This window comes from Alphaproteobacteria bacterium, from assembly GCA_037200005.1.
Taxonomy (GTDB): domain Bacteria; phylum Pseudomonadota; class Alphaproteobacteria; order UBA9219; family RFNS01; genus JBBCGY01.
On sequence record JBBCGY010000001.1, the window covers coordinates 55,750 to 171,092 of the forward strand.

The 115,343-nt window shown below is 60.1% G+C and carries 105 protein-coding genes and 1 tRNA gene (2 of these 106 only partly in view); 40 read left to right on the forward strand and 66 right to left on the reverse strand.

Annotated elements, in window-relative coordinates:
- On the reverse strand, window positions 1–222 hold the 5' end (the start) of the coding sequence (locus WDO70_00305; GenBank protein ID MEJ0061666.1) for a helix-turn-helix transcriptional regulator. 429 nt of this gene lie to the left of the window's left edge; the window shows 222 of its 651 coding nt (coding positions 1–222); the start codon lies at window positions 220–222; its stop codon lies off the left edge, out of view.
- Between the two features lie 261 nt (window positions 223–483).
- On the opposite strand from WDO70_00305, the gene WDO70_00310 reads away from it, so the two are divergent.
- The 12 genes from WDO70_00310 (at window position 484) to WDO70_00365 (ending at window position 13,853) form a co-directional block, all read left to right on the forward strand.
- A complete protein-coding gene (locus WDO70_00310) occupies window positions 484–657 on the forward strand; it encodes a hypothetical protein (protein ID MEJ0061667.1) in 174 nt (57 codons plus the stop codon).
- Complete coding sequence (locus WDO70_00315) at window positions 654–944, forward strand: hypothetical protein (protein MEJ0061668.1); 291 nt, start codon at window positions 654–656, stop codon at window positions 942–944. The genes WDO70_00310 and WDO70_00315 overlap by 4 nt, the downstream gene beginning before the upstream one ends.
- 26 nt (window positions 945–970) lie before the next feature.
- On the forward strand, window positions 971–1,159 hold the full coding sequence (locus WDO70_00320) for a hypothetical protein (protein MEJ0061669.1): 189 nt from the start codon (window positions 971–973) through the stop codon (window positions 1,157–1,159).
- Window positions 1,156–1,404 (forward strand): helix-turn-helix transcriptional regulator, encoded by a 249-nt coding sequence (locus tag WDO70_00325; GenBank protein ID MEJ0061670.1) that lies wholly within the window; start codon window positions 1,156–1,158, stop codon window positions 1,402–1,404. Before WDO70_00320 ends, WDO70_00325 begins: the two co-directional genes overlap by 4 nt.
- A 544-nt stretch (window positions 1,405–1,948) precedes the next feature.
- Window positions 1,949–6,868: an RHS repeat-associated core domain-containing protein gene (locus WDO70_00330; protein ID MEJ0061671.1), complete on the forward strand. Its 4,920-nt coding sequence runs from the start codon at window positions 1,949–1,951 to the stop codon at window positions 6,866–6,868.
- 4 nt (window positions 6,869–6,872) lie between these two features.
- A complete protein-coding gene (locus tag WDO70_00335; protein ID MEJ0061672.1) occupies window positions 6,873–8,144 on the forward strand; it encodes an SEL1-like repeat protein in 1,272 nt (423 codons plus the stop codon).
- Window positions 8,141–9,334 carry an RHS repeat-associated core domain-containing protein gene (locus WDO70_00340; GenBank protein ID MEJ0061673.1) on the forward strand — a complete coding sequence of 398 codons (1,194 nt, stop codon included), beginning with the start codon at window positions 8,141–8,143 and terminating at the stop codon, window positions 9,332–9,334. The genes WDO70_00335 and WDO70_00340 overlap by 4 nt, the downstream gene beginning before the upstream one ends.
- A gap of 32 nt (window positions 9,335–9,366) precedes the next feature.
- A complete protein-coding gene (locus WDO70_00345; GenBank protein MEJ0061674.1) occupies window positions 9,367–10,155 on the forward strand; it encodes a tetratricopeptide repeat protein in 789 nt (262 codons plus the stop codon).
- A 510-nt stretch (window positions 10,156–10,665) separates the two neighbouring features.
- A complete protein-coding gene (locus WDO70_00350) occupies window positions 10,666–11,964 on the forward strand; it encodes a hypothetical protein (protein MEJ0061675.1) in 1,299 nt (432 codons plus the stop codon).
- Between the two features lie 286 nt (window positions 11,965–12,250).
- Window positions 12,251–12,442, forward strand: a complete 192-nt coding sequence (locus tag WDO70_00355) for a DNA-binding protein (protein ID MEJ0061676.1) — start codon at window positions 12,251–12,253, stop codon at window positions 12,440–12,442.
- Window positions 12,411–13,697 carry a site-specific integrase gene (locus WDO70_00360; protein ID MEJ0061677.1) on the forward strand — a complete coding sequence of 429 codons (1,287 nt, stop codon included), beginning with the start codon at window positions 12,411–12,413 and terminating at the stop codon, window positions 13,695–13,697. Before WDO70_00355 ends, WDO70_00360 begins: the two co-directional genes overlap by 32 nt.
- 80 nt (window positions 13,698–13,777) lie before the next feature.
- A tRNA-Lys gene (locus WDO70_00365) sits at window positions 13,778–13,853 on the forward strand.
- Between the two features lie 173 nt (window positions 13,854–14,026).
- On the opposite strand, the gene WDO70_00370 is transcribed toward WDO70_00365, so the two are convergent.
- Together WDO70_00370 and WDO70_00375 are read right to left on the reverse strand one after the other, a co-directional pair.
- Window positions 14,027–15,223: an EAL domain-containing response regulator gene (locus WDO70_00370; GenBank protein ID MEJ0061678.1), complete on the reverse strand. Its 1,197-nt coding sequence runs from the start codon at window positions 15,221–15,223 to the stop codon at window positions 14,027–14,029.
- Entirely contained in the window at window positions 15,210–16,004 is a 795-nt protein-coding gene (locus WDO70_00375; GenBank protein ID MEJ0061679.1) for a response regulator, read from the reverse strand. The genes WDO70_00370 and WDO70_00375 overlap by 14 nt, the downstream gene beginning before the upstream one ends.
- A gap of 74 nt (window positions 16,005–16,078) precedes the next feature.
- Here WDO70_00375 and WDO70_00380 point away from each other — a divergent pair, with 74 nt between their 5' ends.
- The gene (locus tag WDO70_00380; GenBank protein MEJ0061680.1) at window positions 16,079–18,526 is read left to right on the forward strand and encodes an ATP-binding protein; all 2,448 of its coding nucleotides are present in this window, start codon (window positions 16,079–16,081) and stop codon (window positions 18,524–18,526) included.
- Between the two features lie 101 nt (window positions 18,527–18,627).
- Complete coding sequence (locus WDO70_00385; protein MEJ0061681.1) at window positions 18,628–19,071, forward strand: protease complex subunit PrcB family protein; 444 nt, start codon at window positions 18,628–18,630, stop codon at window positions 19,069–19,071.
- Here WDO70_00385 and WDO70_00390 read toward each other — a convergent pair.
- From WDO70_00390 to WDO70_00415, 6 genes are all read right to left on the reverse strand, one after another.
- Window positions 19,068–20,399: an RsmB/NOP family class I SAM-dependent RNA methyltransferase gene (locus WDO70_00390; GenBank protein MEJ0061682.1), complete on the reverse strand. Its 1,332-nt coding sequence runs from the start codon at window positions 20,397–20,399 to the stop codon at window positions 19,068–19,070. The genes WDO70_00385 and WDO70_00390 overlap by 4 nt on opposite strands.
- The gene (locus WDO70_00395; GenBank protein MEJ0061683.1) at window positions 20,396–21,625 is read right to left on the reverse strand and encodes a CCA tRNA nucleotidyltransferase; all 1,230 of its coding nucleotides are present in this window, start codon (window positions 21,623–21,625) and stop codon (window positions 20,396–20,398) included. The genes WDO70_00390 and WDO70_00395 overlap by 4 nt, the downstream gene beginning before the upstream one ends.
- A gap of 48 nt (window positions 21,626–21,673) precedes the next feature.
- Window positions 21,674–22,324: a uracil phosphoribosyltransferase gene (upp, locus tag WDO70_00400; GenBank protein ID MEJ0061684.1), complete on the reverse strand. Its 651-nt coding sequence runs from the start codon at window positions 22,322–22,324 to the stop codon at window positions 21,674–21,676.
- A gap of 5 nt (window positions 22,325–22,329) precedes the next feature.
- Complete coding sequence (locus WDO70_00405; GenBank protein MEJ0061685.1) at window positions 22,330–22,950, reverse strand: acyloxyacyl hydrolase; 621 nt, start codon at window positions 22,948–22,950, stop codon at window positions 22,330–22,332.
- 67 nt (window positions 22,951–23,017) lie between these two features.
- The gene (pepN, locus tag WDO70_00410) at window positions 23,018–25,720 is read right to left on the reverse strand and encodes an aminopeptidase N (GenBank protein MEJ0061686.1); all 2,703 of its coding nucleotides are present in this window, start codon (window positions 25,718–25,720) and stop codon (window positions 23,018–23,020) included.
- Window positions 25,721–25,799: 79 nt separating this feature from the next.
- Entirely contained in the window at window positions 25,800–26,471 is a 672-nt protein-coding gene (locus WDO70_00415) for a hypothetical protein (protein MEJ0061687.1), read from the reverse strand.
- Window positions 26,472–26,581: 110 nt separating this feature from the next.
- Here WDO70_00415 and WDO70_00420 point away from each other — a divergent pair, with 110 nt between their 5' ends.
- The gene (locus WDO70_00420) at window positions 26,582–27,775 is read left to right on the forward strand and encodes a glycosyltransferase family 4 protein (GenBank protein ID MEJ0061688.1); all 1,194 of its coding nucleotides are present in this window, start codon (window positions 26,582–26,584) and stop codon (window positions 27,773–27,775) included.
- Here WDO70_00420 and WDO70_00425 read toward each other — a convergent pair.
- The 40 genes from WDO70_00425 to WDO70_00620 form a co-directional block, all read right to left on the reverse strand.
- The gene (locus WDO70_00425) at window positions 27,717–28,469 is read right to left on the reverse strand and encodes an acyl-CoA thioesterase (protein MEJ0061689.1); all 753 of its coding nucleotides are present in this window, start codon (window positions 28,467–28,469) and stop codon (window positions 27,717–27,719) included. The two genes, WDO70_00420 and WDO70_00425, sit on opposite strands and share 59 nt — an antisense overlap.
- A 3-nt stretch (window positions 28,470–28,472) precedes the next feature.
- Window positions 28,473–29,339 (reverse strand): hypothetical protein, encoded by an 867-nt coding sequence (locus WDO70_00430; GenBank protein MEJ0061690.1) that lies wholly within the window; start codon window positions 29,337–29,339, stop codon window positions 28,473–28,475.
- Window positions 29,336–30,484, reverse strand: coding sequence for a glycosyltransferase family 4 protein (locus tag WDO70_00435; GenBank protein ID MEJ0061691.1), 1,149 nt, complete (start codon window positions 30,482–30,484; stop codon window positions 29,336–29,338). Before WDO70_00435 ends, WDO70_00430 begins: the two co-directional genes overlap by 4 nt.
- Window positions 30,481–31,515: a Gfo/Idh/MocA family oxidoreductase gene (locus tag WDO70_00440; GenBank protein MEJ0061692.1), complete on the reverse strand. Its 1,035-nt coding sequence runs from the start codon at window positions 31,513–31,515 to the stop codon at window positions 30,481–30,483. Before WDO70_00440 ends, WDO70_00435 begins: the two co-directional genes overlap by 4 nt.
- A complete protein-coding gene (gene nhaA, locus WDO70_00445; protein ID MEJ0061693.1) occupies window positions 31,505–32,641 on the reverse strand; it encodes a Na+/H+ antiporter NhaA in 1,137 nt (378 codons plus the stop codon). The genes WDO70_00440 and nhaA overlap by 11 nt, the downstream gene beginning before the upstream one ends.
- Window positions 32,642–32,690: 49 nt before the next feature.
- Window positions 32,691–33,305, reverse strand: a complete 615-nt coding sequence (locus WDO70_00450) for a type 4 pilus major pilin (GenBank protein MEJ0061694.1) — start codon at window positions 33,303–33,305, stop codon at window positions 32,691–32,693.
- Window positions 33,302–33,970, reverse strand: coding sequence for a type II secretion system protein (locus WDO70_00455; GenBank protein ID MEJ0061695.1), 669 nt, complete (start codon window positions 33,968–33,970; stop codon window positions 33,302–33,304). The genes WDO70_00450 and WDO70_00455 overlap by 4 nt, the downstream gene beginning before the upstream one ends.
- Window positions 33,971–33,991: 21 nt before the next feature.
- The gene (locus WDO70_00460) at window positions 33,992–34,609 is read right to left on the reverse strand and encodes a hypothetical protein (protein ID MEJ0061696.1); all 618 of its coding nucleotides are present in this window, start codon (window positions 34,607–34,609) and stop codon (window positions 33,992–33,994) included.
- Window positions 34,610–34,658: 49 nt separating this feature from the next.
- Window positions 34,659–35,750 carry a type II secretion system F family protein gene (locus tag WDO70_00465; GenBank protein MEJ0061697.1) on the reverse strand — a complete coding sequence of 364 codons (1,092 nt, stop codon included), beginning with the start codon at window positions 35,748–35,750 and terminating at the stop codon, window positions 34,659–34,661.
- The gene (locus WDO70_00470) at window positions 35,747–37,675 is read right to left on the reverse strand and encodes an ATPase, T2SS/T4P/T4SS family (GenBank protein MEJ0061698.1); all 1,929 of its coding nucleotides are present in this window, start codon (window positions 37,673–37,675) and stop codon (window positions 35,747–35,749) included. The genes WDO70_00465 and WDO70_00470 overlap by 4 nt, the downstream gene beginning before the upstream one ends.
- Window positions 37,676–37,681: 6 nt before the next feature.
- The gene (locus tag WDO70_00475) at window positions 37,682–38,458 is read right to left on the reverse strand and encodes a hypothetical protein (protein MEJ0061699.1); all 777 of its coding nucleotides are present in this window, start codon (window positions 38,456–38,458) and stop codon (window positions 37,682–37,684) included.
- A 337-nt stretch (window positions 38,459–38,795) separates the two neighbouring features.
- Window positions 38,796–40,052 (reverse strand): type 4b pilus protein PilO2, encoded by a 1,257-nt coding sequence (pilO2, locus tag WDO70_00480; protein ID MEJ0061700.1) that lies wholly within the window; start codon window positions 40,050–40,052, stop codon window positions 38,796–38,798.
- 264 nt (window positions 40,053–40,316) lie between these two features.
- Window positions 40,317–41,873, reverse strand: coding sequence for a hypothetical protein (locus WDO70_00485; protein MEJ0061701.1), 1,557 nt, complete (start codon window positions 41,871–41,873; stop codon window positions 40,317–40,319).
- Between the two features lie 63 nt (window positions 41,874–41,936).
- Window positions 41,937–43,361, reverse strand: a complete 1,425-nt coding sequence (locus tag WDO70_00490; GenBank protein ID MEJ0061702.1) for a TcpQ domain-containing protein — start codon at window positions 43,359–43,361, stop codon at window positions 41,937–41,939.
- A 420-nt stretch (window positions 43,362–43,781) separates the two neighbouring features.
- Entirely contained in the window at window positions 43,782–44,093 is a 312-nt protein-coding gene (icmT, locus tag WDO70_00495; protein MEJ0061703.1) for an IcmT/TraK family protein, read from the reverse strand.
- 86 nt (window positions 44,094–44,179) lie between these two features.
- Window positions 44,180–45,409 carry an ATPase, T2SS/T4P/T4SS family gene (locus WDO70_00500; GenBank protein MEJ0061704.1) on the reverse strand — a complete coding sequence of 410 codons (1,230 nt, stop codon included), beginning with the start codon at window positions 45,407–45,409 and terminating at the stop codon, window positions 44,180–44,182.
- Window positions 45,388–46,215, reverse strand: a complete 828-nt coding sequence (locus WDO70_00505; protein ID MEJ0061705.1) for a type IV secretory system conjugative DNA transfer family protein — start codon at window positions 46,213–46,215, stop codon at window positions 45,388–45,390. Before WDO70_00505 ends, WDO70_00500 begins: the two co-directional genes overlap by 22 nt.
- Before the next feature lies 1 nt (window position 46,216).
- Window positions 46,217–46,732 carry a DotD/TraH family lipoprotein gene (locus WDO70_00510; GenBank protein MEJ0061706.1) on the reverse strand — a complete coding sequence of 172 codons (516 nt, stop codon included), beginning with the start codon at window positions 46,730–46,732 and terminating at the stop codon, window positions 46,217–46,219.
- Window positions 46,733–46,883: 151 nt separating this feature from the next.
- On the reverse strand, window positions 46,884–47,183 hold the full coding sequence (locus WDO70_00515; protein MEJ0061707.1) for a hypothetical protein: 300 nt from the start codon (window positions 47,181–47,183) through the stop codon (window positions 46,884–46,886).
- 32 nt (window positions 47,184–47,215) lie between these two features.
- Window positions 47,216–48,196 (reverse strand): hypothetical protein, encoded by a 981-nt coding sequence (locus WDO70_00520; GenBank protein MEJ0061708.1) that lies wholly within the window; start codon window positions 48,194–48,196, stop codon window positions 47,216–47,218.
- Between the two features lie 2 nt (window positions 48,197–48,198).
- Window positions 48,199–48,687 (reverse strand): lytic transglycosylase domain-containing protein, encoded by a 489-nt coding sequence (locus tag WDO70_00525; protein MEJ0061709.1) that lies wholly within the window; start codon window positions 48,685–48,687, stop codon window positions 48,199–48,201.
- Between the two features lie 4 nt (window positions 48,688–48,691).
- Complete coding sequence (locus WDO70_00530; protein MEJ0061710.1) at window positions 48,692–49,543, reverse strand: hypothetical protein; 852 nt, start codon at window positions 49,541–49,543, stop codon at window positions 48,692–48,694.
- A 119-nt stretch (window positions 49,544–49,662) separates the two neighbouring features.
- On the reverse strand, window positions 49,663–51,201 hold the full coding sequence (locus WDO70_00535) for a hypothetical protein (protein ID MEJ0061711.1): 1,539 nt from the start codon (window positions 51,199–51,201) through the stop codon (window positions 49,663–49,665).
- An 11-nt stretch (window positions 51,202–51,212) separates the two neighbouring features.
- Window positions 51,213–52,871, reverse strand: a complete 1,659-nt coding sequence (locus WDO70_00540) for a hypothetical protein (protein ID MEJ0061712.1) — start codon at window positions 52,869–52,871, stop codon at window positions 51,213–51,215.
- An 11-nt stretch (window positions 52,872–52,882) separates the two neighbouring features.
- A complete protein-coding gene (locus tag WDO70_00545) occupies window positions 52,883–54,388 on the reverse strand; it encodes a hypothetical protein (GenBank protein ID MEJ0061713.1) in 1,506 nt (501 codons plus the stop codon).
- A gap of 60 nt (window positions 54,389–54,448) precedes the next feature.
- Window positions 54,449–56,059, reverse strand: coding sequence for a hypothetical protein (locus tag WDO70_00550; GenBank protein MEJ0061714.1), 1,611 nt, complete (start codon window positions 56,057–56,059; stop codon window positions 54,449–54,451).
- A gap of 29 nt (window positions 56,060–56,088) precedes the next feature.
- The gene (locus WDO70_00555) at window positions 56,089–57,609 is read right to left on the reverse strand and encodes a hypothetical protein (protein MEJ0061715.1); all 1,521 of its coding nucleotides are present in this window, start codon (window positions 57,607–57,609) and stop codon (window positions 56,089–56,091) included.
- A gap of 64 nt (window positions 57,610–57,673) precedes the next feature.
- Window positions 57,674–59,548 carry a hypothetical protein gene (locus WDO70_00560; protein MEJ0061716.1) on the reverse strand — a complete coding sequence of 625 codons (1,875 nt, stop codon included), beginning with the start codon at window positions 59,546–59,548 and terminating at the stop codon, window positions 57,674–57,676.
- Between the two features lie 168 nt (window positions 59,549–59,716).
- The gene (locus WDO70_00565; GenBank protein MEJ0061717.1) at window positions 59,717–60,904 is read right to left on the reverse strand and encodes an O-antigen ligase family protein; all 1,188 of its coding nucleotides are present in this window, start codon (window positions 60,902–60,904) and stop codon (window positions 59,717–59,719) included.
- Entirely contained in the window at window positions 60,901–61,923 is a 1,023-nt protein-coding gene (locus WDO70_00570; GenBank protein MEJ0061718.1) for a glycosyltransferase, read from the reverse strand. Before WDO70_00570 ends, WDO70_00565 begins: the two co-directional genes overlap by 4 nt.
- A gap of 104 nt (window positions 61,924–62,027) precedes the next feature.
- Complete coding sequence (locus tag WDO70_00575) at window positions 62,028–64,409, reverse strand: TraM recognition domain-containing protein (protein ID MEJ0061719.1); 2,382 nt, start codon at window positions 64,407–64,409, stop codon at window positions 62,028–62,030.
- Between the two features lie 75 nt (window positions 64,410–64,484).
- Window positions 64,485–65,000: a hypothetical protein gene (locus tag WDO70_00580; GenBank protein ID MEJ0061720.1), complete on the reverse strand. Its 516-nt coding sequence runs from the start codon at window positions 64,998–65,000 to the stop codon at window positions 64,485–64,487.
- A gap of 3 nt (window positions 65,001–65,003) precedes the next feature.
- A complete protein-coding gene (locus WDO70_00585) occupies window positions 65,004–66,170 on the reverse strand; it encodes a hypothetical protein (GenBank protein ID MEJ0061721.1) in 1,167 nt (388 codons plus the stop codon).
- Window positions 66,171–66,384: 214 nt separating this feature from the next.
- Window positions 66,385–69,369 carry a type IV secretion protein IcmB gene (locus WDO70_00590; GenBank protein ID MEJ0061722.1) on the reverse strand — a complete coding sequence of 995 codons (2,985 nt, stop codon included), beginning with the start codon at window positions 69,367–69,369 and terminating at the stop codon, window positions 66,385–66,387.
- A 172-nt stretch (window positions 69,370–69,541) separates the two neighbouring features.
- Window positions 69,542–70,216: a type IV secretion protein DotN gene (locus tag WDO70_00595; protein MEJ0061723.1), complete on the reverse strand. Its 675-nt coding sequence runs from the start codon at window positions 70,214–70,216 to the stop codon at window positions 69,542–69,544.
- Between the two features lie 9 nt (window positions 70,217–70,225).
- The gene (locus WDO70_00600) at window positions 70,226–70,642 is read right to left on the reverse strand and encodes a hypothetical protein (GenBank protein MEJ0061724.1); all 417 of its coding nucleotides are present in this window, start codon (window positions 70,640–70,642) and stop codon (window positions 70,226–70,228) included.
- A gap of 250 nt (window positions 70,643–70,892) precedes the next feature.
- Complete coding sequence (locus WDO70_00605) at window positions 70,893–71,306, reverse strand: hypothetical protein (GenBank protein ID MEJ0061725.1); 414 nt, start codon at window positions 71,304–71,306, stop codon at window positions 70,893–70,895.
- Between the two features lie 130 nt (window positions 71,307–71,436).
- Complete coding sequence (locus tag WDO70_00610) at window positions 71,437–71,853, reverse strand: hypothetical protein (GenBank protein ID MEJ0061726.1); 417 nt, start codon at window positions 71,851–71,853, stop codon at window positions 71,437–71,439.
- A gap of 153 nt (window positions 71,854–72,006) precedes the next feature.
- Entirely contained in the window at window positions 72,007–73,029 is a 1,023-nt protein-coding gene (locus WDO70_00615; GenBank protein ID MEJ0061727.1) for a hypothetical protein, read from the reverse strand.
- 111 nt (window positions 73,030–73,140) lie between these two features.
- The gene (locus WDO70_00620) at window positions 73,141–73,719 is read right to left on the reverse strand and encodes an SIS domain-containing protein (protein MEJ0061728.1); all 579 of its coding nucleotides are present in this window, start codon (window positions 73,717–73,719) and stop codon (window positions 73,141–73,143) included.
- A gap of 130 nt (window positions 73,720–73,849) precedes the next feature.
- On the opposite strand from WDO70_00620, the gene WDO70_00625 reads away from it, so the two are divergent.
- The 3 genes from WDO70_00625 (at window position 73,850) to WDO70_00635 (ending at window position 77,759) form a co-directional block, all read left to right on the forward strand.
- Entirely contained in the window at window positions 73,850–75,265 is a 1,416-nt protein-coding gene (locus tag WDO70_00625) for a mannose-1-phosphate guanylyltransferase/mannose-6-phosphate isomerase (GenBank protein ID MEJ0061729.1), read from the forward strand.
- Window positions 75,266–75,531: 266 nt separating this feature from the next.
- Complete coding sequence (locus WDO70_00630) at window positions 75,532–76,689, forward strand: glycosyltransferase family 4 protein (GenBank protein ID MEJ0061730.1); 1,158 nt, start codon at window positions 75,532–75,534, stop codon at window positions 76,687–76,689.
- A 53-nt stretch (window positions 76,690–76,742) separates the two neighbouring features.
- Window positions 76,743–77,759 carry a GGDEF domain-containing protein gene (locus WDO70_00635; GenBank protein ID MEJ0061731.1) on the forward strand — a complete coding sequence of 339 codons (1,017 nt, stop codon included), beginning with the start codon at window positions 76,743–76,745 and terminating at the stop codon, window positions 77,757–77,759.
- Here the strand turns inward: WDO70_00635 and aspS are convergent.
- On the reverse strand, window positions 77,721–79,535 hold the full coding sequence (gene aspS / locus WDO70_00640) for an aspartate--tRNA ligase (GenBank protein MEJ0061732.1): 1,815 nt from the start codon (window positions 79,533–79,535) through the stop codon (window positions 77,721–77,723). The two genes, WDO70_00635 and aspS, sit on opposite strands and share 39 nt — an antisense overlap.
- Before the next feature lie 67 nt (window positions 79,536–79,602).
- On the opposite strand from aspS, the gene rnd reads away from it, so the two are divergent.
- Complete coding sequence (rnd, locus tag WDO70_00645; GenBank protein ID MEJ0061733.1) at window positions 79,603–80,763, forward strand: ribonuclease D; 1,161 nt, start codon at window positions 79,603–79,605, stop codon at window positions 80,761–80,763.
- A gap of 10 nt (window positions 80,764–80,773) precedes the next feature.
- Here the strand turns inward: rnd and WDO70_00650 are convergent, their stop codons facing one another.
- Together WDO70_00650 and WDO70_00655 are read right to left on the reverse strand one after the other, a co-directional pair.
- On the reverse strand, window positions 80,774–81,460 hold the full coding sequence (locus WDO70_00650; protein ID MEJ0061734.1) for a hypothetical protein: 687 nt from the start codon (window positions 81,458–81,460) through the stop codon (window positions 80,774–80,776).
- 243 nt (window positions 81,461–81,703) lie between these two features.
- The gene (locus tag WDO70_00655) at window positions 81,704–82,936 is read right to left on the reverse strand and encodes a hypothetical protein (GenBank protein ID MEJ0061735.1); all 1,233 of its coding nucleotides are present in this window, start codon (window positions 82,934–82,936) and stop codon (window positions 81,704–81,706) included.
- Window positions 82,937–83,076: 140 nt separating this feature from the next.
- Between WDO70_00655 and msrA the strand changes: the two genes are divergently transcribed.
- The 11 genes from msrA to nth all read left to right on the forward strand — a co-directional run bounded on the left by msrA (window position 83,077) and on the right by nth (window position 93,202).
- Window positions 83,077–83,556: a peptide-methionine (S)-S-oxide reductase MsrA gene (gene msrA / locus WDO70_00660; protein ID MEJ0061736.1), complete on the forward strand. Its 480-nt coding sequence runs from the start codon at window positions 83,077–83,079 to the stop codon at window positions 83,554–83,556.
- Complete coding sequence (gene cobT, locus WDO70_00665) at window positions 83,538–85,376, forward strand: cobaltochelatase subunit CobT (GenBank protein ID MEJ0061737.1); 1,839 nt, start codon at window positions 83,538–83,540, stop codon at window positions 85,374–85,376. Before msrA ends, cobT begins: the two co-directional genes overlap by 19 nt.
- Window positions 85,373–86,047: a PAS domain-containing protein gene (locus tag WDO70_00670; GenBank protein MEJ0061738.1), complete on the forward strand. Its 675-nt coding sequence runs from the start codon at window positions 85,373–85,375 to the stop codon at window positions 86,045–86,047. The genes cobT and WDO70_00670 overlap by 4 nt, the downstream gene beginning before the upstream one ends.
- 25 nt (window positions 86,048–86,072) lie before the next feature.
- Complete coding sequence (locus tag WDO70_00675) at window positions 86,073–86,744, forward strand: sensor domain-containing diguanylate cyclase (GenBank protein MEJ0061739.1); 672 nt, start codon at window positions 86,073–86,075, stop codon at window positions 86,742–86,744.
- Window positions 86,745–86,905: 161 nt separating this feature from the next.
- A complete protein-coding gene (locus WDO70_00680; protein ID MEJ0061740.1) occupies window positions 86,906–87,097 on the forward strand; it encodes a hypothetical protein in 192 nt (63 codons plus the stop codon).
- Window positions 87,098–87,397: 300 nt separating this feature from the next.
- Entirely contained in the window at window positions 87,398–88,399 is a 1,002-nt protein-coding gene (gene hpnA, locus WDO70_00685; protein MEJ0061741.1) for a hopanoid-associated sugar epimerase, read from the forward strand.
- On the forward strand, window positions 88,399–89,556 hold the full coding sequence (locus tag WDO70_00690; protein MEJ0061742.1) for a glycosyltransferase: 1,158 nt from the start codon (window positions 88,399–88,401) through the stop codon (window positions 89,554–89,556). Before hpnA ends, WDO70_00690 begins: the two co-directional genes overlap by 1 nt.
- Complete coding sequence (hpnC, locus tag WDO70_00695) at window positions 89,553–90,404, forward strand: squalene synthase HpnC (protein ID MEJ0061743.1); 852 nt, start codon at window positions 89,553–89,555, stop codon at window positions 90,402–90,404. Before WDO70_00690 ends, hpnC begins: the two co-directional genes overlap by 4 nt.
- Window positions 90,395–91,270, forward strand: a complete 876-nt coding sequence (gene hpnD, locus WDO70_00700; GenBank protein ID MEJ0061744.1) for a presqualene diphosphate synthase HpnD — start codon at window positions 90,395–90,397, stop codon at window positions 91,268–91,270. Before hpnC ends, hpnD begins: the two co-directional genes overlap by 10 nt.
- Window positions 91,267–92,541, forward strand: a complete 1,275-nt coding sequence (gene hpnE, locus WDO70_00705) for a hydroxysqualene dehydroxylase HpnE (protein ID MEJ0061745.1) — start codon at window positions 91,267–91,269, stop codon at window positions 92,539–92,541. Before hpnD ends, hpnE begins: the two co-directional genes overlap by 4 nt.
- A gap of 16 nt (window positions 92,542–92,557) precedes the next feature.
- Entirely contained in the window at window positions 92,558–93,202 is a 645-nt protein-coding gene (nth, locus tag WDO70_00710) for an endonuclease III (GenBank protein ID MEJ0061746.1), read from the forward strand.
- Between the two features lie 36 nt (window positions 93,203–93,238).
- On the opposite strand, the gene WDO70_00715 is transcribed toward nth, so the two are convergent.
- From WDO70_00715 to mdh, 11 genes are all read right to left on the reverse strand, one after another.
- Entirely contained in the window at window positions 93,239–94,186 is a 948-nt protein-coding gene (locus WDO70_00715; protein MEJ0061747.1) for a hypothetical protein, read from the reverse strand.
- 12 nt (window positions 94,187–94,198) lie between these two features.
- Window positions 94,199–94,864 carry a polymer-forming cytoskeletal protein gene (locus tag WDO70_00720; protein MEJ0061748.1) on the reverse strand — a complete coding sequence of 222 codons (666 nt, stop codon included), beginning with the start codon at window positions 94,862–94,864 and terminating at the stop codon, window positions 94,199–94,201.
- Between the two features lie 152 nt (window positions 94,865–95,016).
- Window positions 95,017–96,459: a hypothetical protein gene (locus WDO70_00725; protein ID MEJ0061749.1), complete on the reverse strand. Its 1,443-nt coding sequence runs from the start codon at window positions 96,457–96,459 to the stop codon at window positions 95,017–95,019.
- Window positions 96,460–96,698: 239 nt separating this feature from the next.
- Entirely contained in the window at window positions 96,699–97,568 is an 870-nt protein-coding gene (locus WDO70_00730) for a succinylglutamate desuccinylase/aspartoacylase family protein (protein ID MEJ0061750.1), read from the reverse strand.
- Between the two features lie 2 nt (window positions 97,569–97,570).
- On the reverse strand, window positions 97,571–97,870 hold the full coding sequence (locus WDO70_00735; protein ID MEJ0061751.1) for a HigA family addiction module antitoxin: 300 nt from the start codon (window positions 97,868–97,870) through the stop codon (window positions 97,571–97,573).
- Between the two features lie 11 nt (window positions 97,871–97,881).
- Entirely contained in the window at window positions 97,882–98,160 is a 279-nt protein-coding gene (locus WDO70_00740) for a type II toxin-antitoxin system RelE/ParE family toxin (GenBank protein ID MEJ0061752.1), read from the reverse strand.
- Between the two features lie 110 nt (window positions 98,161–98,270).
- Complete coding sequence (locus WDO70_00745; GenBank protein MEJ0061753.1) at window positions 98,271–99,215, reverse strand: hypothetical protein; 945 nt, start codon at window positions 99,213–99,215, stop codon at window positions 98,271–98,273.
- Window positions 99,216–99,453: 238 nt separating this feature from the next.
- Window positions 99,454–100,329, reverse strand: coding sequence for a succinate--CoA ligase subunit alpha (gene sucD, locus WDO70_00750; protein ID MEJ0061754.1), 876 nt, complete (start codon window positions 100,327–100,329; stop codon window positions 99,454–99,456).
- Window positions 100,329–101,513, reverse strand: coding sequence for an ADP-forming succinate--CoA ligase subunit beta (gene sucC, locus WDO70_00755; protein MEJ0061755.1), 1,185 nt, complete (start codon window positions 101,511–101,513; stop codon window positions 100,329–100,331). The genes sucD and sucC overlap by 1 nt, the downstream gene beginning before the upstream one ends.
- A gap of 91 nt (window positions 101,514–101,604) precedes the next feature.
- A complete protein-coding gene (locus WDO70_00760; GenBank protein ID MEJ0061756.1) occupies window positions 101,605–102,096 on the reverse strand; it encodes an STY0301 family protein in 492 nt (163 codons plus the stop codon).
- Window positions 102,096–103,058 carry a malate dehydrogenase gene (gene mdh / locus WDO70_00765; GenBank protein MEJ0061757.1) on the reverse strand — a complete coding sequence of 321 codons (963 nt, stop codon included), beginning with the start codon at window positions 103,056–103,058 and terminating at the stop codon, window positions 102,096–102,098. The genes WDO70_00760 and mdh overlap by 1 nt, the downstream gene beginning before the upstream one ends.
- A gap of 122 nt (window positions 103,059–103,180) precedes the next feature.
- Between mdh and radC the strand changes: the two genes are divergently transcribed.
- The 4 genes from radC (at window position 103,181) to WDO70_00785 (ending at window position 106,819) form a co-directional block, all read left to right on the forward strand.
- Window positions 103,181–103,927, forward strand: coding sequence for a DNA repair protein RadC (radC, locus tag WDO70_00770; GenBank protein MEJ0061758.1), 747 nt, complete (start codon window positions 103,181–103,183; stop codon window positions 103,925–103,927).
- Window positions 103,928–104,023: 96 nt separating this feature from the next.
- Window positions 104,024–104,446: a hypothetical protein gene (locus WDO70_00775; protein MEJ0061759.1), complete on the forward strand. Its 423-nt coding sequence runs from the start codon at window positions 104,024–104,026 to the stop codon at window positions 104,444–104,446.
- A gap of 30 nt (window positions 104,447–104,476) precedes the next feature.
- A complete protein-coding gene (gene purB, locus WDO70_00780; protein MEJ0061760.1) occupies window positions 104,477–105,781 on the forward strand; it encodes an adenylosuccinate lyase in 1,305 nt (434 codons plus the stop codon).
- 66 nt (window positions 105,782–105,847) lie between these two features.
- A complete protein-coding gene (locus tag WDO70_00785; GenBank protein MEJ0061761.1) occupies window positions 105,848–106,819 on the forward strand; it encodes a tyrosine recombinase XerC in 972 nt (323 codons plus the stop codon).
- Between the two features lie 27 nt (window positions 106,820–106,846).
- Here WDO70_00785 and lpdA read toward each other — a convergent pair whose 3' ends face one another.
- The gene (gene lpdA / locus WDO70_00790; protein MEJ0061762.1) at window positions 106,847–108,253 is read right to left on the reverse strand and encodes a dihydrolipoyl dehydrogenase; all 1,407 of its coding nucleotides are present in this window, start codon (window positions 108,251–108,253) and stop codon (window positions 106,847–106,849) included.
- 167 nt (window positions 108,254–108,420) lie between these two features.
- On the opposite strand from lpdA, the gene WDO70_00795 reads away from it, so the two are divergent.
- Window positions 108,421–109,356: a hypothetical protein gene (locus WDO70_00795; GenBank protein ID MEJ0061763.1), complete on the forward strand. Its 936-nt coding sequence runs from the start codon at window positions 108,421–108,423 to the stop codon at window positions 109,354–109,356.
- A gap of 112 nt (window positions 109,357–109,468) precedes the next feature.
- On the forward strand, window positions 109,469–110,362 hold the full coding sequence (locus WDO70_00800) for a DUF3108 domain-containing protein (protein ID MEJ0061764.1): 894 nt from the start codon (window positions 109,469–109,471) through the stop codon (window positions 110,360–110,362).
- Here WDO70_00800 and gph read toward each other — a convergent pair.
- Window positions 110,333–111,004: a phosphoglycolate phosphatase gene (gene gph, locus WDO70_00805; protein ID MEJ0061765.1), complete on the reverse strand. Its 672-nt coding sequence runs from the start codon at window positions 111,002–111,004 to the stop codon at window positions 110,333–110,335. The genes WDO70_00800 and gph overlap by 30 nt on opposite strands.
- Before the next feature lie 62 nt (window positions 111,005–111,066).
- On the opposite strand from gph, the gene glmU reads away from it, so the two are divergent.
- The 3 genes from glmU to WDO70_00820 are packed head-to-tail and all read left to right on the forward strand — an operon-like array spanning window position 111,067 to window position 113,107.
- Window positions 111,067–112,404, forward strand: a complete 1,338-nt coding sequence (gene glmU / locus WDO70_00810) for a bifunctional UDP-N-acetylglucosamine diphosphorylase/glucosamine-1-phosphate N-acetyltransferase GlmU (protein ID MEJ0061766.1) — start codon at window positions 111,067–111,069, stop codon at window positions 112,402–112,404.
- 55 nt (window positions 112,405–112,459) lie between these two features.
- Window positions 112,460–112,780 (forward strand): type II toxin-antitoxin system RelE/ParE family toxin, encoded by a 321-nt coding sequence (locus WDO70_00815; protein ID MEJ0061767.1) that lies wholly within the window; start codon window positions 112,460–112,462, stop codon window positions 112,778–112,780.
- Window positions 112,781–112,792: 12 nt separating this feature from the next.
- Complete coding sequence (locus tag WDO70_00820; protein MEJ0061768.1) at window positions 112,793–113,107, forward strand: transcriptional regulator; 315 nt, start codon at window positions 112,793–112,795, stop codon at window positions 113,105–113,107.
- A gap of 4 nt (window positions 113,108–113,111) precedes the next feature.
- Here the strand turns inward: WDO70_00820 and WDO70_00825 are convergent, their stop codons facing one another.
- Entirely contained in the window at window positions 113,112–113,837 is a 726-nt protein-coding gene (locus tag WDO70_00825; GenBank protein MEJ0061769.1) for a hypothetical protein, read from the reverse strand.
- A gap of 210 nt (window positions 113,838–114,047) precedes the next feature.
- On the opposite strand from WDO70_00825, the gene glmS reads away from it, so the two are divergent.
- A protein-coding gene (gene glmS, locus WDO70_00830) for a glutamine--fructose-6-phosphate transaminase (isomerizing) (protein MEJ0061770.1) crosses the window boundary here: on the forward strand, window positions 114,048–115,343 show its 5' portion. Its footprint extends 525 nt past the window's final position; 1,296 of the gene's 1,821 nt are visible here — the first part of the coding sequence; the start codon lies at window positions 114,048–114,050; its stop codon lies beyond the right edge, outside the window.

Below are 115,343 nucleotides of genomic sequence, written 5' to 3' on the forward strand. Positions count from 1 at the left end.
GACTTGGTTTCTCCGCATCCGAACGCCCTCGTCATCCAGGAATTCGACGCCGTGCCGGTCGAAAGCATTGGTTATGCTGGCGATGGTCTTCTCATGCGGTTGTACCGTATCGGCCTCGATTTTGCTCACGGTCACGCGGGTAAGCCCGGCCTCCCTAGCCAAGTCTTCCGCTTTCCATTCCAGTAAGCTGCGCGCTGCGCGAATTTGACGCCCGGTAATCATAAAGTTAGCACTAGCATATGGTTTAGTTAAAAATAGATAACAATCGAGATAACTAAAATTGGCAATAACATATTAATATTTGTAAAAACATGCCCTGTCAATTCAGAAACATTAGTTTCATGTAAAATTTACTGATACCATAAGTATATTCTTCTTGATTCCCAGTCGGCTTTGCATTTATGTTCCCAAATATTGGTAATGCCTAATGGTTGAAATTAGCTCGATTAAGCCATTTAAAGCGATTTTCAAGGGGAATTTCAGATGACCAATTCATTTAACGCTTATGTCATGCGCCAGGGCGAACCGGCCATTACCGCCATCATCGAAAATTGGGAAAGGCTTGTCGGCTTGCGGGCCGAGGCCGAAACGCCGCTTGAGCAGCGCTGGGCGGCGATGATGCATGGTTATGAGCCACAGGCAATGGCAGTCGCATGAGCCGGAAAGCCGAAAAACCTTTCAGCCCGGTTGACGAGATGCAGCTTTCTCAGCCGATGGGCAATCGAACCGCCGAACATTTCCGCGATGCCCTGGATGATTTGGAGCATGAGGCGACCGCGCAGGACGCAAAAATAAAGCAATTGCGCCAAGCTATTCTGCAACGCGCACAAGAACTCGACACTACCGTTTGCCAATCCTGGCTGGATTCAGAAATCGAAAAAGCGGACCACCTCGCGTTGGAAGCGCGGCTGGAAAAACTCATCAAGTTCCTATCGGAAAAATGATGATGGCGAATTTTCATGAACGCCCCATGACATATAAAAAGCTCGTCGCTCGTTACGGCCATGACATGGCTTTCGATTTACTCGTCACTATCGAGAGCCTTGCGAAGATTAAGCACGACATCATCGAGATCAACGAAGAAATTCGTCTGCAACGCGCGCTGGAAGTTTTGGACGAGGCGGAATTCGGACAGGCAGATAAAGGCGGGGTCAAATGATTTCCGGTAATAACATACCCAATAAAAAGCTTGCGCCGCGTGAAATCGAAGTCATGACCTTAACGGCGCGTGGCAAGACGACCACCGAAATTGCAATGCTTCTCTCGATTGCCGAGGATACAGTTAAGACTCACATCAAACGATCCTGCCAGAAATTGAACGCGGCCAATAAAACACACGCCGTTGCTCTCGTTATGGCTCGCGGCATAATAGAATGTTCCTGTTGTCACCCGAAAGGGGGATAGAACTGCATTTTTATTTGCGCTACATAGTTGCGGCGCATTGGCGATGAAGTTAGAGTAAATTTTCGCGAAGGGGAGAACGGCGATGGTGGCACCTGCGAAGAAATTTCACGAAGCGAACGGCGAACTCACCAATGAGGCAGGGGCAACGCGACCGCCGCTCTCGAGGAACAGCCTCTGGCGGACACTGCGCCCCGGGATCTCGGTGGGAGTAAGCCTCGCGGCAGTCGTCGCTTGCGAAAGCGGCGAACCCAACGCTTCAAATGACAACATCGTTTCGATTTCCCAAGCGATAGGCTCTGCGACAATCTATAGCTTGCCTACCAATGTTTTGATGCCCAATGCCATCAATAATCAAAATCTCATTGTGGGCCAGGGTCTGCCTTCGATCTATGATGCCAACACGGGAACATTTAGTAGCCTTGAAGTAAACCAGCCTTCGGGGGCGGTCACTTCCTATGCAATTAGCAATGCCGGTCACGTTGTCGGCAATTCATTCAATGTTGGGCCGGTTTCCAATTCGGCGTTCATTTCACAGGGCGGACATTTGTCCGATCTATACGCCGGCAACAACAACGGGGTGACCAGCGTCGCTTACGGCGTCAACAATTATGGCCAAGTCGTCGGCACGATGCCGGTGACGGTCAACGATGCGAACAATAGTCCACATCCTTTCACGCATGCGTTCTCGTGGCAGGGCAGCGTTACAGACCTTACACCGAACTACTATGGAAATTCAGCCGCCTATGGCATCAACGATGCTGGGCAGATCGTGGGAACGATAGGAACTGCGGGGGTCAAGTGGCAGGGCGGATCGTCAAGCACGCTGCCGAGCGGCACCAGCACGCCCGCCATGATCAACAATGTCGGTCAGATCGTCGGGACATATAGTTCAGGCGGTTCGTCGCACGCTTTCCTTGTGCAGAGCGGCACCCTGACCGATCTCGGAGCCATACAGGGAAGCACACCTGTGAGGATCAACAACAAAGGACAAGTTACGGGCGGCTTCTACAACACGGGTGCCGGACAATATTACCCGAGCGTCTGGCAGAATGGCGTCGTGGTTACGATTCCCACTCTGTCGGGCATTCCCGCAGGCTGGTCTATCACGTCGATAAACGGCATCAATGACAGCGGAACCGTCGTAGGGCAAGGCACGCTTTCGGGTTCTTCACGGGGTTTTTACCTAACTTCGCCGCAGCTTCTGAACTACGCCATTGCCGGAAAGCCCTACGATCCGAAAGCGAATGGTGGTGAGGATTCGGCGTCAACCCCGACAGACGATCTATGTGGAACTCATGGCATGTGTGTGCCCAACGCGCAATTGCTGTCGGCCAGCTTGAATTTGAACGATACGCCGATTGGGTATCAGCCGCCCAAAGGGCCACCAGCCTATATCCGGCTTACATATAATCATCGTGACAGTGTCGCGCCCAGCAGCACTTCCTCGCATGTTGGGCCAAACTGGACTCTGAATGTCATTTCTTACATTCAGGATGATCCGGCCAGCCCGGGCCAGAGCGTCACGCGCAACGTGGCGGGCGGCGGTATCGTCGACTACACTTTTGAGGCAGGGCAGTTCAATACCACCACGGGTGCATTCGGGCCGGAGAAGCAAACCGGGGCGATCTTGAAACGGACTCCCGCGACAGGGTTCAGCGCCAGTGCTTCCTATGAGCTTTCCTTTCCCGATGGGGCCAAGCAAATATTCTCCTACCCGGATGGAAGCTTCAATTATCCGCGCCGCGCATTCCTGACGGATATCGTTGATGCCTCAGGCCAGGGCCTGCATTTTGGCTACAATTATCTTCAAGGAACTTTCGGCGCGATCAATTGCACGCCGGGATGTCCGCAACTGCAATCAGTTTCTGATGCTAATTTCCGTGCAACAAACTTCGTCTACGGTGACGCATCTAATGTCTTGCGCGTGACGCGGATTAATGACCCGTTCGGGCGTCACGCCGATTTAGCTTATGATGGCAGCGGACGGCTTTCGTCAATCACGGATGTGATCGGCATTCAATCGTCTTTCACCTATGACACCACCGACCCTACTTTCATCAAAAAGCTAACGACACCCTATGGCGATAGCAATTTCGTCTTTGGGCAAGATACGGCGACGGATCGTCGTTGGCTCACACTCTCCGATGCCGTGGGCAATACGGAAAAAGTGGAATACCGGGGCAGCAGCGCCAGCGGCATAGCGGCGTGCGACAAAAACACGAGCGATGCGTCGTGCAGTGTCTCGACCTCCGTGCCGACAGGCATGCCTAACGGCATCAATAACGCCGATCTCGACAAGCGCAACACCTTTGTCTGGAACAAATGGATGTATGCGAATGGCTATGGCAGCGATTACACGCAGGCGAATGTTACCCATTGGCTCAAGGACGGTGCGGGCAATCCCGTGGGGATTCCGGAAAGCGTCAAGCCGCTGTACGAATCCCGCATTTGGTATAATTATCCCGGCCAGAACGATCCTAGCACCCCAGGAACCCTGTCTGTGCCGAGGGCGACGGGCCGCGTGATCACCGATCCGCTTTACGGGCAAGCGCCGCAGAATCAGGTTTACCAAAGTCAATATAACAGCCTCGGCAAGCCCACCTTGACCGTCGATCCCTACAAGGTTTCAGGCAACAACAATGAAGGCCGAACTACACGCATGACCTATGATGCCTCCGGCGTCGATCTTTTGACGGTGGAACAGAAAACCGGCAGCGGAACGCCGGGGACATGGGCGACGATTGCTTCCTACGTCTATACCGATCCGACAGAACAGCCCACATCGATCCACAAACCGATCCGCTATACCGACGCGGCGGGGCAAACTTATAAATTCAAATACAATGGCGACGGCCAATTGATCTATGCCGCCAATCCCTACAACGATACGACGTATAATGAATATCATCCGTCCGGCAAGCTCCTGCGGACGACCATGCCTGTGCCGAGCGTAAACTGGAATACCATCGATTATGGAACCGATATTAACGGCGCGCCGACGGGGGCGAGCAACAGCAGCGCCCTAAGGGACACCGCCATTACCTACGACTCCGCCGATCGTCCGTATGACGTGACCGACCGGATGGGTCTGGTGAAGCGTTTCGGCTACGACAATCTCGACCGGGTAACGCGGGTGGATTACGCCCCCGGCACGGCGGGCACGACCTATGAGACGAACACCTATACCAACCTCGACCTGACATCGCACCGCGACCGGCTTGGCCGGGTTAGCACCGATGTTTACACGGCGAACCGGCAGCTGTGGCTGAGCTTCAATGCTTCGGGAACGCGGCGGGGCTTCACCTATTACCCGAACGGCGCGCTACAAGGCTACTACGACGAGAACGACCATCCTACAATCTACGGCATCGACGGCCAGGGACGCGCCAACGCCGTCGTCTATCCCAATGGCAACCAGACGAATTACTACTACGATGATGGCGGGCGGATGCGCACCATTGTCGATCTCGACGGCTCGAACCAGCGCTGGCGGAACATTAAATATAACGTCGATAATAGCGTCCATATCCGCGACTATACCAACCCGGCAAATCCGTCCGATCCCGTGGTTCTGGCGACGACAACCGCGACCTTCACCTACGATCCATGGTTCCCCGGACAAATGACTTCAATGGCCGATGCCAGCGGAACGACCAACTATACATACAAAACCGTAGGCACCGTCGGCGCCTTACAACTCGCGACCGAAAATCCGCCGACGGTAAGCGGCGACGCGGATAAAATCACCTACACCTATGACCAGAAGGGACGGCTCGCCTCGCGCCAGATCGGTATCGGCACGGCGAGCGTGCTGCCGCAGGAAAGCTGGGTGCGCGACACCTATGGCCGCATTAACAGGCACATCATTCCCGACGGCAACCTGTTCTATTACGACTTCAACGGCGCGAGCAATCAGGTGACAATGCGCGCGTTTCGCAATCAGGCGCTGACGGAGATCGACCCGCTGAATACGCGCACGATGATGAGCTACGACACGGCGGCGAACGACTCGCGGCTGCTGACGATCAACAACCCGCCCTACGACAACAGCGCGCCCGGCGCGCGGGACTTCACCCTCAATTGGGGATCGTCGCCCGCCAATCCGTACGTTCCGGCGACGATCACCGACTCCGCTGGAGGCCCCGGCGGGGCGTGGGGACAGCGGGTGTGGACGATGGGCTATGACGCGCGCGACCGGCTGACCTCGGCGGTCGCCGCCGACCGCAGCTATTCGTTTACCCTGGACGCGCCGGGCAACGCGACGAGCTTCACCAGCACGCACTATCCGAGCGGCGGGCTGTATAGCTTTAACTCGACCTACAACACGTCGAACCAGATGACGGTGGCGAACGGCAACGCGCTGATCTACGACCCCTACGGCAACCTCGTCACCCACACGAACTACCGCAGCTTCAAGTACGACGCCGAGAACCGCCTGATCGAGGTCGACTTCCCCGCCGCGCCCGCCGACAAGGTTGAGATGCAATATGACGGTCTTGGTCGCCGCACGCAGATCAAATCCACCATCGGCGGCGTCGTCACGACGCGGAACCTGCAATGGTGCGCCCAGACGACCTCGCCGCCGTTCCAGGGCGCGGCGGAAGAGATATGCGTCGAGCGCGACGCATCGGGCGGCATGCAGCGCATGGTCTATCCCGAGGGCGAATATCGCGCCAACGGCGGCCGGTACTTTTATGAACGCGACCAGACCGGCAACATCCGCGACGTGATGAAGATGGCGGCGGGATTGACGACCGCCGCGCGCGATAGCTCCTTCAACTACACGCCTTATGGCGGCGTCGACGGCAAAGACGGCACTGCCGAGCCGCTGCAGCAGTTCGCGGGACTGCTGTATGAGAAGAACAGCAACCTGTTCCTCTCCCGCACCCGCGCCTATGCCCCATGGATCGGCAGATGGCTCCAGCGCGATCCGATTGGGCAGAATGGGGGGAGTAATGTTTATGAGTATGCGGGGGCGAGTCCGATTAACAAGATTGATCCGAGCGGGTTGCAGGGGGTGCGACCTGGGTTAATAGAAACGATGCGACCTACAATAGGAGTGCCACCAGCAGCGGGGATCAACGAGGGGGCAGGAAATTACGCCGATTATCTTCAAGAAAATGGAGAAATGATGGGTGATCTAGCCACCCTTTATAGGGCCACTAGCGCGGCGGTTGCCGGTGCGAGCAACCAATCAATGCGAGAGGATATTGAAAAAGCAAAAGTATGCACATCGTTTGGAAACAGCATGTCGGCGGATCAGCCGTTATGGTGCGGGCCTGGCGGATGCGCGGATAGCGTCAGGCAGCAGTGGCTGGATGCGACCGGCGGCTTAGTGTATCCACAAATCATCGAGTCTTTCAAAAAGAGGTTTGAACCGGCTCCCTCGCGGCTTGTGTCGACGCCGATGCGTGGCAATGACTTCGGTAATTCGGTTTTATTCCCTAATGTGGGCCCAGGTTAGTCCTATGAAAAAGTTTACTCTATTGCTTGTCGCGCTTTGTAGTCTGACAATGTTACCGGCTCATGCCGCTGACCAAGACTCCAAACCACCCGTCATTGATATTCCTGCCACGCGAAAAGAGGCGGAGTCTGGAGATGCTCGGGCTCAATATAATCTGGGCATAGCTTATCTCAACGGTTACGGGGTGAAGAAAAATAAAGATGAAGCTATTGAATGGATTTACAAAGCAGGGAAGAACAATGATGCCCTCGCAATATATTTCTTGGGCAGCGCATATCATGATGGCGACCTTTTGCCACAAGACTACGCCAAGGCTATGAAGTGGTATCACAGGTCCGATGAATTATACGGCAGTCCCCTTGCGCAGAATATGCTTGGCGTGATGCACGAAAACGGTCAGGGGGCTCCACAGAATTATGAAGAAGCGGCTAGGTGGTATCGCAAAGCTGCCGAGAATATTTACGCACCGGCTCAATCCCATCTTGGATTCCTATACTACGCTGGACGCGGCGTTCCTAAGGACGATCAAAAGGCTCTATATTGGCTTAAGAAAGCAGCCATACAAAACGATGCGCCAGCAAAGCTTATGCTAGGCATTATGCACTATAAAGGCGAAGGAGTGGAAAAGAATTACGTTAAAGCTGTCAGCTATTTTCGCGAAGCCGCAGACGTCGGAATATCGATAGCTGAACGATATTTGGGAAATATGTATTACCACGGCGAAGGCGTTTCCAAGGATGAAGCCCAGGCTGTGTCTTGGTGGCGCAAAGCCGCCGAACAAGGGGATAGGGAGTCGGAAAAGATCATAGGTGGTATGTACTATTATGGCACAGGAGTGTCGAAGGATTTTTCCCAAGCCGTTTTATGGTGGCAAAAAGCTGCGGAAAAGGGTGATGTCGATGCTCAATGCAACTTGGCGAAAGCTTACTATCATGGAGAAGGTATAGGAAAAGATGAAACTCAAGCTGTGTTATGGTGGCGGAGGGCCGCGGCACAAGGACATGGAGAATCCCTCCTTTATTTAGGACAAGCGTATTTTAGTAGCATAGGCGTATCGCAAGATGATGTGCAGGCTTATATATGGCTAAGCTTGGCGGCTACAAGAAATCAGTCGTCAGCGGTTGCAACACTCACGGAACTCGAAAAGTCCATGACGCCGGAACAAATCGCTGAAGCCAGAAAACGCGTGGCAGAATGGAAACCCAAGCCTGAGCCAAAGCCTGCCCCAATAGGGCCAATACCCGAAATTCTAAAAGAAGTCCGTGAAGATTTATGATCTCGACTTCGAGGATGCATTTGGGCAATGCGACGAGCTTCACCAGCACGCACTATCCGAGCGGCGGGCTGTATAGCTTTAACTCGACCTACAACACGTCGAACCAGATGACGGTGGCGAACGGCAACGCGCTGATCTACGACCCCTACGGCAACCTCGTCACCCACACGAACTACCGCAGCTTCAAGTACGACGCCGAGAATCGCCTGATCGAGGTCGACTTCCCCGCCGCGCCCGCCGACAAGGTTGAGATGCAATATGACGGTCTTGGCCGCCGCACGCAGATCAAATCCACCATCGGGGGCGTCGTCACGACGCGGAATCTGCAATGGTGCGCCCAGACGACCTCGCCGCCGTTCCAGGGCGCGGCGGAAGAGATATGCGTCGAGCGCGACGCATCGGGCGGCATGCAGCGCATGGTCTATCCCGAGGGCGAATATCGCGCCAACGGCGACCGGTACTTTTATGAACGCGACCAGACCGGCAACATCCGCGACGTGATGAAGATGGCGGCGGGATTGACGACCGCCGCGCGCGACAGCTCCTTCAACTACACGCCTTATGGCGGCGTCGACGGCAGAGACGGCACCGCCGAGCCGCTGCAGCAGTTCGCGGGACTGCTGTATGAGAAGAACAGCAACCTGTTCCTCTCCCGCACCCGCGCCTACGCCCCATGGATCGGCAGATGGCTCCAGCGCGATCCGATTGGGCAGAATGGCGGCGCGAATGTTTATGAATATGCGGGGGCGAGTCCGATTAACAAGATTGATCCGAGCGGGCTTCAAAGCATCCAGAATGCGGATGACTGGATAAAACAGAGAAATGCCCCTGCTCAGCCGTCAAATAGTATTTGGAGTGAGATCCTAGATAAAATCAGAGAACCTGTGTCTAGAAATGAAGCCATTAGTGAGATTACAAATTTCCGTCAATCTGGAGAGGCCCAAACTGAAGCACAGATAGCTAGAATGCTCATGGGTTTACCCGTCGAACCTGATTTTTCTGTTGCTATAGGAGGGGCTGAAGGTGAGCAAGATCTTGGCAGAGCGATTATGTCGGTAGCGCGCGAGATTTTGCGCCGCCCTGCGGAGCAGTCGTGCCCAATAGTTCAGAGAAAAGTCTTCGGTCAATCCTTGCCACCAAGTGATTTTGGTGACAAGAATCTCCCACTGCCATCTATATTAACCCTTTAAAGAATATGAGTGGAATTGAGGGAGTTAATGCAATGAAGAAGATAATTATTATTACGGCATTTGCTTTGATGGTCGCATCAGTTCAAGCTTATGCTGCCGTCCAGGATGAAAAAGCCGACAGTTTGTTAGGGCATCGCCTGTCCGAACAATTACGGAAAACAGAAGCGCAGACAACTCTTGCTGCGGGAAAAGAGCTATTTAAAACAGGCGAAGGTCTTTCTAAGGATAATGTCGATGCAGTAAAGCTATTTCGCGTAGCTGCCAATCTTGGCTCGATGGAGGCACAAACAATTCTCGGCGCTGCATACCTTAGTGGCGATGGAGTGCAAAAAGATATTCCTGAAGCTTTAAAATGGATACAAAAATCTGCCGCCCAAGGAGACGCCAAGGCTCAACATTTATTGGGTGTATTGTATCATGAAGGATCAGACGTAAAAAAAGACAATGTGAAATCGTTAAAATGGATACGGAAAGCAGCGGAGCAAGGTTTGCCATCGGCACAATTTAGTCTTGGCACTATGCTTTCTAAAGGATATGGAACACACCGAGATGAAACTTCAGCGATGGAATGGTTTCATAAATCCGCAAACCAAGGCTATGCTAAGGCCCAAATTATGCTCGGAATTGCATATCACCTAGGTAAAGATATATCTAAAGACGATATTCTAGCTGATCAATGGCTGATATTGGCCGGGGAAAAAGAGGCACGTGATGATTTGGAAAAATCCATGACCCCCGAACAAATCGCCGAAGCTATAAACCGCGCGGCGGAATGGAAGCCGAAACCACCAACCAAGCCCGATCCTGAATCCAAACCGTAGCGTCTAATTTCAAGGCAAGAAGCGATGAAATTTATCCGATTTTATGTCGTTGCATCTCTTGTTCTTGGAGTTTTGCAGATTGCTGACGGCATCGTTCTTGTTTCGTATGGCACAATAGCAATTAGTAATATTTTCTCTTTGCTCGAAGCTATATGGGTTGTTGTCTCGATGATAGCGCTTTGGTTTTTCATAAAAAGCAAATTTCCAATATTCATTCCGACGACATATATTTTATACAATGTTGCTGGCTGGGGATACGGGGCCTATTTGTTTTCACAATTGCAAAATTCTGACCAAATAATCGACGTTCCTCTTTGGTTTAAAATTGCGGGTATTTGTTTTGGCATCTATTTTGCCTGCGTAAATTTCATATTGTATAAACGAAAACTGTGAATCATCTTCCAGCAAGCTGGGTAGCGCACTGACTTTGGCGATGAAACTAAATTGATTGATTGCCCCATGCTGGCATTAAATTGTATATTCTGAGGTACATTTTAGGGCGGCATATTTATGAATCAGGCATTTAACTCCGATCCCTATAAGCGCCTGCCCGGCGGCATCCGGGCGGCGGTTTTGCCGATGCAGGGGGCCGACCTTGTGCATCAAGCCACGCTCGGCGCGGCGCTTGAGCATATCATCGGTCATGAGGCTGCGGTTCATGAAGCGGCTTTCCAAAGCCAGCATTTTCACAAGATTTTGAAGGCAAGCGAGAAAGGCGAAATCAACGTCCTTTTTCTTATGGCCGCGATGCATACATGTTTGCCGAAATTGGCGGGCGCGGCGATTGAACTTCCGACCGTCATTACGAAATGGCAAGGCAACGAGTTTAAGCACTATCCCGCCATCTATGGCGAAGATACATGCGTTCTGCCGGAATTCTCCAAAACCTTCCGCGAAAAGACGGCGGGCGCGCTTTATCCTAATGGCCTGGGCCTTGGCACATGGTTCGCCAAAGAACGGATCGAAGGATCGGTATCGGGCCGCTCTGGGTTCGCGCCTCTCGGCATGGTGTCCCAAGGCCGTGTTTGTGAATATTCCGGGCATAACGGGCCGATGATTGGACTCTTGAACAAATTCGGTGCAACGACTGCGCCGGACGCGAGCGCAGTCCTCGAACTCGACGGCCTCACTCCCACGATGAAAAGCCGCTGGCAAGTGCCGGTCGATACTGAAGCCTTGGCCGATCAGAACGGCAAGCCCCTCGACAATATTTTCGTAACGAGATGGTCAGGCGAAAGCGGCAAGCAACAAATCGCCGCAAGCTTTACGAAAACCATCTCCACCTTTACCGGCGATCCTATTGTGCGCGTTCAGCTAACGAGCAACGGCAATCTTCCGAATGGCGATATGCTGCAAAATGTACTATCTTCACTGCTGGCTGCCGGTCACGACGAAATCCGCGAGCGGAAATGGGCCATAGCAGGCGAATTAAAAAGTGTTGCTAGCAACCGAAGCCCGATCATCCCGCTCCTTGCTTCCCGGCAGCAGCAAATGGCTGCGCTTCTGTCCGCAGGGCGAGATGAAATTCTATCCCGGCGTATCGGCATGGATGATTTAAGCCATATTTTCGGCGGCGCGGTTCCGACAATGCGGATTCATGCGCTCAGGAAGCCGGAAATAGTCGCGGCCTTGAAAGACTTAGGTGCACAACCCCGTATTCTCGGCCCCCACGTCATGCTGCCCGCGATTATGGACTTCGCCAATATGCCGCAGGAGGCGCTTAATTTCGATCTGCCCCCGGCGAGGCCGCTGAATACGGTCAATCATAGAGGCGCAACCAGCACGCCGCTTTTCTCTCTGGCGGCATAACCACCTCTTGATCTAAATTCCAACAATAGATCGACTTTCCGCGAGGGCGCGGAAAGCGGTTCCCGCCGCCGTTCTGCCGCGTAAAGAACGCGGCGCGGTGGCTCGCTACGCGCTGCGCCGACAAGAGCGGCTTACGCTTTCGCGCCCCCAAGCGGGCGCATTTGCTTACCGGCATGAGTGAGCGCGGCCAGCACCACTCTCTATTTCCAACCGCCTTTTTCTAACCCCCTCTTTCGCCGAAAGAGGGTTTTTTCATTTCAACCACAGCATAACAAGGGAGGAAGATATGAGCCAGGAAGCATATCGCGTGAAAGAATTCTGCAACCGCTACGCCATTTCAAAAGCCAGCTTCTACCGGGAAACAGCGGCGAAGCGGCTGCATATCCTAAAACGTGGCCGTACAACGCTCGTTGCCCGCACCGAAGCCGAACGCTGGTTTGAAAGCCTTGGCCAAGGCCAGCCGCAGCAATCAGCCTGATCGCATTCAATATCCCGAATATTTCCAAAGCCATTTTTCGTCAATCTTATTCTCATGGAGGCATGTCATGCGCCATACGGGACATATTCGCCAGCGTTCAGAAGGGAGTTTCGAGCTTCGCTATAGCATCGGCACCGATCCGGTCACGGGAAAATGGAAAGTCAAAACCGTCACCGTTAAGGGAACGCGCAAAGCTGCCGAGAAAGAATTGCGCCGCATACTCGATGCAATCGATGACAATGATTATGTCGAACCCAATAAAATCACTACCCGTGATTTTTTGACACAATGGCTTGAAACAATGCGTTCCCAGATAACCCCCAAATCCTATGAAAGCTACGCTGAAATAGTCGATAACTTCCTTATCCCAACTCTTGGCGGTCATATTCTGGCGAAACTTGCTCCGGCTGTTATCCAAAAAGCCTACAATGGATGGGAAGCTGGTGGCCGCAGGGATAAAAAGGCGGGCGGGCTGGCGGCGCGTTCCCGTCTCTATATCCACCGCATCCTTAAATCGGCACTCAAACATGCCGTGCAAATACAGCTAATCGCCCGCAATCCCGCCGACGCGGTTAAAGCGCCGCGCGTCAAGAAAGCCGCCATAACTACATTGACCGTGGATCAATCGGCGGCGCTGCTCGATGCCCTGTCCGGCAAGCCGCTTTATTGGCCTGTGTTGCTTGCCCTAACAACGGGCATGCGCCGGGGTGAAATTCTGGCGCTTCGCTGGAAGAATATCGACTTTGAAAAGAAAACTGTTCGCGTCGTCGAAAGTCTAGAGCAAACCAACACAGGCATTCGCTTCAAGGCTCCGAAAACGGAACGGAGTCGTGCCGTCATGTTGCCGGATTATGCCGTTGAAGAACTGCGGAGACTGAAAAAAGAACAGGAGAAAAAATTGTCGGAATCAGGAATCGGCCAAACCACTGAAACGCTGGTTTGCGGTCGCTATGACGGCGAACCGCTATGGCCTACCTCACTTACGCATGAATTCGTGAAGGCCATGAAGAAACTGCCGAAACTGCCGCGCGCCAGATTCCATGATTTGCGCCATTCCCATGCCACGCAACTCCTGACAGCAGGAATCCATCCCAAAATCGCGCAAGAACGGCTGGGACATACCACGATTACGACAACCCTAGACCTCTATTCCCATGCGACGGACACCATGCAAGACGAGGCTGCATCAAAGCTCGACAATGCCTTCCGTTCTGCTATAAAGGCCCGTTCCGACCAAGCGCCACGACTAGGATAAATTGGTTCTGTAGCAATTTCTGTAGCAAAATCGATTTTGCTTCCGGTAGGAATACTCTAAGTGTATGTTTTTGCTGATGTGACCTTGTAGCTCAGCCGGTAGAGCATCTGACTTTTAATCAGGGGGTCGCGGGTTCGAACCCCGCCGAGGTCACCAGCTATAAACGGACTTTTAAGTCCGTTTATAGCTGGTTATGAAGTTGGGTTCGAACCCGCGACAAAATAACAGTCGGGTTCACTTCCTGCCCAAGAGGCAGGAAGCCACGCGGCAAAAAATCCAATAAAACACTTCGCGTACAACCCCGCCACAGCGCCGCCATACACGAGGCTCTAACCCCGCCCATAACCCGCGCAGAATTCGACGAGCGATTCCAAATTCATCGGCCTGGCGATAAAATATCCCTGAGCGAGATCGCATCCCATGCCCTTCACGGTCTCCCAGTCTTTCTCAGTTTCGATTCCTTCCGCGACGCATTGGATCTCCAGCTGATGCGCCATCTCAATGCTGGATTTTACGATGATGCCCAATGCGTTGTTGTCGGCGCAGTCTCTGATGAAGGACTGGTCGATTTTCAGTTCTCTGAAATCGATGCGCATCATCTGCTGGATATTGGAAAATCCCGTGCCGTAATCGTCGATGGAAAGCGGAAAGCCGTGCATCCTCAGCCTGGCCAGATTTTCCAGGGAATGCGCGACATTCAGCATGGCCGCGGACTCGGTGATCTCGAACATGACGAGATTCGGATTGATGCCCGCATCGCGCACGACCCGCAGGATTTTATCCGCGAGATCGGGATTGTCCAGGAGACTGGGGGATAGATTGACGGAGACGGAAAGCGGATGGCCGTTGTCGTGCAGAAGCCGGCAAGCGGCGATGGATTTTTCCATAATGAGGTAGGTCAGCTTCTCGATATTATCGCTTTTCTCGAGCGGCTCGATGAAGGCGTAGGGGGAGATGACGCCATGTTCGGGGTGAATCCACCGGGCGAGCGCCTCCGCGCCATGCACGATGCCGGTCTTAAACCCGACCTTGGGCTGATAGAAAGGCTCGAACTGCTTCTGCTCTATGCCGTTCAGAATATCCTCGATGGTAAAATCAGGCGTCGCCGCCTGCCTGGACGTCCTGGACTGGAGGGCGCGATGCCGTGAAATAAAGGCTTCGATATGCAACGGCGAAAGAGGCTTCTGTATCGCTCCCAGCAGCCTGACATTATAGGCGGCGGCCATTTTCTTCACCGTCCCGATGAGGGCGCCGTCGTGCGAGCTTATGATGACGACGGAAACGTCCGGATGATTCTTCCCCAAATGGCGGAGAAATTCCATGCCGTCCATTCCGGGCATATTGAGATCGCAAAGAACGATATCGATCGAATTTCCGTCCTGGCGCCGGAGTATCTCCAGCGCCATTTTGCCGTCGGATGCTTCCAATACCGGCTTGGAGCTATGCGGGCGCAGCATATTCGCCGTCGTCAGCCGCAAGAAATCGTCATCGTCCAGCACCAGGAAATTCAACTCATCTTTGCTCATGGGCCGCCTTCCTATGCATCACGGTCGGACAGTTGGTATAGTAATATTCGAGCTTCTCGGGAGAAAAATTCTTGGCGACGAAGCCCTTGGCGCCGAGATTCTTAGCGGTCAGGACATTATCCTTCACGCTGTCGCTGCTGATAATAATAACATAAGCGCTGGGGTCGAAGCTAAGAATCTCGGATAACGCTTCCATGCCCGAGCCTCCAGGCAGATGAATATCGAGAAAAAGTATGTCGGGGAGCATACTTAAGTATGTTTCCACGAGGCCGTCGATGCCGCCCACTTCGACGACATGTATTTTGGGATGGAAAACCCTGGCGATCAGCGACCTGACGAACATATCGTCCTCGACCACCATGACGATGTCGCGCGCCCTTTCCATTCTCGCCGTGAGCAAAGGAGGCGTGTCCGATTTTTCCTTCATGGCGTCCTGAAGCCGAAGCTGGAGCCTGGGCAGCCCTCCCATGGCGGCGGGCATCGCCTCGACGGAACAGCTATATTGCGGCATTGTCTTTTCAATATCCGAGCACAGGCCGTCAGGATCCGTTTGCGGCCCCATATTGACGAGCGCCAGAATCTCCCGGCCGGCGCATACGAAAATAACCCCATCGATGCCGCGAAAGTACTCGCGCAACTTCCATGCTATATGGGGCGCGTTATGCGTGGTCTTCCCTGTCAGGGAGACGGCGACGAATTGCCACGCGTTTATATCTTTTTTGACTTTGGCGGCGAATTGTAAGAGCTTCGCATGATCATAGGAAGGCAGAAACTCCATCATCTTCTCCCATGCCGCATAAGGTGGCCTTATGCATAAGGAATGAAACCGTGGCCGAGCCGTATAATGAACAATTTTTGACTAAACTCCACCTGTTTGTCAAAGCCGCAAGCGTAGCCATTATTCTGGGCGGCTGCGCCTCTATTGCCGGGTGGCAATTCGATATTGCCGCGCTGCGGAGCCTCGGGCCGGGCTTCACGGCGATGAATCCCGGCTCGACGGCGATCGGCTTTTTGCTGACGGGCTGGGCGCTATGGGGCCGGCAGGCGGGAGTGCCTCACCGTCTAAAATATCAGGCTCATATATGCGCTTTCGGCATTCTGGCGATCGCTATCTGCTGGATCGTCGTCCGATGGCTCGGCTGCGATTGCGGCATGGACCAGATGCTGTATCGGGATAAGCTTCACATGGAAGCTCTGCTCACCGGCCGTCCCAACCGCATGGCGCCGAACACGGCGGCGACGTTTCTTCTTGCCGGGCTTGCGCTGCTGTTTCTCGACGTCAAATACCGCCGCATACGCATATGGCCGGCGCAGTTTCTCGCCGTAGGCGTCATATTAAGCTCCCTGCTGACACTTATCGGCTATTTATACAACTCGATCTCCTTGATCGGCTTCAAGAATTTTACGCCCATGGCGCCCAATACGGCCACCTTGTTCCTGCTGACGGGCGGCGCGATTCTATGCCTGCGTCCCAAACGCGGCCTGATGGCCATTATAAGCGGCGCAGGCGCGGGCGGCATGCAAGCGCGCCGCCTGCTGCCTTTGATCGTCGCGATCCCCGCCAGCGTCGGCTTGATAGAAGAACACGCCCAGTCGGCGGGCCTGCTGGATCAAGCCCTCCTGCTGCCGGTTTTCGCGCTGACCAATATCGTCGCCCTTGCGGCATTGATCTGGTGGGGCTCGGCTTCCGTAGGAAAATTGGATCGCCAGAGGCGGCACGCCGAGGAGGATCTGCAAAAAGAAAAAGCCGCTTCCGACAAAGCCAATCAGGCCAAATCCGAATTCCTGGCCAATATGTCGCATGAGCTGAGAACGCCGCTCAACAGCATCATCGGCCTGAACCGGATGCTTTACGAAGATAAAACCCTCGATGCCGAGCATAAGGAAATGGTCGGCATTTCCTTCCGGGCGGCCACCAATCTGCTGAACATCGTCAATGATATTCTCGATTTATCGAAGATCGAGGCCGGAGCCCTGGAACTCGAAAAGATCATCTTCTCGCCGGAAGAAGTGGCCAACAACATCATGGAGGTATTCCTTCCTCTATGCAGTCAGAAGGGCCTGGCGCTGACGTGCGATTTCGCCACCGGCACCGCGCCTTATCTCGTCGGCGATCCGCTCCGGCTGGGGCGCATCATGCTCAACCTGGTCAGCAATGCCGTCAAATACACCGAGAAGGGATCGATCAAGATCGATATCTCGTTTTCTCCCGCCGGTCCGGATTACCTGACGATGGATTGCGGCGTCACGGACACGGGTATCGGGATACCGGCGGACAGGCTGGACCGCATCTTCGACAAATTCATGCAGGCGGATTCTTCCATCACGCGCAAATATGGCGGCACCGGGCTTGGCCTGAATATCGCCCAGCATTTGACCGCGCAGATGGGAGGGCAGATGGGCGTGGAGAGCGCCGAAGGCGTAGGGTCGCGTTTTTGGTTCAGAATTCCGTTCCCGACTTCGGAAATCAGGCCCATGCTCGATAAAAGAATCTTCCAGGGCCAGCATCCGGACAGGCTGCCCGAAGAACGGCGGAAAAGAATGGAGGATATCAGCATTCTGGTCGGGGAGGACCATCTGCTGAATCAGGAATATGTGACAAGGCTTCTGGCCAGAATGGGCCTCGGCAACCATCATATCGTGGACAGCGGGAAAATGATCCTGGAGGCCCTGGACCGGAAATCATACGATCTCATCCTGATGGATTGCCACATGCCCCTCCTGAGCGGATATGAGGCGACGAAGGCGATCCGGCTCAAGGAAAAAGAAACCGAGAACCATGTTCCCATCATCGCCATGACGGCGGACGCCATGCCCGGAACGCGGGAACGGTGCCTGATCTCGGGCATGGATGATTATATCAGCAAGCCGATCAATCCCGACGAACTGCGTCATATCATGAGCCGGTGGGTGACGTTCGCGGACGATGATAGCGCGGACGGCCCCCATGAAGCCGCGGCGGCGCTCGGCGGCGCATTCGGTCTTCCCACCTTGATGGCTTTCGCGAAAAGCGACGACGATCTGCGGCGGCTGCAGGAAGTGTTCGTGCGGCAGTCGGAGCACACCCTCGAAGGCTTGCGCAATAATCGCAGCGACGGAGAGAATGCGGCATGGGTCGAAGCGGCGCATAAATTAATGGGAAGCGCGACGGCGGCAAAGGCGGAAAAACTAAGGGCCGCGTGCGAACGGGCGCAAGAAATGGCAAACGCCGCCGCCATTCAGCGCCAGGCGATCTTCGATGAGATTTGCGCGGCCTATGACGAAGTCAAGAAAATCCTTCTGGAAGAAAAATGGCATGGCTGATGACGGCCCGCGGAAAGTCGCGGCCGGGCGCATCGCCGTCTTGAATTCTTCACAATTCCATGCGTCAATGATGGCATCATTTTTTTCAGACGGGGTGCGTCATGATGCGTCATTTATTCTTGGGACTTGGCCTTATGCTGCTCTCGGACTGCGCGGCGGCCGATACGATGGCTGAGGGGATGGCCAATGGGATGGAAAGCCCATCCTGGCAGGGAGCGATAGCGGCGCATGCGGATGTGTCCGATTTCGCCGTCGCCATAGACGAAAATTCATGGCGGGAATTATGGCAGCGGATCGGACAGCCCGCCCCTTCTCCCTTGCCGGAAGGCCAAATGGCGGTCGCGGTTTTCCTGGGACAGAAGCGAAGCGGGGGCTATAAAGCCGAAATCGTCGGGGTGCAGGAGCATGAGAGCAACCTGACCGTTTCTTACCGCGAGCATCGCCCCCGCCTCGGCGCCATGGTGACGCAGGTGATCACGTCGCCCTATGCGGTGACGCTTCTGCCGCTCACGACACTGCCGGTCAAATTCGAAAAGGCCGATTAGCCGGCAGCGGCAGGGGCCTCAGGGGCTTCTTTCCGCGCCATGATCGCCGTGAAGAATCCGTCCGTGCCGTGCTGGGCCGGGGTCAGACGCATGACATCCCCTTCGCACGGCGGCGGCGCCGAGGCGACTTCGCGCCAGACCTCGCTATAGGGCATAAGCGTGAAATCCTCATGCGCGGCGAGAAATGTTTCCACCTGCTGCTGATTTTCTTCCGCGAGTAATGAGCATGTCGCATAAATCAGCCGCCCGCCCGGCTTGACCAGCCGCGCGGCGCTGGCGAGAATCCGCGCCTGAAGCGGCAGAAGCTCGGCAAGTCCTGGGCCTAGCTTTTTCCAGCGCGCGTCGGGATTGCGCCGCCAGGTGCCCGTGCCGGAACAGGGCGCGTCGGCCAGCACGCGGTCGAACGCGCCTTTCTGCCGCTTGACCCAAGGATCGGATTCCGCCGCCAGAGTCCGGGTTTCGATATTATGCAGCCCGGCGCGGCGGAACCGTTCTGTCGCCCGTTCCAGGCGCTTGCCGAGAACGTCGCAGGCCGAGACGCGCCCCTTATTCGCCATCGCCGCCGCCATGGCCAGGGTTTTGCCGCCCGCTCCGGCGCAGAAATCGGCGACGCGCATGCCCGGACGGGCGTCGGCCAGCAGCGCGGCGAGCTGCGAGCCTTCATCCTGAATCTCCACCCTGCCTTCCTTGAAGGCCGCGAGCGTCGGCAGCGCGGCGCGCGCGCCGAGCCGCAGCCCGTAAGGCGCATAGCGGCTTGGCTTGGCCGAAAGCCCGGCTTCCGCAAGCTCGCGGATAACGTCGTCGCGGTTTGCCTTGACCTGATTGACCCGCAGGTCGAACGGCGCGGGCGCGCATAGCGCCTCGAGCTCTTCTTCGCATCGCGCGCCGAACTGCGCCTCGAACAGCGGCCATAAATCTTCGGGACATTCCACGCGGACATGGACGGGCATGCGGGGATGCAGAAGGTCATGCCCCTTGAGCTTGCCGAGAAATTTTTCCTCCTCCATGCCGAGCATGTCGGGCGCGAATCGCGCGCCGGAAAAATAGGCGGCGGTCGGCGCTTCCTTCTCGTCCAGCACCAATCGCAGATACGCAATCGTCAGCAGGCGCGGCGACGGCGAAGCCCCGTAATGCCCGCACCACCAGGAAAGCCGCGCCCTGTGGCGCAGGATGCCGTAAGCGGTCTCCGCGACCGAGGTGCGGTCTTTCGCGCCGATATAGCGATGGCCGCGGAAATACGCGGATATCAGCGCGTCGGCGGGCCGCGCCTCCTGCTCGATCATGCCGAGAATATCGATGACGGCTTGCAGCCGCGCGGCGGGGCTCATGGCTCACCTATAAGACGCCGCGCCTCGGCCAGGCAAGCATCGCGCTCCGCCTTGAAACCGCCCGCGATCCACCAATCCTCGATCTCGCGCATCATGACGCCGAGGCGCGGCGACGACGCAAGACCAAGCTTCAAGAAATCCTCGCCGGTCAGAGGAAAGCGCGGCGCGTTCCACGCAGCGGCAGCCGCCAGCAATTCCGGCAATAGGGGCGGCAGGCCGTCCGCTGCCGCCTGCAGCAGCAGCCGCGCCTTGCCGTAAGGTGCGCCGTAACGGTACAGCGCCTTGTTAAACGCCTTGCGGTCGGGCGCGGCGGCGCGCGCCGGATCGAGCAGATCGAGAATATCGCGCATCTCGCGGTTCGGCAGGCGCAGCGCGGCATGCAGCACCGGCTCGAGCTGCCTGTCCTCGCGCAGCAGCGCCGCGAAACGCAGTGCGAAACCGGCATCGGGCGCAAGGGACAGCAAGCGCCCCAGCCGCTCAAGATCGAGATCGAGCGGCAGGACTTCCGCCAGCACGCCGTGTTTTTTCATCAAGGCGAGCGCGGACGCGGGATCGGGCGCGAGCAACAATTTCCGCCATTCCTGCGTGATCCGTTCGCGCGAAAGCTGGACCATGCCGCCCGCAGCTTCGGCGCAGGCGGCAAGCGCCGCCTCATCGGCTTTGGCGCGCCCGTACCAGGCATGAAAGCGGAAGAACCTTAAAATCCGCAGATAATCCTCGGCGATTCTTTCCTCGGCACGGCCGATGAACCGCACGCGCCCGGCGCGCAAATCCTCCAGCCCGCAATGATAGTCATAAACGCGGCCCTCGGAATCGGCATAAAGCGCGTTCATCGTAAAATCGCGCCGCGCCGCGTCTTCGGCCCATTCGTCGGTATAGGCGACTTCGGCATGGCGGCCGTCGGTTTCCACGTCGCGGCGCAGGCTGGTGATCTCGTAGCCCCTGCCCTTGACCACCGCCGTGACGGTGCCGTGCGCGAAGCCGGTGCGGACCACCTTGATCCCCGCCTGCAGCAAAAGCGCCTCGGCGATTTCGGGCGGACGGTTTACGGCGAGATCGACCTCCCCCACCAGCCTGCCCAGAAACATATCCCGCACCGCGCCGCCGACGGCCCGCGCCTCGGCTCCCGCCGCCGCGAAGATGGTGAAAATCGCGCGCAGGCTTTTATCGCGCAGCCATGGTTGCTGCGCGGCGTCGATGGCCGTCGCGGGTTGTCCTGTATTCATGTGACGAGGGTTATAGAACAGATTGCGCGGCGGGGGAACTTCCGAAAATTACATGGTTCCGAACATGCGGTCCCCGGCATCGCCGATGCCGGGAACGATATAGGCGTTCTCGTTGAGCCGGTCGTCGAGGGCGGCGCAATAGACCCTGATCGCGGGATGCTTGGCGAAAAAGGCGCGCAGGCCTTCCGGCGCGGCGATCAAGGCCATGACGCGGATTTTTTCCGGCGCGATGCCCTGCTTGAGGACGAGATCGCAGGCATGAATCAGCGAGTTGCCGGTCGCCAGCATCGGGTCGACGACGAAAAACATCTGCCCCCTGTCCTTGGGCAGACGCACCAGATATTCGACGGGCATTTTGGTGTCGTGGTCGCGATACACGCCGATATGCCCCACCTGAGCGGTCGGCATCAGGTCGAGCAGGCTTTCCGCCATGACGAGGCCGGCGCGCAGCACCGGCACGATGCAGGGTGGCGGCCCGGCCAGCGCCGGCGCCATCATCTCGGCGAGCGGCGTTTTGATGGGACGCTTGGTGGTCTCGAGGCCGCGCGTCACTTCATAGCCGACCAAAAGCGAGATTTCGCGCAATAAGGTGCGGAAGCCGTAAGCCTCGCGCGACACTTCGCGCATCTGCGTCAGTTTATGCTGGATAAGGGGATGATCGACGATGAAGAAATTGGGGTACTCGCTGACCTTTTGCATCGCTTCTATTCCCCAAAGACCCAATCGACCGGTATATAGACATTCGCGGATAGAATCTCGGTGCCTGGATTAAGATAGGTCAGCCCGGCATTCGATATATGCCCGAAGGAAGCGGCGATCCGCATATCGTTATCGAAGCGCCAGCCCACCTCCATGGTGGAGCGGAACTCGACGAAAGAGCCAAGCCTCTTGCCGTTGCCGCGGTAATAAACGCCGACGACCTCGTTGGGAGCTATGAAGAAATTCCTGCCGAAAGGAAAAATATCGAACATGAAGCCGCCATAGCCGTACAGCGCCCCCGAACTGGTGCCCTCGATTCCGGTCATGGGACGAATCTGAAAATATTTATCCCAGCTCTTGAAACTATCCGACACGATCGGCAGCAGCGACGTGCCCCAGCGATATTCGGCGCGGAAATCCACCGCCTGATGGCGGGGATTATTCTGGTCGACGTCATAATAGCCAACGCTGAAGCCCAGAAGATCGGGCTGCTTCCACCACAGCAAATTCCTGTCCTCGGCGGACGCGTCCTGCGACCGCACATAGGTCAAGGGCGGCTCGGCAGCGTGGGCCAGGCCGGCGATCAGGCATGAAAGAACGAGCGCGGCGCAGAACTTCATGGGCATGGGAGAACCTTCGGAAAGAGCGATCTTCGGAGACGGAGCCGGATTCTGCGCAGAGGCGGGAATTTTATCAAGGACGTTTTGCTTGCCGCCCCGGCGAGGCGAGGGATTTCGTGACGATTTCATAGCTATTGGTCGAAAGGCCCCTGACCGCCTGCAATTCCTTAAGCGCCGCCTGCATCAATTTCTGCCGCGCGGGATCGAAGCTCCGCCAGCGGTCGAACGCCCCGGCAAGCCGGGCGGCCATCTGCGGATTGAGCTTATCGACCTTGCTGATTTCCTCCACCAGCAAACGATAGCCCGCGCCCGACGCCGCGTGAAAGGCGAACAGATTGCCGGCAAAGCCGCCGATCAGCGAACGCAGCTTGTTGGGATTGGCGCGGTCGAAGTCCGGATGTTTCAATAGTTCCCTAACCCGCCGCACCGTATCGCCGCGCCCTGCCGACGCTTGCACCGCGAACCATTTATTAATGACGAGCTCGTCCTCGCGCCAGCGGGCATAGAAATCCATCAGCGCGCGGATTCTGAGCTTGTCGCCGCTTTGCACGAGCACGCCGAGCGCGGCGGCCTGATCGGTCATGTTGGGCGACTGCCGCACTTGCGCCGCCGCCGCGGCCAAAGCCTTCCCATCGCCGCTCAGTCCCAGATAGCCAAGGCACAGGTTTTTCAAGGCGCGCGCGCCCATCGCCTTGCCGTCCACCCCATAGGGATCGGGCGCGAGATCGCGCCAGCGCGCCCAGAACAAATCGCGATGCTCGCGGGCGATCGCGCGGCGCAAGGCATCGCGCGCCTTCTGCACGGCGGCCGGATCGACGGTCTTGCCCGCCGCCGCGAGCAACAGCGCGATTTCATGCTCGCCGGGTATTTGCAAAAGCAGCGCGGCGAAGGCCGGATCGAGCGTCTTGTCGGCCAGAACCGCGCCCAGCGCCGCGATGAATTTTTCCGGCATCGCCGGTTTGCGCCCGGCCTTGAAAGCGGCGACGAGGCGCAGCAATATGCGGTTGAACAATGTCTGTCCGGCATCGAAACGGCTGAAGGAATCTGTATCGTGCGCCAGCAGAAAAAGCAGTTCCGATTCCCGCCAGGCGTAATCAACCCGCACCGGCGCCGAGAAATTCCGCAACAGAGAGGGGATCGGCTCGGATTCGATATTCTTGAACGTGAAATTCTCGACCGGCTTGCGCAGCTGCAAAATCTCGGTGCCGATAAGATCGCGCCCGCTTTTATCCAGAAGGCCGATAGCGAAAGGAATATGCAGCGGGCGCTTCTTCGGCTGCCCCGGCGTCGGCGGGCAGGATTGCCTGACCTGCAGGGCATAAGTCTGTTTCTTCTTGTTATAGCGCGACGTCACCTTGAGCAGCGGCGTGCCCGCCTGGCTGTACCACAGCTTGAATTGATCGAGATCGACGCGGTTGGCATCGCTCATCGCGGCGACGAAATCGTCGCAGGTCGCGGCGCTGCCGTCATGCCGCTTGACATAGAGCTTCATCCCGCGCTGCCAGCCGGTTTCGCCGAGCATGAGATGGAGCATATGGCATAATTCCGCGCCCTTCTGGTAAATCGTCGACGTATAGAAATTGTCGATGGTGAGATAGCTTTCGGGACGGACGGGGTGCGCGTTCGGCCCGGAATCTTCGGCGAATTGCTGAATTCGCAGCCCGCGCACTTCACGTACCCGCTCGACGGCGGGCGAATTCATCGCCTCGACGAATTGCCGCTCGCGGAATACCGTCAGCCCTTCTTTCAAACTCAGCTGAAACCAGTCGCGGCAGGTGATGCGGTTGCCGGTCCAGTTATGGAAATATTCATGGCCGACGACGCGCTCGACGAAGGAAATATCGCCGTCGGTCGCGGTTTCCGGGCGCGCCAGCACGCAATCGGAATTAAAGATATTGAGTCCCTTATTCTCCATCGCGCCCATATTGAAGAAGCGCGTGGCGACGATCATGAACCGGTCGAGATCGTATTCGAGGCCGTAGGCCTCTTCGTCCCAGCGCATCGAATTCTTGAGCGCGCGCAGCGCGATGGCCGTCTGGCTTCCGTTGCCCGGCTCGACATAGATTTCGAGCAGCACCTTGCGCCCGGATTGGGTGACGAATTTGTCCGGCACGCGGTCAAGCTTGCCCGCGACCATGGCGAACAGATAACAGGGTTTCGGAAACGGGTCTTCCCACGACACCCAATGCCTTCCACGGAGCCGTCCGCCGGCAATCCTGCCCTTGCCGATGAGATTGCCGTTCGAGAGCAGCACCGGATATCGCGCCGCGTCCGCTTCGATCCGCACGCGAAACCGCGCCAGCACGTCGGGCCGGTCGGGATAATAGGTGATGCGGCGAAATCCTTCGGCCTCGCATTGGGTGCAAAGCATGTCGCCGGACTGATAAAAACCGGACAGCGCGGTATTTTTATGCGGCTCGTGCGTGCTGACGATCTCGAGCGTAAAGGGCTTGCCGCCATCCGGCACGAGCTTTTTCAGGACGATAAGATGCTCCGGCGTGACCTCATATTCCGCCGCCGCGAGCTTGCGGCCATCGAGGCGGACTTCCTTCAAATCCTGCGCTTCGCCGTTCAGGGTCAGCGCGCCGCCCGCGGACGCGGCGGGATTGCGCTTCATGCGCAGCGTCGCGTGGACCCGCGTATGATCGTCATGAATTTGCACATCGAGCGCCGTATCCGTAACCAGAAACGGCGGGGGCGAATAATCGGCCCGCAGCACGGGCATGGGCTTGGGCGGCGTGGGCGCGTCATAGGGGAATTTAGAAAATTTAGACACGGGCTGATCTCCGACGGAACCATATAGACATCAGAGAAGCTTGCGGCAAAAGTCAATCGGACTCAAGCGCCGTCCGGCATTAGGCCTCCAGCGCGGTCTTCTGGAACGTACGGCGCAGCATCGTCTGGTCTATATTATAGCGCTGTTCCGCATCATAGCCGAGCACGGGCATATTGCCCGGCGTCGCCCCTTCGCGCGGCTTCAGCGCGCCGAGATAAAGGAAACCGACCTGCCCAAGAATCATGTTCCGCATCACGAAAGGCAGATAGCCCGGACGGGGCCAGCCGTCGGCGATGCCGCGCGGCTTGTCGTAATCGGGATAGCCGAAAATCTCCGCGCCGCGCATGGTGCGAAAACCGCCCGCGCCGCCGCCCGTCTTGCCGCCGGTCTCTCCGCCGCTTTTTTCGCCGGAATTTTTCTTTTCACCGTCGTCATTGGCGGCAAAGCCGCCGCGCCAGTCGTCATGCAGCAAATCCTGCAGCGTTTTCGAAGTATCCGGCAATTCGCGCAGGAACCGCCTGTAGACCATCGCGTAATTATGCCGGTAAAGATCGCCATGCTCCCGGTCGCGCTGCGTTTTCAGCCAAAGCGCTTTCAGCTCTGACCGGTAGTACCGGAAAAAGTCGGCCTCTTTTTCCCTGTCATGCTCGGCGAGGGTATATTGGATGACGCCCATCTGGTCATAGACGATGTCGCTCCATTCCCACCAGAAACGCATGGGGATCTTTTTTTGCGGTACGAGTAGAGTCATGGCCGGATTATTGCTCCTTCCCGTTGCAAAAGTAAATTCCTGTTTTTAGGCAAGTCATGAGTATATATCTTGTATGAACCGGTCTTGCGTTAACTATAATAAACTCCGCCATGAATGATCCTGCCGCCGATTCTCGCCCCTTGCTCCTTTATCTCGTCACCGAGGATTGGGCCTTTATGTCCCATCGGCTTCCGGTGGCGCGGGGGGCCGAAGAAGCCGGGATGCGCGTCGGCGTCATGACGCGCGTCGGACGGCATGGCGGGGACATTCAGGCGCTCGGCTATGATTTATATCCCCTTCAATGGGTCAGGCGCAGCCTTAACCCGCTCAGGATTCTGCGCGATCTTACGCAGATTATCGCGCTATATCGCCGCCTTCGCCCGCGCATCGCGCAGCATGTGGCCCTCAAGGCCGTTCTCATAGGAGGCCTCGCGGCGCGGTTCGCCGATATCCCGGCGCAAATCGCCGCGATCAACGGCGTGGGTTTCGTCTTTACCGATCCGGGGCTGAAGGCGCGCCTCATGCGCCTCGCTTTCGTGCCCATGCTGCGTTTTGTCCTGCGCCGCGAGCATGTCATGGCATGGTTCCAGAATGCGGACGACCGCGATTTATTCATCAGGCTCGGCATCGTCGTGCCGGAACAAACCGTCATCCTGCGCGGCGCGGGCGTCGATACCGATATATTGCAGCCGGCGCCGGAAGCGGCCGGCCCCATCACATGCGCTTATGCCGGACGGATGCTGCGCTCGAAAGGCGTGGACGCGCTGGTCGAGGCCGTGCGGCGATGCAGGGCCGAAGGCATGGATCTTCGCCTTCTTCTGGCCGGATCGGCCGACGACAATCCGACCAGTTTCTCGCAGCAACAGCTCGAAGCCTGGAATCGCATGGAAGGGATCGAGCATCTTGGCCACATTTCGGACATCGGCGATCTGTGGAGACGGGCGCATATCGCCGTCCTGCCCTGCCGCGTGCGCGAGGGAATGCCGAAAACCCTGCTCGACGCGGCGGCATGCGGGCGGCCCATCGTGGCCAGCGACCTCGAAGGCGTGCGGGAAGTCGCGCGGCACGGGCATAACGCCATCCTCGTTCCGCCTGGCGATACGAATGCGCTCGCGGCGGCGCTCGCGGCGCTGACGAAAGACGCGGCGCGGCGGCAAAATATGGGGCGCGAAAGCCGCGCCATGGTCATGGGAGAAATGTCGGCAGCCGCCATTCAGGCAGGCGCGGCGGCGATTTACCGCCGGATCATAGCGTCTTCCCGATCAGCGCCGGATTCCCTTCGGCGTCGCGGGCCCGCATCGTGAACGTGCCGCGCGCGCAAAGCCGCCGCGCGCCGGTCAGAAAATTTTCGGCGGTCATGGCGACCGAAACCGTGACGTCGCTTCCGGAAACGGCCGTGGGATGAGCGACCAGATCGATCAATTCGCCCTGATAAGAGGGCAAATGGAAGTCGATCTCCCCTGACGCGATCATGATCATGGACTGACGGCAAAAGCGCGACGCCGCCACGAAGGCGGCCTTGCCCATCAACCCGAGCGCCGCGCCATGATCGAGTTCGCCATGATGATCGGTGGAGTCGGGAAAGATCATTTCCATCATATGCGCCGCGTGAGGCGGCAAGGGCCGGTCGTCGCCGGGCGCCGCGCGGATCGGCTCCTTGCCGTCCACCGCCACGAGAACGAAGCTGCCGCGCGCGCAAAGCTTGCGCGTTCCCGCGATCAGGTCTTCGGCATAGAGTTCGACTCCGGCGGCGAGCGATGTGTTGCCGACTCGCTCGATGCTGCCGGCAAGTTCGACAAGCTGACCCTGGCGCGCCGGAGCGAGGAAATCGATCTGAGCCGCGGAGGCCGTGACGAAATTGCGCCGCGCATAGCGGCTCCCGGTCAGGAAGGCCGTCTTATCCATCAGTGCCAGCGCCGTGCCGCCGTAAAGCGTGCCGTGATGATTGGCCTGCTTCGGCACGACGAGTTCGACGATCTTGGTGACGGCGAGAGGCATGCTTTATCCTGCGCGGGATTTCGGGAACATGAAAGCGAGCGGCAGCGCCAAAGTCTGCATGATGAGAATCAGCACCCGGAAGCTCAGAGCGTAAAGCGCCGCCACGCCCTTAGCGTCGCCCCACAGCATCAGCGAGAAAACCCAGCCCCATTCGGCGAGGCCGAGATTGCCCGGCGTCAGCGGGACCAGCACCGTCAAAGTGGCGAACGGCAGGGCGTAGGCGATATGGGCGGGCGCAAGCGCCAGATTGAACGCCATCGCTCCCAAGAGCAGACGCAGCGTCATGAACAGGATGCGCAGGAACGACCACATCAAGGCTTCGGGAAAGACCAGGCGCGGAAAAATTTTAACGCCTGCCGCGCCGCCCAGCACAGCGACCCCAAGCCCGCATATCAGCCAGGCCGGGAAGCTGATATCCATCCATAGCTGCAGCAGGCTGCCGGGCATGAACGCCATGACGATGAACAATTCCCCCAGCTGGTCGACCATCGCATTCTTGAAACCACGCTTCCAGTTGCGCTCTCCGCCGCCATGCGTCGCCAGCGCGCGTCCGGCGATCAACGCCACGGTCGAGGGCAGGATTTGCGCGAGCCAGCTTTGCCAGACGAAATGCCGCCAGTAATAACCGGTGGCGTGCGGCGCATGATGATCGAGGGCGCGGTCGAGAAACGCCCATTTGCGCGCGCCCGTCCACAGCATCAGGAATGTCAGCGCGACGACCCCGATCAAGGCCTGAATATTGATATTCTCGAGAAGCTGCCGCCGGTCGTCGCCGGTCAACGCCGTCTGCCGCACGAGATAAATGCAAAGCCCCAGGCCGAGCGCGAGGCCCGCCGCGGCCTGAAGAGCCAGAGGAATACGTTTTTTCATGGGATCAGCCCGCGAAAAATCGCCGCGTAATTCTCGACGGCGTCCGGCCACGACCAGTTGGACAATGCGAAGGCTGCCAGCTCGGCGCGCCGCGTCTCCAGTTTTTCCGGATCGGCCAGAACAGCCTTGATTCTTTCCGCCCAGCGCGCCGCCGTCGCCTCGGGATCGGCGGAATCGACGGTTTCCGTAAACAATATCTCCGGCAGGCGCGCGTCGGCTCCCGCGATCTCGGCGCCGCAAAGAATCGGAAGACCGCAGGCGGCGGCTTCCTGAACCACCAGCGGAAAGCCCTCGCCGCTGCTGGGCAAAACCAGAAGATCGGCGGCCTGATAAAGTTCGGCGACGCCCGCGCCATTGCGATCCCGCACCGCCATGCAATTGCGCAATCCCCACAGCGCGGGATCGAGCGGGCCGCGCCCGGCGAACATCCAGTCATATTCCGGCAGCGAAGCCGCGAGGCGCTTCAGCGCCGGCAATCCCTTTTTCTCGACGAAGCGCCCCACGAACAGCATGGCGGGCTGTTCGTCCAGGCCGAATTTCTGCCGCAGCACATGGCGCCGGTCGGACGTGACCGGCTTGAAAACGCTGGTCAGCACGCCGTTGGGAATTAATTGCGGCGCGTGCTTCCATTTGCCGATCAGGCCGGAGAAATAATCCTGCACCTGCGCGGCGATGAACACCGTCTGGTCGGCATGCTGGAGCATCTTCGCGGCGATCCAGCGATTCCCGTGACGCATAAGGTCGCGCAGCAGGCGGTTTTGATAAGGCACCGCGCCGATATGCTGGGTAATCACCACCGGCCTTTTAAAGACTTTCGCGAACAGATACGCGGCGATATTGCCGGAATAAAGCGTATCATGCAGCCACAGCGCGTCATGCTCGCGCACCGCTCTCGCCAGCTTCATCAGCGCCCGCGGCGACCAGACCGGCATCGGCACGCCGTATTTCCGCTCGATGATGTTGGTGCCTCCCATCGGCAGATAGGTCACGCCCGGCAGCTCGACCACCGGATCGCAGGCCGTTGCCGCCCAGGTGAAATCGATGCCCGGCGCGACCTGGCGCATCGTCAGCAGCAATTGCCGCGCGACCAGCTCAATCCCGCCGCCATGAGCGGGGTAATAATGCGTGACGACCAGAACCTTCATAACCACCGCACCTGCCCGGCAGCCTGCTGCTGCAGATCCAGCACCGCCATCGCATCCGCCGCGTCGATGCCTTGCGGCTTGGCGCCGGACGTCATGGCATCGGAGAAACGGCGGAACACTTCGTCATTGCCGTAATCTAGGCGTCCGCGAAGATAGGCGATGCCGTTCGGAACATATTGCGCCATATGCCAGGCGCAGGCGCGCAGACTCGTCCCCACGATCTGCGGCAGTTCATGCGCGCCGTCCTGCGGCAGGCGGATATAGAAATCGCGGAAGATATCGACGATGCCCAGCGCCTTCTCGCCGCCGACGGTGAGCGTCCATTCGCTCAGCGGGCTGACAAAGTTGCAGCCTATCGTCACCGGAATATCGCGCTCGCCCTGATAGACGAGGCGGATTTCGTCCGGAGTATTGTCCTTCCCCTTCCGCCACGCCACCGCGTCGCGCAGCCGCATGCCGCCCGCGAGCCGCCGCAGCAGATAGAAGAAATGCGGACTTTCGTCATAAAACAGTCCAAGCGGCAATTGCTGATACCATACCGGCAGGCGGCGGCGCGGATTGCCGAGTTGCTGCGCCGCGATCCATTTCACCGCGCCCAGCCGCCCAGCCGCGATATCGCGCTCCAGCCGGGCGAAAGCGCGGGAGAACTGAAAATTATGCACGACCGCCAGAATCTTTCCCGAATCCGCCGAGGCTTTAAGCATGGCCCTGCCTTCGTCCCCGCTCATGGCGAAAGGCTTTTCGGTCAGCACATGCTTGCCCATGCCGAGCGCCTCGCGCGCAAGCTCCGCATGCGCAAAGGGCGGCGCGGCGATCGTCATTGCTTCGATTTCATCGCGCCACGGCGCATCGGCCAGGCTCATGCCGGCCGCGTGATAGGGAATGCCGAACCGCTCGGCGACCATTTTAGCTTTGTCGGCATGCCGGTCGATGACTCCGGCAAGCTCGAGGCCGCCGCAGCGCATGATCGAGGGAATGTGCCGCGCCTGCGCGACCCAGCCCAGGCCGATGACGGCAACCTTACGCGCCATGGCGGGACGATCGCTTGGAAGTCAGGAACAGCACCATGTAACCCATCACGGCGGCAAGGAACGATCCGGTCATAATGGCAAGCCGCGTCCTATCGATCAAGGCTCCATCCTGAAAGCTGAGGCTGCCGATGAACAGGGCCATAGTGAAGCCGACGCCGCCCAGAATGCTCATGCCATAGACCTGCGCCCAGCCGGCATGCGGCGGCAGGCGCGAGATTCCCGATTTCACCGCCACCGCGATCGCGGAGAAAATGCCGATCTGCTTGCCGAGAAACATGCCCAGCACGATGCCCCAGAAGACCGGATGATCGAGGGATTCAATCGTCATGCCTTTCAGCGTCACCCCCGCATTGGCGAAGGCGAACACCGGAAGAATGGCGAAAGCCACCCATGCATGCAGCGCCGACAATACCTTCTTGCCGCTGGCGCGCGGCAGCGCGAAAGCCAGAATCACGCCCGCGATGGTGGCGTGGATGCCGCTGTGATGCACGCAGTACCATAGCGGCACGCTCAGCAGCAGATACGGCCAAGCCCTGTCGATTTTCAGGCGGCGCAGTCCCCACATGGCGCCGACGATGGCAAGCGCATTGCCGACATACAGCGCGTCGAGCTGCCCGGCGTAAAATAATCCGATGATGAGGATCGAGCCGAGATCGTCCACGATGGCGAGCGTCAGCATGAAGACGCGCAGGCTGGGGGGCAGGCGCTTGGCCAGCAGTGCCATGATTCCCACGGCGAAAGCGATATCGGTCGCCGCCGGGACCGCCCAGCCGCGATAAAACTCCGGATGGCCTGCTACACAGATGAAATAGACGATGGCGGGTGCCACCATGCCGCCGAGCGCAGCGATGATCGGCAGGCTGGCGCGCCGCCAATCGGAAAGCGAGCCGTGGGAACCCATTTCGCGTTTGATTTCCAGCCCGACGACCAGATAAAAAACCGGGATCAGCGCGTCGTTGATCCAGCCGGCATAATGGATGCCGAGAAACTCGACGCGCCAGAAAGCGTGATAGAAATCGGCCAGCGGCGTATTGGCCAAAATCAGCCCCGCCGATCCCGCCAGCAGCAGCACGATCCCGGACGCGGCTTCGTCGCGCAGAATTTTATGCAGCCATGATTTGGGCACGGAAACTCCTGGAAACAACGGATGGATTCGCGAGGATGGAATTATAGAATCAGTCAGCGCGCAAACGATAGCCGAAACGCACCTTCGCCGTCGCGTTTTCGGAACATTGCCCGGCGGCGGTGCCGATGATCGCGGTCGGGTTGGGCGGCAAAGCGGTGATTGGGGCGTCATTGATCGAAGCCGCGGCAAGTCCGCGGGAAATTTCGCCCGGTGCTGTCGCTTTCAAGACCAGCGCGGCGCAGGCGGCAGGCGGCAGATTCAGGTAATCGACGGTGTATTGGAACGCTTCGGGCGCATCGCATCCCGCCGCGCCGGTTCCCGCCACCGTTCCGCGCGTTACCGTCACCGCCGTGCCCCAGGGGCTGGAGATGTTATTCGCCTGCAGCATTTCGCGCGGGATGAGGGGCGGATTGATCGCCGTCAGCGTCGCCGTCAAATCGCCGGTCGCGGCGATGCAGGGCCGCTCCTGGTAATAAGTGCGGATATTCTTGTTGATAACGAGGAGTTGCTCGCCGGTCTGCTGAAGTTTTACCGAATCGCGCGTGCTGACGATCACCAGCCATACGCCGCCGAGAATTACGCCCGCGACCCCGAACACGATGGCAAGCTCGATGAGCGTCACCCCGGCGCAGAACTTTCTGGCTCTTAATCGATGCTGTTTCATGACGGATTCAGCCTGAAGGCAAAATAAAGACGGTTGGCATTGGCGCTGGTGCAACTGGCGGCGAGCCAGGTAGGCGTAGGCGGCATAGGAGTGGCAATCGCGCCGGGAATGGCGGCGTCTCCCGTATCGACGCCGATACCGACCAAACCGACCTGATCCATGACCCCCAACAATTTAGTGCCCAGATCGATGCATGCGGCTTGCGGCAGATTGCGCAGCATAATCGTAATGCCATAGCGGGGATTCACGTTGCCGAAGGCATTGGCGACGGGGGAAGCGGACACGCAAATCGTACCGTCGCCGCAAATCGATCCCGCGCCGTCGGAACTCCAGGGATGGGCGAAATAGCAGGGCGCTCCCAGACCGCAAGTCTTCGGATCGGCATCGGGCGTCAATTTGGTTTCGGCGGGAAATACATCTTTCCTCGCGACCCTTTGCGTGAAAAGAATATAGTCCTCATCCGGCAAGATCGCCGCATTCGTATAAGCGTCGCGGACATTTTCCACGATCTGCTGCAATTGATCGACGGCGCGGTTGATGTTGTGATGATGGGCCACGGCGCGCGCGCCGAGCCATATGGCGCCCGCCAGCATGCCCGCCACGCCCAGCACGATCGCAAGCTCGATAAGGTTGAACCCGCGCTGTCGATGCGGCATGCGGCGCATTGTCCGTTCTCCATTCCCTGATTACCGCAGCATAAACGCCCATTCCAGCGTCACCAGACCGCCCGCCGCCGCATTCTGGCATTCCGTGACCGCCTGCGTCGGATTAACCGGCAGGCTGGTCCCATTCGCCCACACCGTTCCCGCCGCCGTATAGGCCGTCCCGGCAGGGCCGCCGAATAGAACCGCCCGCAGCATCATTTTCTGATCCGGCGCGGAGATGCGCGACGCGAGCGCGATACAAACGTCAACCGGCAAATTGGCATAACGCACGCCAAAACTTGTTTCGCCCGGCGCGGCGGCGGCGGCCGTATTCAGATCCTTGTCCATCGGCTCGACGACAACCGCTCCCCAATCATTGGCGGGCGGAGTGCCGGGCACGCCGCCGATCATGTCGCTCGGAAAAGCGCCCTGGCAGCTCAATTTGGCCGTCAAATCCGCAGGATTGCAGCCGCCAATCGGGCTGTTGTCATGATAAATTCCCCGCTGGCTGGTATAAATGCCGCGCACATTGGCGACAATTTCGAACAGCTGTTCGCCCGCCTTGTTGATGGAAGTGGAGCGGCTCACCCGGCCCGCCGCGAACATAATCCCGGCGACGACCATTCCAGCGACGCCCAGCACGATGGCGGCCTCGACCAAAGAGAAGCCGGAGAATGAGCGGCCCCGCCTTCTGTTTTTTTCTCTCCGGCTAAAATCCACTGCCGCCGCCCTTGCTCGAGTCGCTGATGACCACGGTGATATGCAGGATCGAGCTCATGGCGAAGGCGATGACGGTGCCGACCACGGCGAGGCCGATATTCCGCACCACCACCGACTGCGCCTTAAGCTCGTCGATCTGCTCCCTGATCCATTCCTGGGTCACTTCCTCGATCACCGAGCCGATATCGCCGCGCTCGGAGAGAATTTCCATGTCGAGCGCGACCTGCGGATCGGGGAAACCGTAATTGCCCTGGCGCAGCGCCTCGCCGAGATTCTTGCCCTGCAGCACCGCTTCGACTGCCGACGCGATCCGCTCCTTGATCCAGGGATTGCCCTGCTGTTCCAGGATTTCCAGCGCGCGGCGCAGCGGCACCTGCGCGCCCATGAGCGCCGAAAGGCCGAGCATGAAGCCGCTGCCCTGCCAGATGCGGAACCACGACCAGGGCGGATATTTATCGAACTTCGCCCGCGTCTTGCCCCTCCAGAACGGCATCGTGACCGAAGTGATGACGGCGAGCGTGCCGATCGACAAAAGAATGGCGATGCCCCATTTCATGATGAAATCCGACACGTCGGCGAGCGGCCCGATCGATTCCAGCACCGCTTTCGGCGCGTTCTTGCGCATATTCTGGATCAGGTTGACGCCGAACATCCACAAGACGCCAGAAATCAGGATGATCATGAAGGCGGGATAGGTGATCGCCTGCATGACGGCGGTGCGCATTTCCTTGGCGCTCTCGCCCATCATCATGATGGAACGCAGCGACTTCGCCACGGTGCCCGATTCTTCCCCGGCGCGGAGCATGTATAATTCCGCCGACGGCACCCATCCGGCCATCGCCTGCGAAAGCGAATCTCCCGCCCGGTCGCGCTGCAGCCATTCGCGCAGCGCCATCGCCGCGGGGCGATTCGGGTATTTGCCCATCTCGCTGGAATTGTACCAAAGCCGCTCCAAGGCGCGCGACAGCGCCTCGTTCATCGCCAGCATGCCCTGAAGCTTGCGATAGACGCGAAAGCGCATCTTCGTGTTGCTGCGGAATTTCCACATGGCGTAGGAGCGTGAGAACTCTGCGCTATTCATCGCCATACACCGAGGCGCTGCTCGACTTCGGCGATCTCGCGTTCGCGGGCGAGCGGCCCGACCTCGACTTCGGCGTCGGCGGGAGAAACTTCGCCGCGGCGGATTTTTTCGAGAGCGTGCCAGGCCATCGTGATGCCATTCAGCCCATGGGGCGAAAGCCAGTATTCCTCGGCCTCGATGATCTTGCCCTCCTGGAGCAGATTCATCAGCTTGATATCGGTTTCCGCTACCTCGGCGCAAACTGTGCGCCCGCTGCGCCCCTTGAAGCATTTCGGGCAGCCGTCGGGATTGGCGACGTAAATCTGGCTCATGTCAGGCTCCTCGATCCGGTCGAGGGCGGGCTGTCCCGGATCGGCCTTCATGCGGCGCGCGATCATCAGCGCGAGGCCGGTCCGCACCCGGCGCGCGAGGTCTTCGTAATCCGGCCCGAACTGCTTGGGCGCTTCCTTGATCGGAACGCGGCAAGAGGGGCACAGGCCCTTGAGCAGCCTTTGGCAGAACATGCCGCACAGCAGATGCGGATCATAAATCAGATAAGGCTCGATGCCGAGATCGAGCAGGCGGCGCGGCACGGCGATCGCCGAATAGACGTGCAGCGTCGTGTAAATCTGCCGCCCGGAAAGCGCCAGGCGGAAGGCGAATTTGGCGGTCTGGATGTCGCGGATTTCGCCGAGCATGACGATGTCGGGATCGAGGCGCAGGGCGCTGCGCATCACTTCCGAAAAGCTTTTCTCGCGCTGCTCTTCCTTGACTGACGCGGACACGCCGATCTGGCTCGCGCCCATCACGCCGCCTTCCGGCGGGTCTTCGATCAGATAGCATTTGCGGTCGAAATTGGTTTCCACCATGCGCCGGTTGAGCATCACGCGCAGCGTCGTGGTCTTGCCTTGGTTCACCGGGCCGGAAAATATCCGCATGCCGCCGGGCAGGCTGCGCAGGAAGCGCACCGTCTTGAGCTGTTCCTGGGAAAAGCCGATCGAATCGACATCCGCCATGGCGAAATTCTCGCCGAACAGATGCGCCGAGTCATATTGCAGGCGCATATTGAGATAGCGCCCCCCGTCCGACAGCGGCACCCACTGGCAGCGCATCGACGGCACGCCGATCGGAAGCTGGACGGATTCCTGACCGCCGGTTCCGGCCAGCATCGCCGCCTGCGGCTCGAGCCAGTTGGCGGTCGCGCCCGACTGGCCGATCGAATGCGAATAGACGGCGGACAGAACCTGCTCGCCTTCGCGCTGAGTCCAGGTTTCCCACAGGCGCAGCGCGCCATCGACGCGGAACTCCACCTTGGCGCGGCCGCCCGCCGCCTCGATGTGAATGTCGTTGGCGCCCATGTCGGCGGCCTGCTGGATCATCTCGACGATCTTGCGCCTGACGGCATTGTCGTCGAGGCGAACCATCGCCGCCTGGCGCTCGGCATAGGCATAGGCCTGCTGCACGATATTCGGGGTGACGTAATGCGGCTCGTCGACTTTATAGCCTTGCCGCCGCGCCTGCAGCGCCACCGAAGTGACGAGCGGCGAATTGCGGTGCGCGGCGCTGACCAGCCACATGCCGTTATCGAACAGCGCGCAGAAATTGCGCGACTCGGCAGTGATTTTGAGCGTGCTGCCCTCGACGGTCAGCACCAGGCCGGTGAATTTCAGCGCCCCGGACAGCGCCATCGAGCGCTCGTCAACGATCTTGATCTGCTGCTGCGCCGCAATGGCGGTTTTGGCCGCGTTATCCGCGCCCGAGGACGCCGCCTTGCCCTGCGCGGACGGCGCTTGATCGGGGGATGGCGGGGCTTCCGGCGGAGGGGACGGCGGCGCAACGGCTCCCTTGGCCGGCGCGGTCAGCTCTCCGGACTTCGGCGCTGGTTTCGACGCCTCCGGTGCCTTATTGATAAGTTTGCGGGTGCGGTCGGCGAGATCGGACAGCATAATATCTCACGGCGCCCCGCGCCCATGGCTTAAAGCGCCGGCATTGTCGATGCGAAGGCTGTGCTCGTTTTTATCGCCCGGAGATTTAAGTTGAACCGTCGTGGCGTCGATGAGCTGGACTTCGGTGCCATCGGCGAGCTTGTCGCCGGCGCGCACATTGATCGTCTTGCCGTCCTGCGCAGAATCCAGATCGGCGCTGTATCTTCCGCCGGCGCCGACGATCTTGTGCACTTCATAATCCGCGGGCGAAACGGCCGATGGCGTCCGGCGCGGCGCGGAAGCCGAGGCAAGCTCGGTCACCGGCACGGCCAGAGAGGCCTTTTGCATTCCCCTGGGCATTTTCGTGACGCCGGAGGGCAGCATGGCGCCGACTTCGCTCGCCATGTCGTCCCCGCCCTCGCGCTTGGCGCGAGCTTTTTCGAGATCATGCATTTTCTGCTCGAGTTCCAGCAGAAGATCGAGGCGCGCCAGCGCTGCGCGCGCCTGATTCATGTCTTCGAGGCTGAGATCGATTTTTCCCGTCTCGAGCTTTTTCATCACGCTTTTAACCTGATCGGGAATTTCCTTGTCTTCGCCGGTCCCATCAGTCGCACTAGCCGAAGCGGCTTTGGTTTCCTCGGTCGTCCCTACTCCCGGGCCGCCGGGAGGATGGGCGAGATTGATTCCGCCGCCGGGCTGTCCCGCCTGCGCGGGGATCGATGGCGCGGCCGATGATGCGGCGCCCGTCATGGCAGCGGTATGGGCGACGGCGAGATCGGTTACGGTCGTTTGGGCAAAAGCCATGGAAGACGCGGCGCCGAGGGCCAGCACAAAGGCCGGAAACCAAGATCTAAAGGCAATTCTCATCCTACACTCCTTCGACCAGCCAGGGATCGTCCGATCGGTCAAACTTCTGATAAAGCCCCCAGGATCGGAGGCCCCATACCTAATCTGGGAAGTCGGTTCATCATCGGCGAATAGGGTTAAGTTCCCGTAAACATAGGCTTTATGAACCTCGTGCCATTAACGAATGGTTATCGCCCTGCGGCAAGGCGTCAGTTTTGAAATCGGGCATGGAGGGGGATTGGCCTTCATGTCGGCCTAGACGCGGCGCGGCGCGGCGGCAGGGCGACAAAAAGCGTTATTTTCTGTTTTCGTAGATCACGCCGCTGATCTGCCAGCTTCCGCTCTGCGAGACGATGCTGTTGATGATAACGCCGGGAACGCCGCCGAAATATTGCGGCAATTCGCCTGGTAAATCGGTAACCTTCAGCGTGAATCCGCGCTTGATCCAGGGCGTAGGCGGCGGATTCCAGTCTTCCGGCCGCACATTTTCCGGTTTCGGCGGCGGCGGATCGTCAGGCAGGCGCGAAATCGTGCCGTTCCAGTTCTGCGCCAGATAGCGTTTGGTGATTTCCGCCGGATCGATCAAATCCTGGGGGCCGCGATTTTTCAGGCCCTCGATCGGCACGCCGCGCGAAGCGTTCGACCCCGATGGATCGATGGAGGCATCGGCAAGGGGCTGAGTGTAGCCGACGATGCGGGTCCATGACAGCGACAGGCCGCCCTTCGCGCAACTTAATGTGCTAAGATTCCATCCCAGCCTCGCCTGCGGCACCTTGTCCAGCGCGACGCGGCACGCCTCTATCAATTCCAGAGGATGAGGCTCATCCTCCCAGAACCGCTTCGGCGGCGGATACGCGATCTGAATCGGACCGCCGAGACCCGCCGCTTTCATTTCGATCGCACGCTTCTGGGCCTCGATCCTGATCAATTCCCTTTGCGCTTCCTGCGCTTTTTCTTCCTGGTATTGGTAATACCAGAATCCCGCGATACCCAATACGACGACGAGCGCCGTGACGGCCACGCCGATAAGGATCGCGCGCGGTATCTTGACCGGCTGCAAGGGGCAGTCGCCGCGATTTTGCAGCACGAAGGGAAGCGCGACCGTTTCCGAAGCGGGAATCGACCATGCTTCAGGAGCATAGATGCGCTGCAGGCCGCCAAGCGTGACTTCCTGGATAAGACGGTCGCGGGCGCTGGCGTCATCGAGATATATCTGGTCACCGTCCGGCGCGATCAAATCGTCGCGCACCACGATGACCACGATGCCTTCGCTTAACTTGAAGGCGCCCGCCCATGAACCCGGCAGCCGGTTGGCAAGCGACGCGGCCAAGGTCGCCATGCCGAGCTTGTGGCCGGATTGCTGAAGCCCCAGACCGAACTGGGCGACGCGGCCGCCCTTGACGCCGGGACGCACCGCAAAAAAGTCGGCGTGCTGGCCCGGCTGGCGCGCCGCCTCTTTAGCCGCTTGCGCGACACGGCCGCTCGGCGAAGGCTGCCAATAGAGGCCGACCGCGTATTTGCGCCGTCCGACTGTCGCGACGCCAGATCCCATTAGGGTCCAACCTTAATTAGAATGGGGTTTCGCGCAGGCGAAAAAGCCGCCCGGCTACGAAAAGACAGAAGCAGGTATCGGCGACTACCTGCGAGGTCTTTGAGAACGCCGGTCGGCTTTTTCGCCGCGCCCCTTGGGTATGCAAAAGAAGGCCGATCTGCGTTGTCGGCTTCGCTCGCCGTAGATTGACTACGGCTTCGCTCGCCTCCTAGCATCTCAGCCTTCTTTTGCATACGAAACTCCCATTCTAATTAAGGTTGGACCCTAGGGCTGCTCCGCCGAGGGAACGTCCAGCTCCTGCGGCGTAATGGCGATAAGGAGAAGCTGTTTCGTCTTGGAATTGCCGATGCCGCCGCCGAGGAGATAATTATAGGGATTGATGGTTCCCGAGGCCGCTTGGCTGGTTTGATCCTGGCCGTAACCGGCAAGCACGAGCGTGGAACCGCTGCGCAGCAGGGATTGCTGCACGAAAACCCGGCTCGTGGTTTCCGGCAGCTGCACGCTGCTGGTCCCGGAGGTGAAGGCGGTGATTCGGACCAGATCGATCAGGTTCAGCGAATATTGCATGAGCACGCGTCCGTCGGCCAGCAGGCGCGGCGTCAGCTGGATCGAAAAACCTTCGCGCAGCGTGCCGGGCGTCAGCGTCGTGGTCGTCGTGCCGCTGGTTCCGGTCGTCGTCGTGGAGGACGAAGCCAGATAGGCGATATCGCGTCCGACCCGGCGCGTAATGGTGCGCCCGTTCAGCGTCGTCATCGGGAATTGCGCGACCCGCACATTATGCGAGATCTTCGATATCGCCCGCAGAACCGAGTCCGCCGACACATTGGCGTTGTCGATGATGCCGATGGTCAGATTGCTGAAATCCGCCACGTTGGTCGCGAAAGCGGGCGCGGCGACGCCGGCGAAGGTGAAGGGCTTGATGGTCTTCAGCGCCGCCGTGAGCTGGTTGTTGAAATCGTCCTCGTTATCGATCTCGGCGGTGTAAATTTCGACATTGATGGCAAGCTGGCGGACAAGCCGCTTGTTTTCCTCGGCGACATAATGCGCTATGCTCTTCATGATTTCAGGCGTCGTCGTCACGGTGATGGTGCCGACCGCGGGCGAAATCACCGCCGTGCCGGTGCCGCCGAGAATGGAATTCACGGTATTGCCGATCTCGGCCCACATATCGATATCGGCCTTCATTTCGATTTCTTGCTTCAGGCTGTTCGAGCCGGCTTCCGTGGGGATGGAATCCTCAAATTTGCCCTTGCCGGCCATGACCTCGACCAGAAATACGCGCGTCTCGTAACGGCTGAAAAGAATCGCGCTGCCGTCATAGCGCCAGTCGACGCCGAACCGCGAACTGGCGTGATCCAGAAGCCCGGAAAGCGGCCCCTCATAAGCGACGCTCATCGTATCGCCGGCATCGGCCACGGGAGCGCCCGCGCCGCGGGCGACGACGGGCACTGCCGCGGAAGCGGAAGGGCCGGCCGGAACGCCGGGTCCCAGACGGACCGGAATGCCGGTTTGGCTGGAAAGCGTCGAGGCGATATCGCCCAGCGACTGCGGCGTGCGCGCGACGAACGTCACGCCCTTCGCCGTCTCATATTTTTCGGGAAGCGGCAGCCCTCTATGCAAGCGCACCGCCTGGCTTCCCACCCAAAGCCGGTCGGTCACGACGAGCGGATTGCTTTTGAAGGGAGGCAGGGGCTGCTGGGCGCGGACGAGATTTTGTTCGACTTGCTGCGCCTTCTGTTCGATTTCCTCGCGTACCGCGCCCGTATCACAAGCGGCGACGGCACAAACAACCGCTACTAAGAACAGGTTCCGCAGTTTCATCATTCTTTCCATCCAAGGCTAATTGAGGCGCGAACCTTATGACTTAATTGTTAACATTGGCTTTCATTCTCCGCCGCTGTTGCCGCGCGTTTCGATCACCAGAATTCTCTGCCCCGCGGTCGGATTATCATGCAAGCGCCCGAAAGGCTGCGGCTTGGCGTCGACAAAACCGCTAAGCAGATTGCGCACGGCGTCTTCGAACGAGCCGGAGAAATTCACGCTGGCCTGAATCGGATAGTCATATTCGGTCGCCCATACCAGTTCGACATTGGCGCGCTCGCTCCACTTTTTGATGACGGCGCGCAGCTGATCACCCGGTTCGGCTTTCCACGCTTCCGCCGGAGCGGCTTGCGTCGCAGGCGTGAGGGGACTCGGTGTCACGACGGAGCCCGTTACCGGCGGCGCATCGGACGGCGGCGCGGCGGTAATAGGCTGAACCGCATCCACCGCATCTTTCGCGGGAGGCACGGAAGCCGGCGCGGGCTCAACCGGCGGCAAGGGTGGCGGGGCATCGGCGGCAAGCGCGGGCGCGGCGGCCGCGGCAATCATCGAATCATCCACGACCGGCGGCAGCGCGGCAGCCGTAGCCGGCGTTTCCAGCGGCGGCAGAGGCACCATCATGGCCTCGGGGGGAGCACCCGCCACAGGCGCGGGCATATCGGAGCCGGCCGGCGTTGCGGCAGCGGCCGCCGAAGGAACAGGCGGCGCCTCGGTGGGCAACTCGGCTACCGGCAAAGGCGCGGGAACTTCCAGCGGAGCGGCGGACGCTGCATGCACCCCTGTTTTACCGCCCAGACCCGCGCGGGCAATTTTGACGATTTTACCCTCTTCCTGGGCCGACAGCCCCGCGCCCGTCAGAGCATCATTCAGCACCGTCCGCCAAGGCTTGCCGCCCTGCCAGTCGACCGACGTGGAATTGTCTATTCCCTGCTCCAGCGCAAAACCGTAATCCGGCGGCAAAATCTGTTTGAGCGCGACCGTAAGCGGAATCTTCTTGCCAAATCCCACAATGGCCGGCCCTTGGTCAACCGGAAGAGGAGGCGGGACATCGGCGGCAAGCGTGGGCGCCAATTCCGGCGGCGGGACGGATAGCGGCGCAGACGGCTCTATCGGCGACGGCTCTATCGGCGGCAAGGGCACCGGAGAAGCAACGGCAGCCATAGGCTCAAGCGGCAATGGCTCCATCGGCGCCAAGGCTTGCGGCGACGATGCCACAGGAGAGGCGGCCGCCGGGGGGCTTACTTCCGGCAATTGCATGGGAGCGGGCAAAGCGGCCTGATCGGCAGGCGCTGGCGCAAGCGGAACTGCCGGCACATCCTCGACAGGAGCGGGAACGGGCGCGGGTGCAAGCGGAACCGCGGCAGGAGCCTCTTCAAGCGGCGTGACCCACTGAAACCCGGCCTGGGCGGTGCCGCACATAAGCGTAACGCCGATGATGCCTAATGCGAGACTGAGCAAGAGACGATGTTGTCGGGCAAACCAGGCCATGAGCGAACACTTCCGCATAGGAGGGATAAAACCGATTCGTGATTCATACTACGTTATAGTCAGTCCGCTTGAAAACCCGAAAAAACTCCGTCGCGCCTACCCCGTCATTAAGGAGGAAACCCATCGCGAGCGCGACATAGATTTTTCGGATTTTTAGGCGGACGTCATCCACATCACTTGAAAACCCAAAAAATATTCTGTCGCATCCGCATGGCTTTACTGCTTGGGGGAGAACGATGGCGACGGAATATTTTTTGGGTTTTCAAGCCAAGTAACTATAGGAAATAGCCGGAAAAGCGCCATGAGAAAACAACAATTTTCGACTTTTCCCCAGAAGCAGGCGTGACATGGGTGCAACGGACGGTGAACAACAAAGATTAACGGATAGATAAGCGGGAAACAAACCGCTCGATAGCGGCTTTATGAAGCGGTTTCGTCGCTCTCTTCCTGCGCCCGGGCATCTGCGGCGCCATAATCGGTCATGCGCCGCCGCAAAAGACGGATTGTTGCCGGACGCTCTTGGCCAAGAACCCAGCAGCGCAGGGCGCGCAGCGCCGACTCGAAGCTCAAGCCGCGCTGCTCGACGGCCCAGAAGATCAAAATCGTGATGACGGTCAGCGTCAAGGTCCAAAGCTGGATATACATCAAGCAGGCCAGAACCACGAAAAAAAGCCGCGCGTCAAAGATAAAGAAGCGGGCGATTTTCTGACTATTGCGCCAATGATCATCCATAATTCAGACTCCAGATGTCGGTGATCGGAAAGGGCAACGCGCGCCCTATCCGCCGGTTTCGGATAACTGGCAACCGGTATTCGACTTTATACGTCCGTCGTTACGGTATCGTTAACGGCTTGCGTCGCCAAAGGCTCGAAATTCTGGTCTTCCCGTTCGTCGCCGGAGAAGCCCTTGGTAAGCAGCAGATACCAGCGGCGATCGATCAGCCCCGCCTTGAACGCCGATGTCGCCGATTGTTCCATGGTCTTGCCGTAGCGCACGAGCAAACGCTGGGCCTCGCTGGTCCAGCGCTCGATCGGCATATCAAGCAGAATTTCGCGGACATTCTCGTCAAAGATCATGAATTCGCGCAATCCCATGCGGCCGCCGCCGACTTTAGGCACGAGCGCCTGCGTGACGATCATGCGCAGCGTTTCCATCAGGGCGAAAGCGCGCTCGGAACGCTCGGAGGGCTCAAACACGCTGACCATGCGTCGAATGGTGGCCGCCACCCCGGTCGTATGGGCCGTGGAATAGACCGCGTGGCCGGTTTGCCCTGCCTCAATGGAGGCCGAGACCGTTTCGCGATCGCGCGATTCGCCGACCAGGATAATGTTGGGCTTGCGGCGCAGCGCGTTGCGCACCCCGGCCGCGAAATTAGGCAAATGCTTTGGGATTTCCGATTGCGAAACCAGCGACCGCTCGCCGACGATCGAATCGTACACATATTCGATCGGGGCTTCATAGGTCAGCATCTTGCCGCAGCCCTGAGCCCGCTCGATCAGCATCCGGTTGCCCGCGGCAAGCAATGTCGATTTGCCGCTGCCGGTCGGTCCCGTCACCAGGATCAGCCCCTGGCGCGGCGCCCAATTATCGATGATTTTTTCCTCGATCCCCAGTTCGTGCATCGTCGGGGGAAGATTGGGCAGCGACCGCATGGTGATCTGCACCCCGTCCCGCCCTCTGCTCAGCATGGCCGTGATGTTGACGCGAAAACGGTAACGCGTGTTGCGATCGGGCCTAACCTCGTAGGACAAATCGAGATCGACGCCCGACGCAAGCTTGGCGATAGCGTCCTGGCCGTAAATTTTGGCCAGGACATTGGCCATATCCGCCGAATCGATCGATCGCCTGGTTATCGGAAACAGGACGCCGTCGACTTCGATATAAACCGGGCGGTCGGTTTGAATGCTGACGTCGGTGGTGCGCCGCTCGACGCACCACATCAGCAGGCCGTCGACATGCTCTTCGCGAATGCGCAAAGGCTCATCGGTCCAGGTTCCAAGCTCTTCGCTTTTGCGCCTGGCATCCGCTAGCGTAGCGTCGACTGCCACTGTTCGCTCCGCGGAATAAGCGTGGATTGGCCGGTGATGGTAACGCCCCGGTCGCCGATGCGCATTTCGGCGCCTCCGCCCGTGATGCCGCGATCCTCGTGAATCGCGAAGGGCGGAGAAATCATCCCCTGCGCCAGCAATTCACGGTAATGCACCATGCCGACGAAATCGCTCGTCATGCGATCGAGATCGGCCTCGAAAGTATCGTCCGCCTGAATCACGCCGGCGTCCCACCCTTCCTTGACCCATTTGCGCCAATCGGCGCGCTCTTCCTTGGTCTTGGGCACCAGGAGGCCCGGCGGCGGCTCCACTTTGCCCCAATCGCGCTCCAGATACAGGCGCCAGTCGCGCGAGGCCGTGACGATGCGGGCGATGCGATTGATGCGGATAATCCGGTCGGCAACGGCAGCCTTTTGACCGCCGCCGGTCACGATCACGGCGCGCTGGGCGTCCGAGACGATCGGCGGCTCGATCAAAAGCCCCGAAGGAGCGTTAATGAGCAGCCTTTTGAAATCGAAAGTTTTGCTGAGGGTCGCTTCCTGTTCGGCAAGACGGCGCTGGATTTCAAAAGTGCGGTGGGCAAGGCCGCCGCGAGCGCCGTATGAAAGGGCCGCTTCGCGCAGCGCGTCATGACGGATTTGAAGCCCCATATTCTCGCTGGGCTTGGCGTTGACGCCTTCCGTCTGTTCCTGCAGCTGCCACAGATCGGGAGGCGGTTCGAGCGGCCCGACTGGCGTGCTGTCGGCCCACGCCGGCATTGCCGCCAACAACAGCAGTCCGATCACGATAGCGGAAAGCCTGCGCATTTCAGATTTTACCGTCGGTTGGAGCATAACGCAATTGCACCGCGCCGGCCTTGGCATCGACCGCGACATCGGCCCGGTTGCCCAGCTGCAGCCCGATATCGCGCAAGATATCGATCAGCGGCCGCTCGTAAACATCGACCGCGACCGTAAGGGGGACGGGCGTAGGCATACCCGCCGTCCGATAGGCGTAACCGGCCTTGGCCGCCAGAGTCTGCACCAACTGCTCCGCCGGTCCGTTCCAGGTTATGGTCACGGGCTGCGAGAGGGCGTGCGGCGCGCCCATGAAATCTTCCATCGGCGGCAGCGGATTGCGATATTGCTCGATCCCAGCGACGGTATTGAGCGCTTTAGCCGCCTTTTCCGAAGCCTGGGCAATACGAAAAGCAACCGGATCGTTTTCAGCGACGAGAGGAGACACCGTTGGATTCGGCTCCTGACATGCCGCGAGCGGCATCAGCAGGATGAGAAATAAAGCGCCCGTGAAAGCGCCGGCGCAAGTAAGTGTAAATTTGGGCATGAACATCGATCCCTGTCGATATCGGAAGTCAAGGGGCGATTCTGTTTTAAGCACAAGCACAGCCAAAAACCAAGCCCTAAACCGACATAGAGCGCGATCATTCCTCAGTGAAGTGTGTCTGCGCGTCCATGGGGATGATCGCGCTCTAGCTCTAAGTCCTGAAGCGCATGAAGAACATCGCGTAGCCGAACAGCGCTCCGGCAAGAAGCAGAAGCAGAAGGCCGTTGAGCCACACGCCGTTAATAAGAAAATAAAGCCCGAGCGCCGCGATCACGGCGGACGCTATGCCGTAAATCACCGTCGCATTCGGCATGGCGCCCTGCTTGGGCGGCGGGCTGGCCGGCCCCGACGGCACATAGGGAGAAACCGTCTGCCCGTTTCCCGGGGCCTGCAACGATTTGCCGCCGCCTATGGCGGGAACGGCGGGCGGCTTCTCTGAATCACGGGCCATGGATCACCTCTTCCCCGCATTGCCGATGATCGTCATGGCGACAGATCCGACAGGATGGTGGCGACCTTGTCAGGCTTCCCGAGCACGACTTTGATCTTGCCGTCCTTGCCGCGATAAACAATGTAGGGCGTCGCGGAAATTTTCCATTCCTTGGTCATCTCCATGGTCGCCCGCACCGCCGTAATATCGGCGGTGGGCGGCACGCCGGCAAGAGCGTTGGCATCGCCATCCACGAACTGGCTCCAAGCCTTGAAAGGCTCGGCCACGCGCAGGAATATTGCAGACTGGCGCTCGTCTTCGCTGTCAGGCGCGCCGATGGGCAGTAATTTGACGCGCAGCTCTCCCTTGTCGACATGATCCTTGAGTTCTTTCCATGTCGCCTTGCAGAAGGGGCAATGGGGCTCGACCAGCATTACCACGAGCGGCTTGTCGCCTTGGCCCATGGTCACGCCCACCGCTCCCTGGAAATCCTGATAGAGTCGCTCGCCGGGCGACAGGGACACGAGTTCCGGCGGTCCACTTTTCGACGCAGGCTGCGGGTCACTGCCGCCACCGCCGCCCACCTTTTGAATTTCTTCCTGTTTTTCTGCCGCCGAAGTCAGCAGCGCCTTGATCTGGGGTATCTGCATGCCGACCGTATTCATTTGCTCGGCGGTAATATTGGTGCCCTCGGCCGAGAACATCGCGCCGAAAAGCAATGACTGGCGATCGGGAGCGATATAGAAAAACTGAAGCTGCCCGTCTTTCTGCAGCATGAAGCCGGGCATGCCGGAACGCTCGCCCATATAATAAAGCTCGGCGCCTTGCTGCAGCATCGTACGCAACACCGGTATCCTCTTGATATCCACATCGGTCGCAGGCATCTGCTGCGCCTTGGCGATCTCCGCCGGATCGGCCTTGAGCAGGGCGCCCACCGGTATTTGCGAGGATTTCTGGGCCGCCGCTGGAAACGCAAAAAGCGCAACCGCCAGAGTCAAAGGAAAAAGCCGCTTTGTCAGGGATTTCATCGTCATGGTCATTCGTCCACCTTGGCTATTTTAACGTTCCGATTCTCGGCTCCCGCCGCTGATTTCGGCGGCGGATTTGCGGCGTATAACTCGTGCGCCACCAGCCCCTTATGCTCCATCACATCGATGACTTTGCCAGCATATCGCCCGCCGCGCCAGGGGGTAGCGGAATGATAACGCGCGATACCGCCGCGCAAATAACCCGCTTCATCGATTTTCTGCCGCAGAATCCAGGCGGAAACATAAACATTGACGCAGCCGTTATCGCGCACCCATTGCCGCGCGGTGCCGCCATCCACGCCCCACAGCCGCGCCAATTGCGGCATCCATACCGTGTTGACTTGCATCGGGCCTAAATCGTAGCTGCCATTGGTATTATGGACTTCCTGGCCCACGCGGCCGCCCTCGACATGCATCATGGCAATCATCACCGCCGGCGGTACATGATAGGTTTGAGCGGCGAGCAGCAGGCATGCTGCGATCATTTGCGAAGTCATGGCGTTAGCTCCATCCTTCTTCTTCCAGCTTGGCGGCAGACGGCACCTCTAGATAAGTGCCCAGCGTCGCAAGCAGCGCCATGCGCTGGTTGAATTCTTGCCATACTTGGGCCATCGGCACAACATTGCCGTGCTTGGCGAAATAGGCCGCGCGATCATCAGGATTCATGTAAAGCAGCCGGTCCGCCTCGGCATAATGGCTATCGGCATAAATCTGCCCCGCGGATTTCAGAACCGCCCAGCACAGCAGCCGCCATTGCTCCGGGCTGGCCCCGGCCGGCGCCAGCGAACGCGTAATCTGATCGGCGGTTTTGACGAGCCGCTCCGCCACCTCGGCAAGCAAACCGTGCTCGCCGCGCCCGAAAGAATATTGCGAGATGGCGCCAACCACGGGCACCAGCGTCTCCAGCATTTTGGCGCGAAAAGTCGCCACTTGATTGGGGACAGGCTCGATGCCGCCGGTCACAAGGTTCTTGAATTTTTCCGGCAGCGCGCCAATGACCGCGAGAATCGGCTCGGCCGCGCCCGCATCAAGCATATGTCCCGTTGCCCGGTAATTGGCCGCGACCAATTGACAGGCGGCGCCGATAGCGCCCCAGCGCAGAGCGGCGGGGGCGGCCGCGCCCTCCATTTTATCCGCCATCTGGCGCGCTAAATTGGCGGCATTTTCGATCAGAAGCGGAAATGCCTCAAAATTCGCTTTACGGGTTGCGCCGGCGCCGGCCGCGTTGCGGTCTTGCTGGCCGGCTTCCAGCAACGCCGTCAATAAGGGCGTTCCGACAAGACGCAGCGCCGCCGCCAGCGTTTGCATGCGCTGACCGGCGTCAATTTCGCTCTGTGCTCCCGCACTATCCATGAATAAAATCCAACCGGCATCGCCAGCCATCCTGGGATGAACACGCCATAGCTTTCACGAAAACGGTTAACACTTGCCTTATGCCATGACAAGAAGTCATTAAGAAAACTAAAAGCGCCTTACATGCCCTTGGATTTCGACGCGGGGCCGGGGACGGTATATTTCACCCGCCGCGGGCCGGACTCGTTTTCGACCTTGATCGGACTGGCGACGCCCTCCGTAAAGTCCTTGCTGATACTGTCAACGCCGATGACAAACTGATTGAAAGTCGCCCGATAGGTTTCGTCCCGCTGTTCGGCTATGCTTTTAAGCTGGTTGCATTGCGCCAAAACGGCGGTTTTGACTGAGTCGGGACCGGTATCGGCCTCGAAGCTGTGATTGTTTTTGCAAAAAACAATATCGCGGTAATGCTGCAAGAGGGCTTGGCTCACATATGTTCTCGGATCGGGAGTGCCATCGCCGTCGATATCTTCACCCACCACCGCGTTACCGTTGCTGTCATAAGCCTGGAATATCTTCTGGTCATAGCCCGACTTGACCATATTATAGCCGATACGGATGCCATTCTCGCCGATGGAATTGGCTTTCATCAGCGGGTCGCCGACGGCGAGCTTCGTGCCGTCGGCAAGCTTGCCGTCGGGATCGGGAGCGGTGCGCCGCGCAATTTCATCGTAACAGGTGCGAATAAGCGTGCTGACCTTATCGAGCGTGCTGAAATTCTTCATGATCACATGCACATTTTTCGGATCCATCGCCCTATCGCCGGTGATCGTATTCGGCTGGATCGCTTGAAGCTCGATATTTTGGCAAAAACGCACGGCCGACACATACAGTTTCTGCTTGTCCGTCATGGAGTCCCACGCGCCCTTGGCCGAACCGGTCCACTTCGTGCAGGGAGAGTTGGGAATGGTGCTATCATAAGCATCGGGACTATCGAGGCAGGTCATCTGCTCCGCGCTCGGCTGAACCATAACCAAATTGGCGAGAATGGTCGAAGGCTTGACGAAAGCGTGGGCAAAAGCAGGGTCCTCGAAGCAGGGATTGGCGGCGCTTCCCATGGCATTCCACCACTTCATGCCGAAATCGCCCTTCAAAAACTGTCCGTTCTTGCATAGCCTCTGCATGGCGACGATCGGACCGCGGCCTGCGGCCATGCCCAGATCGAAATAAGCGTCGATGACCTTGCCATCGAGCGTGGTCAGCAAGTTTCTGTTGTAATTCGCCACGGCGGGCATAAGTTTATGAGCCGTGTGGATCCGGCAGTTTTTGCTCTGCATATTGACGGCCTTCTCGGCCTTGATCTGCCGCGCGGAATTTACGCCGCTAGCGGTAAGCACGGCTTCTCTGGTCTTTTGCGCGCTTTTAATAACCGCCTGGTTGACTTGCGTTTCTATGGCTCCCACGACGCCGACCTGAAGAGCGGGGATAAAGCCCGGTCCGGCAGGCGTGACGGCTGCCACCATCGCTTGAAACACGTCCAGATATCCCGATACGGCAAGAAAGGAGGTATCGACGGCCCCATAGCTGCAACCGAAGGGCGGCACGCAAATCTGGGCCCAGCTTTTTCCGCTCAGGCCCGACAACAGCAGAACCAGCAGCAGCCGCGCCATGCCCTGCCGCCGGCGTCTTTTCTTGCCGCCATCGGCTTCAATCCGCATGCTCTTCCCCGTCACTGCCGCTCTCCTCTTGCCGCGCCGGGCGGCGCAGAAACATCCGCCGCGATCTTGCCGCCTATGGTCAGGGCGACAGGCTTAAACAGCGCCGCCTCTTCCTCGCCGCGCGCCGCTTTGCGCTGCGGCGCGGCGCTTGGCACCGGGCCTTCATAATTGGCCCGGATCGGACTGGCGACCCCGTCCGTAAAATCCCCGCTGATGCTGTCAACACTGGCGGCGAACTGGTTGAAAGCCGACCGATAGATTTCCTCCCGCTGCTCGGCTATGTTTTTAAGCTGATTGCATTGCGCAAGAATGGCGGTTTTGACCGCGTCGGTGCCGCTATCGCCTTCGAAGCTGTGATTGTTTTTGCAAAAAACAATATCGCGGTAATACTGCAAGAGGGCTTCGCTCACATATGTTCTCGGATCGGGAGTGCCGTCCGGCGGCCCCACGCCATTGGCGCCATAGACATCTTCTCCCAGCACCGGCGTGCCATCGCTCTTGTAGGCCTGATAAACTTTCGGAAGTATGCCCGACTTGCGCAGGTTGTTGCCGATACGGATGCCATTCTCGCCGATGGAATTGGCTTTCATCAGCGGGTCGCCAACGGCGAGTTTCGTGCCGTCGGCAAGCTTGCCGTCGGGATCGGGAGCGGTCCGCCGCGCAACTTCGTCGTAACAGGTGCGAATAAGCGTGCTAAGCTTGCCGAGCGTGCTGAAATTCTGCGTGATCGCAGACATATTATTTGGATCCATCGCCCTGTCGCCGGTGATCGTATTCGGCCGTATCGCTTGCATCTCGATATTTTGGCAAAAACGCACGGCCGACACATACAGTTTCTGCTTGTCCGTCATGGAGTCCCATGCATCCTTGATCTTGCCGCTCCACTTCGTGCAGGGAGAGTTGGGCACGGTGCTGCTGTAGGCATCGGGATTATCGAGGCAGGTCATTTGCTCCACGCTCGGCTGGACCATGACCATATTCTCGAGAATGGTCGAAGACTTGAGGAAAGCGTGGGCGAAAGCAGGATCCTCGAAGCAGGGATTGGCGGGGTCGCTCATCGCCTTCCACCATTCTATGCCGAAATCGTCCTTCAAAAACTGGCCGTTCCGGCAAAGCCGCTGCATGGCGATAATCGCGCCGCGGCCGCCACTCATAACCGTATCGAAATATGCCTCGATAAGCTCGCCATCGAGCTTGGTCAGGACGGATCTTTTATAATTCGCGAGAGCGGGCGTAAGTTTATGAGCCGTGTGGATCCGGCAGTTTTTGCTCTGCATATTGACGGTACGCTGAGCCCTTACCTTCCGTAGAGCGTTTATATTGCCACCGGTCAGCGCGGCTTCCTGGGCTTTTTTCGCGCTTAGAACAAGCGGGGCGTTGATTTGCGTGTCGATGGCCCCCACGACGCCGGCCTGAAGAGTGGGGATAAAGCCCGGTCCGGCAGGCCCGCCGACGGCTATCTGCGTTTCCATCGTATCGATAAGTCCCGATAGGGCCATATAGGCAGCATCGATGCCCCCCAGAATAGGCAGGCTGCAGCCATTGTGCGGCGCGCAAGCCTGGGCCCAGCTTTTTCCGCTCAGGCCCGACAACAGCAGAACCAGCAGCAGCAGCCGCGCCATGCCCTGCCGCCGGCGTCTTTTCTTGCCGCCATCGGCTTCAATCCGCATGCTCTTCCCCGTCACTGCCGCTCTCCTCTTGCCGCGCCGGGCGGCGCCGAAACATCCGCCGCGATCTTGCCGCCCATGGTCAGGGCGACAGGCTTAAACAGCGCCGCCTCTTCCTCGCCGCGCGCCGCTTTGCGCTGCGGCGCGGCGCTTGGCCCCGGGCCTTCATAATTGGCCCGGATCGGCGCAGTAGGCGCCGGGACGGAATTTCCCTCGGTCTGCTGCAATGCTATAATCGCCTCGGCAAAATATTTCCCGCTGCGCGCTTCGAGCGATTCCCACATGGCGATGATTGTGGCGCATTTCAGCGTATTCAAGGTCCTGCCGGCGTCGCCGCCGGTATCGGCATAGATGCTGGCGGCCGTTTCGCGCGCCAGACACCAATCACGGGCGTAGCGCTGCAGCACATAGGGGCTGATATAAAGCCTGTAACCCGTGGGCGAGGTCGTGTCGTTCTCATACCCGCCGGTCGTGCCGCAATCGGTTATCTCGTAACTGCCGATCCCAGGAACGTTCACCGGCGCAGGGGGCATGCCACTGGTGCATTTTCTCGCTCCATAAAGCGTCATATCGTACCCTTCGTGCTCGATGAGCCGAAAGGTGCGGGCCTTGTTCTTCACCATCTCGTCCATAATTATCTTCTCATCCGCCGATATCGAGGCATTGGCGGCGTAAGCGTCGAAGTCGGGGGCGGTACGCCGGTTGATCTCGTCGCGGCAAGTCTTAAGCGTCAGCGCGGTTTTGGAATAGGAGCTGAATTTCGCCATCGTCGCGGCCATGCCTTCCGGCGTCGCGGCCGCGTCGCCCGTCAAGCCGCTCAAGTTCGGCATGCGGCCGTTCTCCAGATTCTCGCAATAGCGCAAGGCGCTGACATAAAGCCGCTGCTTGTCGTTCAGCTGACGCCACGCCAGCGCTGCCGAATAGCCGATGCCGGAGGGGAGCAACACCATCAAGGGGCAACCGCTGGTGTCACTGCTCGGGCTGTCGAGGCATTTCATTTGCTCAGGCGACGGCTTCAGCAAGACCGGATGGTCCAATATCGTCGAAGCCTTTAGAAAAGCATGCGTCGAGGACGGATCGTAAAAACAGCCGTTCGCGACGAACCAGTGGAGGCCGAAATCGTCCGGCGACAACTGGCCGTTCTTGCATAGTCTTTGCAAAGCTATCGTCGCCAGCCGCGGTGAAGAATTATTGTCGAAAAACGTATCGATCGACGTCCCGTCAAGCGTCGTGGTCAATATGCGCGAATGAACGTCCATCGTATGTTTCATTTTACTGCCGGTGTGTATCCGGCAATTCTTGCTCTGCATATTGACCGTATGCTGCCCTCGAACCGCTTTCGTCGCCGCCGAACCGGCGGCCATAAGATCGGCCTCCAGATCCTTTTCCGCTTTTTTTCTGACCGCCGGTATAGATCCGCCGGCGAGCGCCCCCGAAATCCCGACTTGCGCAGCGGTGTTTGCCGTCTCGACTGCCAGCCCCGGAACGACGGCATGGGCGGGCGACGGCCGCACAAACATGGCCGAAACAAGCAAAAGAATGAAAACAGCGCTCAATCGCATCGTCAATCCATCAATCCGTCATTGCACCGGAATGCCCGGTAAAGCATTCGTCGTCACCGTGCTGCCCACCCTCAGAGCGACGGGCTTCAGCAAACGATGTTCATTGTCTTGATCCCAAGCCACTTCACGCCGCAGATCGCCGTCTCCCCCAGGAGCCTCGTAGCGGGATGCCTTGATCGGAGCGGCGGGAGTCGCCCCGATATTGCGTCCGATCCCCTGCAAGGCACGGACCACGGCAACGAAATTATGCTTGCTTTCTATTTCGTGCTGATCCCACAAGCTTGCCACGATATTGCAGTCCAATATATTGCCGGTCTTCTCCGTATCGGTCCCGGTATCGACATAATTGCTGGCCGCCGCCTCGCGCGACATGCAGAAATCGCGGGCATAGCGATCCAATACATACTGGCTTAGATAGACCTTATGCGGCAGCTTGGCGGTCGGCGAAGCGCTGGGGGAAAAATCCGTGGCGCTGGGACAATCGACCACCTGAAAAGAGGTGCCGGCAGAGGCGGGGCCGACATAGGTCGTCCCGTATGGAACCGTTTCGCATTTCCGCGCCTTGTATGGCGCCATGTCATCCCCTTCCGTGCTCAAAAGCTCCATGATCCGGGGCGCATTATTCTGCATATCCCTCATCGCCGGATCGGTGGCAACGGTAGCCAGGATCGCCTCGACATCGGCCGCCGTCCGCCGCGCAAGCTCCGCGCGGCAAACGTCGGTCGCCGTCGTGACCTTGGCGAAGCTGGCGAATTTCGCCATCGCCGCGGCCATCCCCAGCGGCGACAGGGCCACGTCGCCCGTTATGCCGTCCATCGTCGCCGAATGCCCTCCCTCCAGAGTCTCGCAATAGCGCACCGCGCCGACATAGCGCCGCTGCTTGTCGTTCAGGCTGCGCCATACCGCCTGAGGACTGCCGACGCAGGCAACAGGATCGTTGGGATTTTCCAGACAGTTCATCTGGTTCGCCGACGGCATCAGCAGCACCGGATTATCCAGGATCGTCGAAGCCTTCAGGAAATCATGCACCGAAGACGGGTCGGAAAAACACCCATTGTCGACAAACCAGCGCAGCCCTAAATCGTTCGGCGCCAGCTGGCCGTTCCTGCATAGCCGCTGCAGCGCCGTCACCGAAAGCCGCATCTCAGGATTGCCGCCAAAAAACTGGGTGATTTCCTTGCCCTCGAGCGTCATCGCCACCGTGCGGGAATAGGCGCTCACCGTATGGCTGATCTTATTGCCGGTATGGATCCGGCAATTTTTGCTTTCCATATTGACCGTCTTCGCCCCTTTGATCTGACGCACCGCGCTTATGCCGCCGGCAGTAAGTTTAGCCTCCAGATTTTTTTCCGCCGCCTTTTCGACCGCCATGCCCATAACCTGAAGCGTGCCGGCAAGCGCCGACTGTTCCGCCGCCATGGACAGGCCCATGGAGGTGGCGATCGACGTGATCTGGGCAATGACCGCCGTCGCATCGGTCGCCGCCGCCCTTATTTGCCCCGCGTCCGGCTGCCCCATATTACAAACGGGCGGCACCCCAACCCCGACTGCAGCGCTCATAGGCATGAGCGCATAAGCCGGCGCAGGCCGCAAAAGCAGCGCCGGAATAAGCAGAAGAATGAGAATCACGCCCAATCGCATTGTCAGTCCACAGTCCTTCATTGTACCGGAATACCGGCCGGCGGCCTGTCGCCTACCTTCAAGGCGACAGTCTTGAGAAGATCGTCCCCTCCCTTGGGAGACTCATAGCTGGCGGCCCTGACGGGCGCGGCGGGCGCGACGGAATCCTCGCCGGTTCCCTGCAAGGCAAGGATCGAAGCGGCGAAATTCTTTTTGTTCTCCGCTTCATGCTGGTCCCACAACGCTACGACCGTGGCGCAGGACACTACGTTGAGGCTTTTTTGCACGTCAGAGCCGGTATCGACATAGTTGCTGGCATTCGTATCCTGCGACATGCATAATTGGCTGGGATAGCGTTCCAGCATATACGAGCTGACATAGGTTTTTTCCGGCGAAGCATACAGAGCCGGCGTGCAATCGACCTTCTGATAGACGCCGGCGCTGGTATTTTGCGGCGCAAGCGGGACGCCGGCGCAATTCTTCGCCTTATACAGAGCCATGTCGTGCCCATCCTTCATCAGGGTAGCCACGATCCTGGACGCGTTGTCCCTAACTCCTCCCGCCCCCGTCGTGGCGGCATCCGCTGCCAAGGCGGGGTCGTCGGTATTGGCCCCCGTCCGCCGCGCAAGTTCCGCGCGGCAAACCCCGGCCGCCGTCTCGGTCTTGGCGAGGCTGGCCATTCTTCCCATCGCCGCGGCTATTCCCGCCGGCGTCAAGGCCGCGCCGCCCGTGATGCCCTCCATCGTCGTCGAATGCCCCGCCTCCAGGGTCTCGCAATAGCGCACCGCGCCGACATAGCGCCGCTGCTTGTCGTTCAGGTTGTGCCATACCTCCACCGGCCCTCCGGCGGGGCATAAGGCGGCATCGGAGGGGTTTTCGAGACAGTTCATTTGCGCCGTCGTCGGCGGCACCAGCACCGGGCTTGTCAATATCGTCGAAGACTTCAGGAAATCGTGCGCCGAGGACGGATCGTCGAAACAGCCATTGGCGACGAACCAGCGGCGGCCGAAATCGTCCGGGGACAGCTGGCCGTTCATGCACAGCCGCTGCAGCGCCGCCATCGAAAGCCGCATCGGCGCATTGTTGTCGAAAAACTGGGCAATTTCCACCCCCTCGAGCGTCGTTGTCACCTTGCGGGAATAGGCGCTCACCGTATGGCTGATCTTATTGCCGGTATGGATCCGGCAATTTTTGCTCTGCATATTGACCGCCGTCTGCGCCTGAGTCTGACGCACCGCGCTGGAAGTGCTGGCGGTAAGCTCGCCCTCCAGATTCCTTTTCGCCGCCCCCACGATCGTCATGCCCGATACTTGCAGCGCGCCCGAGATCGCGGATTGCGCCCCCGCCAAAGCTAATCCTATGCTCGACGTTACGGATGCAACCTGGAGTCCCATCTGGCCCATATTGTACCCCAACGACAGCCCCGTTCCGCTGTCCGGTCCATAGGGGCATACAGGCGGCAGTTCAGCGCCGCTCGGAATGATGACCGCATGGGCGGGCGCGGGCCGCAGAAGCAGCGCCGGGAAGAGAAGAAGAATCAGTAGAACGCCAGTCCGCATCTTCTTGTCCATTCCTCTATTCAGACGACGCAGACCACGACCCGCCTCTCCTCGACATCAAGACTCACTTGATGACCCTGATCCTGCCGGTCCTGGCCGCTCCCGGCGTCAGGTACGAATCGGTCACGGGCTGCGGCTTCTTGGTGAAGTTCGTCACTGTGCCGATCGGCATGCCGTTCACCATACTGCCCATTCCTGGGATCCAACTATAGAGGGCGTTGGTGACCGCGCATTTCGGAAGAGCCAGCCCCGGTATCGCAAGGGTCGGAATCTTGATATTCGGCATATCGATCTTGGGCAGGCATATCGTGCCCAACGCCGTGCTTAGGGTGCTCACCACGGCGGTGCAAATGGCGTTCAAGACGGCATTGACGAAATCAACGACCGCCTTCCTTATGATCGCCCAGATGAGGCCCGCGATCCCGGTAAACGACTGAATCAGATCGACGAGGTTGCCGAGAGCGTCGATGTTGAAGTCGCACCACTGGCCGATCATGACATGCGCCTGCGCCTTGGCGAGGAGATGCACGGTGTCGTCCAGAGCGGGATCCAGCACCTCGTTGATCGCATTGACGCGCGCCGTTACGGCGGCATTGAACTGCCCGATCACCGTATCGGGATCGCATTCTTCGGTCAGATCCATCGCAAGCTTCTCGATGCCGACATCGATCGCCGCGACAGTCGCGCCGGGCACGCGCGGGGTCAGCGGCGGTATCGTGCCGAGCTTGATTCCCGGAAACGGCACCCCACCAGTTCCACCGACAGGCGTCCAGGAAATCAGCGGGGGATTAGGATCATCGCCGTCTTGCGCGCCCTGGGGCTTGCACCCTCCCGCTGTATTTCCCTGCGGCGGCTCGTACGTCATTCCAGCCGGACATGTCGTGCAAGGGCCCATCGTCATTATCGGCGGGCAGTTCGCCAACCCCGCGCAGGACGGGTCCGGTTTAGCCACCGGTGATGCCCCGCATGCAGAATTCGGCTGCGCAGCCGGTTCCGGCGGCGGCGGCAGGACGCATGGCGTGCCGTCAGGCTCCGATCCCGGCGCGCCGGGAGGAAGGACGACCTGGCTGTCCGGCGTGCCCGGCGGGCAGGGATCCGTCGTGCCGGCCGAAACGAGCATACAGGTGCCGTTGATCATGGCCGGCGTGCACACCGTAAGCGATGGGTCTATCGGGGCATTGGGATCCGCCATCGCGGCGCAGAAAAGGCCGGTCGCGCCGCTCTGTACGATATACCCGGGCGGGCAGGGCTCCAGAGGCTTACATACGACCGGCGTCGTGTTGCTTTTCACGTAGCCGTCCGGACATGTCGATGGATCACCGCTCCCAAAGCATGTGCTGCCGCTGCACACTTCGCAGGTGCCATCCGGTTTGGGCGTCTGGCCGGCCGGACACGAAATCCCGACGGTGCCGCCGGCCGTTGTCGAGTTGAGTTTATAACAAAAGCCGTCATTCGGATTAAGGGTATAGCCTGCCGGGCAATTTATCTGCTGAGAGAGGAAGTTTGGCTCGGGGCAGGTAGGCAAGCAGTCATTATTGCCGTTACATCTACCAGTGGAATTGCTCCAAGGCTTACAAAATACATAGGCAGTAGTGACGGGAGAGGTTCCCACGCAGCCTGGGTCAGGACGCTGATCGCCGCAATCAATCCCTGGCCCAACGGGCACGATCGCCGGATTACAGCCCGATATGGCGTTGCTGGTATTGCCGCCGCAAAAATAGCACTGGCCCTCGAAAGCGAGCTGGCCCGCGGCGCAACCCACGACACCGGCAATGGCATTACAACTAAACGCGGGGTTGAAACCGTAGTCGGGCATGTCCGGACATGGCCCGGCCACCTGCGCCGCCGCGATCCCAGGCATTCCACCAGCCAATAGCATGACCAGAAGGAGCAGCGTTTTGAGATGAACAAAACCGCCGGTCTTTCCCGATTCCGTCATAAGGCGCTCTCCCGCACTTAATAAAAGGGGCTTGGCTCGTCATGCTTTTTACACGCTTCAGAATATTGCATCAAGCGTTATCGAAGCGTTAATGCGTGTCCCAATAGACACGGTTTCTTATTCGGCAACGGCGCGGCGCCGCCGCTCACCGGCAGGGCTAACGCCGCGTCAACCAAAAACATCGGCGTCATCGCCGACACCAAAATGCCGGCACCAAAATATGGTAAGCGCCATAAGCGCCAAAAGGGAATCCGTCCATAGGCTGAAGGACCCGCAGGCAAGCGTAAGACAGGCGCCGAACGCCGCCATGCCCGCGGCGCGCTCGAGAGCCGGCCAAGGACTCATGCGCGCCAAGCATACAACAGCCAGCCCCGCGCCCAGCAGCCAGCCGAGCGGCCCAAGCTCCAGCCATAACTGCAGCGCCACATGATGCGGATGCGCCGCCGGGAACAATGCGTAAACATACAGCGATTGATGCCCGCCCCCGACCGGCAGCGCGCCCGCCGCGTCTGGCCCCAGGCCTATCCACGGATTTTCGGCCAGCCTTGCCAGCAGGTAATCCCAGATTTCGACGCGATGCCTCCAGGACGGCGGGAAATGGGCAAGCCAGTCCTGGTGTTTTTCCACCAGCCACGGCGCCGCGGCCAGCGAACCGGCCGCCACCACGCCGAGCAGCGCAAGGCCAAGCGCGAAACCAAGGCGGCGGCTGGCCCATGCCGCCGATCCCAATGCCGCGCCGGCGGCAAGCGCGAGCGGCGCGCCGCGCGACGGGCTGATCCAGCTTGCGATCAACAGGCCGGCCAGCAGCGCCGCCGCGAGCCTCGCGCGCTTCTCGCGAATCAGCATGGCGCATAACGGCCACAGCAGAACGGCGGCATAGCTGAGGCCGCGATTGTAGTAAGTCAGGCTGTCGTCCTTGGCATGAAGGAACGGCATCAGGATTTTGCCGCCGCTGCCAAGTTCGGCGATCATGAAAATCTCGACGCCGAGAATCGCCCAAGGCAGATAGAAAAACCATCGCGGCCAGACGATAGGCTCGCGCGGAATGAACAGCAGCGTCAGCGGCGCGATGATGGTGGCAAGCCGCAGCGTCATCGCCCACGATCTTGCCGGAGCGAAGGCCGTAAGATCGGCGAGCAGCGCAAGCGCCAGCAATCCGCCGCCGAAAAACAGCGCGAGCGGGTGAGGCAACAGCAGTTTTCTGCGCACCGCCACCGCCATAAAATAAAGAACGGCCGCGCCGCCGATGCCCGCGAGCGCATAGGTCCCGCCGGAAACCATGCCGACGGTCAGCGCCAGCGCCATCATCCCGCCGAGAACGCGCCCGCGCATGATTGCCTGTCCGCCCCTTGTCATCCGATTTCCCTATAGACGTCCATCATCCTTCGCGTCACCGCCGCGCGGGTGAATTGCGCCTCGTAGGTTTCGCGGCCGCCCCTGCAAATCCGTTCGCGCAGGGCCGGCAGGTCGAGAACCTTCCTCAGCGCCGCCGCCAGCGCGGGCGCGTCGCCCTTCGGCACCAGCATGCCGTTTTCCCCGTCGCGCACGAAGGCGGCGGGCCCGGCGGCGTCCGCCGCGACCAAGGGCGCGCCAGCCGCCCAGGCTTCGGACATCACGGTGCCGAACGGCTCATAGATGGAGGGCAGCACGCTTATATCCGCCGCGCGCAGCAGCGCGCCGCGATCTTCGCGCCATCCGAGAAACTTCACCCGCCCGGCAATGCCGAGCTTGGCCGCCAGCGCTTCCAGCTCCTGCCGCAGCGGCCCGTCCCCGGCCAGCCAGAGATGGCAATCCGGCAATTGCGCCAAGGCCGCCAGCAGAACCTCCAGGCCTTTCTTGGGATGCAGGCGCGAGAGGGTCAGAAGAATTCTGGCATCGGCAGGCGTGGCGAATATTTTGCGGTCGATCGCAAGCGACGAATCGACCGTGGGAAAAGTGGGAACGAAAAACCGCCGCGATTCGGGAATGCCGCGCGCGCCCATATGCGCCACGATGTCCGGCGTCACGCCGATGAAATGCGTGCAGCGCGCGAAATGCCTGGGCTCGTAATAGCCTCCGAACCAGCCGACGACCGGAATGGACAAACCCGCAGGCACAAGGCTCGCGGCGCGGCGCATCCAGCAATGAACGAGATCGGGCTTAACATCCGCGCACAGTTTCGTCACCGCGCGGCGCTGCATGAAACGCAAAGGCAGGCGCAACGGCGCGGTCTCGACCCGCACGCCCGCGTCCAGCAAGTCCGGCGCGCGGCGTTGCGCGGGATGCAGCACCGCAATCTGTTTCATCCCCGCTTCATGAAGAGCGAGAATCATATCGGCGGCATAGGTCTCCGCCCCGCCATTGCCGCGTCCGGCCATGATATGAAGGATGGTCATCGGGGGACAGTAATCAGGAATCGGCGGCCAGTCATCAGAAGAAACCGGCCGTCATAAGATTGGGCTTGATATCCCGCCCCTTCTGATCACCGGCTGCCGATCGTTTACTCCGCCGCCGCGCTTTCGTCGCCAAATAAGCCTTCCCGAAGCCTGTTCGCCGCGTCATGCGCCAGGAAAGCAAGCGCATCGGGCAGAATGAGATTGATGTCCTCCCACTCATCGGCCGGCGGCGGCGCGAGGGCGGTGATGTCCGAGGCGGACAAAGCGGGATAAGCCTGTTCCTGCACGGCATCGGTGTCGCCGTAATAGACAAAATCCTGCTCAAGCGCCACGGTCTCGTCGCCGGCGCGCAGCCCTATGGGCTGGCTCGAAGGCTGGCCGACGCTCACCGTCGTCAGGCCGCTTCTGACGCCGGCCTGAGCCGGCATGGGCGCATCGATCGGCTGCAAGGTCTCCGACGCGCCGCCATCCGCCCGCGCGGGGGACTCGGCGGGCGCCGCGAGCGCGAATCTGGTCAAGGCCTCGATTCCCGCCTTCACATGGTCGTCATCGCCGCGCTTGCGGGCCGCGGCCGAGGCTTCGGTCAAGGACGCGAGATCGCCGGCCGCCGGGGCGGACGGGGAAGCGCCCGCCGCCCATCCGGCATCGCGCAGCTTCGCCGTCACGTCGCCGAGCGCCTTGTCGCGCGCAAGCGTCGAGGTCGTCGTCGGCGGCACCGGCAAGAGCCGGTGAACGCGCAGCGCCTTGACCCTGCCGGGCATGGAATGGAACATCCGCGCTTTGACCAGATGCTGGCCGAAAAACATATAGGCTTCGCCTTCTTTTTGCGTGCGCAAATTATCGTAGGAAACGCGCTGGCGGGTGGTCATGGCGGCATCGCGCTTGTCATAATAGGGCGCGTTGAAGAACATGCCGGAAACCGTGTCGGTCGGCGCGCTGAGGCTCGTCGCTTCATAGACGAATTCCGATCCCGCGTGCTTGTCGAGGAAATCCTTGGTGTCGGTCGGGTCTTCGAGCTTGCCGAAAATCTTGAGATTGCAGTTGCCGAGAATGGAGCGCGCTTCCTGCTTGACGCGCTTTTCCATCGACGGAAGATCCTGCGCCGCGAACACCATCGAGAAACCGAGCGAGCGCGCCTGCGCCGCCATCACCGCCATGCCCGGCGCAGTATAATAGCCGACCTCGTCGAAGACGGTCATGAAGGAGGAATTCGAGCGCGTCTGCTTGCTTTCGATCGCGGTCTCCCACGAGCCTTCCACGGAATTGCCGAGGGTCGACCCCATCATGCCCTTGATGCTGGCGGCGACGATCTTGCCGAGATTGGCGGCTTCGTCGCCGGATTTTTCCAGCGCCGGAATCAGCACGACCATGATGCGGCGGTTCAGCACCACGTCCATCATGTCGATGTCCGCGAGCTGCGCCTTGAAGATATAGCCGTATTCATCGGCCAGCGATTGCAGCGAGCGGGTGAATTGCATCGACAGATAGCCATGCTGCTGCCGCGCGACCTGCAAATCGTACATCGGCTGGTCGGGCGAAGGCGGCTTTTCGTTGCCGTCGTCGTCGAAGGCGGCATCGACATAACCCGGCAGCGTCTGCAAATAGCCTTGCAGGCCGCGAATGATCCGCTCCGGCAAATCGCGGTCCCGCGACAGGCGGATGATCGGCGCCAGTTCCAGATTTTCGCGCACCACGCCGACATCGAGCAAAAGACCCTGCCGGTCGCGCTTCCAGGTCAGCGCCGGCATGAAGGCGCTCATCAGCGCGATCGCGCGCTCTTTCCACATGGCGTTATCGCCGCCGGCGTCCGGCATCAGGCTCACGATCATATTGGTGAGATAGGAAGCCGAGCCGTTGGAAAACGGGTTCATGGTGTTGGATACCGCGCCGTCGTCGGAATTCGCCGTCATGTAATTGAGAATCAGCAGGTCGTCGTCGCGCCCGAAGCGCCGCGCCAAAGCGTAAAGGGACGCCCATAGATCGGTGTCCGCCTTGCCGTCGGTATAGGAAAATCCCGATCCCCAGCACAGCGAGTTGGCGACCATGGATTTCAATCCCTCGGTCTTGCCCGCGCCGGTGGTGCCGAGATAGAGAATATGGGTGCGCGCATCATTGTTGCTCAGCCACAATTCGTCGCCGTTTTCCTCATCCTTGCCGAGATAAAGAATTCCCTCGGCTTTGCCCGGAGCGCTTTGACCCGGAATCGGGTTGTTGGGGTCCTTAAGCCCTTTGGCATAGGCCGGAATCTTGAACGATAATTTAGTGCCTTTTTTCTTGAATGCCGCCCAGTGAATCCAGAAGAAAAACAGGATCAGGTCGGCGAAAGACGGGCCGAAAGGCGTGGCGATCAGGCATGCGGCATACATGATAAAGATGGTCCCCATGAGTTCGGGACCGAGCAATCCATCGAAAAAACGCTGAGAGACCGGCCTGACATCGCGAATCAGGTCCTTGTGGGCAACCATATTTTTGGTAACGACAGTCATCGTAGCGATTCCTCTACATCATGATCGAAACTCAAGAATTGGCCTTCATCTCCCCTTATTTTTATACTGCCTGCTTTACTGCCTGCCCAGAACGGTGTCCGCGTCCGCCGGCGTTCCGGGCTTGAGAGCCACGGCGGGAGCGGCTCTGCCCGCGCCCGATACCGCGGCTTGCTGCTGCATCGCCATGGCGTTCTGCTGCGCCATGTAGCTCAGATTCACCACCGTCCACCAGGCGGCAAGAAGAATGGCGAGCACCGTCGCCGTCATGGCGCCGATCCGCAAGGTCTTGGCGCCCGTGCTGTTCGGATTGCCGAACATGGCGGTTTCGACGGCGGCGAGCGCCTCGTCCACCGCCAGCCGGTCGTCGAAGCGCGCCACGGTGGTAAACTCGCCCTTGGGCGCCATGATGCCCAGCTCCCAATCGGCGGCGTGTTTCTGGATCGCGACGGCGAAGCTGTGATTTTTATCGAGGTCCATGCGCCATATCGTCGGCGGATTGCTGACCCGGAACGTCGCGACCAGCGTATGGCCGACGATCTTCGCCTTGACCTTGGCGTTGGAGCCGGGAAAAATATTTTGCCATTGATTCATGTCTTACGCCTTCTGCATGCGGCCTTTTGCGGCCTTGGGGGGGATCTCGACCTGATTGTTCGCCAGATACTGGTTGATGGTGATGAGCGCCGTATCGATTCTCGGAATCGGCAACGGCTTCTTGGCGGCCTGCTCGGCCATGAAATGCGCCATGGCGCCCGCCGCCTCGCTATGAAAGGAGCGCCGTCCGAGATTGTTCAGCGGATACCATAAATTCCGGTCCATGCCGCGCAGCCATAAGAATGTCGCCGGCGCCAGCACGCCGCCCATGGTCCGCCCCCAGCGCAGAACGCCGAGAAGCGCCGTCGTCGTATAGGCATGCTTGGAAGCGATCTGGAGAGCCTTGCCGCCGACTTCCGGATCGCCGATAATTTCGTCGATTTTCTTGGCGAGCTTGAGCGGCATGTGAAAACCGGTCTTGGCCGACCAGCACACGGCGATTTCGCTTAAAAGATCGTCGCTTTCCGTCCGTTTCTGGATACCCTTGAGCGCGAACGCGGCATAAAGCGCCCGCAGATGCGGCGGCAGGGCTTGGGGACCCGCCCATCGCGCGCCAAGCTGTCCGATGAGCGCGCGGCGCACGGCCTCCCGCTCCGGCAAGCCATCGGCCAGCTTGATATCATGATAAGCAAGCCATTCCTCGGGCGACAAGGCTTCGGCAAACAGCGGCAATTGGGCGGGAATTTCCGCGCCGGTCGAACGCGCGCTGAACTGTCCCGGATCGAATTTGACGATCGGATTGAGGATCGGCCAGATTTTCGCCTGCGTGCCGATCAAGCCCTCCAGATCGTATTTGCGTTTGAATCGGTTGTGATTCGAAAAGAACAGCATGGAAAAACCCGCGGCCGACACCAGCGCGGCCACCGGCCAGCGAAAATACGCGCCGACGATATCGGTCGTGAGCAGAAACTTCTCGGTGGTGAATTCGGCGAGCTTGGGGTCTTCCGGCCCTCCAAGCCATGTGGGCAGAAGCGCTTTGATAAGGCTGGTATAATCGCCGAGAGCGACGATGTTGATGAGCGTCAGCTCGAAAAGCCGGACGAAACGCAGCACCGCCAGGAATTCCTCGCTATACGAATACCATAAACCCCAGCCCACAAGACACACTGAGACGATCAGCAGCGTGAGGATGATTAACGGCTCGTCGGTAACGCGGGACTGTTGGCTCATGGCATCCGGCTCAATGAGAGTTAGGGCTGTGAGAGTTAGGATTCTCCGCAATAGGCTTCGTCAATTTGAAAACCCAAAAAAACTCGGTCGCATTTGGGTGCTTCCATTGCCTTTTCACAACAATGGCGCCCTGATTTCTTCAGCTTTTCAAGCGCTCTGACTATATCCGCCCAAGGGCCGCTTGGCAATGGATCGGATGGGGATCGGATGATCGCTATTCGACCGCGCTCCGCTGTTCGTGCAATGCATAATTATGAATTTCCTCCGCGATCTCGGTAATGACCATGGACGTGGCGCCGGCTTCCACTTCGCCGCGCTCGGTGCGGGCGATGACGCGGCGGCGGATTTCCGGCCGCGCGGTGCCGCCCTGGAAGAACATGCCCAAAAGCCGGCGCGCGCGAGCCGCGCCGATCTTATTGTAAAGGCTGTTGCGAAGCGTCACGTCTTCGGAGGACGTGGACAGCGCCCAAAGCTCGATCGGCCCCAGCGTATTGATAAGATGCTGCTCGTAACGCCCTTCGTTGGTGCCAAGGATAAGCAGCACGGGCGCGCCCGACGGGCGGGGGCCGGTCAGGCGGTAGCGCATCACCCAGCGCGCGGTATCAGAAAGGCCGAACCGGTCCGCCGTGTCGGCGATCGCCCGGTCGGAAACAGCCGCGCCGCAAATCCATACGCCGGTGGCGAGATCCACCATGTCCTTGGAGAAATCGTCCAGCAATTGCGACGCCAGGATCACCTGAACGCCCCATTTGCGGCCTTCGCGCACATCGCGGATCACCTGGTTGCGCACTGCCGGGGTTTTGCTGGTGCGATGGAATTCGTCGAACGATATGCGCTTGGGCGTCTCGCGAATTTCGCGCATCCGGCCTTCATGATAGGGGCGATACATTTCCGGAATGTTCTTGAGCGAGTCCGGCCCGATCCACCATTGGCGGATCATAGCATGGCGGGCAAGCATATACATGATGGCCGTCTGGCGGTCGGCGATTTCGTCACCCTGCGGCGCCACATCCTGCAAGTCGACGGCGCAGACCCGCGTCGCGCCGATATCGAATCGCGTCACCGAGGCGAGGATCGGGAATTCGCGCACGGCGGAGGCGACCATGCGCTCGAAAGCGTGGATCACGCTTTCGGCCGAACTGCCGATCTGGGTTTCCTCGAGCAAGGAGCGGATTTGCGGACGGCGCGAGGCCGTCACAGCGTCGACCAGCGTCGGCACGGCATGGCGTTGCGCCAGCATCGCCTCGTGATGCAGGCCTTGCGCATGCAGGGCGTCCACGACTTCCCACCAATAAGGATCCGGCGGCAAATGCATATTATGGCGTGAGATCGCTTCGTCCACCTCGGATTCAATGCGCAAAAGATAGGGGCGGCCCTCGGTATTGGCGCCTTTTTCATCGCGCCACCGGTACATTTCGTCGATGCAAAGACCGACCAGCTGCGTCATGCCGTCATAAGGCTGGCTTTGTCCCGCCGGCGTGCAAAGCAGGGTCAGCAATTCGGCAAGGTAGGCGCGCTCGTCCGGCAGGGGATAACGGCATCCAAGCTGGGTGTCGAAAGGATTGATCGCGTAATCCGGCGTCATGCGCAGCTTGAAGTGAGTCGCCTCATAACGGCGGTCCAGCGGCAAAGCGTCGCGCAGCAGCGAGATCAGACCCGACGACGAGGGGCCGATGTCGAGAATGGCGATGAAAGGAAGTTTCGCGGTTCCCGCCGCAAGGCAGGTGCCGAGATTGAGCGCGTTCAGCAGCACCGATTTGCCGGCGCCCGGTTGCGCGAAGATCAGATCGAACCAGGTCGTGGTGAGCGACGACCCCGGCTGATAAGGCCACATCCTGCCGTCCGTCGTGCGGAACAGCACCGAGCCTTCCTCGAACGGGGAAGAGGCGCGCTGCCATGGCAGCATCTTGGCCACTTCGCGCAAAGGCGCGACGACCGCGGGCGCTGTCGAGGCGCATGCCACCCCCAGCGCCGAGGACATCGTGCATTCGAGCGGATCGCCGCCCGCGCTCGACGCCTGGCAATAGCCCCAGGATTCGAGCGCCTGGATCAGCGACGACTGGCGGGTTTCAAGAAGCCTGGTTTCGCCTTCGGGCGCGAAAGTAGCGAGCGATACCCGCAATTTGACGACGGCCTCATTCTGCGACAGGGCCTGCAGCGTCTCGAGCGAATTTTTGATGGACTTGTTGATTTCGGCGGAAAAAGCCAGAACCCCCGCCAGGAACATCTTCAGCCCGATTTGCGCCGCGCCGCCGCTTTCGATCAGAAAAGACAGGCGGAACGGGGTTTCGGTATCGATAAGCCGCGCCAGCAGCTGCGGGAAAGGCGAAGGCTCGGCCGGGGCCAGCGTCATATCCACCGGAGACCAGACATAACTGCCGATCTTCACGGAGGTCGTCGTCAGAACCTTGCCGTCGCCGACGCATATCTGCTGCCTGAGCGGCGGCCATAGAACGTCGGAATAATCCTTGGCCTTGCGGCGCGAGCGCACGGTGAGGGGATCTCCCGGCAAGTTCGGATGCCAGGTGTCATGGCGCAAGTTGGGATAAATCGAGGTCCGAACCGCCGTGAGCGCCTCGTGCACGTCGCATATCCTGCATTTGATGCCGAGTTCGTCCATCGACGACGTTACGGAACCGACGAAACTGCGGTGCCGCGTGCGCAACGCCTCAAGCCCGGCGAAGGGAAATTGCGCGCGAGGCGCCTTGAGCCATTTTCTTTTGCGGCGTTCTTCGGTGGATTTTTTCAATTCGTTCGCGGTAAGCGCGTAAGGACGGCTCCACAGCACCAGATAAATATCTTCAAGGACCAGGTAACGCGCCAAATTCCGTTTGCGCTCGTTCAGCAAATCGTCGAGATCCAGCCCGACCGCCTTGGCGGCCGCGCGGTTGGGGCGCATCGCCCGGTCGATTTCCAGCCCGACCGCAGCGGGATCGCGCATGAAATAAAATTGCAGCGCATGCCCCGCGCGATCGAAGCGCGAACCGAGCTTGGTGCTGAACTGATCGATGAGCCATTGATATTCGGAGTCGCCGATAATTTGCCGCGCTCCCAGAACCTTCACATAAGACACCAGCGAGCCGTCGCGCGCGGCAAGGGTTTGCCCGTCGTCGGAAGTTTCGAGTTCGATATAGGCTTCGACTGGTTGCCGGGCAGCCAACTGGATAGCCGCCAGCATTTCGTCAAAAAAATTGATCATCCTGTCCGTGTTTCGGTAATGAATAACGAGATAGGTTTCGCAAGCATAGCAAGAGGTATAGGATTATGAATTAAATATGGCAAATTGGTTAATACGGCGCATGAAAATAAAATGTTTTCTTAATATGCCCTTTCCAGCCGCCCGGTGATGGGCACAACCTGAGGGTTGCGCTTCATGAAGCGGCAGGGAACTGTCTGATCCAGCCATCAACCGGGGCGCCCGCAAAAGGTCCCCTGGGCGACATCCAATAGTCGAGAATTGCCGGAAACTGATCGGTGGCGCCTCCTTCCCCCCGGGTGGCCCCCAGGCGGCGGTTAAGGGGCAAAAGCCGGATGCCGGCCAGTTTTTTCTCCCGGGCCTGATATTCTTCGGCCGAAAGATTCTCGAGCAGCGCCGTGCCAAGCAGCAGCGGCTCGTCGCTGCCAAGCCGTTTTTTAGCTTCGGCGCGGCGGGAAAGCAGGGAATCGAGCGCGGCTTGCGCGCGGCTTGCGAGCAATTCCTGCCTGCCCTGGGCGCGGGCGACGTAGATGGCGCGGCATAAATGATGCAATTCCGCCTGAGACATTTCAGGCAGCCAAACCAGGTAACCGGAGCCGACAATGCCGACATTTTCGAGCGTGAAGCATTGTTCGCAAAAAATGCAGGCCGTCAGCGCGGCGCGCTCATGCCCCGCCCAAGCGCCCTGAACGGTGCGCTGGAATTTTTCTGCCCTGAAACCGCAGAACTGGCAGACGAAATCATCCTGCCGCCATACGGCATCGGGCGGCGGCGGCTTCGCAGGCCTGGAAAGAAACTCGGCGCCAGACTTGCGCCTGACGCCGAGGGTAATGGGCAATAGATTTCTCAAGCTTCCCGCTTAGAACTGGCCGTCGACAAACTGGGTCTTGCCGGTCAGGTTATTGGTCTTGAGCACCGCTCCGGCAAGGCCGGGGAACGCCAGGAACGCCGCGCCGGTGAGCAGCACGCCGAGCGCCGGGCCGAGCTTGTTCTGCGCCGCGTTGTCGGAGTGAGCCTTCAGCTTCATGATGCCGTAGGCGCAGAAGCCGGTGCCAACGATATAGCAGAACCAGGAAATGACGTTCGGCATGCCCGAGCTTTGGCTTTGCAGCTGCTGCATCGTCGTGGCGAGGTCGGTGGAGGCCACGGCGTTGGCAGAACCGCCGATAGTGCCCGTTGACGCTGCCGCATGAGCCAGCTCCGGCGACATCGCCGCGAGAACTGCCGTGGCGGCCAAGGCGTATTTCGTCATATTTTTGATGTTAAAACGCTTCATTTTGCTCTCCGTTGGTTGGTTGATGTTCGATCCGTTACCGGATTCATAACGACATTATCTTGCACTAACTCTAATCCACTTTCCACCACAACCATTAAGAATGCGTGAAATTATGAATCTAGCAATGGATTTCAGCATTTTTTCCTGGCAGGTTGCGCCATCTAAAATGGGGGAGCCTGGAAAGAAACTCGGCGCCAGACTTGCGCCTGACGCCGAGGGTAATGGGCAATAGATTTCTCAAGCTTCCCGCTTAGAACTGGCCGTCGACAAACTGGGTCTTGCCGGTCAGGTTATTGGTCTTGAGCACCGCTCCGGCAAGGCCGGGGAACGCCAGGAACGCCGCGCCGGTGAGCAGCACGCCGAGCGCCGGGCCGAGCTTGTTCTGCGCCGCGTTGTCGGAGTGAGCCTTCAGCTTCATGATGCCGTAGGCGCAGAAGCCGGTGCCAACGATATAGCAGAACCAGGAAATGACGTTCGGCATGCCCGAAGTTTGGGCTTGTAATTGCTGCATCGTCGTGGCGAGGTCGGTGGAGTTCGTCGCGCCGACAGAACCGCCGATAGTGCCCGTCACTGCCGCATGGGCCAGCTCCGGCGACATCGCCGCGAGAACCGCCGTGGCGGCCAAGGCGTATTTCGTCATATTTTTGATGTTAAAACGCTTCATTTTGCTCTCCTCTGGTTGACATATGTTCGATCCGTTACCGGATTCATAACGACATTATCTTACATTAATTTCGTGCGACTTTCCAACACAATCATTAAAAATGGGTGAAATTTGCGCTACCCAATCAAGCTTAGAACTGGCCATCGTTAAACGTATTCGAGTTAGCGCCGAGACTGACGGTCTTGACGATCGCTCCGGCGAAGCCGGGGAACGCCAGGAACGCCGCGCCGGCAAGCAATGTGCCGAGCGCCGGGCCGAGCTTGTTTTGCACCGCATTGTCGCTGTGGGCCTTCAGCCGCATGATGCCGTAGGCGCAAAACATGGTGCCGACGATATAGCAAAACCAGGAGATGACGTTCGGCATCGACGCCGACTCGCTTTGCAGCCTGCCCGACAGCGAAGCCAGGTCAGTGGAGTCGCCTGCCGCCGCGGTGCCAATTTGCGCGGTAGCGCCCGCAGCGTGGGCCAATTCCGGCGCCATCGCCGTTATCATGGCAAAAGCGACAAGCCCGTATCTTACCGCGTTGCCGGTATGAAATTTCCGCATCTTGCTCTCCTCAAACTTTGCCAACCGATTTTTCCCCGGCTTCCAGGATTTCGGCCATGCTTGCGTTTTATTATATATGCAATGCTTTCATCTTTACCCTAAACATTTTATATTAAAATGCGGTAAACTGGTTGTGGCGCTGAACCCCGTGGATCAGCTCAGGAATTTGACGCCGAACGTCCATTCCATCGCCTCCAGGAACATAATGATATTCATGCACAGGGCGCCGCCGATGATATGGGTGAGAGCCCCGCCCATCGTCGCGTTGCCGACTCCCTCGACATGGGATTTAGCCAAAAGCCAGCCGCGAATAAAACCGATAAAACCGACGACCTGCATGAAGGTCAGGACCGCGACGAAAGCCAGATCGAAAGACACCGTATCGGCCGTATTGATCCCGAGGCCGGTCCAATCGATAAGGCCGCGTCTATTCGCTAAGGTCTGATCGGCGTAAACAAGCTTGGAGCCGACGGCGACGCCGGAGCTGAAAAGAGATCCCATCACGACATCTTTCGCCCGCACCATCCACAGCAGCAAAGCGCCGAAGGCGACATTGGCGATGATGGCGTTCATCGAAGCCGAGCGGTCGGTATTGTATTTGGCCATTTTGTTGACGCCGCGATACATGAAAACCGCGCCCAGAATATAACAGACCGCATTGCCGAGCGCGAAGGCCGGTCCCGAAATATTTTTGGCGAAATTGATCGCCATTTTGTCAAGCCCTACGACCGGCGTCAGCGCGGCGACGGTCGCGGCAGTGCATGTAGCGGCGCCGCCCACGTTACTGGTAGCGCCATACAGCGTTTTGACCATCGCTCCCGCGAAGCTGGGAAGGGCCATGAACAAGCCGCCGGCAAAACCATAAAGAATCGCCTTAAACAAGGGGTTTTGTTTAGGATTTTCGGTGTGATCCCGCAACATGAACAGGAATTTAGCGCAAAAGAACGTGCCCGTAATATAAGCGAGCCAGGAAATAAAATTGGCAAGGCTGAAACCGCCGGGCACCATGGATTTGTTGAATATACGGCACATCAGCGCGCCCATGCTGTCGGCCGTCGCCGCATGGGCTTCATGCGGGGCCAAAACCAGCAGGGGCGTCAGAAAAAGAAAAATCGCCCAGCCGAAATTCTTACTGCGACACGATGCCGGTTGGAGTTTTCGTTTCTCTGCGAACATCAAGCAGCATCCTCATCAATGCTTCAGAGGCAAAAAGATTCTAAGCAACTGAATCCCTAAACCTTTATCAGACCCCAGAAGCATTAAAAACTTGTTAAAAATCGATTATTTTCAGCCGGATGCTCCCGCGCAGGCCGCTTCGACAGCCTCGCAGATGTAATGGTAAAGGCAGACATGAACCTGCTGAATATCCGGCGTATGCCGCGACGGCACATCGATCAGAATGTCGGACAAGGAAGCGAGCTTGCCCCCGCCCTGGCCGGTCAGCGCCAAAGTCGTCATTCCCAGCTCCCTGGCCTTGACGAAGGCTTCCACCACATTGGGAGAATTGCCCGAGGTGCTGATACCCCACAGCACGCCGCCGGGCTCACCATAGGCCTCTACCTGCCTTGCAAAAACGCTATTGTAGCCATAATCGTTGCTCCAGGCGGTCAGAATCGCCGAATCGGCGGAAAGGCATATGCATTTCAAGGCCCGGCGCTCCTTCAGGAACCGTCCGACCAGCTCGCCCGCGATATGCGAGGCGTCGGAGGCCGAGCCGCCATTGCCGCAGACCAGGAGCGGCTTGCGCTGCTTGAAAGCGGCGGCAATGGCCTCGACGGCGCGATCAGCCGAAGCCGCCGCCGGCCAGTCCGCCATGGCGGCGATCAGGGCGGCGGACTTTCGTAAATGTTCCCCGATGGGATTCATGGCTTAACCTTTCGTCTGGAGGTCAGGATAATCGCGAAACCTTGCCCGCGGCAAGCAAGAGTTCTTGCTTGCCGGATGGCGGAAGCTTATTTTGCCTGTCCACCATGCTGATTTTAAGGACACAGGGGCCATGCCCAGAATTTTCCCGGTTATTCTGTCAGGCGGCGCAGGCACCCGGTTGTGGCCGCTGTCGCGGGAATTATATCCCAAGCAGTTCCACCGGCTCGGCGGCGAGCATACGCTCTTTCAAGAGACGCTGCTGCGCGTCAGCGGGCCGCAATTTTCGCCGCCGGTGATCGTCTGCAATCAGGAACATCGCTTCATCGTCAATCACCAGCTTCGGGAAATAGGCATCGTCCCCGAAGCCGTGATCGTCGAGCCGGAAGGACGCAACACCGCCCCCGCCGCCGCCATCGCCGCCCTGTTGCTCGAAAACCGCCCGGACGCGCTTTTGCTGATGATGCCGTCGGACCAGGTCGTGACCGACATCAAAAAATTCCACGCCGCGGCGGCGCAGGCCGAGAAACTGGCCGATGGCGGCGCGCTCGTAACCTTCGGCGTCGCGCCGGAATCTCCCCATACCGGCTATGGCTATATCCGTCGCGGCGCGGCAAGCGCCGTCATGCCCGGCGCATACGAAGTCGCGGGCTTCGTGGAAAAACCCGATGCGGCGACGGCGGAAAGCTATCTGCAAAGCGGCGATTATTACTGGAACAGCGGGATGTTCATGTTCGCGCCGCCGGTTTATCTCAAGGCGCTCGCCGGCCTGCAGCCCGGCATGCTGGACTTATGCCGCGCCGCGCTTGCCGGGGCCAAAGAGGATTTGTTCTTCAGGCGTCTCAGTGAGGAATTCCTGCAGATCAAGGGCGATTCGATCGATTACGCCGTCATGGAGCATGTGAGCCATTCCGCCGTCGTGCCGGTTTCCATGGGCTGGTCCGATGCCGGCACCTGGTCGTCCCTGTGGGAGACGAGCGAGAAGAATGCCGAAGGCAATTGCATGGTCGGCGACACGCTGGCCGTCGCGACGTCCAACACCTATATCCGCAGCGACGATTGTCTGGTCGCCGCCGTCGGCGTCAGGGATATGATTATCGTCGCCACCAAGGATGTCGTACTCGTCGCCGACCGCAAGCACGACCAGGCCATCAAGGGCATCGTCGAACAGCTGCGGCGCGACAACCGGCGCGAATCGCATACGCCGCCGGTGATGATACGCCCTTGGGGCTGGGCCAAATCGATCGACGAGGGGCCGCGCTTTCACGTCAAGCAGATCCAGATCGATCCCGGCGGCAAATTGTCGCTGCAAAAGCACTGGCACCGCAGCGAGCATTGGATCGTGGTGACCGGCACGGCGCTGATCACGCGCGGCGAGGAAAGCTTTCTGCTGCGCGAGAATGAATCGACCTACATCCCGGCGGGAACAGTGCATCGCCTGGAAAATCCCGGCAAGGTTCCGCTGCGGATGATCGAGGTGCAGTCGGGCGAATATCTCGAGGAAGACGACATCATCCGCATGGAAGACGCCTATGGCCGGGCGGGCTAGGGTCAGGACCCATTAATATCATGAGGTTTTGTTTGAGCAAAAAGGCCGGGATGCTAGGAAATGAGCGCAGCCGTAGTCCATCTACGGCAAGCGAAATTGACAACGCAGACCGGCCTTTTTGCTCAAACCCCCTTAGAAACAAGGATGGGGGCGCGGCGAAAAAAGCCGCCCGGCGTTCTCAAAGACCTTGCAGGTAGACACCGTTACCTGCTTCGGTCTTTTCGTAGCCGGACAGCTTTTTCGTCAGCGCGAAACCCATGATATTTATGAGTCCTGACCCTAAAGCGCCGCCTGACAAGCTTCGGGTTCTCATCTGGTACTGGGGCCGCAAGGGAGCAGGACCGCTTTATACGTTTGAGCTGCTGCGGGCATTCGCCGCCCACCCCGGCCTTGAGGTCACCGCGACGCTGGCCTACGACAATGAGATGCTGGCCGAAACCCACGCGCTCGGGCTGCCGGAATATATCGTGAAGACTTATCAAAGCCTGCCGCAATTCGCGCTGGCGACGCTGCGTCTGCCCTGGCTGCGGCGGGAGTTCGGAAATTTCCTGAAGCGCGGTCGATTTGACATCGTCATGTCGCCCATGTCGCATCTGTGGACGCCCTTCATGGCCGATCTTGCCGCCAAAAACGGCGCGGCCTATATCGCGGCCCTACACGACGCCGAGCCGCATCCGGGTGAAAATCAACCCCTATGGTCATGGCGCAGGAAACGCGAGATCGCGCAGACCGATCATATCATCGCACTGTCCGAAAGCGTGGCCGCGAAACTGGCGGCAAGCGGCATCGCCAGGCAGAGCATCAGCGTCATCCCCTTCGGCGTTCCGGCGATGGAGGACATCCCGCCATTACCGCGACAGTTCCCGCACGGACGCAAATTCCTGTTCATGTTTTTCGGACGGATCATGGCCTATAAGGGCCTCGACCGGCTGCTGGCCGCCTATGCCATCTTGCGATCAAGACGGGATGATATCGAGCTTGCCATCGTCGGCGCGGGCGATCTTAGCCCTTACAAAAAACAAATCGGCGCGCTGCCGGACATGACCGTCGTCAATCGCTGGATCGGCGAGGAGGAAATCCCGTCTTTCTTGAATCAGGCGGACGCGCTGGCGCTGCCTTATATCGAAGCCAGCCAGTCGGGCGTCACCTCCATCGCCTATGCCGCGGGACTGCCGGTCGCGGCGACTCCCGTCGGCGGCCTCGCGGAACAGGTGATCGATGGCGAAACCGGCGCGCTGGCCCGCGACGCATCGCCCCAAGCCATCGCCGAGGCCATGGCCAAGCTATGCCGCCCGGCCTTTTACGAACGCTGCGCCCAGGGCGCGATGGAATACCGGCAAACATGGTCATTCGCGGCCCAGGCCGGTCTTTACGCCAATTTATTCGCCGAAGTGAAGGCAAAACAGCGGGTTATCGCGTCTTAACCATGAAAGTAATTCAGGGATTTTTAGCGTCTTTATTGTGATATAATCGTCCGATGAATACGAAACCTCCGAGTTCATCCATAGACCCTTGGCAAAACTATGAGCAAAGGGCGCAAACGCTTGCACAGCAGGCCGACCCGCAAGCTCTGCTGAATCTCGTGCAAGAAATGTCCGCGGCGGGCAAGCAGCTTACGAAAAACCTCATGACCGATTCCCTGACCGGCGCCTATAACAGGCATGGCTGGGACGTGCGCATGCAGGAAAGAATGGCGCATCTTGCGCGCCATCCCGAACAGACCGACATGGTCGTATCGGTTGATCTCGACAAGCTGACCTTGATTAACAACACCTACGGCCATAATGCCGGAGACGCCGCGATCAGGGCCATCTCCCAGACGCTTAAATCCTCGGTCAGGCCCGACGACGACATCGTGGCGCGCACCGGCGGCGATGAAATCAGGCTGCGGCTCGGCAGCATCTCGCAGGAAGACGGCGAGAAGCGCATCAAGAGCCTGGAATACAAACTAAGCCAGCTGGCCATTCCGGTGCAGCATGAAGGCCGCGAAATCATGCTCCCGATCTCGGCGAGCCTCGGCGGCGCATTGTTGAAGCATGGCGACGATCCCGACGCGGTTTTCGCCGCCGCCGACGAAAAAATGTACGCCAGCAAGACGGCCAAAGGCGTAAGCCGGGAACAGCTCGAGGCCGCCGTCGCCGACCCCCCTTCCACCGAGCGCAGCAGGACTTCCGCCGCCACTCCGGACAGTCCAAACCCCCTTCCGCAAACGCCGAGGGCGGGAACGCAATATTCGGATTTGGCGCGCACCGGTTTTAATAGCGTCGTCGATGTCGTTGCCCAGGCCGAAGCGGCGGCAGCGACCCAAAAGGGAACTACGCGCAAGGTAGCAAGCTTCGCCGCGACGCTCGCCCGCACCGGCTTCGACGCCCTTCATCAAGCGATAGACAACAAAAAGCCCGACGCCGTTCCCGAATCCGGCAAGGTCGCCAAGACCGCGCCGCAAAACGGCAATCTAACCCGCAGGCTTTTCCGGCTTGGCCGGGAGGGATAATCTTAGGTGCAGTTCCTTCAGCCGCGCGTCGTCCACGCTGTTCGGCGCCTGCATCATCAAATCCTCCGCCCGCTGGTTGAGCGGGAAAGCGATGACCTCGCGGATATTCGGCTCGTCGGCGATCAGCATGACCATGCGGTCGATGCCGGGCGCCGAGCCGCCATGCGGCGGCGCGCCCAGCTTCAGCGCCGACAGCATGCCGCCGAAGCGCGTTTCCAGATCCTCCGCCGCATAGCCGGCAATCGCGAAAGCCTTATACATCACCTCCGGCAAATGATTGCGGATCGCGCCGGATGATAATTCAATGCCGTTGCAGACGATGTCGTACTGATAGGCTTTGATGGTGAGGGGGTCTTGGGTTTCCAGCGCGGCAAGCCCGCCCTGCGGCATCGAGAACGGGTTGTGGCAGAAATCGATTTTCTTGCGCTCTTCGTCATACTCATACATCGGAAAATCGACGATCCAGCAGAAGCGGAACGCGTTCTTCTCGATGATATCCATGTCCTGCGCGATCTTGGTGCGCGCCTGTCCCGCCATCTTCGCCGCGACCTTCGGCTGGTCGCAGACGAAGAATACCGCGTCGCCGTCTTCGCAGCCGGTGAGCGTGCGCAATTCGGCTTGTGCTTCCGCGCCGACGAAGCGCGAAATCGGGCCTTTGCCCGCGCCCGCCTCGAACGTAATGTAACCGAGGCCCGGCGCGCCGATTTCCTTGGCCCAGTCATTGAGCTTGTCGAAGAAACTGCGCGGCCTGTCCGAGACTTTCGGCGCGCGGATTGCCCTCACGACGCCGCCTTGGTCGATGATCGTCTTGAAAGCGCGGAACTCGACATCGGCGCGGGCGAACACCGAGGTGACGTCGGCGATGACGAGCGGATTGCGCAAATCCGGCTTGTCGGAGCCGTATTTCAGCATCGCCTCGTCATAGGCGATGCGCGGAAAAGGCGGCTTGGTAATTTCGGGATGCGCCGGGCGGCGGAAGCCGCCGAACTCGTCGAACAGGCCGTAAAGCACCGGCTCGATGGCGGCGAACACGTCGTCCTGCGTGACATAGCTCATCTCGAAATCGAGCTGATAGAATTCGCCGGGGCTGCGGTCGGCGCGGCTGTCCTCGTCGCGGAAGCAGGGCGCGATCTGGAAATAGCGGTCGAAGCCCGCGATCATCAACAGCTGCTTGAATTGCTGCGGCGCCTGCGGCAATGCGTAAAATTTTCCGGGATGCATGCGGCTCGGCACCAGGAAGTCACGCGCGCCTTCGGGCGACGAAGCAGTCAGAATCGGCGTCTGGAATTCGTTGAAACCGGACTCGGTCATACGGCGGCGCAAGGATGCGATCAGCTTGGAGCGCAGGACGATATTCTCCTGCATCTTCTCGCGCCGCAGATCGAGGAAGCGGTAGCGCAGGCGGACTTCCTCGCCCGCGTCCGAGTCGCTGTTAACCTGGAGCGGCAGCGGATCGGCGGCGCTCTGCACCGTGAATTCCGCGATATCGATCTCGATCGCGCCGGTCGGCAGATTGTCGTTCTGGGTTTCCTCGGGACGCTTGACCACCTTGCCGGTCACCGTCACGACGCTTTCCATCTTCACGCTCTCGACGGCATGCAAAAGCGGGCTGGAACGGTCGATCACGCATTGCGTCAGGCCGTGATGGTCGCGCAGGTCGACGAAGACCAGGCTGCCGTGATCGCGCTTGCGGTGCACCCAGCCGGAAATCCGGGCGGTTTTTCCGGCATCTTCGAGGCGCAGCGCGCCACAGGTATGGGTGCGATAGGGGTGCATGGGGGACTCTGTAAATTATGTAAGTGCGCACTTGAAACCACGCCAAAAAACGTGTTTTGTCAAGAACATGAACCTTATCACCACCACCGGCGCGCTGGCGTCTTTTTGCAAAAGCCTGGCGGAATCGCCCTATATCGCCGTCGATACCGAATTCATGCGCGAGCGCACCTACTGGCCGCGCCTGTGCCTGGTACAGGTGGCGGGGCCAGACCTCGACGATCCGGCGCAGGCCGCCGCTATCGATCCGATGGCGGACGGCATCGACCTCGCACCATTGCTCGAGCTGCTGAACAATCCCGGCATCATCAAGGTCTTTCATGCCGCGCGGCAGGACGTGGAAATCTTCTACAACCTTACGCAGCGAGTGCCGGAGCCGCTGTTCGACACCCAGATCGCGGCGATGGTCTGCGGCTTCGGCGATTCGGCGAGCTATGAGACGTTATGCGCCAAACTGGCGGGCGCGCAGATCGACAAATCCAGCCGCTTCACCGACTGGTCGCTCCGCCCGCTGACCGAAAAACAGGTCGTCTATGCGCTCGGCGACGTGACGCATCTGCGTGTCGTCTATAAGAAACTGCTGGAGCAGATTGCGGCCACGGGGCGCGAGACTTGGCTCGCCGATGAAATGGCTTCGCTCGCCGATCCCGGCCTCTATCACGTCACGCCGGAGAATGCCTGGCAGCGCCTCAGGCTGCGCCACGAAAAGCCGCAGACTATGGCGCTGGTCAAGGCGCTCGCCGCCTGGCGCGAGCGCGTCGCGCAAAATGCCGACGTGCCGCGCGGCCGGGTGCTGAAGGACGAATCACTGATGGAAATCGCCCATCACCCGCCGCACGACATGGCGGGCCTGTCGCGGATTCGCGGCCTAGGGCGCGGTTTCGCCGAGGGCAAGCACGGCCAGGAAATTCTCACCGCCGTCGCGGAAGCCAAGAAAGTCACCGTCCATGAAGCCGCGCCGCCGCGCAAGCATCTGCCGAACGATATCGGCCCGGTGGTGGATTTGCTCAAGGTGCTGCTGAAGCAGGTCAGCGAAGAGCATGGCGTGGCGAGCCGCCTGCTCGCCAATGTCGAGGAGCTGGAATTGATCGCCTCCCATGACGCGCCCGACGTTCCGGCAATGCATGGCTGGCGCTATGAGATGTTCGGCAAGCTCGCGATGGCGCTCAAGCGCGGTGAGCTCGCGATGAAGATCGAGGGCCGGAAAGTACGGGTGGTGGAGACGAAGTAGCCGGAATCGCTTACTTGTTATGCTCCGGCGGCTCCCAGGATCGGCCCTTTGCCGGGCGCGCGGGGCCCGGACCGATACAAGCGGGATCGGCCTGAATGACGACGCGGCGGTCCAGGTCGTCCAAAGGTATCCTGTCCTTCGCAGCTTCAAGATGCGGATTCCCGCGAATGGCTTGAATAGCCAGGTCGACCAGCTGCGGCTCGCCGGCGCCAAGCCCGATGCTCTTCATAAAGCCCGCCGAATGGATCATTCTTCTGAGCGCCATCAGGGCTGCTTCCGGTTCCGCTTCGGCGGCTCGCTCCACGAGTCCCGGCCAGCGCGCCAGCGCCTCTGTCTTCAGCGGATTTCCCCGCCGGCGAGCTTGCATGCTTAACGATCCCAGAGGATCGGGATTTATTCGTTCGGCGGCGATTTGCAGCGCCGCGACGGGAGACGCGGCATCAAGGACTCCGTTAAATCCCGCGATGGCCCTCAGCGACTCGGGGCTGCCGGGAGCGGCCAAGGCAGCGGTCGCGTAGGCGTTCACCGCATCTTGCAAATAGGCGCGGCTGGGGTCCCGTCCGAATTCATGCACAAAATAATCGCCGATGACGTTCAGCGGCATGAGCAAATACGAAAGTTTTTCGGGATCGGATGCGCAGGGATGACGCATATCATCCAGCATGCGCCCGACGCCGAACGGGTAATCTTCTTTCATATAAGACAAGCTACGGCGCAGATAACTTGATTCCGGAGCGCGTTCGCAAAGCTCCGCAAGCTCCCGCTCCGGCGATTTCGCGGGCTGAGGGCTTGGAGCGCCTGGCCGGCCGAAATTCCTGAAAAAATCCCACACGCCTTGTAACGACATATCCGTCCCCCTTGAATTCTGTTCAAAAAATCCTGCTCATATGAGCTGCAACCTACAGCATGGCTGCCGCCGGCCGCAACGCCAACAATAGTTTCATTGCCGGTGCGGCTCCGGTAACGCGGCGCGCACGGCAGACGGCAACGCGGGCCGCACCGGCTCGGCGGCGGGCAGCGTCGGCCGCGGAAGATTATAAAGCTCCTCATGGGCGCGGAGGTACAGCAAGCTGCCCGGCCAAGCCTCCGCGGCGGTATGTGCGATGACGGATTTGGCTTTGTCGGCGTTTTGCGCCTTGAGCGTCTCTATGACTCCATCCCACGCCGCGACCGCTTGCGGCTCATAGTTCCGGCCTAGCATGACTTGCGCGGCAGAGTCGCGCTGGATCGTTTGGGCATATTCATCCCTGCCGTAAGACCTGACATGTTTCAGCTTTCCGGCAATCTGCTGGCTTGTTTCAAGGCTGGCCATGACATGCGCGCCATTCGCGGCGGCGGTGAAAACGGCCGCGGCCCGCGCCGGGTCGGTTTCGGCGAGCTTGCCGCCATGCCGGATCAGGGTTTCGACGGTATCGGGAAAGTTTGGGTCCGGACGGTCAATTCCGAGCGTGCTCCCGATGACATTCATATTCGCTTGGATAGCCTGGCCGAGATCGCGTTCGGCGATCCGTTCGATATAAGCCTTGCGGCGAGGAAGGAATTCGCTTTGCAAGAAATCCCCGAACGCTTCCGGCTCGGCATCGGCGGCCCTATAGGCCAAAGTCTCGGTCCATTGCGCCGCCTGGGCGGGATTGAAATCCGCAAGCGCGTCCAGGAACCGGAAGCTGCTGGCCGCCAGCTGGAGGCGCGCGGGGCTTACGGTCGTGGCATCAAACCCGTCGCCCACAGACAATCCATCCCGAATGGCCGCATGAATATCTTTGGGAATAAAGCCGCTCTCGGCCTGCTCGCCTTGCTTGACGAGTGCCGCGCCCGGCTGTTTGACATAGTCGATGAGGAAATCCGCCGCATGATCGAGAATGCGGGCTATGCCTCGCAAACTTTCATGGGTTTGTTCAGTCGTGCTGCCGCCGGAGCCGATAACGCCCGCATAAATCCTGGCCGCTTCATGGGCATGCTCCATGCTCGCTTCCAAAGGGCGCACAACCTCAAGCCGGGCATCGTTTAGTCTTTCCCACGACCCTTCGGGCAGAGAAACAAGATGGGAGGAACATAAAGACCGGGCCCCCTTGGCGAGCGCGTCAAGATTATTATCTTTTTGGGCCGCTTCGCAGGCTTTCAGAGCAACCCAATACGGACTTTCCTCGAGAATTTTATAGCGTTCGGTCAGCACGGATTATCCCCTTATTCTCTATATAAATTGCGTTTATGCAGGCACGGACAATACCATGCCGCTCCGGCTACCCGCCATCTCAACAATAGTTTCATCGCCGGTTAACCATGATATAGTGGCTTTTTATGTCAGGAAATCTCATGACCCAAACCGCGATCTTCGGCGCCGGATGTTTCTGGGGCGTGGAACTTGAATTCAGCGAGACTCCCGGCGTCGTCAAGGCGACCTCCGGCTATAGCGGCGGGGATGTCGAACATCCGACCTATGAGCAGGTCTGCACCGGCGCGACCGGCCATGCGGAAGTCGTGCTGGTCGAGTTCGATCCGGCGATCGTCTCCTACCGCGCGCTGGTGGAAAAATTCTTCGCGCTTCACGACCCGACGCAGAAAGACCGCCAAGGGCCGGATATCGGCACGCAATACCGCTCGGTCATTTTCTTCGCCTCGCCGCAGCAGCAGCGCGAGGCGATCGAGGCCAAGGAGAATCTGGAAAAAGCGCTCCGCTTCAAGCGCCCTCTCGCCACGATCATCGAGCCGGCGCAGGCTTTCTGGCCCGCCGAGGATTATCACCAGCAATATCTGAAAAAACGCGGCCAGGGCGCATGCCGGATAAAAGTTTAATCACCCCGCCTTCGGCCTTGCTGCGCCGCGCCGTGGCCGCGGCGGTGCGGGCGTTGGCGGCGGACGGCGAGCTTGAAATCGTCTATGCCGCCGAAGTGCCCGGCGCGGCGGGCAAGCGGGTGCGGCTGCCGCTGATCGGGGCCGAGCCGGACGCGGACGAGATTGCCGCGCTGCGCGGCGTGGCGGACGACATCGCGCTCAAGCTGCGCCATCACCGCGAGGATATTTTCGCTGCCTCCGCGCCCGGCGGCGATACCGCGCATGCGGTCTTCGCCGCGCTCGAAGAGGCGCGCTGCGACGCGCTCGGCGTCCAGAATCGCGCGGGGGTGCGCGCCAATCTTGCCGCCGCCATGGAGCATGCGTGCCGCGCGAAAGGCCTCGACGGCGCCGAGACGCGGGCGCAAGCGCCGCTTGCCGATATCATGAAATTCGTCGGTTTCGCCGCGCTCACCGGCAACGATCTGCCGCCCGCCGCCGCCCGCGCCGCCGGACTGTGGCAGCCTTGGCTCGCGGAGAAAATCGGGGCGCTGTGGCCCGCGATGCGCGAAAGCCTCGAGGATCAGGCGGCGTTCGGCGCACTGGCCCGCGAGATGCTGCGCGCGCTTTCTCTCGAACTCCCCGACATGGCGGACAAAGAGCAGGAACGCACGACCGAAACGAAAGACGAAACGGCCGCCGCCGAAAGCAATAACGCCGAACAGAAAAGCGACGCGGAGGCCGGCCAGGAAACCGGCGCGGAAACCGACGGCGCACAAGAAACCCAGCCCGCCGAAGGCGCTTCGACGGAAGGGACCGACCAGGGCGCGACGCCGCAAGAAAGCCTGTGGCCGCGCAACAGCGACGATAGCGAAAGCCCGGTCATTTCCTACCGCGTCTTCACCGATCAATTCGATGAGATCGTCGCGGCGGAAGATTTATGCACCAGCGAGGAACTGACCCGCCTGCGCCACCTGCTCGACCATCAGGTCAAGCCGCTGCAAGGGGTGGTGTCCCGGCTCGCCAACCGCTTCCAGCGCCGCCTGCTGGCGCAGCAGCAGCGCGCCTGGGAATTCGATCTGGAAGAAGGCCTGCTCGACAGCGCCCGGCTCGCGCGCGTGGTCGCCGACCCGCTGCTGCCGCTGTCCTTCAAGCGCGAACGCGCCACCGATTTCCGCGATACCGTCGTCACGCTGCTGATCGACAATTCCGGCTCGATGCGCGGCAGGCCGATCACGCTCGCCGCCATGAGCGCCGACATTCTCGCCCGCACCCTCGAGCGCTGCGGGGTCAAGGTGGAAATCCTCGGCTTCACCACCCGCGCCTGGAAGGGCGGGCTTTCCCGCGATCTATGGATCAAGTCGGGGAAAATCCAGCAGCCGGGCCGCCTCAACGACTTGCGCCATATCGTCTATAAGGCCGCCGACTATCCCTACCGGCGCGGACGGCGCAATCTCGGCCTGATGCTGCGCGAGGGGCTGCTGAAGGAAAATATCGACGGCGAGGCGCTGCTGTGGGCGCATAGGCGGCTTCTGTCGCGGCGCGAGGAGCGGCGCATCCTGATGGTGATTTCGGACGGCGCGCCGGTCGACGACGCCACGTTGTCCGTCAATCCCGGCCACTATCTGGAGCAGCATTTGCGCAGCGTGATTGACTGGATCGAGAATCTCGGACAGGTTGAACTGCTGGCCATCGGCATCGGCCATGACGTGACGCGCTATTACCGCCGCGCGGTCACGCTGTCCGACGCCGAACAGCTGGGCGGCGCGATCATGGAACAGCTCGCCATGCTGTTCGAGCGCGACGGCAAGCGTCGCGGGCCAAAAGGAAACCGTGCGGCATGAAGCGCGCCCCAAAACTTACTGCAAGATCCGGCGCAAAATCCGGCGCGAAACCCGGCGCCGAAGCGGCCAAAAAAACGCCGAAGCGCGCACCGAAAAAACTTTCCGCGCCCAAAGCCAAAGCCGTCCCCATCCCCGATTTTCGCGACAGCGTCGAGCACGCGGTGCACGGCGTCATGATCCACCGCAATTTCCGCCCGCTTTACGCCAACGCCGCCTTCGCCAGGCTGTTCGGCTGCAAGACGGCGGGCGAGCTTCTCGCCATGCCGCTGATCCGTCCGCTGATCCCGCCCGACAACTGGGCGCGGATGGAAACCCATCACGATGCCGTCATGCGCGACGGGCGCGGCGGCGATCTGCGCCGCGAGCGGATGCTGACGCAAGGCGGGCAGGAAATATGGGTGGCGCTGACCGAGCGGAAAATCAAATGGCAAGGCGGCAGCGCCGTAGAATGGCACGCCTTCGACATCACCGGCCAGATGCATGGCGAGCAGGAACTTCTCGCCACCGAGCAGCGCCTGCGCGCCATTCTCGAAGTGCTGCCCTATCCGATCATCATTGCCCAGCATCCCGGCGGGCAAATCCTGTTCGTCAACCGCAAGACCTGCCTGTTGCTCTCGCAAAGCGCGGGGGGGACTGCTCAAAAGCCGCACCTTCGACTTCTTCGTCAATGACGAAGACCGCGTCCACTTCCTGACTTTGCTCAACGCGATCCAGGAACTTCGCGAGATGGAGGTGAAGCTCAAGGCGCATGACGGGCGGCAATTCCTCGCCGAGCTTGCCGCCATCGCCATCGATTACGGCGGCCAGAACGCGGTTTTGCTGGCCTTCACCGACATTTCGGCGCGCAAGCAGCTCGAAACCGCCTTGTTTCACGAAGCCAGCACGGACGCCCTCACGGGCGTCAGCAACCGGCGCTATTTCATCGCCCGCGCCGAGCAGGAACTGCGCCGCGCCCGCCGTTTCGCGCGCGGGCTTTCCGTCATGATGGTCGATCTCGACCACTTCAAGAACATCAACGACACCCATGGGCATGCGGGCGGCGACCTGGTGCTCAAGGAAGCGGTCAAGGCTTGCTCCGGCAGCCTGCGCGGCACCGACAATATCGGCAGGCTGGGGGGCGAGGAATTCGCCGTGCTGATGCCGGAAACCGATCTTAAGGCGGCTTTGGAGGGCGCCGAGCGCCTGCGCCGTGCCATCGAGGGGCACAAAATCGCCATCGGCAAGCAGATCGTGCAATGCACGGCCAGCGTCGGCGTCGCCTCGCTGCAGCCTCAGGACGGCGATATCGACGCGCTGCTGCATCGGGCGGATCAGGCGCTCTATCTCGCCAAGCAGGACGGCAGAAATCGGGTTGTCGGCGCGGAATAATCGTCCGCTAACTCTATGATAAATTAGCCACAGGTTCGTTTTCGCCGTTTAAGCCGCCTGAAATGCCATTAAATCGCCTTTTTTGTCCGGCATGGTGATGATCGCTGCGGCTTGAGCCGCATCCCGATCACCCTATCGATCATCATCAAGGAGAACAATCCATGAGAGTAATTTTAGCTTCCGCCGCTTTGGCCCTGGCTCTGGCAGCCGTCCCGGCTTATGCCGCCGAGACCCCCGTCACGTCGACGACCGTCGAACAGCCGGCAAAACCGATGCATAAGAAAATGCACAAAAAGCATGATGTCGTCAAAAAGCATCACAAGAAGACCACGACGGCGCCAGTCGCCCAGTAAGGGTCTTTAAGAACTCTTGAGCGATCGCCCCCTCTCTGTAACGGAGAGGGGGTTTTTCTTTGCCCGCACTCCCATGGAATAAGAAACCGTCTGAAAAGTCATCAGGCCGGAGCAAAAACCGTGCTTTCCGAGATTTGAAATCCATAGGATTTCATGGGAGCGCAGCCTATTGAACATAGGTGAGCACCGGAAGCGCAGGAAAGCGCGGTTTGCAGCCCGGCCTCATGGCTTTTCAGATGGTTTCTAAGATGATCGTCCGGGAAAGTTGCATCCGGGGCGTGGCCCGGCTAATCCTTTTCCATGGAAGAACTTAAGCCAAATCTTACCCTCGTCACCGGCGCGACCGGCTTCGTCGGCTCGGCCGTCGCCCGAATCCTTTTGGCCGAGGGCTGCCGGCTGCGGGTTCTCACCCGCCCGAACAGCGACCGCAGCAATCTCCAGGGCCTCGATGTCGAATACGCCCATGGCGACCTGACCGACGCCGCTTCGCTCGACGCCGCCGCGCAAGGCTGCGACGCCCTGTTCCATGTCGCGGCGGATTACCGCATCTGGGTTCCCGATCCCGAAGCCATGCATCGCGCCAATGTCGAAGGCACCCGCAATCTGATGGAAGCGGCGCAAAGATCGGGCGTGCGGCGCATCGTCTATACGAGCTCGGTCGCCACGCTGGGCCTCGACAAAAACGGCAGCGCCGACGAGGCGACGCCGTCCAGCATGGCGACGATGGTCGGCACCTACAAAAAATCCAAATATATGGCCGAGGCAGAGGTCAGGAAACTGATCGAGAGCCGGCAGCTGCCCTGCGTCATCGTCAACCCGTCGACTCCCATCGGCCCGCGCGACATCAAGCCGACGCCCACCGGACGCCTGATCGTCGAGGCGGCGAGCGGCAAAATTCCCGCCTATGTCGACACCGGGCTTAACGTCGTCCATGTGGACGACGTCGCCATGGGCCACTGGCTGGCGTTCCGGCGCGGCAAGGCGGGGGAGCGCTATATCCTGGGCGGCGACAATATGCATCTCAGCGAAATCCTCGCCGTCGTCGCCGAAAAGACCGGCCGCAAGCCGCCCAAGATCAAGCTCCCCGTCAACGCGATATGGCCGATCGCCGTTGCCGCCGAAGCCGCGGGCTATGTGACGCGGCGCGAGCCTTTCGTCACCATGGACGCGCTGCGCATGGCGCGGAAAAAAATGTTCTTCACCTCGGCCAAGGCCGAGCGCGAGCTCGGCTACCGGCATCGTCCCGCACCGCAAGCCATCGCCGACGCCGTGGCCTGGTTCAAACAACAAGGATATTGCTGATGCTGCTGACGGTCATCATTATCGCCGCCGCGCTCGGCTGGGCCTATCTGCTGTTCGGTCACGGGCAATTCTGGCATCTGATCCTGCCGCAGCTGCCGCGCCGTTTGCTGGAAGATCTGCCCGACATCGCCATCATCGTGCCCGCGCGCAACGAAGCCACGATGCTGCCGCTGACGCTGCCCACTCTTTTCGCGCAGGATTATCCCGGCCGGTGGCGCGTCATCCTGGTCGACGATCACAGCGCCGACGGCACGTCCGCTATCGCCGAGAATATTGCCGCGGAATGCGACAGCCTGGATCGCCTGCAGATCATTGCCGCGCCGGATTTGCCCGCCGGATGGAGCGGCAAGGTTCACGCCATGCAGGCCGGGCTGAACGCCGCCGACGATGCCGAATATGTCCTCTTCACCGACGCCGACATCATGCACAGCAGCACGAGCCTGAGCTATCTCGCGGCGCGCTCGCTGGAAAGCCATCTCGATCTGCATTCGCTGATGGTCAAGCTGCATTGCGAAAGCGCGTGGGAAAAGCTTCTCATTCCCGCCTTCGTCTATTTCTTCCAGATGCTCTATCCCTTCGCCTGGAGCAACGATCCCGCCAACCGGGTCGCGGCGGCTGCCGGCGGCACGATGCTGGTGCGGATGGAAGCGCTGCGCCAGATCGGCGGCCTCGGCGCGATCAAAAGCGAGATCATCGACGATTGCGCGCTCGCCCGCGCGATCAAGCATCGCAAGAATCCCGACCGTCCTCCGCGTCTTTTGCTGACGCTGGTCGACCATGACATCGTCAGCGCCCGGCCTTATGACGGGCTTCGCGGCATCTGGAGCATGATCAGCCGCGCCGCCTATACGCAGCTCGATCATTCGCCCTGGCTGCTGATCGGCGCGGTGGCGGGCATGCTGGTATTGTTCGTGTCGCCGATCCTGCTGTGCCTTGCCGGAGGCGCGGCGGCGTTCGCCGGATGGCTGCTGTTCGTCGCGATGATCTACAGCTATCTGCCGATGGTGGAGTTTTACCGCCTGAACATCCTGTGGGCGGCGACACTGCCGGTCGCGGCGCTGATCTATATCGGCGCGACCATCGATTCCGCGCGGCTCTATGGGCTTGGGCGCGGCGGCGCCTGGAAAGGCCGCCATCAAATAGGGGCGAAGCCGTGACCGACGCCGCCATTCTCCACGCCCCCCTCGAAACGCCGAGCGGCAAAAACGCCCAGACCGAAAATTTCCCGGTCGGCTCTTTTCTGATTCGCCCCGATTTGCGCGAAGACGTTCACGTCTTTTACCGCTTCGCCCGCGCCGCCGATGATATTTCCGATAATCCCTTGCTCGAGCCCGAGAAAAAAATCGCCGCGCTCGACCGGTTCGCCGCGGTGCTGAATGGCGGCGAAGATTCCGCCGCGCCCGCCGCCGCGGCCATGCGCGAGAATTTGCGCAAGACCGGCGTCACGGCGCAGCATGGACTGGATCTGCTGGCGGCCTTCAAACGCGACGCGCTGCAATTGCGATACCGGGACTGGGACGATCTTCTGGATTACTGCCGCTATTCGGCTTCGCCGGTGGGACGGCATGTGCTGGCGCTGCACGGCATCGGCGAAACGGCATGGCCCGCCAATGACGCGCTATGCTCCGCGCTGCAGATCATCAATCACATCCAGGACTGCGCCGACGATTACCGCCAGCTCGACCGCGTCTATCTGCCGCAGGACATGCTGGCGCGGCGGGAAGCGGGCACGGCCATGCTGGCGGCGGAAAAAAGCCCGCCCGCGCTTCGCGCCGCGCTCGACGACATGCTCGGCCTGCTCGATCCCATGCTGCGTCAGGCGCGCGATTTGCCGCGCAAGGTTCCCGATATCCGCCTCAAGCTCGAGACTTCGGTGATCGGCAGCCTGGCGGAGAGCCTGGTGCGGCTTCTGCGCCGCCGCGATCCGCTATGCGACAATGTGAAGCTCGGCAAAATCAAAGCGGGCGGCGCGGCGTTGCGCGGGATCGTCCGGTCGTGGTCATAACGATGAATCTCGCCGCCGCCGTCCCGACCGAGAATCATGCCCGGCGCGAAATGACAGCGCGGGTCGCGCGCGCCGGGACTTCTTTTGCCGCAGGTATGGCGGCGCTTCCCGCGCCGCGGCGCGATGCCATGCATGCGCTCTATGCTTTCTGCCGCGAGGTGGACGATATCGCCGATGACGGCCCGACGGAAGCCGCGCGCCGCGAAGGGCTTGAGCTATGGCGACGCCGGATCGAGCGTCTATTCGGCGATGGTCAGGCCGACGATGCCGTCGGCGCGGCGCTGCTTCCGGCGATCGGGGAATTCGGCCTCGTGCCGGAAGATTTTCTCGCCATCATCGACGGCATGGACATGGATGCGGGCGATCCCATCGTCGCGCCCGACTTCGCGACGTTCGATCTTTATCGCGACCGGGTGGCGAGCGCGGTGGGCCGGGTTTCGGTGCGGATTTTCGGCGATAGCGGCGAAGCCGCGATGCGCGTCGCACACCATTTGGGGCGGGCGCTGCAGACGACCAACATCCTGCGCGACCTCCATGAGGACGGCAAGCGCGGGCGGCTTTACCTGCCGCGCGAGATTCTCGAACGGCACGGCTTGCCGCTTTCAATCGAAGCGCTCGAGCACCCGCGCCTGCCCGGCGCATGCCGCGATGTCGCCGCCATCGCCGCCGGACATTTCACCGAAGCGTGGGACGCCATGCGGCAAGCCGACGCCAAGGCGATGATTCCGGCCCGGCTGATGGGCGGCTATTACGCGGCGATCCTGCGTCGCCTGGAAGCGAGCGGCTGGCACGATATTCAAACCCGCGTGAAGCTTCCGCTGTGGCAGAAAATCCTAATCATCATGCGCTACCGGCTGTTTCCATGACCGAACCGCATGTGCATATCATCGGCGCGGGTCTCGCCGGTCTTTCCGCCGCGCTGCATCTGTCGCAGGCGGTGCGCAATATCACGGTCTATGAGGCCGCCGGCCACGCGGGGGGGCGCTGCCGCTCCTATTTCGACCGCGAGCTCGGCTGCAGGATCGATAACGGCAACCACCTGATGCTGAGCGGCAATGTGATCGCGCGCGACTATCTGATGCTGGCCGGAGCGGAAGACACGCTCGCCGCGCCGGACCGGGCGGTATTCCCGTTCATGGATCTGCGCAGCGGCGAGCGCTGGACGCTGGAGATGAGCCGGGGAATCATTCCTTGGAATCTTTTCACGCCGAAAGGCCGGATTCCCGGCACATCGCTCTCCGACTATCTTTCGCTCATCAAGGTCATGCGGGCAGGCGAACAGGAAACCGTCGCCGGACTGACACGCTCCTACGGCACGATCTATGAGCGTTTCTGGGAGCCGCTTAGCGTCGCGGTGCTGAACACGCCGCCCGAAACCGGATCGGCGCGGCTGCTCGGCAATGTGCTGTCGCAGACTTTTGCCTTGGGCGGAAGCGCGTGCCTGCCGCTGGTGCCGAAAATCGGCCTCTCCGAAAGTTTCGTCGACCCGTGCATCGCCAAGCTGCAAAGCATGGGCATCCAGGTCAGGCTCAATCGCCGCTTGCGGGAAATGTCCTTCAAGGACGGGCGCATCGCCGCCCTGGATTTCGGCGACGGCGCGGTCGAATGCGGCGCGGAAGACTGGGTGATCCTGGCGGTGCCGCCCTGGGTGGCGCAGGAACTGGTGCCCGATCTCACCGCCCCCAATGAATTCTGCAGCATTCTCAATCTTCACTACCGCGCCGACATCGCGGTAAAGCCGCCGGGCTTCGCGGGCCTGATCGGCGGCGTCGCGGAATGGATTTTCGTCAAGCCGGGCGTGGTTTCCGTCACCGTCAGCGCGGCGGATCGCTATGACGGCCGCGCGCCGCAGGACCTCGCCGCCGCGATATGGCGCGACGTCGCGGCCTTTTACCGGCTCGACGGCGCGAGCATTCCTCCTTACCGCATCGTCAAGGAAAAGCGCGCCACCTTCGCCGCCACGCCCGCGCAGCAGGCGCGGCGTCCCAAGGCGCGCGGCGGGCGCTATCTCAACCTGCTGCTCGCGGGCGACTGGACGCAGAACGAGCTTCCCTCCACCATCGAAGGCTCGATCCGCAGCGGGCTGCGCGCCGCGCAGATCATCACGCGGTGGATGGGCGTTTCGGAAGACAGATGACGGCTTTGCTGCAGCGATGAAAAAAGCTTCCAGAGCCGACGAAATCTTCCGCAGGCTGTCGGCGCAGAATCCGGAGCCGAAGACGGAGCTGAATTATACCAATCCCTATACGCTGCTGGTCGCCGTCGTGCTGTCGGCGCAAGCGACCGACGCGGGAGTCAATCGCGCCACCGCCGCGCTGTTCAAGGCCGCCGATACGCCGCAAGCCATGCTCGCCTTGGGCGAGGCGGGACTAAAACAGCACATCAAGACCATCGGCCTGTTCAATGCCAAGGCGAAGAATGTCATCGCGCTGTCGCAGCTGCTCATCGAAAAGTTCGGCGGCAAGGTGCCGCGCGCGCAGGCAGAACTTGAAACCCTGCCGGGCGTCGGGCGCAAGACCGCCAATGTCGTGCGCAGCGTGATCTATGGCGATGAGACCATCGCGGTCGACACCCATGTTTTTCGCGTCGCGCATCGGCTCGGGCTTGCGAAAGGCAACACGCCGGACAAGGTCGAGGACGAGTTGATGGCGGGCATTCCCGCCCAATGGCGGCAGCATGCGCATCATTGGCTGATCCTGCATGGACGCTATGTCTGCAAGGCACGCAAGCCGGACTGCCAAGTCTGCGCGCTGACGGATTTATGCCCGTATTACAAAAATTTGATGAAGGGCGTTTAAGACATTGTCCGATCAAACAGACCGTCATTCCCAGCGCTATCGTTTGCCCTGATACGCGGCAACCCGTTCAAGCGCCGCAGCGGCGAACAGTTCGGCTGCTTGATTGGCGGGGCATTTGCTGAAATACAGCGACGGCTCGAACAACTCGATTTCCGAAACCAGCCCGCCGATAAGGTCGATGCGCGCATAGAGCGGAACGTAAGCCGCGTCGATCTTCCCTATGCCCGACATATTGCAGGCCATCACGATTTTCGAGAAAGCATTACGCGCCGCGTCCAAAACAGGCAAGGGCGGCTCTGCCTGATCGATGCTGCCGCCCGCTTCCTGAACTTTCCAGCCATCTTCGGCAGCGGGCGGTTTTTTAAGAACCGCGTGCGTATAGCGGCCATCGATAAAAATCAGCTCCCATTCTCCCGTCCGCTTGATGTCTTCCATATAGGGCTGGATGATATAATCCTCATTCCCGCGTATGGATGAGAATGCCGCTTGCAGTTTTTCGGCTTCCTCAAGAGAGAGAATGCGGTATGCGCCCTTGCCGCCGCACGCAATCGCGGGCTTGATGACAAGGGCGCCATGATTGCGGAAATAATCAGGGAGATCGGACGTTTCATTCGCTTTGACGATCATCACGGGGATGACGGCCGCGCCAGATGCGGCAAGATCAAGCAAATAGGCTTTATCGAGGTTCCAGCGAATAAGAGAGATGGGACTCTCAAACAATGCGGGCAGCGCATCCATTTGCCCAAGCCAGTCATGAAAACGCTCGGCCTGTTCGAGGTAATCCCATGTCGATCGGAACACCAGAAGGTCGAAGCCCTCATAGGCGCAAACCGGCTCTCCCCAGGGGAGTGTCGTAACCTCGAACCCTTTGCGTCTTAAGGCCACTGCCGCCGCATCATCGTCGGTTTGATGCAGATTATTGACGTCGGCACCGCTGTCATACTGGTATGACCGGTATGTTAAAAATGCGGCCTTGTATGGCACACTGACGGCGCTTTACGCCGACGCGCGGACGCGGGTTTCGTCCTTGACGCCGAGGAAATCTTCCTCGTCGAATGCCGAAGCGGCCTTGGCGGCATCCTTGAAGCCGGACGCCTGAACCGGGGCCTGCGCCTGCGCCGCCACCGGCGGCTTCACGGCATGAAGCTCGCCGCTGATCTGGCCTCCAGCCTGAACTTCAAGCTCGCCATATTGCACGCGGCCGGTGATAAGGCCGCTGGCGCGTACCGTCAGCCGGTTGCGCACGATCAGGTCGCCGTCGAACTTGCCGGCAATGTCGGCATTGTCGATCTCGACCGTGCCGATGAATGTTCCGGCTTCGGTAATCTCGATCAGGCGGCCATCGCGCAGCGTCGCGCTGACTTCGCCTTCCACGACCAGAATGTCGCAGGTGGAAATCTCGCCGGTCAGCGTGATCTCGCGTCCGACCGTCAGTTTCCTGGTTTCCTGTCCGGTGCCGTCCTGATAGCCGGAGCGGCGCGACGGAATGTCGATCACGCGGCGCGCGGGCTGAGCCACGGCGGGAAGCGCGCGGGCGAGCATCGGCTCGCTTGCGGCCTTGGCGGGGCTGCTATAGCTGGTCTCCGCCTTGCCGGATTTGCTTACCGCGAGCGGGGGAATGGGGTTTTGATCCTTGCTGCCGTTATCTTTGCGTCCGAACATCGTTGCTGCTCCGAAATAATGTGTTTCGCCGCCGCATTGCTAGCATAACCAGCCCATGGCTGCAAGCATGGCATAGCGGGGCATAAAAACAAAAAGAAACGGCAAACAAGGCTTCCCTTGTCTGCCGTTCAATAACGAGACGATCATGCCGGTTAAGGCGCTGGGTCTTTAATGACAAATCTCGTGGTTTTGGATGTCGGCGTGCCCCATTCGCGGACGGTGCCCCCGGTTGTCAATTGCCGGCGCCCCGTGCTGTCTGGAATTTCCTCAGGCGCGGCGACAGGAACCGGCGGGGTCAGCTGCGATGGGCCGGACGTGCCCAGCGGATCGCCGTCGCTGAAACTGACCAAGGGATCTCTTTCCAGTGACGCCACGAAATCGAGACCCTTGAAACGACGCGGCGACGCGGTCTTGGGAGCGGACGCGCGCGCGGGCACGAGCGGCGTTACGGGCGAAGCGCTCGCGACTGGCGGGACGGACGACACATCCTGACGCGGCCCGGATACGCCCGAAACAGCGCGCGCCGGAGATGTTGATCCTGCAGACGCAGGCGCTCCCGTCAAAACACTGGAGAACCGCGCGGCAAAAGCTTGCTGTTCCGCGGAGAGCGAAGGCGCTTGCGGCGAGGCTGCCGTCGCAGCGGGCACGCTCTTGGCCGTTACCCGCGATGCTGCCTGATCCGCGCCCGGCCACTTGCCTTGTCCCAACGCCGTCAGGGCGCCAAGCGTGGCTCCAACCGCAATAGCCACATAGGTTGATCTGGCGGACGATCTTCCCTTCGTCGTTGCTTGCCGGGCGGCGGCTTTCATGTCTTTCCGGATTTGAGCCTGGAGCCTGGCTTCCATTTTTCTTTCAAAGGCGTTTAGGGCGCCCGTGGAAATCCCCGGCTTCGACGGAAGCAGGGACGCCGCCGAGGTTGCGGCTTGATCGAGAGCCTTTTGATGCTGCGCTTGGCGCATTTCTTCTCCCCATTGCGCAACATACTCGGCGTTCGATAATGGCCGGGCACTAGGCGGGGCAAAGGCAATAGCCACCGGGGGATCGGCCTGGGGAACGACCGGAAGCGCGTGCGCAGGAAGAGGCGGCGGGCCTTTCCGGCGTGGCGGCATGGCGGGCGCTGCCGCCGCTGCGGGCGGCGGCGCTATCGGCGGCAATTTAGGTATGATGCGCAAAGTCGGCGGCTCGAAATCCACGGGCGCAAAATCGAGGGGAACGAGATTTCTTTTCGCGCGGCGTTCGTTGACAAGGGCCCTGGCGTGCTCGATACGCTCGTCGACAGGCACGGTCGCTTTTCTGGCTTGTTCCCGCTGGAGCGAGGCTATGGCTTCGCTGGCTTCGCGACGCGCCTGAATTTCCGCCTGCTTCGGCGATGCCATGGCCGCTTCGCGCAGCGCCGTCAGTCTGGCGCGCTTCTCGGCTTGAGAATCCGGCGCGGCCTGTGCCGTTACGATGCCGCTTGTTTCGACTTCGGGGATTCCGGCCGAACGAAGGGTCTTATCGGTTCGCAAAACATCCGTAGCGGCCGTGGCGGCGAGCGGTTTGTTGCGACGCAGCGGCGGCGGACGGCCTGTTCCGGTCGAAAGCTGTTCTGCCATTGTCATCCTCCCTCGCCAAATCCATACTCAAACATACTGGAATATAGCGCGTTAATCTTATTATATCCACGAAAACATGAAACTAATTAGTAAAATTTGGTCTTCGCATGGACATGTTTAAGCATAACAAGGCGATGTGGATAAGTTTTCCATGGCTTTTCTGGTTAACAGGCCATCATCCACTTCCATCCGGCGATCAATGACGGCGGACATAGCAATCGTTCCGGATACGGAATATTTTAGCCCGCTTCCGAGCCCAGATAAAACCATTCCTGGCCGAGCGGCGTTTCGGCATGCGGCAGCACGATAACCCCGCCCTGCGCCGGGGCGCGAAATTCCTCGCCGTTCGCGCAGGTGGCGATGAGCTCGCCCGGCCCCACGCGTTCGAGATGTTTCCAGGGCTTCGCGAATTTTCCGTCATCGTCGCGGTAAAAGACCAGTTTCATAAGAACATGGCGCGGTTTTGCCGCAGGCTTTTGCTGCGTGGCGATCATGCCCAAAAAGCCAAGCGCGCGCAGGATCGCCTGGTAAGCGATGTCAGGTCCGGCCGGATCTTTATGCTGGCCGCATTCCAGCGTGGTGACGATCGCGCCGTGCATCTGCGCGTATTCGGTGGTGCCCACCGACCAGTTCACCGGATCGCCGGACTGCCGCGTGCTGCCGGCCAAGGCTTCGGCAAAGCCGCTGATGATCGTATCCGCGCCGAGAGAGGCCGCGAAATCCATCTTATCCACCTGCGCGGTGTTGATGAAGACGAAAGGCGGCCCGCCCGCGCTGTAGGAATGAATGTCGAGCAGATAATCGCACTGCGCCAGAATCGGGCACAGGATATTGCCGAGCCGCGCCTCATAGCAGTCCGGCTCGTCCTGCGGCAGCAAATTGCGGTTCAGGTTGCGCTCGGTATAGCGCACGCCCTGCGCATAGGCGCGGGGATTGCAGACCGGCACGAACGTCAGATGCCCGCGCAGCAGTTCGATCTTGCCCTGCTCGATTTCGGGGATGATTCGCTTGATTCCCTCGACGCCGCAAGTCTCGTTGCCATGGACGCCGCCCGTCACCAGCAAGCGTGGGCCCGGCGTTTCGGCGTGAAAGGATACGGTTTTGATCATGATCAGAACGCGCCTTCGCGAGCTTCCGCGACGCGGCGGACATGGATGCGCGAAGCCTTTTTCTCGATTTGAGCCAGATCATAATTAAGCTGCAGCCGCAGCCAGAATCCCGCCGTGCTGCCGAACGCCTTGGAGAGGCGCACCGCCATTTCCGGCGACAGGCCCGCCCTGCCGTTCAAGATACGGGAAAGCGTCGTGCGCGTCACGCCCAGCGCCGCCGCCGCCGCCGTGACGTTTAGCTTCAGGCCATCGATGATGTCCCGCACGATCGCGCCGGGATGGGATGGATTTTTCATCGGCATGGAATCTCTCCTTAATGATAATCTTCCAGATCCACATCATACGCCGTACCGTGGGCGAACCTGAAAGTGATGCGCCAATTCGCCCTGACCGTGACGGCGAAAACGCCCTTCCTGTCACCAGTCAAGGCATGGAAGTGAAAGGTCGGCAAATTCATTTCCTCCGGCGTCTCCGCCGCATCCAGCGACGTCAGCAGCACGCCGATCTTCTTAGCCTGGTCAGGACGCAAACCGCTGCGGTCGCCGTTTTCATAAAACCGTCTTAAGCCCTTGTGCTTGAAGCCCTCGATCATGGCCTATCCGCATCCTATCCGTATAGTGAGGCGTTACACGATGCAAGTCAAGAAAAATCACGCCAGCAGGCGCGGGCCCGGCGTTTCGGCATGGAAGGATATGGTCTTGATCATGCTACTGTCCGATTTTTGGCAATGACGGATTGATAGATGCGCTCGCGCCAGGGATGGCTGCCATCCTTCATATATCTAGCCAAATCCGTATCGGCGGCAAAGCGGCTTTCGCGGTAGGTCGGGCCGTCGGTCGCTGCGCCCCATTTTCTCTTAAAATTACGCAGAGAGTCCGTTTCCGAATAGCCGACATGCAATCGGCGCAATGTCCGGGCCTGCCCCCAGGCGATCATGGCGGCGAACACGGCATCCGCCGCGCGCGACCCGGTTTCTTTCACGTAAAATCCGATCGGCATCGAAGCCGCTTCGACGTTGATCAGGGATAGAACCGCATACCCTTTCAGGATGCCGTCCTGCCGCGCCTCCGCCAGATAAATATTGGGATTTTTCATCAAGGCGGGAATCGCCAGATAAAAGGAGGCATGAAGCGGCGAAATCTCGTGCGCGGGGAAAAACGCCTCCATCAGCATGATATGCTCCGCGTTCAGCCGCTCGCGGCGCAAAATGTCGACGGCGATATTCTTGTTGCGGGCGGCGTTGCAGGCCAGCCGCGCCTCGCGATTCGTATCATAGGAAAACGAAGCGAGATCAATGACCGCATCGGTTGCAGTCGATTCGTCAAACTGCGTGACGAGGGAAAGCGGCTCCGCGCCGCCCATGGCCAGTTCCGGCGGCAGGTCTTCATACCGCCCCCAGATATCGAAACCGCGCGTGGCGCGGCGGAAGGGGAAATCCTCGACGGATCGCAAGACTTGGTCGCGGCCTACAGGCTTGCGGCAATCGGACAGGGGAAAAGCGCAATAATACAGCAGCGCGCCGTCGAAATAGGCCAGGCAATCGCCGAGCAAAAAAGGCTCGCCGAGAAATTCTGCGTAATAGCGCCAGTCGTGATCGTAAACGCCGAACGCATGATCGATATCATCGATTTGAGCGGCGGTGAGCATAAGGCAGCTAAGCCGCCGCGGCGGTGATGTATGGCTTTTTCATCAAAACCCTCTCAGGTTCCGGGCGTGAACATCTTAAATACTTTTGGTGGCCATTCGTTCGCGACATAAAGTCCTGGCCCAATGAGCGTCAATCCCGGCCGCTGCGGGCCCCATTCGGGCGGCGGCGATGATGCACATTCTTCCCCCGCCTTCTTTTCATTTCCCTGACTTCTGACTTCTCGCTCCTGATCCCCGGTCATGCCGCCATCGCCTTCAGCATCGTCGTGCCGAGCGCCGCCGGGCTGTCGGCGACGATGAAGCCCGCCGCGCGCATGGCTTCGATCTTGTCGCCCGCCGAGCCTTTGCCGCCGGAGATGATCGCCCCGGCATGGCCCATGCGCCGTCCCGGAGGCGCGGTGACGCCGGCGATGAAGCCGACGATGGGCTTTTTCTTCTTCGCGGCCTTATAGAAAGCGGCGGCGTCTTCCTCGGCGCTGCCGCCGATTTCGCCGATCATGATGATGCCCTGGGTCTCGTCGTCGGCAAGGAACATTTCCAGCGCCTCGACGAAATTCGTGCCATTGACCGGATCGCCGCCAATGCCGATGCAGGTGCTCTGGCCCAATCCGGCGGCGGTCGTCTGCGCCACCGCTTCGTAAGTCAGCGTGCCGGAGCGCGAGACGATGCCGATCTTGCCGCGCTTATGGATGTGGCCGGGCATGATGCCGATCTTGCATTCGCCGGGCGTGATGACGCCGGGGCAGTTGGGGCCGATCAGCCGCGTCTTGCTTCCCGCGAGCGCGCGCTTGACGGTCACCATGTCGAGAACCGGGATTCCCTCGGTGATGCAGACCACGAGCGCGATTTCTGCCTCCGCCGCTTCGAGAATGGCGTCGGCGGCATAAGGCGGCGGCACATAGATCACCGAGGCGTTCGCGCCGGTCTTGGCCACCGCGTCGGCCACCGTGTCGAACACCGGCAGATCGAGATGCCGCGCGCCGCCCTTGCCCGGCGTCACGCCGCCGACCATTTTCGTGCCGTAGGCGATCGCCTGCTCCGAATGGAAGGTGCCCTGGGTTCCGGTGAAGCCCTGGCAGATGACCTTGGTTTCTTTTCCGACGAGAACGGACATTATGCAGCTTCCTTCTTGACAGCGCCGACGATTTTCTGCGCCGCGTCGGCGAGATTGTCGGCGGATAGGATCGGCAACCCGCTTTCGGCGAGAATTTTCTTGCCGAGCTCGACATTGGTGCCTTCGAGCCGCACCACCAGCGGCACATGCAGCGAGACTTCGCGCGCCGCCGCGATCACGCCTTCGGCGATGACGTCGCAGCGCATGATGCCGCCGAAAATATTGACGAGGATGCCTTCGACATTGCGGTCGGAGAGAATGATCTTGAACGCCGTGGTCACGCGCTCCCTGGTGGCGCCGCCGCCGACATCGAGGAAGTTGGCCGGACGCCCGCCATAGAGCTTGATGATGTCCATGGTCGCCATGGCAAGCCCGGCGCCATTGACCATGCAGCCGATATTGCCTTCCAGCTTGACGTAATTGAGGCTGTGCTTGCCCGCCTCGACCTCGGCGGGGTCTTCTTCGCTTTCGTCGCGCATTTTCTCGATATCGGTGTGGCGATAGAGCGCGTTGTCGTCGAACGTCATTTTACAGTCGAGCGCAATGATATCGTCAGTGCCGGTCACGACGAGGGGATTGATCTCCACGATGGCGCAGTCCAGCTCGACGAAGGCCTTATACATCGCGGTCATGAAGGAAACCGCCTTGCCGACCTGCTTGCCGGCCAGCCCGAGGCCGAAAGCGACTTGCCGCGCGTGATAGGGCTGCAATCCGGTGACGGGATCGACGGCCACCCTGAAAATTTTCTCGGGATGCTTCTCGGCCACTTCCTCGATATCCATGCCGCCTTCGGTCGAGGCCATGACGGTCACGCGGCTCGTCGCGCGGTCGACCAGCAGGCTGAGATAAAGCTCGCGCTTGATGTCGCAGCCTTCCTCGATATAGACGCGCTTGACCTCTTGCCCGGCGGGGCCGGTCTGCTTGGTCACGAGCGTCATGCCGATCATGCGGCGGGCTTCGGCCTGAACGTCGTCGAGCGTCTTCACCACCTTGACGCCGCCGCCCTTGCCGCGGCCGCCGGCATGGATTTGCGCTTTCACGACCCAAACCTTGGTGCCGGTCTCGGCCTGAAGTTTTTTCGCGGCCTCCGCGGCTTCCGCGGGCGTGTAGGCGACGGCGCCCGAAGGCACGGCGACGCCGTATTTCCGCATCAGTTCTTTGGCTTGATATTCATGAATGTTCATGGCGATGGTCCGTTTAACACGACAAGAATGGGTGACACGACAAGAATTTAGGCGCTTCGCGCCGCGAAAGATAAAATAGAATTATAGGGCGTCATTGGCAGCCAATGGCGATTTGCCCCTTTTCTCTGTCCAGGGGATCGTGCGAGGCGCATTGGCTGACACTGGCGTCCAGCGCGCGCATCAGGAAATTGTCGGTGCCGGAATAGTCGCACACCAGCACCATATGGCCGCGCTGCTGATCGCTGAATTGCCATATCTGCACGAACTCTTCCTTGGCTTTGTCCAGATGCGGAATCGGCTTGACCTCGGCTTCCGGCGTCAACGCATCTTCGGTCGGCTTGCCGATAAATATGCGCCCATCCTTGAGCGGCGCCGCTTGTTTCGGTCCGCCAAGCTTCCACGCTTTCGCATGCAGGTCTTCAATCACCGGCACGTGCCGCAACATCGGAGGACACAGGATAATCGCTTCCTGCGGAGGAATCGCCGCGACGACGGCGGCGGCAGGAGCGTCGGCGGCGGCAAAAGCAGCCGGAGCCATGACGCTCGCCCCGACGAGGAGAGTCAGCGCAAAGAATTTTTTCATCAGGCGGCTTTCTCTAGGATAGGGCGGGTTGCTTCCATAAGTTCGCGCACCGCGCCGACCGATTTGTCGAACATGGCCTTTTCCTCGGCGGTGAGCTGCATTTCGACGATCTTCTCGATGCCGCCCGCGCCAATCAAAGCCGGGACGCCGACATATAAATCCTTGACGCCGTACTGGCCGGTCAGGTGCGCGGCGCAAGGCAGAATCCGGCGCTGATCCTTGAGATAGCTTTCAGCCATCGCGATCGCCGAAGCGGCAGGCGCATAAAACGCGGAGCCGGTCTTGAGCAGCTTGACGATTTCGGCGCCGCCGTCGCGGGTGCGCTGCACGATCTGGTCGATGCGCTCCTGCGTCGTCCAGCCCATTTTGACGAGATCGGGCAGGGGAATCCCGGCCACGGTGGAGTAGCGCACCATCGGCACCATCGTATCGCCGTGGCCGCCGAGAACGCAGGCATAGACGTCCTCGACCGAAACATTGAATTCCATGGCGAGGAAAGCGCGAAACCGCGAGCCGTCCAGCACCCCGGCCATGCCGGCGACCTTGTTGGGCGCGAAACCGGTGATCTGCTGCATCACCCAGACCATGACGTCGAGCGGATTGGTGACGACGATGACGAAAGCGTCGGGAGCGTGCTTCTTGATATTTTCGCCCGCCGCCTTGACGATGCCGGTATTGATGCCGATCAGGTCGTCGCGGCTCATGCCGGGCTTGCGCGGCACGCCCGCCGTGACGATCACGACGTCGGCGCCTTTGATCGCGCTGTAATCGGTGCTGCCGGAAAGCCTGGCGTTGAATGATTCGACAGGCCCCGTCTGATAAAGGTCGAGCGCCTTGCCCTCGGGAATACCCTCGGCGATATCGACGAGAACGATATCGCCCAGCTCCTTTTGCGCCGCGAGAAGCGCCAAAGTGCCGCCGATCTGTCCGGCCCCGACCAGGGCGATTTTCCGACGCGCCATGTTGATTCCTCGGTGATTCTTGATCCTCAATGCTTTAGCGCCATTTATGGTTAAGGGCAAGCTCTTGAGTTCGCGGCGATTATATATTGAGCCGCCGCCACCGGTAGATTAGGGTCTGCCTTATGAAAGCCCGCGCCCTCCGCGAATTGCCGAGCCAGATTCTCGAGTCCGCCGAAGTCCCGGCGGCTGAAAAGCCCGAATCGCCCCATTGGCTCGGCCACCGGCAAAGGCTGCGCGAACGGTTGTTCGGGTCCGGCAACGATGCGCTGCAGGATTACGAACTGCTGGAGCTTCTTCTCGGCACCGCCCTGCCGCGCCGCGACGTCAAGCCGCTGGCGAAAAAGCTGCTCGCGGAATTCAAGACTTTATGGGCGCTCGTTAATGCTTCCCAGACCCGCCTGCGCCACGCCGGACTGAGCGACGGCGCCATCGGGCTTTTGCTGGCGGCGGGCGCCATCGCGCTGCGCGCGCAACGCGGGCAGGTCATGGATCGCCCGCTGCTGTCCTCATGGCAAAAGATCGTCGATTACTGCCATATGGCGCTGGCGCACGAAACCAAGGAGCAGTTCCGCCTGCTGTTCCTCGACCGGCGCAATCAGCTGCTGCATGACGAAATCATGCAGCGCGGCACCATCGATCATACCCCCGTTTATCCGCGCGAAATCGTGCAGCGGGCGCTGGAACTCGGCGCGGGCGCGATCGTGCTGGTGCATAATCATCCCAGCGGCGACCCGACGCCCAGCCATGCCGACATCGAAATGACCAAGTTGATCGTCGCCGCCTGCAAGCCCATCGATATCACGGTGCACGACCATATCATCGTCGGGCAGGGCAAGACCGCGAGCTTCCGGTCGCTGGGGCTTCTTTGAGACTTTTCAAGCGGACTGACTATAACCCCTTGCCATGCAGCGAAAAATCGCCAACTATGGGGCCCGGATTCGAGTCAGCCTGTGGGGAGCTACGTCATGTCGCGTGTGTCATCGTTCAAATTGTCGGCGTTCCTTGTGCCGGTTTGCGCGGCCGTGCTGCTGCTGGCGGCTTGTGAATCGCACAATATCGCGCAATTCTGGCGTCCGATCAGCCAGCCGAACATCATGATGCCGCTCGACCAGGCGCAGATAAAGCTGGAATATGACCTGTCGCAATGCAGCTGCGGCATTTACCCGCGCAATATTCCGCGCTCGGTTCAATCGCAGATCGATCTCGACAAACAGCGCCTGAACGAAACCGGCGTATCGACCAGCGTGGAAGTCAGGGGCGAATGCATCCGCAAGCCGTCGCTCGTCGTCGCCGAATGCATGCGCGGGCGCGGCTGGGAAACCACCAATTGCTCGGGCCGCGTATCGGTATCGGGCGGGGCGGCTGTCTGCGCGACGTATGAGCCGTAACTTCCGCCTCTCGACCGCGAATAAACATTCATGATCCCTCGCTATTCCCGCGCCGAGATGGCGCGCATCTGGGAACCGGACAACAGATTCCGCATCTGGTTCGAGATCGAGGCCCATGCCTGCGACGCCATGGCCGCGCTCGGGATGATTCCCAAGGAAGCCGCGAAAACCATCTGGGAGCGCGGTAAATGGGACATCGCCCGCATCGACGAGATCGAAAAGGAAACCCGGCATGACGTGCTGGCTTTCCTGACCAATCTCGGCGAGCATGTCGGGCCGGACGCGCGCTTCATCCATCAGGGCATGACCTCGAGCGACGTGCTGGATACCGCCTTCGCGGTGCAGCTCGCGCAGGCCGCCGATCTGCTGCTGGCCGATCTCGACGAGGTGCTGGAGGCGCTGAAACTCCGCGTCGAAATGCATCTCGACACGCTCTGCATTGGCCGAAGCCACGGCATTCATGCCGAGCCGACCAGCTTCGGCCTCAAGCTCGCCACGCATTACGCCGCCTTCAAGCGCGGCCGCAAGCGTCTCGAACTCGCCCGCGCCGAGATCGCCACTTGCGCCATCTCCGGCCCGGTCGGCACCTTCGCCACCGTCGATCCGCGCATCGAAAAGCATGTCGCGGAAAAGCTCGGCCTCGGCGTCGAGCCGATTTCGACCCAGGTGATTCCGCGCGACCGCCACGCGATGTTCTTCGCCGTGCTTGGCGTGATCGCCTCCACGATCGAGAATCTGGCCGTGGAAATCCGCCACCTGCAGCGCAGCGAAGTGCGCGAAGTGGAGGAAGCTTTCGCCAAGGGGCAAAAAGGCTCGTCGGCCATGCCGCATAAGCGCAATCCGGTGCTGTCGGAAAATCTCACCGGGCTCGCGCGCATCGTCCGCGCCGCCGTCACGCCCGCGCTCGAGAATGTCGCGCTGTGGCACGAGCGGGACATCTCTCATTCTGCGGTCGAGCGCGTGTTCGGCCCCGACGCGACCATCGCGCTCGATTTCGCGCTCGCGCGCCTCGCCGGCCTGGTCAGGGGACTGCTGATCTACCCCGAGCGGATGCATGAAAACCTCGATTCGCTCGGCGGGCTGCATTTCTCGCAGCGCGTCCTACTGGCGCTGATCGCGGCGGGCATGAGCCGCGAGGCCGCCTATGCCAAGGTGCAGGAAAACGCGATGAAGGTCTGGGATAAATTGCAGGTCGGCATCCATCCCGATTTCCGCGAACAGCTAGCGGCGGACCCCGAAATCGCCAAGCTGCTGCCGCCGGAAAAACTGGCAGAATGCTTCGACCTCAATTTCTATATCCGCCACGCTCGCGAGATTTGGGAGCGGGTGAAGTAGCGGCGGTCTTTTGCGGTAGCCTTTTGCCGTCTTCAAACCCGCGACGAAACGGCGTAGCATCCCGCCATGCCGAAGCCGGATGACGCCATCGCCGCCCTCATTCCTACCAATGCTCCGCTCGCGTCCGACGCGCGGCGGGCGCTCGGAGACTGGCTCGCCTGGCTGGCGGGCGAACGCCGGGCCGCCATGCATACCGTCACCGCCTATGCCAGCGACATGGCGCAGTTCATCGCTTTCGTTTCCGAACACCAAGCCGGCCATGTCGGCATCGCCGCCTTGGGAGCGCTGGAGCTTGCCGATCTGCGCGCCTGGCTCTCATGGCTCGCGGGACGCGGGCTGACGGCTGGGTCGCGCGCGCGCGCGGTCGCGGCGCTGCGCGGCTGGATGCGCTGGCTCGACCGTACCGGCGTCATGCATAACGACGCGGTGACTCTGCTGCGGCTGCCCAAGGTGACGCGACGGCTGCCGCGTCCGCTGGCGATAAGCGAGATGGCGGCGCTTACCGAAGCCGCCGCCGCGCAGGATCAAGCGCCGTGGCTCGCGGCGCGCGATCATGCGCTGCTGCTGCTGCTGTACGGCGCGGGATTGCGGCTCGGCGAGGCGCTCGGCCTCGACCATGGCGACCTGGCGGCAGGCGATAGGCTGACGGTGCGCGGCAAGGGTGACAAGGAGCGCGTCGCGCCGCTGCTGCCTGTCGTCACCGAAGCCATCGCCGCCTATATCAAAATAAAGCCCTATTCGACCGACACCAAAGCGCCGGTCTTTACCGGAGTGCGTGGGAAAAGGCTCGATCCCGCCGTCGCCGAGCGCCATATGCGCCGCCTGCGCCATCAATTGGGGCTGCCCGATAGCGCGACGCCGCACGCGCTGCGTCACAGCTTCGCCACGCATCTGCTGGCGGGCGGCGCGGATTTAAGAACGCTGCAGGAGCTTCTCGGCCACGCCTCGCTCTCGACCACGCAGGTCTATACCAAGATCGAGCAGACGCAGCTGGAGCGAGTTTATCGCAATGCGCATCCAAGGGCGCGGGGGAAATAAGTTAGGCGCCCCGGATAATCGACGGCATCACACATGCACCGCGCGGCCGTCTACCGCGAGCGCGGCTTCTTTCAAAGCCTCGTTGAGCGTCGGATGGGCGTGGCAGGTGCGGGCGATGTCTTCGGCGCTGGCCGAGAATTCCATGGCGAGAACCGCTTCGGCGATCATCGTGCCCGCGTCTGGGCCGACGATATGCACGCCAAGCACGCGGTCGGTGCTGGCGTCCGCGAGAACCTTCACGAAACCGTCGGTATCGCCCATCGCGCGGGCGCGGCCATTGGCGGAGAACGGGAATTTCCCGCTTTTGTACTGCACGCCGGCCTTTTGCAGCTCTTCCTCGGTCTTGCCGACCGAAGCCGCCTCCGGCCAAGTATAAACCACGCCTGGAATCGCGTCGTAATTGATGTGCGGTTTTTGCCCGGCGATGATCTCGGCGCAGGCCGATCCTTCGTCTTCGGCCTTGTGCGCGAGCATCGGCCCGGCGATCACATCGCCGATGGCATAGATACCGGGAATATTGGTCTCGAAATGCGCGCCGGTCTTGATGCGTTTCCGTTCATCGAGCGCGACACCGATTTGTTCCAGCCCCAGCCCCTCGGTATAGGGGCGGCGGCCCACCGCGACCAGCACCACGTCGGCGGTCAGGGTTTCGCTCGCGCCGCCTGCCGCGGGCTCGAGCTTCAACGTCACGTCGCTGGCGCTCGCCGCCGCGCTCGTCACTTTCATGCCGAGCTTGAATTCCATGCCCTGCTTCGCCAGAAGTTTATGCATCAGCTTCGCGGCCTCGCCGTCCATGGTGGGAAGAATGCGGTCCAGGAATTCCACCACGGTGACCTTGGCGCCGAGACGCTGCCATACCGAGCCCATCTCAAGCCCGATATAGCCGCCGCCGATCACGATCATGCTTTTCGGAATCGCCGCAAGCTCCAGCGCGCCGGTCGAGGAGACGATGCGCTTTTCGTCCACCGCGATGCCCGGCAGCGGCATGGATTCAGAGCCGGTGGCGATGATGATGTTCTTCGCGGCGAGTTTTTGCTCGCCCGCTTCGCCGGTCACGGTCACTTGTCCCGGCGCGGTGATTGTCCCCTTGCCGGCAAAGCGCGCGATCTTGTTTTTCTTGAACAGGAAATCGATTCCGGCGGTGTTGTCCTTCACCACGCGGTCCTTATGCGCCATCATCGTCGGCAGATCGACGCTGACGCCGCTGATCTTCACGCCGTGCTGGCCGAAGGAATGCCGCGCCTCGACATATTTCTCGGAACTGGTCAGCAGCGCTTTCGAGGGTATGCATCCCACATTCAGGCAGGTGCCGCCGAGCGTCTTGCGCATCTCGACACAGGCCGTCTTCAAGCCCAGCTGCGCCGCCCGTATCGCCGCGACATAGCCGCCCGGCCCGCCGCCGATCACCACCAGGTCGAAGTTCTGTTCCGTCATGAGAGTTTCCGCTGTTTATGGTTAACGTCAAGGCGATAGCATAAAGCGAGGATTGCGCCAACCGGCATGAGGGACATTCATCGCTCCTTATGCCGGTTTTTTGATTTATTACTTTCAGGATTCCTTGCTACAAAACAGCATCGTTTATATTTCGGCGGAGTTTTAAGATGGCTAACAATATCCACAGGGCATTCATTCTTGGCGCGGCGATTGTCGCGGCCTCATGCGAGCGTCCGCAAACCATCAACCATAATGATGACGTCATTTTGCCTGCTTTCCCCGCCATCGGCGATTCCCCCGAACCCCCTGCCGGCGACGACCATGTTGAAGCCGTACCCCCGACCGACAGTCCAGTATGGGCAGCTCTGTATAAACAAGGATGTCCGGAGGGAGGTTACGAGCAAGAAGTCGGTCGCGCCAGACGAGTGCTTGATCTGGCCCATGACCCGGAAACGCACGATCACGCCATGCGCGCCAATCTATGGCTGGCCAATGCCAAGAAGGCCGTGTTTTTAGGCGAAGTGTATAACCCCAATGACGAGACGCCGCAGGTGGATATCGCGCTGGCTTGCGCCTACGCGGCGGCGGCGGGTGGTTTGCAGGCGGTGCATATCGAACCTGCGGAAATAAAAGACACATGGCGCGCCGCCAATATTGCCGAGGTGCGGGATTCATTCGCGCGCGCCAAAATTCTGGTGGCGGCCAATATCGATATCGAGCGCGAGCTTTTGCTGATAAGAAACGGAAGCTTCATATCTTTTGATGAGCGGGAGAGAATAGAATTCCGCCAGGCCGCCAAAGTCAGCGTTCAGGATTATGACAATCTGGAACATGCCAATTATAAAAACTGGACCAACCGCCTGCTGACTCAGATCGAAACCCAGCCCGGCAACCAGCGTGGAAAAGAGCAGGCCTTATCTCTGCTGTGCTGGGCGCAGAATAAAGACAGCGGACAGTATGCCGCTCTTCCCGAAAGCGGCGCAGATGGCGTGCCCGTCCTTGACGAAGGTACCAAAAGCGCGATCTCCAAGAGAATCGAAGGGCTTGGCCTTGCGACGCGGTGGCAGCAGCTTATCAAGAACCCCAAATGCGGGCTGGAATAAAACAGCGGTTGCATTGCAAAATGGGGCGAAACGGGAGAAAACGAGGAAAAAACAGGGGTGAAAGTAAATTTTGCCTCTCAAAAACCGCGATTCCCACCCTATATTAAGCCCCATGAGAATTGCGATCTTCATTATCGCGGCGATGCTCTGGCCCGTATGTGCAAGAGCCGAGACCGTGCGCCCGATGACCTTGCAATATGAGGTCTATGTCGGCGGTGTGCATCTGCTCGACGGCGCGGCGCATGTCGATATCGGGGCCAAGACCTACCGCGCGGCGGCGAAGGCCGAAACTGTCGGCGTGTGGGGTGAATGGTTTCCCTGGGAGCTTGCCGCCGAAAGCGAGGGTGACGCCGGTGACGACAGCGTCACGCCCAAGCATCATAAACTCGTAAGCGCCTGGAAGCATAAGCCGCAGAGCATTCTGCTGGATTATCACGATGACGGGCGCGTCACCTATAATGACGCCTCGACCGACGCGCCGGAGCCGCAGGAACGCCTTGCCGACGACATGGTGCGCAGCACCTTCGATCCCTTGAGCGGCGTGCTGCAATTAATGGCGCACTACATGGCGCATCAGGATTGCAACGCCCGCGCGGCGGTCTTCGACGGCAAGCACCGCTTCGACCTCATCGCCAAGGATTTGGGCACGGTCAATCTGCGCGCGAGCGAAGCCTCGGCCTATGCCGGTCCGGCCCATAAATGCGAATTGCGCTTCGACATGATCGCCGGGCAAGGCATGAAGCAGGATGCGGGGATCAAGAAATTCTGGCAGCCGATGCGCGGGCGCGGCAATCGTCCGCCCTTTACCGTATGGCTCGGCCAAATCCGCCCCGATCTGCCGCCCTTGCCGGTGCGCGCCGAGAGCGAAAGCCCGTTCGGCATGGTGATGATCAATCTGCAGAGCTGGAAGCTGGACCCCGCGCCGGTCATTCCGGCGGCGGTAAAATCCGTTAAAGCCAAACCGGCGAGGATTCAATCAGCCAAATTCAAATCCAAGACGCACTAAGGCCTCCGGCAAGCCCTCCATGCTCTCGATGAAAGCGTCCGCCGGCAAATCCTTGACGCTCGCATAGCCGTAATCGGCCAGCACGCACGGCACGCCGAGGCCGCGCGCGGCGGCGAGATCATTGGGGCTGTCCCCCACCATGACGCAACGGTCGGCATCGACCCCCATCATGGCGATAACGCCGCGCAAATGCTCGGGATTGGGCTTGTGCAGGGGATAGGTATCGCCACCCGCCACGCCGGAAAAATAGGCCGCGAGCTTCAGATCGTCGAGCAGTTTATGCGTCGCGGCTTCCGGCTTGTTGGTGCATAGGCCGAGGGCGATATTCCGTTCGCGCATGAAATCCAGGATTTTCATGACGCCGGGATAAATCTGCGCGGGATCGGCATTGATGGCGCGGTAAATCTTCATGAAGCTCTGGACGTGCGGAATGATGTCGCCGGGCTTTTCGCCAGTCGTCGTCAGCGCGCGCTCGACCAGCAGCATGACGCCGTCGCCGATCATGCCCGTCGCCTCCTCGAGCGTCAGCGCGCGCCGCCCCAGCGCGCGGAGATATTCGTTCAGCGCATTGCGGATGTCCGGCGCGCTGTCCACCAGCGTGCCGTCAAGGTCGAAAATAACGCCGGAAAGTTTCTTTGCCATGCACGGAGAGACGGTAAATCTAAAGGCTGGCGCGATACTAAAGGCTGTGGCAGAAAAACGCTATGACAAAAACTGCTCTTGCCTGCATCGTTCTCGCCGCCGGGCGCGGCACGCGCATGCGTTCCGATCTGCCCAAGGTTTTGCATCCGCTCGCCGGATTGCCGATGCTCGGCCATGTCCTCAAGGCCGCCGCCGCGCTGACGCCGGAGCGCACCGTCGTCGTGACCGGGCCGGGCATGGAAGATGTCGCGAAATTCGCCGCGCCGCATGACACCGTCACGCAAAAAATGCAGCAAGGCACGGCGGACGCGGTTCTCGCGGCGCAATCGAAACTCAAGGATTTTTCCGGCGAGGTGCTGGTTCTGTATGGCGACACCCCGCTGGTGACGGCGTCGGCGCTGCAAAAACTGCGCGATGCCCGTCAGGCGGCGGACGCTGCCGTGGTCGTGGCGGCGTTCGAGGCCGAAGAACCCGCCGCCTATGGCCGCGTGGTGACGGACGAGGACGGCCAGGTGACCGCCATCGTCGAGGCTCTCGACGCCACGCCGGAACAGAAAACCATCCGCCTATGCAACGCGGGCATGATGCTCATGAAATCCCCGCTGATGTGGGACTTGCTGGCGGCGATCGACAACAACAACGCCAAGCGGGAATATTACCTGACCGACGCCGTCAGTCTGGCGCGCGAGCGCGGCCTCAAGACCGCCCATGCCGAAATTCCCGCCGAAGCCGCGCTCGGGATCAACGACCGCGTGGAGTTGGCCGCGCTCGAACATATCATGCAGCAGCGCCTGCGCGAAAAAGCCATGCGCGGCGGCGCGACGCTGCAAGACCCGCAAACCGTCTATTTCTCCCACGACACCGCGATCGGACGCGACGTGACCGTCGGCGCGAATGTTATCTTCGCGCCGGGCGTGACCGTCGAAGACGGCGCGCAAATCCGGGCTTTCTGCCATCTGGAAGAGGCGCGGGTCGGCAAGGGCGCCATCGTCGGGCCGTTCGCCCGCCTGCGCCCCGGTACGGATCTGGGCGCAGGCGCGCATGTCGGCAATTTCGTCGAAATCAAGAAATCCGCCGTCGGCGCGGGCACCAAGATCAACCATCTGACCTATATCGGCGACGCCGAGATCGGCGCGGGCGCGAATATCGGCGCGGGCACCATCACCTGCAATTACGACGGCTTTCGCAAGCATCGCACTTCCATCGGCGACGGCGCGTTTATCGGCTCGAACACGGCGCTGGTCGCGCCCGTGGAAATCGGCGCGGGCGCCTTTATCGGCGCGGGCAGCGTGATTACCGACAACGTCCCGCCCGGCACGCTTGCCGTGGCCCGTGGCAGGCAGGTCAATTTCGAGAACTGGGCGCGCAAGATCCGGGGGGAGAAGAAGGATAAGCCTTGAAACTAGCCCCCATGAAATCCGCTCTTGACATTGGTAACATTTATGTTACTATTCCATGATCGACATTCTGGAATACAGGGATGAGCAGGACAGCTCGCCTTTTGCGCGATGGTTCGACAGGCTGGATTCGCAGGCCGCCGCGAAAATCGCAACCGCGCTGTACCGGGTGGAACAAGGCAATATGTCCAGAGTCGAAGGCGTAGGCAGCGGCGTTTATGAGTACAAGATAAATTTCGGCCCCGGCTACAGAATTTACTTCGGCAAAGATGGAGAGCGGCTCGTCATTTTACTGGGCGGCGGTTCAAAGAAACGCCAGAGCGCGGATATAGCGGCTGCGGCGGCTTGCTGGCAGGATTACAAACGGCGGAAAAGATAAAGGACGGGCAGCGTGGCGCTGACAAGAGAATTCAGGACGACTTTACACGAGCGCGCCCAGCGGGACGCGAAGTTCCGGCGCGAGATGCTCCGGGAAGGCGTCGAAACCATGCTGGCGGGCGATGTCGCGGCGGGCAAGGCGATTCTGCGCGATTACATCAACGCCTCGATAGGATTCCGCGACTTGGCGGCGGCGACGCATATCCCGGCCAAAAGCCTGATGCGCATGTTCGGACCGAGCGGCAACCCGCGCGCCGATAATTTATTTCAGGTCATCGGCCATCTGCAGCATGAAGAAGGAATGGCGCTGAAATTCAGCCATCGGTAGCCCCTCAAATCTTCGGACTGACCGCCCAAGAAGGCCCATTTGCGCGGCTTGCGCCTGGCGCGGGCGCAAGCGGCACGCCGATTTTCCGCGCCAGAACCGGATCGGGATTAAGGCCGCGTTCCGCGTTTTCCCATTTTACTTTTCCCTCGCGCACCATATCCGCCAGGAAATGATAGAAATCCTTATGGCCGCGAGTCTCCATCGTCTTTTTCACAAAACCATAACCGCCAAGCTCCTTGAAAGATTCATCGAAGGCGAGAATCTGCAGCCCGCCCCGCATTAAATCTTCCGCGCTGCTTGCCTTAAAAGCCACGCGGGCCTCGCTGAAGGGAATGGGTCGCGCCGCGACCGCCTGGCGGTCCGCGCGTTCAAGGGTTACGAAATCCCGATCCGCCATCGCGTAAATCGTTATGTCTCTCTGTCGCGCCATGAGCTTGCCGCGCTCGCAGGCCAGCACAAGCTCGTTATCCGAATCTTCTATCGAGCCATTGCAAATGGTTTCTCCCAGGCTTCCCTGCAGACCGAAGGCCATGGCTTTGGTGATATAAGGAGAAGCGAACACCAGCGGCGGATTGCCCTCCATCGGCAGACCGAGTTTCCGGCGTATTTCGGGCGGAATTTCCGTGCCGTAATTGTTGCTGGGGCGAATGCAATCTCCGGTCGCCGCGGTGGGAATGCAGTGATAAACGACGCCCGGTTCTTTTTCGCCTGATGGGATAAATTCGTTCAAAATGCCTCCAATATGAAGATAAGCGGATGATAGCATATTCTTTCTAAAAGAATGCTTTCATGAGACGTCCATGGTAACAAACCGTCATGCGATTTGACGGCGCAAGGGCTTGCGCGGCGGAGATAATCGGTTATTCATGAAGGGGTTATTATTCCGGGCGCTCCACCTGGAGCGCTCCGGAATGACAAGGTTTTGATAGGAAAAGAGATCATGTGCGGCATCGTCGGCATTCTGGCTCAGCGGCCCGTCGCGGAAGATTTGGTCGAGGGTCTGCGGCGGCTGGAATATCGCGGCTATGACAGCGCGGGTCTCGCCACGCTGGTCAACGGCCATATCGAGCGCCGTCGCGCCGAAGGCAAGCTCTCCAACCTCGCCAGAAAACTCGCCGAGGAGCCGCTGCCCGGCGATGTCGGCATCGGCCATACCCGCTGGGCGACGCATGGCCGCCCGACCGAAGACAACGCGCATCCGCACGCGACCGATCTGGTCGCCGTCGTGCATAACGGCATCATCGAGAATTACCGCGAGCTTCGCATCGAGCTCGAGGCCAAGCAGCACCGCTTCGTCTCGGAAACCGACACCGAAACCGTCGCGCATCTGCTGACCGATTATCTGCAGCAGGGCATGACGCCTCAGGACGCGACGGCGGCGATGCTGAAGCGGATCGAGGGCGCGTTCGCGCTCGGCATCATTTTCAAGGGGCATCGGGATTTGCTGATCGGCGCGCGGCGCGGCTCGCCGCTGGCGGTCGGTTACGGCGACGGCGAAATGTATCTCGGCTCCGACGCCATGGCGCTCGCGCCGCTGACCAACCGCATTTGCTATCTGGAAGAAGGCGACTGGGCCGAATTGCGCCCCGGCAAGGCGATCATCCGCGATGAGAAAGACAAAATCGTCGAGCGCCCCATTCAGCAGAGCGCGCTGTCCGGCGCGCTGATCGGCAAGGGCCAGTACCGCCATTTCATGCTGAAGGAAATTTTCGAGCAGCCGACGGCGATCGGCGACACGATTTCGTCCCTGGTGACCGCCGACAACCAGCTGAGAATCCCCGCTTTGCCGTTCAAATGGGAGGACGTGCCGCGCCTGACGATGGTCGCCTGCGGCACCGCCTATTACGCCACGATGATCGGCAAATACTGGTTCGAGAAGCTGGCGGGACTGCCCGTCGAGACCGACATCGCGTCCGAATTCCGCTACCGCGGCGCGCTGTTGCCCAAGGGCGGCGTGACCGTCGCGGTGTCGCAATCGGGCGAGACGGCCGATACGCTGGCGGGTATCGCCTATGCCAAATCGCAGGGCCAGAAAATTCTCGGCATCGTCAACGCGCCGCAAAGCACGATCATGCGGCAATCGGATATCGTCGTGCCGACGCTGGTGGGGCCGGAGATCGGCGTCGCCTCGACCAAGGCTTTCACGGCGCAGCTCGCGGTGCTGCTGTGCCTTGCCGTCGCGGCGGGCCTGGCGCGCAAGACGCTCGCGCCGCAGCGGGCGCAGGAAATATTGCAA

Excerpts from the sequence above, each read along its gene's own strand:
- gph (MEJ0061765.1), bottom strand. The coding sequence starts at position 111,004 with ATGGCAAAGAAACTTTCCGGCGTTATTTTCGACCTTGACGGCACGCTG.
- hpnE (MEJ0061745.1), top strand. The coding sequence starts at position 91,267 with ATGACCGAACCGCATGTGCATATCATCGGCGCGGGTCTCGCCGGTCTT.
- lpdA (MEJ0061762.1), bottom strand. The coding sequence starts at position 108,253 with ATGACGGAACAGAACTTCGACCTGGTGGTGATCGGCGGCGGGCCGGGC.
- WDO70_00570 (MEJ0061718.1), bottom strand. The coding sequence starts at position 61,923 with ATGACCATCCTTCATATCATGGCCGGACGCGGCAATGGCGGGGCGGAG.
- purB (MEJ0061760.1), top strand. The coding sequence starts at position 104,477 with ATGATCCCTCGCTATTCCCGCGCCGAGATGGCGCGCATCTGGGAACCG.
- WDO70_00605 (MEJ0061725.1), bottom strand. The coding sequence starts at position 71,306 with ATGAAGCGTTTTAACATCAAAAATATGACGAAATACGCCTTGGCCGCC.
- WDO70_00725 (MEJ0061749.1), bottom strand. The coding sequence starts at position 96,459 with ATGGCAGAACAGCTTTCGACCGGAACAGGCCGTCCGCCGCCGCTGCGT.
- WDO70_00340 (MEJ0061673.1), top strand. The coding sequence starts at position 8,141 with ATGATCTCGACTTCGAGGATGCATTTGGGCAATGCGACGAGCTTCACC.
- WDO70_00440 (MEJ0061692.1), bottom strand. The coding sequence starts at position 31,515 with ATGGCGCGTAAGGTTGCCGTCATCGGCCTGGGCTGGGTCGCGCAGGCG.
- glmU (MEJ0061766.1), top strand. The coding sequence starts at position 111,067 with ATGACAAAAACTGCTCTTGCCTGCATCGTTCTCGCCGCCGGGCGCGGC.
- WDO70_00515 (MEJ0061707.1), bottom strand. The coding sequence starts at position 47,183 with ATGGCCCGTGATTCAGAGAAGCCGCCCGCCGTTCCCGCCATAGGCGGC.
- WDO70_00635 (MEJ0061731.1), top strand. The coding sequence starts at position 76,743 with ATGAATACGAAACCTCCGAGTTCATCCATAGACCCTTGGCAAAACTAT.
- sucD (MEJ0061754.1), bottom strand. The coding sequence starts at position 100,329 with ATGTCCGTTCTCGTCGGAAAAGAAACCAAGGTCATCTGCCAGGGCTTC.
- WDO70_00540 (MEJ0061712.1), bottom strand. The coding sequence starts at position 52,871 with ATGCGGATTGAAGCCGATGGCGGCAAGAAAAGACGCCGGCGGCAGGGC.
- aspS (MEJ0061732.1), bottom strand. The coding sequence starts at position 79,535 with ATGCACCCCTATCGCACCCATACCTGTGGCGCGCTGCGCCTCGAAGAT.
- WDO70_00310 (MEJ0061667.1), top strand. The coding sequence starts at position 484 with ATGACCAATTCATTTAACGCTTATGTCATGCGCCAGGGCGAACCGGCC.
- WDO70_00420 (MEJ0061688.1), top strand. The coding sequence starts at position 26,582 with ATGAATGATCCTGCCGCCGATTCTCGCCCCTTGCTCCTTTATCTCGTC.
- WDO70_00355 (MEJ0061676.1), top strand. The coding sequence starts at position 12,251 with ATGAGCCAGGAAGCATATCGCGTGAAAGAATTCTGCAACCGCTACGCC.
- WDO70_00760 (MEJ0061756.1), bottom strand. The coding sequence starts at position 102,096 with ATGAAAAAATTCTTTGCGCTGACTCTCCTCGTCGGGGCGAGCGTCATG.
- radC (MEJ0061758.1), top strand. The coding sequence starts at position 103,181 with ATGAAAGCCCGCGCCCTCCGCGAATTGCCGAGCCAGATTCTCGAGTCC.
- WDO70_00470 (MEJ0061698.1), bottom strand. The coding sequence starts at position 37,675 with ATGCTGTCCGATCTCGCCGACCGCACCCGCAAACTTATCAATAAGGCA.
- WDO70_00520 (MEJ0061708.1), bottom strand. The coding sequence starts at position 48,196 with ATGACGATGAAATCCCTGACAAAGCGGCTTTTTCCTTTGACTCTGGCG.
- WDO70_00320 (MEJ0061669.1), top strand. The coding sequence starts at position 971 with ATGACATATAAAAAGCTCGTCGCTCGTTACGGCCATGACATGGCTTTC.
- WDO70_00325 (MEJ0061670.1), top strand. The coding sequence starts at position 1,156 with ATGATTTCCGGTAATAACATACCCAATAAAAAGCTTGCGCCGCGTGAA.
- pilO2 (MEJ0061700.1), bottom strand. The coding sequence starts at position 40,052 with ATGGGATCTGGCGTCGCGACAGTCGGACGGCGCAAATACGCGGTCGGC.
- WDO70_00735 (MEJ0061751.1), bottom strand. The coding sequence starts at position 97,870 with ATGCCGATGAAAAATCCATCCCATCCCGGCGCGATCGTGCGGGACATC.
- cobT (MEJ0061737.1), top strand. The coding sequence starts at position 83,538 with ATGCCGGATAAAAGTTTAATCACCCCGCCTTCGGCCTTGCTGCGCCGC.
- sucC (MEJ0061755.1), bottom strand. The coding sequence starts at position 101,513 with ATGAACATTCATGAATATCAAGCCAAAGAACTGATGCGGAAATACGGC.
- WDO70_00795 (MEJ0061763.1), top strand. The coding sequence starts at position 108,421 with ATGGCTAACAATATCCACAGGGCATTCATTCTTGGCGCGGCGATTGTC.
- WDO70_00815 (MEJ0061767.1), top strand. The coding sequence starts at position 112,460 with ATGATCGACATTCTGGAATACAGGGATGAGCAGGACAGCTCGCCTTTT.
- WDO70_00345 (MEJ0061674.1), top strand. The coding sequence starts at position 9,367 with ATGAAGAAGATAATTATTATTACGGCATTTGCTTTGATGGTCGCATCA.
- WDO70_00525 (MEJ0061709.1), bottom strand. The coding sequence starts at position 48,687 with ATGACTTCGCAAATGATCGCAGCATGCCTGCTGCTCGCCGCTCAAACC.
- hpnA (MEJ0061741.1), top strand. The coding sequence starts at position 87,398 with ATGGAAGAACTTAAGCCAAATCTTACCCTCGTCACCGGCGCGACCGGC.
- WDO70_00335 (MEJ0061672.1), top strand. The coding sequence starts at position 6,873 with ATGAAAAAGTTTACTCTATTGCTTGTCGCGCTTTGTAGTCTGACAATG.
- WDO70_00745 (MEJ0061753.1), bottom strand. The coding sequence starts at position 99,215 with ATGCTCACCGCCGCTCAAATCGATGATATCGATCATGCGTTCGGCGTT.
- WDO70_00730 (MEJ0061750.1), bottom strand. The coding sequence starts at position 97,568 with ATGATCAAAACCGTATCCTTTCACGCCGAAACGCCGGGCCCACGCTTG.
- WDO70_00615 (MEJ0061727.1), bottom strand. The coding sequence starts at position 73,029 with ATGTTCGCAGAGAAACGAAAACTCCAACCGGCATCGTGTCGCAGTAAG.
- msrA (MEJ0061736.1), top strand. The coding sequence starts at position 83,077 with ATGACCCAAACCGCGATCTTCGGCGCCGGATGTTTCTGGGGCGTGGAA.
- WDO70_00535 (MEJ0061711.1), bottom strand. The coding sequence starts at position 51,201 with ATGCGGATTGAAGCCGATGGCGGCAAGAAAAGACGCCGGCGGCAGGGC.
- icmT (MEJ0061703.1), bottom strand. The coding sequence starts at position 44,093 with ATGGATGATCATTGGCGCAATAGTCAGAAAATCGCCCGCTTCTTTATC.
- WDO70_00510 (MEJ0061706.1), bottom strand. The coding sequence starts at position 46,732 with ATGCCCAAATTTACACTTACTTGCGCCGGCGCTTTCACGGGCGCTTTA.
- WDO70_00740 (MEJ0061752.1), bottom strand. The coding sequence starts at position 98,160 with ATGATCGAGGGCTTCAAGCACAAGGGCTTAAGACGGTTTTATGAAAAC.
- WDO70_00405 (MEJ0061685.1), bottom strand. The coding sequence starts at position 22,950 with ATGCCCATGAAGTTCTGCGCCGCGCTCGTTCTTTCATGCCTGATCGCC.
- WDO70_00455 (MEJ0061695.1), bottom strand. The coding sequence starts at position 33,970 with ATGCGCCGCATGCCGCATCGACAGCGCGGGTTCAACCTTATCGAGCTT.
- mdh (MEJ0061757.1), bottom strand. The coding sequence starts at position 103,058 with ATGGCGCGTCGGAAAATCGCCCTGGTCGGGGCCGGACAGATCGGCGGC.
- WDO70_00555 (MEJ0061715.1), bottom strand. The coding sequence starts at position 57,609 with ATGCGGACTGGCGTTCTACTGATTCTTCTTCTCTTCCCGGCGCTGCTT.
- nth (MEJ0061746.1), top strand. The coding sequence starts at position 92,558 with ATGAAAAAAGCTTCCAGAGCCGACGAAATCTTCCGCAGGCTGTCGGCG.
- WDO70_00565 (MEJ0061717.1), bottom strand. The coding sequence starts at position 60,904 with ATGACAAGGGGCGGACAGGCAATCATGCGCGGGCGCGTTCTCGGCGGG.
- WDO70_00670 (MEJ0061738.1), top strand. The coding sequence starts at position 85,373 with ATGAAGCGCGCCCCAAAACTTACTGCAAGATCCGGCGCAAAATCCGGC.
- WDO70_00560 (MEJ0061716.1), bottom strand. The coding sequence starts at position 59,548 with ATGACGGAATCGGGAAAGACCGGCGGTTTTGTTCATCTCAAAACGCTG.
- WDO70_00375 (MEJ0061679.1), bottom strand. The coding sequence starts at position 16,004 with ATGATGGAGTTTCTGCCTTCCTATGATCATGCGAAGCTCTTACAATTC.
- WDO70_00435 (MEJ0061691.1), bottom strand. The coding sequence starts at position 30,484 with ATGAAGGTTCTGGTCGTCACGCATTATTACCCCGCTCATGGCGGCGGG.
- WDO70_00620 (MEJ0061728.1), bottom strand. The coding sequence starts at position 73,719 with ATGAATCCCATCGGGGAACATTTACGAAAGTCCGCCGCCCTGATCGCC.
- WDO70_00425 (MEJ0061689.1), bottom strand. The coding sequence starts at position 28,469 with ATGCCTCTCGCCGTCACCAAGATCGTCGAACTCGTCGTGCCGAAGCAG.
- WDO70_00475 (MEJ0061699.1), bottom strand. The coding sequence starts at position 38,458 with ATGGCTTTTGCCCAAACGACCGTAACCGATCTCGCCGTCGCCCATACC.
- WDO70_00370 (MEJ0061678.1), bottom strand. The coding sequence starts at position 15,223 with ATGAGCAAAGATGAGTTGAATTTCCTGGTGCTGGACGATGACGATTTC.
- WDO70_00630 (MEJ0061730.1), top strand. The coding sequence starts at position 75,532 with ATGAGTCCTGACCCTAAAGCGCCGCCTGACAAGCTTCGGGTTCTCATC.
- WDO70_00690 (MEJ0061742.1), top strand. The coding sequence starts at position 88,399 with ATGCTGCTGACGGTCATCATTATCGCCGCCGCGCTCGGCTGGGCCTAT.
- WDO70_00545 (MEJ0061713.1), bottom strand. The coding sequence starts at position 54,388 with ATGTTTGTGCGGCCGTCGCCCGCCCATGCCGTCGTTCCGGGGCTGGCA.
- WDO70_00720 (MEJ0061748.1), bottom strand. The coding sequence starts at position 94,864 with ATGTTCGGACGCAAAGATAACGGCAGCAAGGATCAAAACCCCATTCCC.
- upp (MEJ0061684.1), bottom strand. The coding sequence starts at position 22,324 with ATGCAAAAGGTCAGCGAGTACCCCAATTTCTTCATCGTCGATCATCCC.
- WDO70_00465 (MEJ0061697.1), bottom strand. The coding sequence starts at position 35,750 with ATGAATAGCGCAGAGTTCTCACGCTCCTACGCCATGTGGAAATTCCGC.
- WDO70_00450 (MEJ0061694.1), bottom strand. The coding sequence starts at position 33,305 with ATGAAACAGCATCGATTAAGAGCCAGAAAGTTCTGCGCCGGGGTGACG.
- WDO70_00385 (MEJ0061681.1), top strand. The coding sequence starts at position 18,628 with ATGATGCGTCATTTATTCTTGGGACTTGGCCTTATGCTGCTCTCGGAC.
- rnd (MEJ0061733.1), top strand. The coding sequence starts at position 79,603 with ATGAACCTTATCACCACCACCGGCGCGCTGGCGTCTTTTTGCAAAAGC.
- WDO70_00785 (MEJ0061761.1), top strand. The coding sequence starts at position 105,848 with ATGCCGAAGCCGGATGACGCCATCGCCGCCCTCATTCCTACCAATGCT.
- WDO70_00775 (MEJ0061759.1), top strand. The coding sequence starts at position 104,024 with ATGTCGCGTGTGTCATCGTTCAAATTGTCGGCGTTCCTTGTGCCGGTT.
- WDO70_00650 (MEJ0061734.1), bottom strand. The coding sequence starts at position 81,460 with ATGAAAGAAGATTACCCGTTCGGCGTCGGGCGCATGCTGGATGATATG.
- WDO70_00490 (MEJ0061702.1), bottom strand. The coding sequence starts at position 43,361 with ATGGCCTGGTTTGCCCGACAACATCGTCTCTTGCTCAGTCTCGCATTA.
- WDO70_00600 (MEJ0061724.1), bottom strand. The coding sequence starts at position 70,642 with ATGAAGCGTTTTAACATCAAAAATATGACGAAATACGCCTTGGCCGCC.
- WDO70_00530 (MEJ0061710.1), bottom strand. The coding sequence starts at position 49,543 with ATGGATAGTGCGGGAGCACAGAGCGAAATTGACGCCGGTCAGCGCATG.
- WDO70_00680 (MEJ0061740.1), top strand. The coding sequence starts at position 86,906 with ATGAGAGTAATTTTAGCTTCCGCCGCTTTGGCCCTGGCTCTGGCAGCC.
- WDO70_00580 (MEJ0061720.1), bottom strand. The coding sequence starts at position 65,000 with ATGAATCAATGGCAAAATATTTTTCCCGGCTCCAACGCCAAGGTCAAG.
- WDO70_00350 (MEJ0061675.1), top strand. The coding sequence starts at position 10,666 with ATGAATCAGGCATTTAACTCCGATCCCTATAAGCGCCTGCCCGGCGGC.
- WDO70_00315 (MEJ0061668.1), top strand. The coding sequence starts at position 654 with ATGAGCCGGAAAGCCGAAAAACCTTTCAGCCCGGTTGACGAGATGCAG.
- WDO70_00505 (MEJ0061705.1), bottom strand. The coding sequence starts at position 46,215 with ATGCGCAGGCTTTCCGCTATCGTGATCGGACTGCTGTTGTTGGCGGCA.
- WDO70_00590 (MEJ0061722.1), bottom strand. The coding sequence starts at position 69,369 with ATGATCAATTTTTTTGACGAAATGCTGGCGGCTATCCAGTTGGCTGCC.
- WDO70_00610 (MEJ0061726.1), bottom strand. The coding sequence starts at position 71,853 with ATGCGGAAATTTCATACCGGCAACGCGGTAAGATACGGGCTTGTCGCT.
- WDO70_00415 (MEJ0061687.1), bottom strand. The coding sequence starts at position 26,471 with ATGACTCTACTCGTACCGCAAAAAAAGATCCCCATGCGTTTCTGGTGG.
- WDO70_00625 (MEJ0061729.1), top strand. The coding sequence starts at position 73,850 with ATGCCCAGAATTTTCCCGGTTATTCTGTCAGGCGGCGCAGGCACCCGG.
- WDO70_00575 (MEJ0061719.1), bottom strand. The coding sequence starts at position 64,409 with ATGACTGTCGTTACCAAAAATATGGTTGCCCACAAGGACCTGATTCGC.
- WDO70_00800 (MEJ0061764.1), top strand. The coding sequence starts at position 109,469 with ATGAGAATTGCGATCTTCATTATCGCGGCGATGCTCTGGCCCGTATGT.
- WDO70_00485 (MEJ0061701.1), bottom strand. The coding sequence starts at position 41,873 with ATGAAACTGCGGAACCTGTTCTTAGTAGCGGTTGTTTGTGCCGTCGCC.
- WDO70_00390 (MEJ0061682.1), bottom strand. The coding sequence starts at position 20,399 with ATGAGCCCCGCCGCGCGGCTGCAAGCCGTCATCGATATTCTCGGCATG.
- WDO70_00430 (MEJ0061690.1), bottom strand. The coding sequence starts at position 29,339 with ATGAAAAAACGTATTCCTCTGGCTCTTCAGGCCGCGGCGGGCCTCGCG.
- WDO70_00585 (MEJ0061721.1), bottom strand. The coding sequence starts at position 66,170 with ATGAGCCAACAGTCCCGCGTTACCGACGAGCCGTTAATCATCCTCACG.
- WDO70_00395 (MEJ0061683.1), bottom strand. The coding sequence starts at position 21,625 with ATGAATACAGGACAACCCGCGACGGCCATCGACGCCGCGCAGCAACCA.